Genomic DNA, 111356 nt, shown 5'->3' on the forward strand with positions numbered 1-111356 from the left:
CTCGTCAGCGGGAGGCGAATTCTACAGCGTTACTCGCTGCTGTCAACACCTCTTTTTCAACTTCCTTCGCGCTTCGATGACCTGAAGCAACCTGCCGCCGAAAACTTCATAACTCATTGTTTATCAAGGAGTTTTCCGTTTCGACTGCGCCGGAAGTGGGGCGAATTATAGGCTTCCAGAATCTGCCGTCAAGCACTGATTTGGTTTTTCTATCAGATTGGCAAAATCACTGCTTATATATAGACGCGCCTGGAACGATTGCGCAGTATATTGCCCAACACCAGGACCAACAGCCAAGCTCTCTACTTCGGACGATGCCACTCAAATGAATGATCAGCCTCGCAGCCTTGCCTCGACCTTGTTTTCGGTCGGCCTGCTATTAATAGCCATGGCATCGATCCAGTCCGGAGCCTCCTTGGCCAAAAGCATGTTCCCAGTCATTGGCGCACAGGGAACCACCACCCTGCGCCTGACCTTTGCCAGCGTGATCATGCTGCTGTTGCTTCGCCCTTGGCGGGCGAAGCTCACGGCAAAGTCCCTGCGCACTGTTATCGTCTACGGGATGGCACTGGGCGGCATGAACTTCCTCTTCTATATGTCGTTACGCACAGTCCCCCTGGGGATCGCCGTTGCGCTGGAGTTCACCGGGCCATTGGCCGTGGCCATCTACGCTTCACGCCGCGCGATCGACTTCTTATGGATTGCCCTGGCGGCTGTCGGCCTGCTGCTGTTGATACCCACGGGAGCAACGACGGCAAGCATTGATCTGATAGGTGCCGGTTATGCACTGGGTGCCGGCGTCTGCTGGGCGCTGTACATTCTTTTCGGTCAGAAGGCCGGCGCCGACAATGGCGTGCAGACAGCCGCGCTGGGCGTAATGATTGCCGCGCTGTTCGTGGCACCTATCGGCATCATTCATGCGGGCGCCGCACTGCTGACGCCATCACTGATCCCGATTGCCATTGGCGTTGCCATCCTCTCCACTGCACTTCCCTATACGCTTGAGATGCTCGCCCTCACCCGCATGCCTGCCAGAACATTCGGAACATTGATGAGCATTGAACCCGCCATTGGTGCGCTGTCAGGCTTGCTGTTCCTCAATGAGTACCTGTCCCTGTCACAGTGGATGGCCATTCTGTGCATCATTCTGGCCTCCGTCGGCGCCACCATGACGATGGGCAGTGCTGCCAAGCCTGCTGTTGTGGCGGATTGATACAGGATTTGACGTGACTCTGGCATTTACCGCTCAATTAGGCCATGTTTAGCCCCGCAACCCAGTGCCAGATATGGACTTTTCAGGATTGGGATATATGAACGCTTCATGCGAAAGCGAATACAGCCAAACCCGGGCACAAGACCCGGGATGCAACAAGGACAGCAATGAAACGAATTTTGATACTGATCGGCGTACTCGCAGTGGCGGGCTGTGCGGCGACATCCCAGACCCAGATCAAACACGGCAAGAAAGGACTGCACATCAACTGTTCAGGGTTATCGTCCTCCTGGGACAAGTGCTACACCAGCGCAGCGGACTCATGCGCACCCAAGGGCTACAAGGTCATCGCCAAGTCGGGTGATGTCGTGGAGGAACCAGGGGATTATCCGTTTGGCCTCAACCCTGCGGGGTACACCAGCCGCAGCATGATCGTGATCTGCAAATAGCCAAGTGCCGCCGTGTCAGCTTCTCGGACCTGCAATCTGGCGGCCGATCTCATCGTAACTGGACTTCAGCACCATGCGTTGCCTCTCCGGAGTCGCAAGCATCCGTGCCACCACCAATGCCCCGACGCATTGCGACAGAATGGCCCAGGCCAGGCTGTCACTCTCCAGTATCTGCGCCCAACTCTCCTGAAGCTGGCAAATCCAGTGTTCCGCCTGCTGCCGGACCATCACGTCGGACCGGGCAATCTCGGCCCCCAGCGCCGGTAACGCACAACCCGTTTCCGGATGGTCGACATGGGACATGCTCAAGTACTGCTTCAAGCAGCGCTCAAGCTTATCGCGATCCTTCTCTGCCCCCAGCCGCTCAAGGCTCTGGCGTAACTCTCGTTCGACAATCGAAGTGAACAGCTCGTCCTTCGACGAAAAATGGCTGTAGAACGCCCCCCCACTCAAACCGATCGCCTTCATCAAGCCGTCGACACCGACCGTGGAAAACCCGGACTTCTTGGCCGACACCGAACTGCTCTGCAGCAGCTTCTCTCTGGTTTCCAGCTTGTGATTGGCCGAGTAGCGCATTGCCTTCCCCTTGAATTGATCACCTTGACGCTGGTCGAATCGTAGCATAACGTTCGTTCAGTTAACGATCGTTTAGTAAAGGACTCCAGCCATGAATAACAAGAAGGTCGTACTGGTTGTCGGCGCAGGTGATGCCACGGGTGGCGCCATCGCCAAACGTTTTGCGAATGAAGGTTTCGTCGCCTGCGTCACCCGGCGCAGCGCGGACAAACTCCAGCCACTGGTCGACGCCATCAAGGGCAATGGGGGTGAGGCCCACGGTTTTGCCTGTGATGCTCGAAAGGAAGACGAGGTAATTGCCCTGGTCGAACAGATCGAAAACGAGATTGGCCCTATTGAAGCGTTCGTGTTCAACATTGGCGCCAATGTGCCCTGCAGCATCCTCGAAGAAACCGCTCGCAAGTATTTCAAGATCTGGGAAATGGCCTGTTTTTCAGGGTTTCTCAATGCCCGCGAGGTGGCCAGACGAATGGCCAGTCGGCAACGGGGCACGATCCTGTTCACCGGCGCCACCGCCGGCATGCGCGGTGCCGCGGGCTTCGCGGCATTCGCCGGTGCCAAACACGGGATTCGGGCACTGGCGCAGAGCATGGCCCGAGAACTTGGCCCGATGAACATCCATGTCGCGCACATCATTGTAGATGGCGCCATTGATACCGATTTCATCCGTGACAACTTCCCCGAGAAGTACGCGACCAAGGACCAGGACGGCATCCTCAACCCCGAGCACATTGCCGAGAACTATTGGTACCTGCACAGCCAGCCACGCGACGCCTGGACCTTCGAACTGGACCTTCGCCCCTGGAGCGAACGCTGGTAAGCCCTCCCGAATAACAATAAGCAGAGAGCATCAACCATGAGCAAAACCGTGGAGTTCTATTTTGACCTGGGCAGCCCGGCCACCTACCTGGCGTACACACAGTTGCCAAAGATCTGTGAGCGGACCGGCAGCCAGCTGACCTATATTCCGATCCTGCTCGGCGGCGTGTTCAAGGCAACCGGCAATGCCTCGCCAGCGACCGTCCCGTCCAAGGGGCGCTACATGTTTCAGGACCTCGACCGTTATGCCAGACGCTATGGCGTGCCACTGAAATTCAACCCGCATTTCCCGATCAACACCTTGATGCTCATGCGCGCCGTCACCGGCATGCAGTTGCGCCACCCCGAGCGCTTTGCCGCATTCATCGATTGCCTGTTCAAGGCGCTTTGGGTCGACGGTCGCAGCCTCGACGAACCGGCAACCGTTGCGGCGGTGCTGACCGAGAACGGCTTTGACCCCAACGAAGTGCTGGCCCTGACCGCCGATGAGCAAGTCAAGGCCGTGCTCAAGGACAACACTGAGAAAGCGGTGCAACGCGGTGCATTCGGCGCACCCAGCATGTTCGTCGATAATCAGCTGTTCTTCGGCCAGGATCGCCTGGATTTCGTTCTGGAAGCCCTGAGTTAAATGTCGATGACCAACCGCCCTTGCGCCGCTCCCGACTGGAGCAACTCATGGGCGGCCCCGGCAGTTTCCAGGTTGAACCGGCGCGGATCGAGAATCGGTACCACACTGCCTGCTTCGATCAGTCGCGCCGCCTCCTGAAGGATCTGCCCATGGTGCTCACGCCCCTTCCCTGTCAACAACGGTAACAAGGTGAACACGCCGGAATAGGTTGCTCCGCGAAAGGACAGCGGTGCCAGGCTGTGCTGCCCCCAACCGAGGCAACTCACCACATGACCGTAATAGACCCGCGCCGCCTTGAATGACGCATCCAGGGTTTCACCGCCGACCGTGTCGTAGACAATGTCAAAACCCTCCCCGCCCGTATGCTCAGCCACATAGGCCTCCACCGACGTTTTTCGGTAATCAATGAAGGTCGCGCCCAAGCCTTCAATAGTGGCTTGCTGTCCTGCCGACCCCGTGGCAAACACCTCGGCGCCAAACGCGCGGGCGATTTGCACCGCAACATGACCGACACCTCCCGCTCCACCGTGAATCAGCACTTTCTGGCCTGCATGGACCCGAGCGCGGTCGACCAACCCTTCCCATGCCGTAATCAGTACCAATGGCAATCCCGCCGCTTCGCGCATGCTCAAATTGCCCGGCTTGCGCGCCAGCAGACGCGCATCGACCACCGCGTACTCCGCCAGCGAACCCTGGGCACCGCCTATTCCTGTTGCCATGGCATACACTTCATCGCCGGGCAACCAATCACTGACGCCCTCGCCCAACGCTTCGATGGTTCCCGCCAGATCCATGCCCAGTACTGCGGGCAGTGGCTGGCGGGCATGGGCGGCCTGGCCCGAACGGATTTTCCCGTCCAACGGGTTGACCCCGCTGGCCGCGATCCGAACCAGTACCTGCCCTGCTCCAGGCACTGGCCGCTGAATCGAAACCAGACGCAGGGGTGCATCAGCTGAATCCACGATCAGCGCGCGCATGTGCAGTGAATCAATCATTTCGGCTACTCCTGTCAGAGGTGGTGTAGACCCATCTTCCCGCAACCCATCCATGCCGATAAGACGCCAAATGGCTATAGTGATCATGCCCATTTGGCATCAATGAGACATCCCGTGGACAAACTCAATGCAATGGCGATTTTCGTCCGGGTGGTCGAACGCGGCAGCTTTTCCGCCGTCGCCCGGGAGATGCAGACCAGCCAGCCGACCATTAGCAAAGTCCTGCGCGCACTGGAAACCGAGCTGGGTGGAAAGCTGATCGCACGCAGTACCCGCCAGTTATCCCTGACCGATGAAGGCCTGCGCTACTACAACGAATGCCGACAAATCCTCGCGGCCGTTGATGCGGCCGAGCACAGTTTCCAATCCGGCAGGGAGACGATCGCCGGTCATCTGCGCATCGGCTCCTCGGTCAGCTTCGGGCGCTTGCAGATTGCGCCGCGGCTACCGGCATTCCTTGCGCGATATCCAGACATTCAAATCGACTTGCAACTCAATGATCAGAACCAGGACCTGGTCAGAGAAGGCCTGGATGTGACGTTCAGGATCGGGCCATTGAATGACAGCGGCCTGATCGCTCGTCACATCGGCACCACCCACCGGGTTACCGTCGCAGCCCCGGCGTATCTGGCGCAACAGGGTCAGCCGCAAACCCCGCAGCAATTGAGCGAACACAACTGCCTGCTCTTCAACCTGCTGAACAGTCAGAACCTGTGGGCTTACGAGCGCGACGGACAACGTCATGAGGTGCGGATCAAGGGCAATGCCCAAAGCAACAACTCCGAGGCGATCCGCGAGATGGTGCTGGGAGGCTTGGGGATTGCGTTGTCGCCGGTATGGCTGTTCAGCGAGGATCTGAAAGCCGGGAGAGTGACCGCGATTCTGCAGAATTACACTGCGCAATCGCTGCCTATACATGCGGTATCCCCGGCGAATCGTCGCCAATCCGCCAGGGTCAAAGCCTTTGTCGACTACATGAGCCAGGCGCTGGAAGCAGCGCCCGAACTGCAGGCGGTCAAATAGCTGCGGTACGCGTGTTCAACCACTCCAAGGCCGCACCGTCGAGCAACGGGCTCAAGCGCTCACGGACTTCGGCGTGATAAGCATTGAACCACTGCTTTTCTTCTTCCGTCAGCAGCGACGGCTCCAGGCAACGGGTGTCGATCGGGCACAGGGTCAGGGTTTCGAATTTCAGGAACTCGCCGAATTCGCTGGTGCCTGCTTCGCGGTTCATCGCCAGGTTTTCGATCCGCACACCCCAGCGGCCCGGACGGTAAGTGCCCGGTTCGATTGAAGTGATCATGCCCGGTTGCATCGCGGTTTGCGGTGCTGGCGCGGCCTGATAGGCAATGACTTGCGGACCTTCGTGAACGTTGAGGAAGTAACCAACGCCGTGACCGGTACCATGACCGTAATCGACGCTTTCCGCCCAGATCGGCGCACGGGCAATTGAGTCCAGCAGCGGCGAGAGGATGCCTTTCGGAAATTGCGCACGGGACAAGGCAATCACGCCTTTGAGCACACGGGTGCAATCGCGCTTCTGCTCGGCCGTCGGCGTACCGACCGGCACCATCCGCGTGATGTCCGTGGTGCCTCCCAGGTACTGGCCGCCGGAATCGATCAGCAACAGACCGTCGCCTTCGATCACCGCGTGCTCTTCTTCGGTGGCGTGGTAATGCGGCATGGCGCCGTTGGCGTTGAACGCGGCGATGGTGTTGAAACTCAGCGACACATAACCCGGACGACGTTCACGGGCGGCGGTCAGTTTCTCGTCGATGGTCAGCTCGGTGATGCGCTCGCTGCCCGCGAGTGCCGAGTCCAGCCAGGTGAAGAATTCGCAGAGCGCCGCGCCATCCTGTTCCATGGCCTGACGGATGTGCTCGGCGTCAGCCAGGCTTTTTTGCGACTTGGCCAGGGTGGTCGGGTTCAAGCCTTCGATCAATTTGACGCCGCTGTCGAGGTTATCCAGCAGTCCCGCCGTGACCCGCGCCGGGTCGACCAGCAAGCTCGCTCCTTTCGGTACGGCGCGCAGCGCGTCGGCCACTTCGCTGTAATCGCGCAGGGTCACGCCATCCTGTTCAAGGACTGCACGCAGTTCGGCATCGACCTTGCTCAGTGCCACGAACAGGGTGGCCTGCTGCTGGCTGATCAAGGCGAAGGAAACAAACACCGGATTGAACGACACATCGCCGCCGCGCAGGTTGAACAGCCAGGCGATGTCATCGAGGGTGGCGATGAAGTGCCAGTCGGCGCCGCGCGCCTGCAGGGTTTCCCGCAATTTGGCGAGTTTTTCGCCACGGCTGACCGTCGCCTGGGGAGGCAAGTGCTGATAGATCGGTGCATTCGGCAGGCTCGGACGGTCGCTCCAGACTTCACTCAACAGATCGATATCAGTGCGCAGGCGAGCGTTGCGTTCTTCCAGCTTGCCGCTCAACGTGCGGGCCGAGGCCACGGCCATCACCGCACCATCGACCGCGACCACACCGCCTTCCGGGGTTTGTTCGGCCAGCCAGTCCAGCGGCCCCGGCTGACCCGGTTGCAGCTTGACCAGTTCGATGCCGCTGCCCTTGAGTTCCTTGGTCGCCTGCTCCCAGTAACGACTGTCGGCCCAGACGCCGGCAAAATCGGCGGTCACGATCAGGGTGCCGACCGAGCCATGGAAGCCGGACAACCACTGCCGCCCCTGCCAGTAGCCTGGCAGGTATTCGGACAGGTGCGGGTCGGCCGACGGCACCAGCAGGGCGTGAATGCCCTCGCGGCTCATCAGTTCGCGGGTTTGCGCCAGGCGCTGGGGCACCGATCCATTGATCGAAGACTGCGTACTCATCATGACTCCTGCTAACCACTCATCATTATTGTTTAGCGCCGATCGGTGTCGGCGCTTCGAGACACTACTGCCAGAAAGCCGGGGCGCTGGCGCAGGCCGTTTTAATCAGTTGTACCGCTTGATCGATATCCTGCTCGGTGGTGAAACGCCCCAGGCTCAAGCGAATGGTGCGACTCGCCGAGCGAGCGTCATGCCCCAGGGCCAGCAGCACATGGGACGGAGCATTACTCGCGGAACTGCAGGCCGAGGTCGCGGAAAACGCGATCGAGGCGAGCAACGCTGCCGAATTGAACTCGCCTTCACTGAAGGTCAGGCTCAGGGTATGGGGGATGCGCCGGGTCGGGCTGCCATTGAGGCGCACACCGGGAATGCTTAGCAATTGATCGAGCAAGCGTTCGCGCAGACCCACGATCAAGGCTTTTTCTTCATCGAACGCAGCCGCCGCCAGGGCGAATGCCGCGCCCATGGCGGCAATCTGGTGGGTGGCCAAGGTCCCGGAACGCAGGCCGCCCTCGTGACCGCCACCATGAATCTGCGCCTGCAAACGCTGGTGCGCACGGGGCCCGACATACAACGCACCAATGCCTTTGGGGCCGTAGAGTTTGTGTGCCGAGAACGACATCAGATCCACAGGCCATTGCGCCAGATCGATCTGCACTTTGCCTGCCCCCTGCGCCGCGTCGACATGAAACAACGCGTCGCGATCACGCACCACCTGGCCGATGGCCGGGATGTCGTTGACCGTGCCCAACTCGTTGTTGACCAGCATCAGCGACACCAGGAAGGTGTCCTCGCGCATGGCTTCGCTGACGGCTTGCGCAGTGATCAGGCCGTCGGCGTCCGGCACCAGATAGGTCACCGCCACGCCCGCATCCTGCAATTGTCTTGCGGTATCGAGGATGGCCTTGTGTTCGATCTGGCTGGTGATGATGTGGCCGCCGGCAACGCCGCGAGCCTGGGATACGCCCTTGAGGGCAAGGTTGTTGGATTCGGTCGCGCCGGAGGTCCAGACGATCTGTTCGGGCGTGGCGCCGACCAGTTCGGCCACCTGGCGCCGTGCCTGCTCGACGGTTTGCCGTGCCTGTTGACCGAATGCGTGAGAACTGGACGCCGGGTTGCCAAAATTGCCGCTGAAACCCAGGCACTCGACCATGACCTTGATGACCCGTTCATCCACCGGCGTGGTGGCGGCGTAGTCGAAATACAACGGACGTTTATTCATAAAAGACTCGCAGAGCGTGTTCCGGGATCAGGAAGCTCGTCACTGGAAACATCAAGACGCAGCCTTGTGAGCTACGCCCGGTTTTCAGAACGTTACCAATACCTGATCGGATGCCGTTAAAGAAGTACCACTTCATTAATAGTGCGTAGGAACGCTCCTGAACAGCGAGCTTAACAGGCATCGTGCGACCGGTTGAAGCAATGCGTCAGCGAAAGCTTTCGAGCAGCAGCGGATACAGCGAAGCCACCAGCAACGCGGCCATGCCCCAGTTGAACAGGCGCAACCAGCGACGGTCCTTCAGAACGTTGCGCAATAGAGTGCCGCAGGCGGCCCAGACACCAACGCTCGGTAGGTTGATCAGGGCGAAGACCGCTGCGATCACGATGACGTTGGTGAAGTAACCCTGCATCGGCGTGTAAGTGCTGATGGCACCAATGGCCATGATCCAGGCCTTGGGGTTGACCCACTGGAACGCGGCGGCCCCCAGGTAGCTGATGGGTTTCCCTTCAACCTGTTCGCTGTCCGAGACGGGTCCGGAGTGAGCGATTTTCCACGCCAGATACAGCAAATAAGCGGCGCCGACATAGCGCAGTACGGAGTAAAGCAAGGGATAAGTCTGGAACACCGCGCCCAGGCCAAAGCCCACCGCCACGACGAGCACGAAGAATCCGCAAGTGATGCCGAGCATGTGAGGGATGGTGCGGTTGAAGCCGAAGTTCACCCCGGATGCCAGCAACATCGTGTTGTTCGGGCCGGGGGTGATCGAAGTGACGAGGGCAAACAGGGCAAAGCCCAGCAGCAGATCGAGCGAGAGTGTCATGGGTGGCAGTCCATCAGGGTCGGTCAGGTAGTGACCCTATCGCACCCCCCATGGGAAACCCACAGACAGTTGGGTAAAACTTCCAGCAGTACAGTTTTCGCTTAGCTAGGACGACCGTGCAGCTGTACAGCACGTCCGACGTTCATCTCACCCTGTTTGTCGAAACCAAACGATTTTTGCGGCACACCGAGCAATTCGGCTTTTTTCGCCTGGTATTCGTCGAAGGACAGACCCCGGCGATTCAACGCTTCCAGCGCGAGTTCCCTGGTTTCTTCAGCCGTATAGGGCCTCAGTTCCGGGGAAGTCTGGCTGGCACATCCGGCGAGAACGGAGACGGTCAGCAGCAACAAACTGGCGATTAGCGGTTTCATGTTCAGGCGTCCTGGCATCTGGCTTCGGGGCAATGAACACAGGCTACGCCCGCCTTTGCACGGGTAAAAATCATCGCTCTCGATAGTCGCTATCGAGTTTTGTTGATGTTGCCAGCCTGTAGGTGCCTGTTGCTGGCGAAGGGGTCTCAAGCCCTGTGGTGTTCTGGCGGGCGTCATCGCTGGCAAGCCAGTTTCTCCAGGGGGGCTTTATATTTCTTAATGATCTATAAATATCAATCAACGATCTTTTACGGAATAACAAATAGCCTTTATAACAACTGCATCCGCTGACGCACTGTTGCTCACGCAACTGTTCGCCAGGCAACAGTCAATCAACAAACAGCCCTTAAAAATCAACAGCGCGGTCTGATCAACTCGCTGCAAGCCGCGTAAAACGTGGCTTCGAGGGATTGGTACAGCTCTTGCTCAATGGAGAAAAGCCCAGTGATCACTCACTGCTCCCACAGCAACTGTTTAAAAAGGAACTGATCATGTCGCGTCCATTGAAAGTCGTTGCCGTCTCCGGCGGCACCTGGCGTCCCTCCCGCACCCTGGTGCTGACCCAAGCGCTATTGGCGCAGCTGGCCGAGCAACTGCCGATCGAGAGCAAGTTGATCGAACTGGGGGACATCGCCCGGCCCCTGGGCGCGGCGCTGTCCCGTCAGGAACTGAGTGCGGACGTCGAAGCCGAACTGCAAGCGATTGAAAACGCCGATCTGCTGGTTGTCGCCGCGCCGGTTTATCGCGGTTCCTACCCTGGCCTGCTCAAGCATCTGTTCGACCTGATCGATCTGAATGCACTGATCAACACCCCGGTACTGCTGGCCGCCACCGGTGGCAGCGAACGTCATGCGCTGGTGCTCGATCATCAGCTGCGCCCCCTGTTCAGCTTCTTCCAGGCGTTGACCTTGCCGATTGGCGTGTATGCCACCGAAGCCGATTTCTCCAATTACCAGATCACCAGTGAACCGCTCAGGGCCCGCATTCAACTGGCTGCAGAGCGCGCGGCGCCATTGTTCGGCGTACACCCCAACAATCGGCTGAAAATCGCTTGAGGATTTCTTCATGGATGTTTTCTGGTTTCTGCCGACCCACGGCGACGGCCATTACCTGGGCACCACTCAGGGCGCACGCCCGGTCACCCTCAACTACCTGAAACAAGTGGCCCAGGCCGCAGACAGCCTTGGCTACCACGGCGTATTGATTCCCACCGGGCGTTCCTGCGAAGACTCCTGGGTGATCGCCTCGGCACTGGTGCCGCTGACCGAGCGCTTGCGTTATCTGGTGGCGATCCGTCCTGGCATCATCTCGCCCACGGTGTCGGCACGCATGGCGGCGACCCTGGATCGTCTGTCCGGTGGCCGCTTGTTGATCAACGTCGTGACCGGCGGCGATCCCGACGAAAACCGTGGCGACGGCAGCTTCCTCGATCACAGCGAACGCTACGAAGTCACCGACGAATTCCTGAAAATCTGGCGCCGTGTATTGCAAGGCGAATCGGTCGACTTCGAAGGCAAGCACCTGCGGGTACAGAATGCCAAAGCGCTGTATCCCCCCGTGCAGAAACCTTATCCGCCACTGTACTTCGGCGGTTCGTCCGATGCCGCCCACGACCTGGCCGCCGAGCAGGTCGATGTCTACCTGACCTGGGGCGAACCACTGGCCGCCGTGGCGCAGAAACTCGCCGATGTCCGTGAACGCGCCGCCCGTCACGGGCGCACGGTGAAGTTCGGGATTCGCTTGCATGTGATTGTTCGCGAAAGCGCAGAAGACGCGTGGAAAGCCGCTGACAAACTGATCGAGCACATCAGCGACGAGACCATTGCCGCCGCGCAGAAGTCATTCTCGCGTTTCGACTCCGAAGGACAGCGACGCATGGCTGCACTGCACGACGGGCGTCGCGACAACCTGGAGATCTCACCCAATCTGTGGGCCGGTGTCGGCCTGGTGCGTGGCGGCGCCGGGACGGCGCTGGTGGGTGACCCGCAGCAGGTCGCCGCGCGCATCAAGGAGTACGCGGACCTGGGGATCGAGAGTTTCATCTTCTCCGGCTACCCGCATCTTGAAGAGGCGTATCGCTTTGCCGAACTGGTTTTCCCGCTGCTGCCCGAGCCCTATGCCAGTCTCGCCGGGCGTGGCGTCACCAACCTGACCGGGCCGTTCGGCGAAATGATCGCCAACGATGTGCTGCCGACCAAAACCACGGCCTGACCCACGCACTACCTGTAGGAGCGAGCCTGCTCGCGATGGTCGCCAACGATGACGCTGTCATTCAGACATCCCGCGTAATCGTTGTTCTCCATCGCGAGCAGGCTCGCTCCTACAAGGGATTTGCGTCGAATTCAAAGAGGAACCCCCGCGTGACTGCCAAGCCGCACAGCGCCCTGATCTCCCCGTTGCAGACCGCCCGCCAATTGGCCGCCGAGTTTGCCCTGACCGCCGTCGAGCGCGACGAACGCGGCGGTACGCCCAAGGCCGAGCGTGATGCGCTGCGCCACAGCGGGCTGCTCGCGTTAAGCATTCCCACCCGGTTCGGCGGCCTCGGCGCCAGCTGGAGTGAAACCCTGAACATCGTGCGTGAGTTCGCCAAGGTCGACAGTTCGATTGCCCATGTGTTCGGCTTCCATCACCTGATGCTCGCCACCGTGCGCCTGTTCGCCCGCCCCGAACAATGGCAGCCGTGGTTTGAACAAACCGCGCGCAAGAACTGGTTCTGGGGCAATGCCCTCAACCCGTTGGACACCCGCACCGTGGTGAAAAAACTCGCTGGCTGGCGTGAGTTTTCCGGCAAGAAAAGTTTCTGCTCCGGCGCCAGCGATTCGGAGATGCTGATCGCCTCGGCGGTGGATGAGAGCGCCGGCGGCAAGCTGTTGATCGCCGCCATCCCCAGCGGTCGCAGCGGCATCACCTTGCACAATGACTGGAACAACATGGGCCAGCGCCAGACCGACAGCGGCAGTGCCACCTTCGAACGGGTGCGAGTCGAAGAATCGGAGCTGCTGCTCGATCCGGGGCCGTTGAGCACGCCGTTTGCCTGCTTGCGCCCACTGATCGCCCAACTGACGTTCACCCACATGTTCCTCGGCATCGCCGAAGGCGCCTTCGAAGAAGCGCGCCAGTACACGTTGACCGAAACCCGGCCGTGGCACAAATCCAGTGCCCGGGAGGTGAACCAGGACCCTTATGTACTCAGCCACTACGGCGAATTCTGGGTGGCCCTCGAAGGGGTGCGGCTGTTGGTGGAGCGCGCGGCTGACTTGCTCGACAAGGCCTGGGCCAAAGGCCCGAACCTCAGTGCCGAGGAACGCGGACACCTGGCCACCGCCATCGCCACGGCCAAGGTCGCCGCCACGCGCAATGGCCTGGAAGTGTGCAGTCGCCTGTTCGAAGTCACCGGCGCGCGCTCGACCCACGCCTCGCTGCGACTGGACCGCCACTGGCGCAACCTGCGCACGCAAACCCTGCACGACCCAGTGGATTACAAACTCCATGAACTGGGTGACTGGGCACTGAACCAGGCCCTGCCGATTCCCACTTTCTATTCATAGCTTGCCCAACAAGGAGCGTGCCCCATGCAACTGCTGACCTTACCGCCCTCGCCCGCTCTGGCCACGTCGATCCGCGCCACGGCCCAGGTGTTCGAAGACCCCAAGTCCCAGGCCTTGCTCGCCCACCTGCAACAAGTCGCCCCCAGTGAAGCCAGTGTGCTGATCATCGGCGAAACCGGCACCGGCAAGGAGCTGGTGGCGCGCCATATCCACAACCTCAGCGCCCGGCGTAACCGGCCATTTGTAGCCGTGAACTGCGGCGCGTTCTCCGAATCCCTGGTCGAGGCCGAGCTGTTTGGCCATGAAAAAGGCGCTTTCACCGGCGCCCTCAGTGCCAAGGCCGGCTGGTTCGAGGAGGCCGATGGCGGCACCCTGTTCCTCGATGAAATCGGCGACTTGCCGATGGCCATTCAGGTCAAGTTATTGCGGGTGTTGCAGGAACGCGAAGTGGTGCGCCTGGGTTCACGCAAGAGCATCCCCATCGATGTGCGGGTGCTGGCAGCGACCAACGTGCAACTGGAGAAAGCCATCAACGCCGGGCATTTCCGCGAGGACCTGTACTACCGTCTCGACGTGGTCAGCCTGGAGCTGAGCCCGCTGCGCGACCGTCCCGGCGACATCCTGCCCCTGACCCGTCACTTCATCGACGCCTACAGTCAGCGCCTTGGCTACGGCAGCATCACCATCAGCAAGGAAGCCGAACTGAAACTGCGCAGCTACAGTTGGCCGGGCAACATCCGTGAGCTGGAAAACGTCATTCACCACACCCTGCTGATTTGCCGTAACGGCATCATCGAACGCGATGACCTGCGCCTGTCCAACATGCGCATCGAACGCCAGGACGATCACCACGCTCAGGTCGACGATACTGCCGAAGCCCTGCTCGACCGGGCTTTTCAAAAGCTGTTCGAGGAACAGGCCGGCGCCCTGCACGAAAAAGTCGAGGACGCCTTGCTGCGGGCGGCCTATCGCTTCAGCCACTACAACCAGGTGCACACCGCCGCGCTGCTGGGCCTGAGCCGCAACGTGACCCGCACGCGCCTGATCAAGATCGGCGAACTGGCGGTGAACAAGCGGCGACCGACGGAAAACGTACAGGGCGAGCGCTTGATGCAATTGTCCATCTAGCCGGCGCTTGGGCCGAGTGCTGCGAATTACACTTGCTGATGTACTCGGGGCGCGGCTATTGGCATCCGCGACAGATCTGAAATTGCGGCGCGGCTATCGCGGGCAAGCCACGCTCCCACAGGGTTTGGGTCGTTTGCACATTTCGTGAACGATCCAGAACCTGTGGGGGCGGGGCTTGCCCGCGATGGCGTCCTCAAGATCAACCGAAGCTTAGAACCCCGGCGCAATCTGCCCCTTGTAGCGCGTCAAAATGAACTGCCGAACTTCATCGGAGTTCAACGCCTTGGCCAGCTTCTGCAGGCCCGGGTCGTTGATGTTGTCCGGCCGCGCCACCAGGAATTCAACGTACAGGCTCTTGCCCTTCTCAACGATCAACGCACTGTTGGTGTCGATCCCCGCTTCCAGCGCGTAGTTGGCGAATACGAACGCCAGGTCCACCTGACTCACCGAACGCGCCAGCAGTGCACCTTCCAGCTCACGGATTTTCAGGTGCTTGGGGTTTTCGGCGATGTCCCGTTGCGTCGCCAGGGTGTTGCTCGGGTCCTTGAGCTTGATCAGCCCTGCTTCATGCAGCAGCACCAGGGCGCGACCGGTGTTCACCGGATCGTTGGGGATCGCCACGGTAGCGCCGTCCTTGAGCTCGGAAATGTTTTTGATCTTGGTCGAATAAGCCCCGAACGGCTCAATGTGCACACCGACCACCGGCACCAGGTCGGTGTGGCGGGTCTTGTTGTAGTCATCGAGAAACGGCCGGTACTGGTAGTAGTTGGCGTCAAGGTTCTTCAGCGCAAGTTGCTGGTTGGGCTGGATAAAATCGGTGAAGACCTTGATATCCAGGTCCACGCCTTCCTTGGCCAGGGTGGGTTTGACGAATTCGAGGATCTCCGCGTGCGGCACCGGCGTGGCACCGACGGTGAGTTTTTCGTTGGCGTGTACGCTCAGCGAAATCAAGGCAGCCAGAACGGCCAGGGTCTTTTTCATGTTGTGCTCCTAGGCAGATTGAGTGGCCGTCGTGGGGCGGACGTGGGGCCGATTTTTTGGTTTTGAACTGAATGTCTTATCGATGGCTGTAGCGCGCCACCAGTCGGTCGCCGCTCATTTGCAGGGCCTGGACCAGGATCAACAACAGCACCACGGTGACCACCATCACGTCGGTCTGGAAACGCTGGTAGCCATAGCGGATCGCCAGGTCACCCAGGCCACCACCGCCGATCACCCCGGCCATCGCCGTGTAATCCACCAGCACGATGGCCGTCACCGTCACCGCCGCCAGCAGCCCTCCCCGCGCCTCGGGGAGCAAGGTGAAGCGGATGATTTGCCAGGTGTTGGCGCCCATGGCCTGGGTCGCCTCCACCACCCCGCGATCGACTTCACGCAACGCGGTTTCCACCAGCCGCGCAAAGAACGGCGTGCACCCGACCACCAGCGGCGGAATGGTCCCCGGTACACCCAACGAGGTGCCGACCAGCAAGGTGGTCAGGGGAATCAGCACGATCAGCAAAATGATGAACGGCAGCGAACGCAGCATGTTGACGATCACCGACAACACCCGGTAAACGCCAACGGCTTCATGCAACTGGCGTTTGCCAGTGAGGAACAGCAGCACCCCCAGCGGCAGCCCCAACAACACGGTGAAACCGAGGGCCGCGCCGAGCATGCTCAGGGTGTCGAGGCAGGCCTGGCCAATGTCGGCCCAATAGATGTTCTTGAACAATTCAGCCATGGTCAGGACCAGTCATGACGTGGTGGTTTCACGCCGTTGAGCAGCCAGTTGCCGACCACGTGGTATTTCCAGCGCACCGGATCGTGCAAGGTATGCACCCGCGCATTGCGCCAGTGACGGTCGAAGTTGTGTTTCTTCAGGGTTGAACGAGTGCCGCCCAGTTCAAACAGCTTATTGCTCGCTTCAATGGCGATTTCGGTGGTCAGCACCTTGGCCCTGGCCACGGCCAGGGATGCGTTGGCAACGCTGCCTTCATCCGGTGTCTGGCGCGCTGCATCCAGCGTCCGCCCAGCCCGTTCCAGCAAGGCTTCGGCCGCCTCCAGGCGAATGTCCAGGCCTCCGACCTGAATGATGGTCAATGGATCTTCGCTGGCCCTTTCCACACCCGCATCGATCCATGGCCGGGCGAATTGCCGGACAAAGGCTATGGTGTCGCGCAAGGCGGCGCGGGCAATGCCGGCGTCGATGGCAGCGGTCGTCAATTGGGCGAACGGACCGGCCAGGGTCGGGCTGTCATAGGAGCGCCAGGTCGGGAACAGATTGAACGCCGAAACGTGCAGATCTTCGGCCACCACCGTGCCGCTGGAAGTGGTGCGCTGGCCGATGCTGTCCCAGTCGTCGACGATCACCAGCCCTTTGGTGCCGCGCGGGACGAACGCCAACTGGCCTTTCTGCTCTTCATCCAGCGCCAGCACCGCCAGCCAGTGTGCATACAACGACCCCGTGCAATACCCCTTGCGCCCGTTGATCACATGGCCGTCGCCGTAACGGCGGATGGTCGCCTGAATGTCCTGCACATGCTTGCCGCCGGTTTCCGACAAGGCGTTGGCGAACCGATGCCCCTGCAGTGCCAGCTCGAAGAAATGCGCCTGCTGCTCCGGCGTGCCTTGCAGCCGGATGTCTTCCAGCAGGCAGTAGTGGTTTTGCGGGATCTGCCCCAGGGACGGATCGGCCGCCGAGATGATCGCGATGACCTGCGCCAGCACCGCGTAGGACACCTGTGCTCCGCCAAATTCCCTGGGCACCGTAATGCCCCAGAGGCCGCTGTTGGAAAACAGATCGACGATATCGGCGGGCACCTGGCGAGTACGGTCACGTTCGGCATCTTGCTCCAACAGAACCGCGGCGACGCGCTCGGCCACGCGCAGGGCCTCGGCTTCGCTGGCGATCCGGTGGGCCGCCGGCGGGTTGATCGGATAAACGGCAGATTCAGACATACAAGACTCTCGATACCAGTGTTTACCGAAGGTCATTGCAGCTTCTGTGCCTGACTGCGAGAGCCCGTATTTACGGGTGCTTCAACGGGTTTTGGCGGGTTCGACAATGCCGTAGCCAAGGCAATCTGTTGCTTCACTGTTGATTGCCGGACAGTGGCGCTGATGCCGAACGAGGTGATTTTTTTTGTGAACTTGGCGAGTGCTGAAGATCAAAAACCAGACAGCGGCTGTTTCGGCAGGACCTACACTGGGAAGTCCTGCTGAAAAGCGGCGAGCTAGATGTTCCATCTACAACAAATTCAGGGAGAACGATCATGAGCGTCAAACCCATTCCAGAGGGCTACCACAGCATCACCCCGTACCTGGGGATCAAAAAAGCAGCCGAAGCCATCGAGTTTTACAAGAAGGCCTTCGGCGCGATCGAAGTCATGCGCCTGTCCATGCCCGACGGCGGTATCGGTCACGCCGAACTGCGCATCGGCGACTGCCCGATCATGCTCGGTACACCGTGCGATCAAGGCCCGTTGAGTAACCCGGACCAGTCGCAGTCCGTGGGGCTGCATCTGTACGTCACCGATGTGGACAAGTCCTATGACCAGGCCATCGCAGCCGGCGGTACGGTGGTGTCGCAGGTCAAGGATCAGTTTTATGGCGACCGTTCAGGAACGTTGAAAGACCCCTACGGCCATCTGTGGTTCCTGGCCACGCGCAAGGAAAATCTGACTCAGGAACAGATCGAGCAGCGGGCGAAGGAGATGTTTCAGCAGGGTTAGTCATTTCATGTGTGGCGAGGGGGCAAGCCCGCTCCCACAGGGGCTCGCTGTGTTTGTCAGACCGGTTGCAACGGCATCGTCAGCTCAACCCGCAGCCCGTCCGCTCGACTGTCGAAACGCAGGGTGCAGCCGCAACGCTGGACGATGGCCTGGACAATCGCCAGGCCAAGACCGCAGCCGGTGCTGTGGCCGTTGCGCCAGAAGCGCTGGGTCAAGTGCTGCAGATCGTCTTCAGCGATGCCCGGCCCGTGATCACGCACCACGAACTGCACGCGATTGCCGGTGGTTTGCAGACTCAACTCCACCGGACCTCCATCGGGGGTATGGCGCAGGGCGTTATCCAGAAGGTTGCGCAACGCCGCGATCGACAACACGGCAGGCATTTGCACCGGGGCATGGGAAAACCTGGCCGGCACTTCGAAGCGAATTCGCTCGCGATCTCCGCCGGCCGCGTCCTGAATCGCCAGTTTCGCCACTTGCTCGGCGCTGCATTGCACGCCGTCATCGAACGACAGACTGCCTTCGACTCGCGCCAGCAACAGCAATTGCTCCAGGGTCCGGTGCAGGCGATCGGCGCCCTCTTCGGCCCGGGCCAGGGACTGATCCCGCGCGGCGCCGTCGGTCATGCGCGCCACCTGCAGGTGGGTCTTGATCGCGGTCAAGGGGCTGCGCAACTCGTGGGCCGCATCGCCGGTCAGGCGGCGCTCGCGCTCGATGGTCTTGCCGATCCGCTGGAACAACTGATTCTGTGTATCCAGCAAGGGTTGCAGTTCGCTCGGCAACGGCTGGACCTGCAAGGGTTCCAGCGAATCGGCGCTGCGCCGCATCAGCGCATCGCGCATGCGATTGAGCGGCGCGAGCCCCTGGCCGATGCCCAGCCACAACAGGCACAGGCATCCGAGCAGCGCCACGCCCACCGGCACGGAAGCGGCCAGCAGGATCGACATGTTCAACGCCTCGCGCTCGATCTGCCGGTCGGCGGTGGTGATCCGCAGATCGCCACGGGCCAGGGTGAAACTGCGCCACGGCGCGCCATCGATTATCTGATCGTGGAAGCCCATTTTCTCCGCTTCCAGGGGCTGCCCCGGATCACTGTGGCTACGGGCAAGAATTTCCCCGCGCAAGGAACTGACCTGACAGGCCATGCCGCCGGGGATATTCAGCTGTTCGGCACTGAAATGGGTGCCCTCGCCCTTGCTCGGCACGGGCGGCAATTGCTCCATCAAGCCGGCCACCATGCGCGCCGAGGCCACCAGCCGCTGGTCGAGGGAAAACATCATTTGATTGCGCAGATCGCTGAGCATCCAGGCCGCAGCCAGCGCCCAGATCAGCGCAAATGCGGCGCCGAGCGTCAGGCTCAGGCGCAAACGCAAACTCATCACTTCTGTCGTTCTCCGCCATCAGCCGGCCCCAGGCGATAGCCCAGGCCACGCACGGTCTCGACGATGCCATTGCCGAGCTTGCGCCGCAGGTGATGGATATGGACGTTGAGGGCGTTGCTTTCCAGTTCGTCATTGAACCCGTAGACGCTGTCCTTGAGCTGCTCGGTCGACAATACGCGGCCGCGGTTGTGCAAAAGAGCCTGCAACAGCGACTGTTCGCGACGCGACAGGTCCACCGGCTGACCGGCGAGCAGGGTTTCGCGGGTGCTCGGGTCGTAGGTCAGCGCACCGTGTTCGATCAGGTTGACGCTGCGCCCCGCCACCCGGCGCAACAGGGTGTGCAGGCGTGCGGCCAGTTCGCGCAGGTCGAAAGGTTTGAGCAGGTAGTCGTCGGCACCGGCCTGCAGGCCGTCGACGCGGTCGGTGACCGAGTCCCGGGCCGTGAGGATTAACACCGGCAATTCCAGACCGTTGTGACGCAGTTGCTGCAACAACTTCAGGCCGTCCTCGTCGGGCAAGCCGAGATCAAGCACCATCACGTCGAATTCGGCGACCTTGAGCATAGCCCGGGCGGCGGACGCCGTGGCCACATGCTCCACGGTCAAACCCTGGGCGGTCAGGCCGGCGACGATGCCGCTGGCGATCAACTCATCGTCTTCGCAAACCAGTACGTGCATGGAAAGCCTCGCAGAAATAAAGCGGATTAGGCCGCAGACCGATTAAGCGGACATTATGCCGCAAGCACCGCCGCCACAAGGCTGCCGGGGTTAATCATCGGTTAATCGCCACCGCCCATTGTGCAATGCACTTGCACAGAACCAAGGCTTATTCATGCGTCGACTGTTTTTATTTTTTGTTCTCTTGATCTCGGGTCTGGCCCAGGCGGGAACCAATCCGTTTGAGACCAAACCCGACTTTCTTCCGGTCGGCAAAGCTTTCACGTTCACCTCCGAACGCCTGGAGTCCGGTGAAACCCAGCTGTTCTGGCAAATTGCCGATGGCTACTACCTGTACCAAAAGCGCCTGAAATTTGATGGCTTGCCGACTGAACAGCATCCAGCACTGCCTGAAGGCGAAGCTCACAGCGACGAGTTTTTCGGTGAACAGCAGGTCTATCGCCAGGGCCTGGAACTGAAAATCCCTGCCGGTGCCAGCGGCCAGATCAAGGTGGGTTTCCAGGGCTGTGCCGATGCCGGTCTGTGTTATCCGCCGCAAACGCAAGTTGTCGACCTGGGTGGCAAAGCTGCCAGCGTCGTGACAGACGAAGCCGCGGATCAAGCCTTGGCCAACGGCCTGCAGCAGCGGGCACTCGGCTTAAGTCTTCTGGTGTTTTTCGGTCTGGGCCTGCTGCTGGCCTTTACCCCTTGTTCACTGCCGATGCTGCCGATCCTGGCCGGGCTGATCGTCGGCAGCGGCGCTTCGCCCAAGCGCGGTTTTGCCCTGGCCAGCAGTTATGTCGTGAGTATGGCGCTGGTCTATGCCGCAATGGGCGTGCTGGCAGCGCTGCTCGGTGCGAACCTGCAGGCGTTGTTACAGAACCCGTGGCTGCTCGGCAGCTTCGCCGCGATTTTCGTCCTGCTGGCGTTGCCGATGTTCGGTTTCTTTGAACTGCAACTGCCGGTGGCCGTGCGCGACCGCCTGGAGAACGTCTCGCGCAATCAGCGTGGCGGCAGTCTGGTTGGCGCCGGTGTGCTGGGCGCCTTGTCCGGGCTGCTGGTCGGTCCGTGCATGACCGCGCCGCTGGCCGGCGCCCTGCTCTACATCGCACAAAGCGGTAACGCGTTGCACGGCGGCTTGATCCTGTTTGCCATGGGTATCGGCATCGGTGTGCCACTGTTGTTGCTGGTGACCGTCGGTAATCGCTTCCTGCCCAAACCTGGCGCCTGGATGAACCTGCTCAAGGGCATCTTCGGCTTCCTGTTCCTCGCCACCGCGTTGCTGATGCTGCGCCCGGTGCTGGATGAATCGCTGTGGGTCGGCTTGTGCGGGGCGTTGTTGTTGATCGCCGCGTACAGTGCCTGGAAGCAGTCGGAAGGTTTTGGCCGTGTCGCTCATCTGTTCGGCGCCAGTTCGCTGCTGCTCGGGTTGTGGGGCAGTCTGCTGATGATCGGTGCGGCGGGTGGCGCGGATGACCTGTTCAAGCCATTGCAGGTCTACAACACTGCCAATGCCCGCGGGGCCAGCAGTCCGGTCGGCCACGACGTCTTCACCACCATCAAGGACCCCGCCACGCTGCAACGGGAACTCGACGCGGCGCAGGCTCAGGGCCAGTGGGTGCTGCTGGATTACTATGCGGACTGGTGCGTGTCGTGCAAGGTCATGGAGAAACAGGTGTTCGGCAAAGCGGATGTGCTCGAAGCCCTCAGCGACGTGCGCTTGCTCCGCCTGGACGTCACCGCCGACAATGCCGCCAGCCGCGAATTGCTCGGCCGCTATAAAGTGCCTGGGCCGCCGAGCCTGCTCTGGATCGGTGCCGATGGCAACGAACGTCGCAGCCAGCGCATCACTGGCGAGGTCGATGCCACCACTTTCCTGCAACGCTGGACCACCACCCGAGACGCCCGTTAATGCTGACATTCACCCTCGGCACCTTTGCCATCGCGCTCAACCACCTGCTGCTGATCAGTGCATTGGCGCTGGCGACATTCATCGGCTGGCGGGTGGCCAAGCGCGGAGGCGAGAACCCCGAGTCGGCGCTGTTCAGTCTGTTCCTGGTCGGCATGCTCGCGTCGCGAATCGGTTTCGTCGCCGTTTACTGGATGCATTATCGCAATGACCCCTGGCAGATCATCGACCTGCGCGACGGCGGTTTCCTCGCTTGGCCGGGAGTGATCGCGCTGGTGCTTGCCACGCTGTACCGCGCCTGGCGTCGGCCCGGCCTGCGCCGTCCGTTAGGCTTCGGCGTGGCAAGTGGCCTGGCCTTCTGGTTGCTGGCGACCTTCTCCTTGAGTCTCTACGAACAAGGCACGCGCCTGCCGGAGATCACCCTGCGCAACGCCGCCGGGGAAACCGTGCAACTGGCCGACTACAAGGGCGGCCCGCTGGTCATCAATCTCTGGGCCACCTGGTGCCCGCCGTGTCGCCGGGAAATGCCGGTGCTCGAAAGCGCCCAGCAACAGCGCCCGGACCTGACCTTCCTGTTCGTCAATCAGGCCGAAAGCATGCAAAGCGTCAGCACCTTTCTGGAAACCCAGGGCCTGAGCCTGTCCAACGTACTGTTCGACGGCAGCGGCCGCCTGGGCCAGGCCGTTGGCTCCATGGCGTTGCCGACTACGCTGTTCTATAGCCCGGATGGTCGCCTGCTGGGCAGCCATCTGGGCGAGTTGTCGCAAGCCAGCCTGGCTCGCGCACTGGAAAACTTCGATAACGCTCCTGCCACTTCTTCAAGGAAACTGCCATGCCCCGCCTCCGCCACCTGCTGACCCTGAGCCTGGGTGCCGCCCTGCTGCACCTGCCATCGGTGCAGGCCGAAGAGCTGCCCGAGGCGATCAAGAAGATCGAAGCCAAGGGCGCCAAAATCGTCGGCCAGTTCGACGCCCCCGACGGCCTGCGCGGTTATGCGGCGCAATACCAGAACCGCGGTATGGCGCTGTACCTGACGCCGGATGGCAAGCATGTGTTGCTGGGCAATCTGTACGACGCCGAGGGCAATGACCTGAGCAGCGCGCCGTTGCAGAAACTGGTCTACGGGCCAATGTCCAAGGAAGTCTGGGCCAAGTTCGAGGCCAGCAGCTGGATCGGCGACGGCGACAAGAATGCCCCGCGCATCGTCTACCTGTTCAGCGATCCGAACTGCCCTTACTGCAACATGTTCTGGGAACAGGCGCGGCCATGGGTCAAGGCTGGCAAGGTGCAACTGCGCCACATCATGGTCGGTATCATTCGTGAAGACAGTCCGGGCAAGTCCGCTGCCCTGCTCGCCGCCAAGGATCCGCAAAAAGCCCTGGCGGACCACGAAGCCGCCGGCAAGGGCAGTTCGCTCAAGGCGTTGAAGGATGTGCCGCCGGCGATTCAGGCCAAACTGGCGGCGAACATGCAGTTGATGGAAGACCTGGAGCTGCAAGCCACCCCGGCGATCTTCTATATGGATGACAAGGGTGAACTGCAACAGCAGCAAGGGGCGCCGTCGCCGGACACACTGGCGAAGATTCTCGGGCCCAAGTGACCTCACCGCCCCATCGCGAGCAGGTAACCGTATTTTCCTGCTCGCGATGGGGCCATTGCAGCCTACTGGTGTCTCTCGGCCAAAAACCCGAGCAACGTCTCGGTGACAAACGCCGGATTTTCCAGATTTGAAATATGCCCCGCCTCCGGCACCAACACATGGGGGCAACCGATCATCTCGGCCATTTCCCGCGCTTCGCTGGGTGGGCGTGGCTTGTCCTGATCGCCACAGATCACCAGCGTCGTCGCTGCGTCCAATTCGCCCAGGCGCGGCAACAGATCCTCGCGGCCAAAGGTAATCCGCCCCATCGGTACGATGCTTTCGCGCAGGCGTTCAGGCGGCAGCGCGGCGAGACTGGCGCCAAAGTCCTGGTACATCGCCGATTGCGGATCGATGCCCGGACGGAAAAAGATCGGCACCACGATGTCGAGCAGTTGCGGCGAAATCACGCCGGTTTCTTCAATCATTTTCAGCAGTGAAAAATAGTACTGGCGGGTGGGTTCCGGCTCGACGCCCAAAAAAGTGTCCATCAGCACCAGACCGTTCAAGCGTTTCGGCACCGACAACGCCAGCCGCGCGCCCCACATGCCCCCCACCGAAAGGCCCACCAGGGTGACGCGTTCTATTTCCAGATGATCGAGCAACGCCAGTGCCTGACGGGCGATATCGTCCAGCGAGCCGGTGCCATCCGGAATCCGCCCGGATTCACCATGGCCCCACAGATCCAGCGCAATCACCCGATACTGTTGCGACAACGCGGCAATCTGCGGCGCCCACATGCTCTTGTCCCACAGGTAACTGCCGGCCAACAGCACCGCCGGGCCAGTGCCTTGATCGATAAAGTGAAGGGGTTGTCCGTCGATGGTTACGAAGGGCATTGACTGTCTCCGCTGGAAATTGGAGCCGGAAGGCTGAGCTGCCGAGGACTGGCAGTCAATCGCGAGAATGCACTCGTTTGTACAGTGCATGATCTGCCGCTATTGCTGGCAAGCCAGTTCACAGGGTGATCTCCTGTGAACCCAATGTTTGTGAACACTAAGGATCGATGTGGGAGATACGCCGTATCGGGGCGGGAAATCCAAGTGAGGTCAGTCAATTCGCCAGCTGTGGTGTCGGGACCGGCAAGACCGCAATTTTGTACGGATCGAAAATCTTCAGCATCTGGCCGTTATCCCGCAGCCCTTGTAGCAACCTGCCGAATGCTTCGCCGCTGATGGGCGCGGTCGGTCGCAGGATCGCGTAATGGTGATAGACCTGATCGATGCGCTCGGACACCAGAAACTGATCGGCCACCTTGTCGTTGCGCAAAAAATAGTCGCTGAGATAAGAACGCGTGACCAGGGCAATGTCGGCACGCCCGCGCAGCACCATCAGCAAGTTGCTGTCATGGGAATAGGTCAGGGTGGCGTTGTAGTTCTGCGCGAGGTATTTGGGATCGGCATTGAAGCCGGCAAATTCGTAGTGATAGCCGCTGAACAGCGCCAGACGCTTGCCCGTCAGATCGGCGAAGTAGTTTTGCTGGCGCGCTGGCTGACCTTCGCGCTGGCGTTGGGCGACAAAAATCTCGGCGTCTTCCAGGCCCATGTCGACGCTGGTGTGGGGAATGTCCCTCCAGCCCCAGTCGGGGTTTTCGAAGATCGCCATATCGACCCGGCCCTGCTTGAAATCACCAAAACGCCGGGGGATGGAGGTGGGCACCAGGACGAACTGATAGTCGTTTTGCAGGGCGTTGAGTGCCTCGACCAATTGCGGCAGCAAACCGGTATCGGCTCCGGACTCGGGGCGCACGGTGTAGGGCGGAAAGTGCGCGGCACCAATGCGCACCAGTTGTGCAGCCTGGGTCGGCAGCACCCATGACGCCAGAAGTGCCGTGAGCAAAAGCCGCGAAGCCGTCCGAATTGGCGAAGACATCAAAACAACCCACTCCCCAAAAATACCGAACCAATGCATTCAAGCTAGGCGGTTTCGCTCAGTTAGCCAGTTTCCTGCCGACCAGCACAATCTAATTATTTTTCCTCCAGCACCAGAGTCAGCGCCTCGTCGGCCAATTGATCAAGGCTCATGCTGCCATCGGCGCGAAACCAGGTGGTGGTCCAGGACAGCGCCCCGGTGAGAAAGCGTCGCGTGACAAACACATCACCGCGAATGAGACCGGCACTCTTGGCTTCGCCCAGTACCTGCAACCAGATATCTTCGTAAATATCGCGCAACGCCAGGACCCTCGCCTGGCCGTCCTCGGACAGCGAGCGCCATTCGTAGACCAGCACCGCCATGGCCTCGCCGCTGCCACCCATGATCGACTGCAATTCACAACGGATCAGCGCCAGCACCCGCTCGCGCACGTTGCCGGCATCGGCAATGGCCGCACGCATCAACGCGGTGTTGTAGACAATGGTCTCCTCCATCACGGCCCGCAGGATCTCGTCCTTGCTTTTGAAATGATGAAAAATGCTCCCCGACTGAATGCCCACGGCACCGGCCAGATCGCGCACGGTGGTGCGTTCGTAGCCTTTGTTGCGAAACAGGTGAGCCGCCACTTGCAGGAGCTTGCCGCGGGCACTGTCCGGATCGGTCAATTGGCCGTTTTCGACCAGTTCGCGCATGACCCTCAGGGCTTTTTGCTCGTCCACCCGTTTTCTCCTACAGTCGAGATCACCGCTAAAACAGCGGGTTTGCGCGGGCAATTTAAGCTGCTGCCCACGACCAAGCAAGCGCTCGGGCAGAAGTTATTTTAGCCGTTTACAAACCAAGCGCTTGCTTGGTAGTCTCGAAACACTTCTGTCGGAGGTGGTTATGGAGTTGACTGCGCCAAAAACGATCCGCATCGGTTGTGCCAGCGCCTTCTGGGGCGACACCTCGACCGCCGCCGCGCAACTGGTGGAAGGCGGGCGCCTGGACTATCTGGTGTTCGACTACCTGGCGGAAATCACCCTGTCGATCATGGCTGGCGCACGGATGAAAGATCCCCAGGCTGGCTATGCCAGCGACTTCATCGAAGTGCTCAGTCCGTTACTCAGCCAACTGTGCGATCAAAAGATCCGTGTCATCAGCAATGCCGGCGGGGTCAACCCGCAGGCCTGCGCCGCCGCGCTGCAAGCGGCGTGCGACAAGGCTGGCGTCGCACTGAAGATCGCTGTCCTGCTGGGCGATGACCTGCAACCGCAATTCAAACAGCTGAGCACTCGTGGCCTCCACGAGATGTTCAGCGGCGCGCCCCTGCCGCCCCTGTGCGTCTCGACCAACGCCTACCTTGGCGCACCGGGCATTGTCGAAGCCCTGCGCCTGGGGGCGGACATCGTGATCACCGGGCGCGTGGTCGACAGCGCGGTGGTCAGCGCCGCCCTGGTGCATGAGTTCGGCTGGTCGTGGCATGACTACGACAAACTGGCCCAGGCGGCCCTCGCCGGCCACATCATCGAATGCGGCGCCCAGTGCACCGGCGGCAACTTTACCGATTGGCGCGACGTGCCCGATTACGAACACATCGGATTTCCCATCGTCGAAGTCAGCGCCGACAGCCAGTTCATCGTCAGCAAACCCGAGGGCTCCGGCGGGCTGGTCACCCCGCTGACGGTGGGCGAGCAAATGCTGTATGAAATCGGCGACCCACGGGCCTATCTGCTGCCCGACGTGGTCTGCGATTTCACCCGGGTCAAACTGCTGCAGCAAGGCAAAAACGCGGTGCAGGTGCACGGCGCGAAGGGATTGCCGCCAACCGATCAGTACAAGGTCAGCGCCACTTACCCGGATGGTTTTCGCTGCACCGCCAGCTGCCTGATCGCCGGCATCGATGCAGTCGACAAGGCTCGGCGGGTCAGCGAAGCGATCATCAACAAGACCTCGGAAATCTTCAGCCAGCGCGGCTGGGCGCCCTATAGCGAGGTCAACGTCGAACTGCTCGGCAGCGAAGCCACTTACGGCCCCCACGGCCAGCGCCGCGACAGCCGCGAAGTGGTGATCAAACTCGCCGTGCGCCACCCGAATAAACAGGCATTGATCGTGTTTTCCCGGGAAATAGCCCAGGCCGCCACCGGCATGGCACCGGGGCTGACCGGGATTGTCGGCGGCCGGCCCACCGTGTATCCGCTGATCCGCCTGTTCTCGTTCCTGATCGACAAAACCGCCTGCACGCTGGAAATTGATCTGATGGGCCAGCGCCATCCATGCCCGCTGCCCGCCGTCGATGTGCTCGACAGCGCCGATTTGCCGGAGCCGTTCGAGCCCCCCAAACCCGCAGGCATGGCCGACGCCAGCGTGGCCCTGGTCAAACTGGCGGTGGCCCGCTCCGGCGACAAGGGCAACCACAGCAACATCGGCGTGATGGCCCGCGATCCCGAGTACTTGCCCTGGATCGCCGAAGCCTTGACGCCGGCGGTGCTCGTCGACTGGATGAGCCATGTGCTGGACCCGATCCACGGCCGTGTCGAGCGCTGGTATCTGCCCGCTACCCACAGCCTGAACTTCCTCCTGGAAAACGCCCTCGGGGGCGGCGGTGTCGCCAGCCTGCGGATCGACCCGCAAGGCAAGGCGTTCGCCCAGCAACTGCTGGAAATCCAGATTCCGGTGCCGCAGCGCATCGCCGACCAGGTCAACTAGAGGGCTGCCACCATGGCCTACGATTCGATTTTCAAAGCCGATTTGTTTGCGGGCAAAACCATCATCGTCACCGGTGGTGGCAGTGGCATTGGCCGTTGCACCGCCCACGAACTGGCAGCCCTTGGCGCGCACGTGCTGCTGGTCGGACGCAAGGCCGACAAGTTGAAAGCCGTTGCTGCCGAGATTGCCGAAGACGGTGGCAAGGCCGACTGGAGCACCTGCGATATTCGCGAGGAAGACGCGGTGACGCACCTGGTTGGCGAACTGATCCGCAAGCACGGCCCGATCCATGGCCTGGTCAACAATGCCGGTGGGCAATACCCGTCGCCATTGGCGTCGATCAATCAGAAGGGTTTCGAAACGGTGATGCGCACCAATCTGGTCGGCGGTTTCCTGATGGCCCGGGAAGTGTTCAACCAGTCCATGAGCAAGCACGGCGGCGCCATCGTCAACATGCTCGCCGACATGTGGGGCGGCATGCCGGGCATGGGCCACTCGGGCGCGGCACGCTCGGGCATGGATAACCTGACCAAGACCGCTGCGTTCGAATGGGGTTATGCCGGGGTGCGGGTCAACGCCGTGGCGCCGGGCTGGATCGCGTCCAGTGGCATGGACACCTACGAAGGTGCGTTCAAGGCGGTGATCCCGACCTTGCGCGAACACGTGCCGCTCAAGCGGATCGGTACCGAGTCGGAAGTCAGCGCGGCCATCGTTTTCCTGCTCAGCCCGGCGGCGGCGTTCATCAGTGGCAGCACCTTGCGCATCGATGGCGCCGCCAGCCTCGGCGGCCGCGCGTGGCCGATTCACAAGGCGACCAACAGCGAGTCGTACAACGGCTTCCACCGTGCATACCTTCCTGACGTGCTCAAGGATAAGGAATAACCCATGCCGGTGATTCAGTCGCAACTCGATCCCCACGGCGAACAGTTCGCCCGTAATCGCGCGGCCATGCTGGCGGGTATCGAACAGGTCCGCGAACTCGAACAGAACCTGTTGAACAAGGCGGCCGAGGCCAAGCCCAAATTCGACAAGCGCGGACAATTGCTGCCCCGCGAACGCCTCAATCTGCTGCTGGACCCCGGCGCGCCGTTCCTCGAACTGGCGAGTCTGGCCGGTTACAGACTACACGATGACAAGGACGGCAGCTCGGCCGGTGGCGGCCTGATCGCCGGCATCGGCTACGTGTCGGGCGTGCGCACCCTGGTGGTGGCGAACAACAGCGCGATCAAGGGCGGGACCATTTCCCCCAGCGGTTTGAAAAAATCCCTGCGCCTGCAACAAATCGCCATGGAAAACAAACTGCCGGTGATCACCCTCGCCGAAAGCGGGGGCGCCAACCTCAACTACGCAGCAGAGATTTTCGTCGAAGGCGCGCGCAGCTTTGCCAATCAGGCGCGGATGTCGGCCTTGGGCCTGCCGCAGATCACCGTGGTGCATGGCTCGGCCACGGCGGGTGGTGCTTATCAACCGGGATTGTCGGATTACGTGGTGGTGGTGCGCGGCAAGGCCAAGCTGTTTCTTGCCGGCCCGCCGCTGCTCAAGGCGGCGACCGGTGAAGTGGCGACCGACGAAGCGCTAGGCGGTGCCGAGATGCACGCGCAAGTGGCCGGCACCGCTGAATACCTGGCGGAAAACGATGCCGACGCGGTGCGTCAGGTGCGCGAAATCGTCAGCCTCTTGCCGTGGAACGACCGGTTGCCTGTGCTACCGGAACGTCACTGGGAAGCGCCGCTCTACCCCATCGATGAACTGCTCGGCCTGATCCCGGATGACCCGAAAAAACCCTACGACGTCCGCGAGATCATCGCGCGTATAGCCGACGGTTCGAACTTCCTCGAGTTCAAGGGCGAGTTCGACCAGCAGACCGTTTGCGGCCAACTGAAAATCCAGGGCCGCGCCTGTGGTTTCATCGGCAACAACGGCCCGATCACGCCCCAGGGTGCGAGCAAGGCGGCGCAGTTCATCCAGCTGTGCGACCAGAGCCAGACGCCACTGCTGTTTTTCCATAACACCACGGGGTTCATGGTCGGCACCGAATCGGAGCAGCAAGGCGTGATCAAGCATGGCGCCAAGATGATTCAAGCGGTGGCCAATGCCCGGGTGCCGAAACTGACGATCGTCGTCGGCGGTTCCTATGGTGCCGGCAACTACGCGATGTGCGGCCGTGGCCTCGACCCACGCTTTATCTTCGCCTGGCCCAATAGCCGCACGGCAGTGATGGGCGGCGCCCAGGCCGGCAAAGTGCTGCGTATCGTTACCGAGGCCAAACAGGCCAAGGACGGCCTGGTGCCCGATCCGAAAATGCTCGACATGCTGGAACAGGTCACTGCGCAGAAACTCGACAGTCAGTCCACGGCGCTCTATGGCAGCGCCAACCTGTGGGATGACGGCCTGATCGATCCACGCGATACCCGGACCTTGCTCGGTTATTTGCTGGATATCTGTCACGAGGCCGAGGTACGGCCGCTGCAGTCCAACAGTTTTGGTGTAGCCCGCTTCTAGGGCGATCAGGAGAACAACAAGAATGATCTTCACCCAGGAACACGAAGCCCTGCGCCGTACCGTCCGCCAATTCGTCGACAACGAAATCAATCCCCACGTCGAAGCTTGGGAAAAGGCCGGACGCTTTCCGATCCACGAAATCTTCCGCAAGGCTGGCGACCTTGGCCTGCTAGGGATTTCCAAACCGGAAAAATTCGGCGGCATGGGCCTGGACTACAGCTACTCGATCGTCGCCGCCGAAGAGTTCGGCACCATTCATTGCGGCGGCATTCCGATGTCCATCGGCGTGCAGACCGACATGTGCACTCCGGCCCTGGCGCGTTTCGGCTCCGATGAATTGCGCGACGAATTCCTCCGCCCGGCGATCAGCGGCGAGCAGGTCGGCTGCATCGGTGTCTCGGAAGTCGGCGCCGGTTCCGACGTGGCCGGGTTGAAGACCACTGCGCGCAAAGACGGCGACGATTACGTGATTAACGGCAGCAAGATGTGGATCACCAATTCGCCGTGCGCCGATTTCATCTGTTTGCTGGCCAACACGTCGGACGACAAACCGCACATCAACAAATCACTGATCATGGTGCCGATGAACACGCCGGGGATCAGTCTCAGCTCGCACCTGGACAAGCTCGGCATGCGCAGCTCGGAAACCGCCCAGGTGTTTTTCGACAACGTGCGCGTGCCGCAACGCAACCGCATCGGCCACGAAGGCGCCGGGTTCATGATGCAGATGCTGCAGTTCCAGGAGGAACGCCTGTTCGGCGCGGCGAACATGATCAAGGGGCTGGAGTACTGCGTCGACAGCACGATCGAGTACTGCAAGGAGCGCAAGACCTTCGGCAGTGCATTGATCGACAACCAGGTCATTCACTTTCGCCTGGCCGAACTGCAAACCGAAATCGAATGCCTGCGAGCGCTGGTCTATCAGGCCACCGAGCAATACATCAAGGGGCATGACGTCACTCGCCTGGCGTCCATGGCCAAGCTCAAGGCCGGCCGGCTGGGCCGCGAAGTCAGCGACAGTTGCCTGCAATACTGGGGTGGCATGGGCTTCATGTGGGACAACCCGGTGGCCCGTGCCTATCGCGATGTGCGGCTGGTGTCGATCGGCGGCGGGGCCGACGAAATCATGCTGGGGATCATCTGCAAACTCATGGGCATCCTGCCGGGGAAAAAGAAATGAACACCTTGCCGGTTTGCCAGACCTTGCTGCTGGAGCCTCATAACGGCGTCCTGCACATCACCCTCAATCGCCCGGACAGCCGCAACGCCATGAGTTTGCAGATGGTCACTGAACTGCGCGCGGTGCTGGCGGCGGTGCACGATGACCGGACGACCCGCGCCCTGGTCATTGCCGGCGCCGGCGGGCATTTCTGCGCAGGCGGCGACATCAAGGACATGGCCAATGCCCGCGCCCAGGGTCCCGACGCTCACCGCGACTTGAACCGGTTGTTCGGTGCCCTTCTGCAAGAGGTGCAACAGGCGCCGCAAGTGGTGATCACGGTGCTGCAAGGCGCCGTGCTGGGCGGTGGTTTCGGTCTGGCCTGTGTCAGTGACATCGCCCTGGCCGATCATCAGGCGCAATTCGGCCTGCCGGAAACCAGCCTCGGTCTGCTGCCGGCGCAGATCGCGCCGTTCGTGGTCCAGCGCATCGGTTTGACTCAGGCCCGGCGACTGGCCCTGACGGCGGCTCGATTCGATGGAACTCAGGCACGGCGGATGGGGCTGGTGCATTTTGTCGAGCACGATCCGCAGGCGCTGGCCGAACGCCTCGAAGAGGTGTTGGCCCATGTGCTGTGTTGTGCGCCGGGAGCGAATGCGGCGACCAAAAAGCTGTTGCTGGCAAGTGCTGCACAGCCCTCGGATGAGCTGCTGAACGAAGCCGCGCAGTGGTTCAGCGAGGCGGTGACAGGGGCCGAAGGTATCGAGGGAACGATGGCCTTCGTGCAGAAGCGTAAACCGGGGTGGGCTTCTTGAAAGCATCGCTGGCAAGCCAGCTCCCACAGGTACTGCGAGGGTCATGAATTTGTGATCGACGCTAAACCTGGAGCAAGGCTTGCCCGCGATGAGGCCATCACATTCATCGCAAAAACAGGAAAACACCCCATGCCCGGACTCAAGAAAATCCTCATCGCCAATCGCGGTGAGATCGCCTGCCGCATCCAGCGTACTGCCCAGGCTCTGGGCTACCGCACCGTCGCCGTGTTCAGCGATGCCGACGCCGATGCGCTGCACGTGCGGATGGCCGACGAAGCGGTGAACATCGGCCCGGCTGCGGTGCAACAGTCTTATTTGAACATTCCGGCAATCATTGAGGCCGCCCGGCGCACCGGCGCGGATGCGATCCATCCCGGCTACGGTTTTCTCTCGGAAAACGCCGGCTTCGCCCTCGCCTGCCAGCACGCCGGCATCACCTTCATCGGCCCCAGCCCTGACGCCATTGAGTTGATGGGCAGCAAACGCCTGTCGAAGCTCGCCATGCTCGAGGCCGGTGTGCCGTGCATCAAAGGTTATCAAGGTGCCGAACAGGACGACGCAAGCCTGAGCCGCGAAGCCGAACGCATCGGCTATCCGCTGATGATCAAGGCCAGTGCGGGCGGTGGCGGACGCGGCATGCGCCTGGTACATAGCGCCAGCGACCTGCTGGAATCGATTCGCACCGCACGCTCCGAAGCGCTGCACGGTTTTGGCAGCGACGAACTGATCCTCGAACAGGCCCTGATCGAACCACGGCATGTCGAGGTTCAACTGTTCGGCGACCAGCACGGCAACCTGATCTACCTGGGCGAACGGGATTGTTCGATCCAGCGCCGCCATCAGAAGGTCATCGAGGAAGCCCCCTGCCCGGTCATGACCGCCGAGCTGCGCCAGGCCATGGGTGAAGTGGCGCTCAAGGCGGGGCGCGCGGTGAACTACGTCGGTGCCGGCACCGTGGAGTTTCTGCTGGATGCGCGTGGGCAGTTTTACTTTCTGGAAATGAACACGCGGCTGCAGGTGGAGCATCCGGTGACGGAGCTGATTACCGGGCTCGATCTGGTGGCCTGGCAACTGACTGTCGCCGAGGGGCGGCCATTGCCACTGCGTCAGGAGCAGGTGCAACTCAACGGCCATGCGATGGAAGTACGACTGTATGCCGAAGATCCGGCCCAGGGATTTCTGCCGCAAACCGGACGCGTCGAGGCTTGGGAACCTGCAGTTCAACATGCCGTGCGGATCGACCACGGCCTGCTCGAAGGCCAACAGATCAGCCCTTTCTATGACCCGATGCTGGGCAAAATCATCGCCCATGGCAGCACCCGCGAAGAAGCCCGGCGCAAATTGCTGCGGGCTGTGCAGGATACTGTGCTACTGGGGGTGCAGAGCAATCAGCGCTTGCTCGCCAGCCTGCTGGACCATCGGCAATTCATCAGCGGCGAATTCAGCACCGGCTTCATCGCTCAGTATTTCGCTGACCACGCGAGCCTGCGCCCTCATGAGCCCAGCGCCGAAGAACTGGCAATTGCCGCGGCGCTGTTCTATCAGGCTTCGGCACAGTCTCATCGCGCCCCGCTGGCCGGTTGGCGCAACAACGCCAGTGTGCCGCTGCACTATCGTCTCGGGCTGGATGATCAGGCGTGGTCGGTGGAGCTCAACGCGTTGCCGGGCGAGGCCTATCGAATCCAGATCGAGACCCGACATCTCGAACTGAAGATCATCGAGTGCGATGGGCGCTGGGCCACGCTGGAAATCGACGGTATTCGCAAACGCCATGCCTACCGTCTGGAGGCCCGGCAACTGTGCCTGTTCACCCGTCCAGGCAGTCTGAGCCTGACAGACCGGACCCAGGCGTTGGTCAGCAGCCAGGCCAGCGTCAGTTCCGGCACCCTCAAGGCACCGATGGATGGCGCGATTGTCGATGTCCTGGTCAGTGAAGGCAGCCTGGTGAGCAAAGGCCAATTGCTGGTGGTGCTGGAGGCCATGAAGATGGAGCATCCGCTCAAGTCGGGCATCGACGGCGTGCTCAAGCGCTTGCAGGTGCAAGTCGGCGATCAGGTGAAAAACCGGCAGATTCTGTTGGAGGTCGAATAAGCCGCTAGGCGGATCCGCCGGGTTTGGCTACGCTCAAGCCCTATCAGGACGCGGATACCAGGAACCCTTCGATGCCTCACTGGCTGGTCATTGATCTGGAAGCCACCACCGACGAGGGTGGCTGGCCCATCACGGAAATGGAAATCATCGAAATCGGTGCCACCCTGGTGGACCGCAAGGGCCGGGAAGTGGATCACTTCCAGCGCTTCGTCAAGCCGACACGACGTCCATTACTGACGCCGTTTTGCCGGGAGCTGACCCACATAACTCAGGCCAACATCGATGCCGCGCAACCTCTGGGCGAGGTCTGGGCATTCTTCGAGCGTTGGCTGGGTCAGCATCACACACACCTTGAAGGCTGGGTCAGTTGGGGCGATTACGATCGCAAACAGCTGCTTCAGGAATGGCAGCGCCTGCAACTCGACAGCGTGTTGGCCAAGGTGCAACACATGAACCTCAAGCAGCGCTTTGCCAAGGCCCGGCGCCTGGAACGCCCGCTGGGGCTCAATGGCGCCCTGCAACTGGCGGGCTTGCAGTTCACCGGCCAGCAACACCGGGCGCTGGAAGATGCGCGCAATACCGCACGGCTCCTGCCACTGGTTCTTCCGCTTTAGAGAGGTGACTAGGCCTTGGGCCTTGTGCATACTGGCCGGCCCTTTTTAGCCCTTTTCGAGGAATCGCCCATGTTTAAAGTCAACGAGTACTTCGACGGCAGCGTCAAGTCGATCGCCTTTGAAGCCGCTGAAGGTCAGGCGACCATCGGTGTGATGGCTCCGGGCAACTATGACTTCGGCACCAGCCAGCGCGAAATCATGCACGTGATCTCCGGCGCATTGACCATTCAGCTGCCGGACAGCACCGAATGGGAAACCTTCAACGCCGGCGACCAGTTCAACGTTCCGGCCAACAGCAAGTTCAAGGTGAAAGTGGCCGTCGAGACCGCTTACCTGTGCGAATACCGCGGCTAACCCCACGGTTGCACAGCGACAAAAAATGCCCGTGTGTAAAAACACGGGCATTTTTCGTTGGAGTTTTACTCGAGGATGGTCACGGGCATGCCGACTTCCAAACGGCCATTGCCGTCATTGACCAGATTCTGGCCGAACATCGCGCCATCGGCTTCGGACCGGTACTTCTGCAGGGTGGCCAAGGGTTCGCGATCGGCGCTGCGCTCCCCGGTTTGCGGATCGATGGTGGTCAAAATGCAGCGTGAGCACGACTTGACCACCCGGAACTCGACATCGCCGATGCGAATGCGCTTCCAGCCATCCTCGGCATACGCCTCGCTCCCTTCGATCACCAGATTCGGCCGAAAACGCAACATTTCAAGGGTACGCCCGACCTTTTGCGACAGGTCTTCCAGCGATGCCTGGCCGATCAGCAGCAGCGGATACCCATCGGCGAACGCCACCTGATCGTCGTCCTTGCCGTAGCCGGCCTCGGTCATGCGCGCGCGCTCCAGTGGCACTTGCACCAGGCGGGTCGGGTTGCCAATGAATTGGCTGACCCACGCACCCGCCTCGTCGCCGGCATCGGGCACACGCAGGGTGTCGCGCCAGATGGTGACGCCACGCAGTTCGGCGTCGCTTGCGGGCAAGGCGATATCGATCGGTGTGTGGCCGGGGGCGCTGAGGGTCAGGCCGCCATCAGCATTCCACAACGCAGACAATTGGCTCATCTGCGCCACCGCACGTTGGGTCAGGAAGCGCCCGCTGGCCTCATCCACCAGCATCCAGCGTCGATCTCCATCCAGTCCCAGCTTGTCCAGGCTGACCTGCTGCAGCTTTTCACCCTTGGCGGATTTCAACGGATAACGATAAAGCGCGCTCAGACGCAGCATGACCAGCTCCCTGGGAGGCAAAAACGCCACCCTATACGAGCTTGATTGCTGAATCAAAGGCTGATGAAAGGAGTGCGCGCCCCTTGAGCACGCAACGACTCAACCTGCAGGAACCGGCTGGCCGGCGCCTGCAGGGTGTTTTCCGGGCATGGTCAGGCCGGCACGGCGTCGAGCATCAGGCGCTCACGCACCACGTCGACGAGTTTGTCCGGCTGGAACTTGGAAAGGAAGTTGTCGCAGCCGACCTTCTTGACCATCGAGTCGTTGAAACTGCCGGACAGGGAGGTGTGCAGCACCACATACAGTCCACGCAGGCGAGGATCGCTGCGGATTTCGGTGGTCAGGCGATAACCGTCCATTTCCGGCATTTCTGCGTCGGTGAAGACCATCAGCAGCTTGTCGGTCATGTTGACGCCGGTATCGGCCCAGGCCTTGAGCATGTTCAAGGCCTTCAAGCCATCGCTGGCAATGTGCATTTTCACGCCCAACTGACCCAGGGTGTCGCGCAATTGCGCCAGGGCGACGTTCGAATCATCGACCAACAGCACTTCTCGGCCCCGGGCACGTTCCAGCACTGGATCGTTGAGTTTTTCCCGAGACACCTTGGCGCTGTAAGGGACGATTTCCGCCAGGACTTTTTCAACGTCGATGATTTCTACCAACTGGTCGTCGACCTTGCTGATGGCGGTCAGGTAATGCTGACGCCCGGCGCTGGTCGGTGGCGGCAGAATGGCTTCCCAGTTCATGTTGACGATCCGGTCCACTCCTCCTACCAGGAACGCCTGTACCGAACGGTTGTATTCGGTGACGATGATCGTACTGTTCGGGCCGGGCACCAGCGGGCGCATGCCGATCGCCTGGGACAGGTCAATCACCGGCAGGGTCTGGCCACGCAGGTTGACCACGCCGCAAACGAACGGGTGACGCTGAGGCATCAGGGTCAGCTTCGGCAGTTGCAGGACTTCCTGCACTTTAAAGACGTTGATGGCAAACAATTGCCGTCCGGCCAGCCGGAACATGAGAATTTCCAGCCGATTCTCACCCACCAGTTGCGTACGTTGGTCTACCGTATCGAGAATGCCGGCCATTCAAAGACTCCTGGTCTTGTTCTGATGAATTCACTAGTAGAGGGTTATCGGCTGTTTCTGCCGGAGCTTGACCCTTGCAAAATGCCACCCTCGGGCATTGATGTCACATTAACATCATGCTTTACTGGCGTTGTCATTTCATTTGCTACACTCTGCGACGCGACAACAGCTTGCGCGTTCGGTTCCGTTGCCTAAGGGATTCCCCGAGCAACGATCAGGTACAACCTGATATTCGCGATATCCAATAGCCATTAATGTGACGCCATTCTCATTGCATGAATGGAGTCAGGCTTTTGTGTGCGATCGCAGGTAAGTGGCCAGCCACCCTTTCGACTTCTACTGCCCGCACCCAAGCCGGCCGTAGCGCGATCCCACGACCAAACGGTTACGTCGGGACGCTGACCGTCTTCGTCGACACACGCGACATCCCCTCATTAGTCATGACGTTGTGGAGATAAGCATGCCGAACAATCGCAATGAATGGGCAAAGCGGATTCCTGAGTTTCTCGCCGAAGCTGAAACACTTCTGGCCAAAACCGAGGAATGCCTGAGTCATTTGCAACTGATCAGCAATGACAAGGACGCGATCGACTGCATGCTCAGTACCCTTCTCAAGCTGGCCAACAAGGCCGATGCCCTGGCACTGGCCGCTGTTTCGGAATTTTCGCTGCACATTCACGGCTTGCTGAACCATGCGCAGAATCATATGGATCTGCATGACGAGGCCCTGAATGCGCTGAAAGACTGCCTGACGCTGATTGCCTGGCAACTTGAACTCATCGACCAGAAAACCGGCCAGCTCAGCCTTGATGAAAGTGAACAGACCACCCTGATTGAAGCGTTCGCCTTTCAGGTCGGACAAAGTCAGTTCCGGCCACCGGTTAATACCAAACCATTTACCGTCATTAACTATGCGGAACGACAGGCTTAAACGACAGAACATCCCGTATTTCGTGTTTTATTGCCCATGACTGTTCATTAACTTGAGCAAAGACACGTCGCAATTGGCTGATTCATATCTATTAGCGACAACCCCAAAATAAATAACCCATCCTCTCGACAGCCGATAGCCTGTCCTGCCTAGGGTTTTGCCTGACATTAAATGACAAAAACCTACAGACAAACGGCCTCCTTGCGCCACCAAAAAAGCATACTTTTTGCTGTATGCAGCGATCGCCCGGATCCTTGTTTCCTGACTCCCTGGGCATATATCGCGGACGCGACCAACGGTATCTTAAGTGGTATTATGCCGCCCAATAGTTGGCGTCAAATAATGGCAACGTGATTGCAAACGGCGGTAGCCCGATCAAGTTCCAGACTGGATTTTCTGTTCAGAACACGCCCTGTTGAAGTCGATGCCTGAAACTACAAAACATAGGCCTGTCAGCCAGCCTGACCGGTCTGCCCGCAGCGAACATCCATTGGCTCCATCCGCTATGTACGCCAGCCTCAAGTCAATCGCCAAGTGGCCACCCTCAAGAGAAAATGCGAGTCGGTTCACTCTTGCTTTGTGTGCCTGCTCGACATTCGGCAGTCTGCTGGTCTACAGCCTGTCCTCTCATCTGCCACTGGGTTTGCTGGTGCTCAACATCGCCGCCCTGAGCTGCGTCTGGGCGCAATATTGCCTGTCGCGCAAATCGATCAAATTTCAACCTCAGGAGTTGGCCGACCGTTTGTTGCAAGTTCAGGAAAACGAGCGTCATCGACTGAGCCGGGAACTGCATGACGACATCGGTCAGCTGCTGACGGCGGCAAAACTCCAGGCTGACTGGCTCAAACGCCGTATGCCGGAGGAGCTGCAGGAACAGTGTTCCCTGCTCTGCGACACGCTGGACGAAACCCTCGCCAAGGTTCGCGACGTATCAGCCATCCTCAATCCCCGGCAGTTGACCAGCCTGGGACTGGAAGCCAGCCTGCGTGCGCATTTACTCAAGACGCTGTGCAATACTTCCGTGCACTGGAGCCTCGAATGCCATCAACGCCTGACTGGCATCCCCGAAGAAATGGCGGTGGCGGCCTTTCGGATTACCCAGGAAGCCGTCACCAATATATTGCGCCATGCCGAAGCCAAGAATCTGCTGGTCTGCCTCCAACGCTTGCCGCAAGGCCTGAAACTGCTGATCAGTGACGATGGCCTTGGTTTCGCGCCGGCGACCGATCCTGGTCGCGAAGGACAGCGCGGAATGGCCGGGATGTCAGAACGGATCGCTCAACTGGGCGGCACACTGACGGTGACCAGTCAGCCAGGCAAAGGCACTCAAATCGAAGCACTCTTCCCCTGGGCACCTCGCGCGCTCGAGCGGGCCAGTACGAATAAGGTTATGCATTGACTTGTAACTTACTTCTGGTGGATGACCACTCGCTGATCAGGGCTGGCGTGCGCGCCCTGGTGCTGGACCTTCCTGGCTATGCGGTCATTGGCGAGGCCAATGACGGTGCGCAACTGCTCGCGATGGTTGAGCATTTGTCCCCCGATATCGTGCTGCTGGATATTTCCATGAAGCAGACCGGCGGACTGGAAGCCTTGCAGCAGCTCAAGCGGGTGCGCCCGCAAAGCAAGGTGCTGATCCTGTCGATGCACACCGACCCTGAACTGATCATGCAGGCGCTGGAGTCCGGTGCCCATGGCTATCTGCTCAAGGACACCACGGCCACTGAGCTGGAACATGCGCTGGAAGCGTTGCGCAACAACGAACGCTACTTGAGCCCGGCCATTGCCCATACCGTCATCAACCAGGCGCTGACCCGAACCCAGAAAGGCCAGACGGAAGCCGATTCGCACAACCTGACAGCGCGACAGCTGGAAATCCTCCGCCTGATCGTTCGTGGAAAATCCACTCGGGAAATCGCCAATGGCCTGGGTCTGAGCGTCAAGACAGTCGAAACCCATCGCTCGCAGATCATGAAGCGCCTGCAGATCTACGATGTGGCGGGCCTGGTGTTGTTTGCCGTGCGTGAACAAATCATCAGCCTGGACGATTGACGGTCGCGCCCAGCAGCGGCGATTGTTCAGGCAGATGCACCCGTAACGCTGCGGGCCGCGCTGAAAAGCGCAGGCTGTCACCTTCCAGCGGCTCACCATCGAGGTTGATGCATAGACCTTCCGAAGCCTTGATCTCGACCCATGGCAGCCGAGCCCTGATGAACATGTTGTCGATGCCGAAGCCATCGGCCAGCAGGTTTTTCAAGGTACCGACCAATTCCTGCGGTGCCGGCAAAATGCTGATATCAAGCAAACCGTCATCGGCCAGCGCCTGCGGACATAACACATGGCCTCCGCCGGCCTGCCTGCCGTTACCGATACCCAAGGCCAACAACTCACCACGCCAATGAAAACCCGGCCCGTGCAACTCACCATAAGCCGCATGCAACTCGCTGAAGCGTGACAGACCGGTAAATAGATAGGCCGCGCCGCCGAGAACTTTTTTCAGGTCCTCGGAAGTGTTGGCGGTGACCTGACTGCCAAAACCGCCCGTGGCCATGTTCAAGAAAATCTGCCCGCCGACCTCACCCAGATCGATGGCGCAGGGTACCGTCTCCAGAAGATCCAGCGCCTGTCCCGGCTCAAGTGGAATACCGGCAGCCCGTGCAAAATCATTGGCGGTTCCCAGAGGCATCAGCACCAGACTGGCCCGGGTCGAATGCGCAGCCATGGCCTCGGCAATATCACGCAAGGTGCCGTCACCACCGCCAGCAATAATCTGCCGAAAACCGGCCTCCAGCGCCTCATCCACCAGCCGTTGCGCATCACCGGCCTCCCAGGTGACCCGAACAGCCAGCTCCCACCCTTGTTCCCGCTTGCTTTCAACGGCCGCCCGAACCTCCTCGTTGAGTGCCTGCTTGCCATGCAAAATCAGCAGTGCCTTGCGTTCGCTCATTGATTTCACTCCCTGGATTGAATGGCCTGTGAGAGATGTTGACCGCGACACAACCGATAAAAGTCTCGGGAAACAGAATTATTTCCAGTCCTGTGCTGGTGAGCCCTAAAAGGCGGGATTTTTCTTACAAAACGTGAGGAATCGGCTCAATTGACCAAAAAGTGTGATTAGTACACTTTGATGTCCAGTTTTTTCAGTGATCAGCAGGACAAACACAAGGACGTGCCATGCAATGCCATCACCTCAAACCGGTACTTCCGGTTGCACCCCTCGCGGAGAAACGGGCCAACCACCAGGCGGACCTCAAAGACAACAAAAAATCCAATGGAGAAGTTGATATGGAACCTCGCGTCATTGAGCTGGAAACCCGCCTCAAGTACCTGCGAAGGGACATGGAAGAAATGCGTACCGACGTCAAATCCATCAAGCAACGACTTGCCTATTCGGCTGGCGGGACCGCCATCGTTCTTGGACTGCTTGGCTGGATCGCCAATAGCCGTTTCGACCAGCTCGTGACACTGTTTCTGGCTCATTAAACAGTCATCAACGCAAAACCCGGTTTATCAACCGGGCTTGCGTGACGAGACGCCTCGCCGGGTCAGCTCAGGACTTCGCTAAACGGTATGAAATACACACTGTCACCGGCGACCAGCGTACGGTCCTCCAGCACCTCAACCAGTCCGTCGGCCCAAGCGGCACTGCGCAGTACACCTGAACTCTGATTTTTGTAGATGATGGCCCGGCCAAGCTCCAGACGACCACGCAAATACTCACGTCGATTGCCGGCTTTCGGCCAGTCAAATCCTGCCTGTACCTGCACCTTGAGGGGTTCAACCTCTTTGACGCCCTGACGACGCAGGAGATAGGGTCTGGTCAGCAGGGCGAAGGTCACCAGGGTCGATGCCGGATTGCCGGGCAAGCCGATTACCGGCACGCCGCGAAAATGTCCGAACGTCAGCGGCTTGCCTGGTTTGATGGCCAGCTTCCACAGGGTCAGCTCGCCTTCTTCACGCAGGGCGATGCCTAAAAAGTCCGCCTCCCCCACCGAGACACCACCGGTTGAAAGAATCAGATCGACATCCTTCAGCTCGCCAAGGCGTGCGCGCGTGGTGGCCAGGTCATCCGGCAAAATACCGGCATCGATCACTTCGCAGCCTAACCGCTGCAACCAACTGCAGAGCAGAACGCGGTTACTGTTGTAGATCTGCCCTGGCCCCAACGCTTGCCCTGGTTCGATCAATTCGTCTCCGGTGGACAGCACGGCAACGCGAACCTTGCGAATCACCTCAAGCTCGGCGCACCCCAGTGAGGCAGCCAAGCCCTGTTCGACCGGCCCCATTCGCGTGCCCGCTGGCAAAATCAGTTCACCTACGGTGGTTTCCTGGCCTTGCGGACGGATGTTCTGTCCAAGGGACATGCTTTCGGTGAAGCGTACACGCTGATCCGCCTGGACCTCGGCGTTCTCCTGCATCTCGACGCAATCAGCTCCCGCAGGAACAGGCGCACCGGTGAAGATCCGTGCACAGGTGCCCGGTTGCAGCGGCTCGGGAGCCTGCCCGGCAAAAATCTTCTGGCTGACCATCAAGGGCTCGCCGGTCCAGTCGGCCATGCGCAAGGCATAGCCGTCCATGGCGCTGTTGGGCCACGGAGGCAGATCAAGCGTCGACACCAAATCGTCGGCCAGCACACGACCTTGAACCTGCGCCAACGGCAAGCGCTCACGCGCCTTAATCCTGGAGGCGTCAGCCATTTCCAGCAGGCGTGCCAGCGCCACTTCGACCGGCATCAGACTGCCGGTCTTGCCCGGCTTACCCGCGGGATTCACAGGGTGCCGCCTGTTTCAGATGAGTCACGAAATTACAGGGGCGGTGGCGAGAATCCAGTTGCTCAGAAAGAATGCCGTCCCAACCGGTGCGCACCGCATTGGTCGAACCCGGCAAGCAGCAGACCAGGGTGCCGTTGGCCAGCCCCGCCAGTGCACGGGACTGAACCGTGGAGGTGCCGATATCCGCTACCGAAATTTGCCGGAACAGCTCACCGAAACCATCGACTTGTTTGTCGAGCAGGCAGCTCACCGCTTCGGGGGTGCTGTCGCGGCCGGTAAAACCGGTGCCGCCAGTGATCAGCACCACCTGCACCACATCGTCGGCAATCCAGTTGGCGACTTGCGCACGGATTTTGTAGAGATCATCTTTAAGCAGCACCCGGGACGCCAGGTTATGGCCGGCAGCCGTCAAGCGGTCAACGAAGACCTGGCCGGAGGTATCGGTTTCCAGGGTACGGGTATCACTGACTGTCAGCACCGCGATATTCAGCGGCGCGAAAGGTACATCAGCCTTGGCTTTCATAGGCTCGTCCGGTTGTGGAAGAAACAGCCCGGTGTTATATCACAGCGCCTCATTTTTTCGCCGCCCCGCTCTGTCAGCTGGAGACCCGCCATGACTTCGAATCAGTCGCCACCCTGCTCCATTCTGCTCCTGGCAGGGGGTCGCGGCCAACGCATGGGCGGGCAGGATAAAGGTTTGCTGGACTGGCACGGTGAGCCGCTGATTGCACATCTGCACCGTAAGGTACGGCCACTGAGCGATGACCTGATCATCTCCTGCAACCGGAACCTGGAAAAGTACGCGCCCTATGCGGACCAACTGGTCCATGACGACGAAGGCGACTTCCCCGGGCCGTTGGCCGGCATTCTTGCGGGACTGAAAGCCGCACGCCATACGCATCTACTGGTCCTGCCCTGTGATGTACCACGCATCGACGCAGCGCTGCTCAACAGCATGCGTGAAACCGCCAATCAATTTCCCGACAGCCCCTTGATGTTGCGCCATGACGAACACTGGGAGCCTTTGCTGTGCGTGATTCCCGTGGCGCTTCTTGCTGAATTCGAGAACGCCTGGAAGGATGGCGAGCGCAGCCCGGGTCGCCTCATGCGCAAGCTGGGCGCTACCGCACTGCAGTGTCCCGATAATGATCCGCGACTGGCCAATCTCAACACACCAGAACTGTTAAGCACGCACAACACTGTGCCAGACTGAACCGACCAAGGAACTTGCACGTTCTGCATACGTCTCAAGCTCAGTAACCAAAAGAATTCATTCTCGGAGACACACTCATGACTCAACGGATCCTGGCCTCTTTCATGCTTGCACTGGGCCTTGCCACTCTCGCCGGTTGCGCATCGCCTTCAGTGATCACCTTGAATGACGGTCGCGAAATCCAGGCCGTCGACACGCCACACTTTGACAAGGATTCGGGCTTCTACGAATTCGAACAACTGGATGGCAAACGGACTCGCATCAACAAGGACCAGGTTCGTACCGTTAAAGAGCTGTAATCTGCAGAACGACTACCGGATACACAAAAATGCCCCGATTGATCGGGGCATTTTCGTATCCGAATCAGAATGCCAGGGGTGCGTGATTAGAGTCGTTGAAAGCCACGATCGCGAGGCCTTATCGACTGAATGTAGAGCGACGCTTCAATTCGATACTTTTTCCAAGCATCACCATTGCAGGGTGATGGCGCTCTCGAATTCTCGTTCCTGCCCCGTAACCGGATCGACAAATTTCAGCCCTTGGGCCAACAGTTTCAACGGATTGGCGTAGTCATCCTCGACGTCCTTGAGCACCCGGGGATAAAACGGGTCGTTACAAATGCTCGCACCCAACGCCATCATATGCACCCGCAGCTGATGCTTCTTGCCCGTCACCGGGTAAAGTCCGTAACGCCAGAGTTCACCATTCTTTTCCCTGACCTCGACAGCCGTCTCGGTGTTACTGACACCCGGCCCTTCCTGCATGCGAAAAAATGGCTCGCCATCAACGAGTCTGCTCTTGTGAACCAAGGGAAATGAGCGTTCAGGCAATGCCCGGGCAATGGCCTCATAGCGCTTTTCGATCTGCCGTGTCGGGAACAACGACTGATACGCCGAGCGACTCTGAGGATTGGCTGAAAACAGCACCAGCCCCGCCGTATGCCGGTCAATTCGGTGTAACGGCACCAGATGCGGATTATCCAGACGACGGATCAGCCGTCTCAGCAAGGTCTGCTCCACATATTCCCCCGCCGGTGTCACGGGTAGAAAATGCGGCTTGTCGACCACCACCAGATGCTCATCCGCGTACAGAATCGACTCAACCACCGGGATGGCTTTTTCGTCCGGCACTTCACGAAAATAGTGAATTCGCAGACCTTCCCTGTAAGGCAGATCAACGGTGATGGGGGACCCTTGCCCGTCGAGCACGCGACCGCGGGCAATTCGGTCCAGCCATTGATCGCGGCCTATGGCGCTGAAGTGTTCGCACAGGCAATCGAGCACGGTCTGCCATCGGCCCGGCGGCAAATACAGCGTGCTGGCCTGGCTATGTGCAGCCGAAAAAAATGAAGTGGACATACAAAAGTTCTAACCCTCAATGCAGAACGGCATTATCCGACAGAGGCGGGAACGAGCCTAGAAGAGATTCCTCACGCGGTGACTTGCAAACGCGCTGCGGCCTCGGTGTACTCCTTGAGCCAGCGCAATACATCGACGGCTTCCCAGCGCGCCGGGTCGTAGAGCGCGTACAACAGACCCTGATAGCCCACAACGTCCAGTTGCCGGTGAAAGCCTGCGCGCTGAAACAAGGCTTCGATTTCTGCGAAGCAGGTGTTGAAATGCAGTTTGTTGAAGGGTGTTTTGCCTTCCGTCACCAGACCATCCAGACGCAGTTCGAGGACAGCCTCGCGTACCACGTCCACCGACATCCGGTTCACGCTGCTTTTCAATTGTTCGACATTGACCATGATGCATCCCTCTCACGCCCGGACTCGTTGCTCAAACCCTGACTCCAGGGGAAACAGGTCGGCAATCCGGGTAACTGTATGCACATACAGTATCCGAATCGCATCGGTTAAGCCAAGGGGATCCATCGCAAAGTTCGACAGGCGGGACACGGCCACTCTGAAAAATCGTCTAACGCAAGAACGCCACGACTTCGTCGGCACTGAAGGGCCAACCCAGTTCCGCGCCGGTATCGACCCGTCGCAATACCGGTATACGCAGGCTGTAGGCTTCATACCAGGTTTCGTCGTCAGCGATGTCCACCAGTTCAACCAGCAGACCGTTCTCGACAAAAGGCATCAGCATGGCTTCGGCCACTTCACAGAGGTGGCACCCAAGGGTGCCGAACAGCTGACATTCAGGAAGCATGGGCGATCAACCGAAAAAATTAAGTGGTTATTCTAGGCCTGCCCCCAAAAGCCGTCGAGCCGCTGAATCCTCTGTGCCGGAACGAGAATCACGAAAGCCTCAATCCTGGCTGACGGCGCCGATCTTGTGCACCGACAAATCCGCACCGTAGTACTCCTCTTCCTGGCTCAAACGCAAACCATGAAGTGCCTTGATCAGGCCATAGACCCCGAAGCCGCCCGCCAGAGCCACGACGACACCCAACGCGGTGCCGATCAACTGGCTGACCAGGCTCACCCCACCGAGCCCACCCAATGCACTCTGGCCGAAGATCCCGCAGGCGATTCCACCCCAGACGCCACACAGACCATGTAGGGGCCAGACCCCCAGGACATCATCGATATGCCATTTGCCTTGCGCCGCGGTAAAAGCCCAGACAAACAGTGCCCCGGCGATGGCACCGGTCACCAGCGCGCCCACGGGATGCATCAAATCGGAGCCAGCACAGATCGCCACCAGGCCGGCCAACGGACCATTGTGCAGAAAGCCCGGGTCATTGCGCCCGACGATCAATGCCGCCATGGTCCCGCCGACCATGGCCATCAGCGAGTTCACCGCTACCAGCCCGCTGACGCCCTGCAGGGTTTGCGCACTCATCACGTTGAAGCCGAACCAGCCGACAATCAGGATCCATGAGCCCAACGCCAGGAAGGGGATGCTGGACGGCGCGAAGGCCACCAGGCGCCCTTCGCGGTAACGGCCATTGCGCGGCCCCAACAACAGCACCGCCGCCAGCGCCAGCCAACCACCCATGGCATGCACGACCACCGAACCGGCAAAGTCATGGAAACCTGCGCCAAAGCGCTCCAGCAACCAGGCTTGAACGCCAAAGTTGCCGTTCCAGATCATGCCCTCGAAAAAGGGATAAACGAATGCCACGATCAGTGCGGTTGCGCACAACTGCGGAACGAACCGGGCGCGTTCGGCAATCCCCCCGGAAATGATCGCCGGGATCGCCGCGGCAAAGGTCAACAGAAAGAAAAACTTCACCAGGCCGTAGCCGTGATCGACATTGATCACCGCTGCCGGTTGCATGAAAGTGACGCCGTATGAAATCCAATAGCCTATAAAGAAGTAAGCCAGCGTAGAAACAGCGAAGTCGCTAAGGATCTTCGACAACGCGTTGACCTGGTTTTTTTGCCGAACCGTTCCGACTTCCAGAAAGGCGAAACCGGCGTGCATGGCCAGAACCATGACTGCGCCGATCAGAATGAACAACGTGTTGGAGCTATGGACCAGGCTGTCCACAGCGCTTTGCAGATTTTCCATGGATTTGGCAGACCTTAAGGCTGAAAAAAAGCACCAAAGCAGTTCGCGCGGGCAATCCATGCACCAAGTTGTGACCTGTCGAACCCCAACAAGTCGCTCCCGATGAACCACTTTGGCGCATGGGAGTTCGTCAAGGTCAATCTCGACCGGGACAATTGCGCGGGTTTTGATTGTTTGAGTTAAGGTTTTACTGGAATCATGCCCGGCAACAGCGCAATGGCGCTGGCCGGCGCACCACGACACAGCAAAAGTTGTACCAGTCATTTGTACTGAACCTTCCCGCAAGGCTCATACTCGAACGTTTCAGAAGCCACTTATGGAGATCACCAATGGCCAGCATCAAGGCAAAGACTGCTCAAGAAATCCTGATGAGCGATTTTCAGACACTGGTCAGCGACACCGAACGGTTGCTCGAGCACACCGCTTCCCTGGCCGGTGATCAGGCTGACGAGTTGCGCGACCAGATCCACGACAGTCTGCTGCGCGCACGCGAGACCCTGAGGCTGACCGAAGACTCCCTGCGCGATCGCGGCAAGGCAGCCGTCACCGCCACCGAGGACTATGTCCAGGCCAACCCATGGCAATCGGTCGGGATCGCGGCCGGCGTGGGCTTTCTGATTGGTCTGCTGGCGACTCGGCGCTGATATGGCAATCGGTGAATCCGGCTCGTCCGAAACAGGACAAAGCTCCTCGCCGCGGCGCCTGGGCGCTGCATTTCTTGGCTTGCTGCACAGCCATGTCGAACTGTTTGGCATCGAACTGCAGGAACAAAAGGCCCGCACCGTAAGCCTGCTGCTGTTTGCAGGCCTGGCGCTGGTATTCGCCCTGCTGTTACTGGTGGGACTGTCGACGTTGGTGCTCATTCTGTTTTGGGACACCTATCGTCTCGCGGCCATCATTGGGCTCTGCGTCTTTTACGCGCTGGCAGCCGTCTTCTGTGGCTTGCGCCTGAAAGCGGCGATCTTCGATGAATCCTCCCCCTTCCACGGCACTCTGGAAGAACTGGCCAATGATCGGGAGCGCCTGCTGCCATGAGCCTGCCTGAACTGCCTCCAAACAGCTCGCGCACAGAAATGCGCAAGGCACTGATTCGTCTGCGCATGGAAATGCATCGCCAGGAAATCCGCCACGAATCCGCGCAACTGCTGCAACCCCTGCAGCGTGTTCGTGGCATGACACAAAACCTGCAGGACGGCTTCGGCATCAAACACGCACCGCTTTGGGGCGTAGCGGCCGTGACCTTGATCGGTTTCCTGACCGGCAAGGGCGCCAAAAGCGGTGGCGGACTGGACAGCCTGACCCGGTTGGTTCGGCTAGGCACTACTTTGGGTCCCCTGATCAAGTTGGTCCTGCAGGGCTCCTCGCGTAAACACTGAGCAGTCGCTATCTGGCTGCATTCTTGCAACACCCGTGGGATGAACCTCTTTATCGAGGGGTTCAACCCTGCATGCCTATCCGGTAGCCAGGTTTAATCCAAAAACAAGATCTACTAAGGAGGCTTTGTGATCGACGGGCAACCGCTCGCCTGCTTTCAGCCGTTCATCGATACCGCTACCGGCCGTATCGCGGGTGTAGAGGCACTGGGTCGACTGCGCCAGGCCGACGGTCAATTGGCTTCGGTTGGCCCCCTGTTCGCCGATCCGCGAACAAATGCCATCGCCCTGCGCCGCCTGGATCGCCAATTACGTGATAACGCCTTGGGCCGTCTGCACGAGGCGCCCTCCGAATGGTTTCTGAGCCTGAACATTTCCCCGCGTTGGATCAGCCGCCTGCGCACGGACCAGCCGCTGCCAAGCCTGAAACAACTGAACAGGCACGGGATCGATCCGCAACGAATCGTTTTCGAGATCACCGAGCTCGGCGGCGATATCCAGCGCCTGGCGCAAGTGGTGGCGCGTTACCGGCAGGCTGGCGCGCGTATCGCGATCGACGACTTCGGTGCGGGCTACTCTCAACTTGATCGCGTCCTCGCCCTGCGACCGGACATTCTCAAGCTCGACATGCGTCTGTTTCAGGCGGCAGCACTGGGCGGGCCAAGCACCGACGTGGTCAAGGCGCTGGCACTGATGGCCGAGAAAACCGGTTGCTGGATTATCGCCGAAGGAGTGGAAACCGAAGCCCAGCTGAATTTTGCCCTGGAATGCGGTTCCCGCTACGTGCAGGGTTTTCTGTTTGCCAGGGCGCAGGAGGATTTTTTTGCCACCGAGGCCTTTGTCGGACGCTTCGCACAACTGCGTCAACGCTATGTTCAGCAGAAGCTCGCCGAACGCGGTCGGCTGATGATCATGCGCCAGCAACTCAACGAACTGATGTCAATCCTGCAAGCCTGGGCGCAAGCCCGCGCCCCCCTGAGCGCCTTGCCGCAATTGGATGCCTTCCCCTGGCTTTTACGCTTCTATCAATGTGACCGGCATGGCACACAACTGACACCCAACCTTGAATGGCGCAATAACGGCTGGTTTGCCGACAATCGCTATCTGGGCCACAACTGGTCATGGCGCCCCTACTTTTATCATCTGTTGGCCGAAGGCTGGGAGGAGCGGCGGCTTACCCTTTCCAATACTTACCGTGACGCCACGAGCAACCAGTACTGCCTTACCGCCGGGCAATTCTTCGACAATGGGGAACGCTTGCTGCTCATCGATATCGATGCCGTCGGGCTCTAGTGATCTCCTTTGTTATCTCCGGCACGCCACGCAAACTCATTGAAAACGCCCTCCGGTTCCACTTGCAGGTCCCGATGCGAACCGGGAAGCTTAATCAAACAGTGACCTGACGGAGAGCCCCGCCTTGGATTGGCACACCCTGCTTACCCGCGAACGCCTTGGAAAACCGCTGCACAGTCCGGAAGAACTCGGCCGCAGCCCTTTTCACAAGGACCATGACCGCATTATTTTTTCGGGAGCGTTTCGCCGCCTCGGGCGCAAGACCCAGGTTCACCCGGTCTCCAGCAACGACCATATCCACACACGGCTGACCCACTCCCTGGAAGTCAGTTGTGTCGGCCGTTCGCTGGGCATGCGTGTCGGCGAAACCATCCGCGGCGCCCTGCCCGACTGGTGTGAACCGAGTGACCTGGGAATGGTGGTGCAATCGGCCTGCCTGGCCCACGACATCGGCAATCCACCGTTCGGGCACTCCGGCGAAGATGCAATTCGCCACTGGTTCCAGCAAGCCGCCGACCGTGGCTGGCTGGACGCAATGAGCCAAGCGCAACGTAACGACTTCCTCAATTTCGAGGGCAACGCCCAGGGCTTTCGGGTACTGACGCAGCTTGAGTACCACCAGTTCGACGGCGGCACGCGGCTGACCTACGCCACCCTGGGCACTTATCTGAAGTACCCGTGGACGGCCAGGCACGCCGACTCGCAGGGATACAAAAAACACAAATTCGGTTGCTATCAAAGCGAACTGCCGCTGCTGGAGCAAATCGCTCATAAACTCGGCTTGCCGCAACTTGAGGAGCAACGCTGGGCGCGACATCCGCTGGTGTATCTGATGGAGGCGGCCGATGACATTTGCTATGCGCTGATTGATCTCGAAGACGGTCTCGAAATGGAGTTGCTGGAATACGCCGAAGTCGAGTCTCTGTTGCTGGATCTGGTGGGCGATGACCTGCCGGAAACCTATCGTCAACTCGGCCCGCAGGATTCGCGTCGGCGCAAACTGGCGATCCTGCGAGGCAAAGCCATCGAACATTTGACCAATGCCGCGGCCCGGGCCTTTGTCGAACAACAGGACGCGCTGCTGGCCGGCACCCTGCACGGCGACCTGGTAGAGCACATGCATGGCCCGGCGAAACGCTGCGTGCTGAACGCCAAGGACATGGCACGCAAGAAAATCTTCCAGGACAAACGCAAGACCCTGCACGAAATCGGCGCCTACACCACGCTGGAAATTCTGCTCAACGCTTTCTGCGGCGCGGCCCTGGAGCAGCACAATGGGCGAACACCGTCCTTCAAGAGCCGTCGGGTTCTGGATCTGCTGGGCAATAGTGCACCCGATCCGCAGGGTTCCTTACACACATCGTTCCTGCGCATGATCGACTTCATCGCCGGAATGACCGATAGCTACGCCAGCGACATGGCCCTGGAAATGACCGGCCGCTCCAGTCACTGACAAGACCCGCTTGATCAGCCATTACGCCATCCGTAATGGCCGATTCACCCCGACAATCTCAACAGCGTTCAATGCCCGCTGAATTCCCCTACAGCTAATGTCGAGTGAGCTGATCGTTTTATCCGGCTTTCCCACGAAACAATCACATCCACTTTGTTCGATAAAAATAAGCGTGAATATTATGATCAAAGATAATCTGCGCATCTTGCTGGTGGAGGATCATCCCTTTCAGCTAAGAGCAACTCAATGCCTGCTTGAAAGTTATGGCTTCACCCAACTAACCACCACGGACTGCGCAGAAGGCGCACTGCAACAAATGCATACAGCAGTACAACCCTTCGATATTCTTTTGTGTGACCAATGTCTACCTGATTTGTGCGGTCTCGACCTGGTCAGATTTGCCAGTCATCGAGGCTTGATCAAACAGGCAATACTTCTAAGCAGCCTGACACCCGCAGAGCTTGACAGACTTGAACAAACGGCGACCACCCACGGACTGCCTTTGTTGGGCTATTTGATAAAGCCTTTGAAACAATCGGAGTTCATAAAACTATTGACCCTGATTTAATCATCATAACAAGTCAGAAAAACGACCTTTCCCCATTACAACTAACCACCAACAAACTTTACTCTTCCTCATAAAAAACCTAGTTAGCACGTAAGGCTATTCCTTTTAGCTTGTAGGAACATTCCTATATTGCAGCTATGGGTACCTCAGTTCATACGTCACCCCAACTATCTGAGCTAAGGTGCGCGCTTTATTTGAGCTCGCATGGGATTTGATTATGAACTCCGTTTTTATTGTCGACGATCACCCTGTCATCCGACTTGCCGTTCGTATGTTGCTGGAGCACGAAGGCTATCAGGTCGTCGGTGAAACAGATAATGGGGTCGACGCCATGCAGATGGTGCGTGAATGCATGCCCGACCTGGTCATTCTCGACATCAGCATTCCGAAGCTGGATGGCCTGGAAGTACTTGCCCGCTTCAACGCAATGACCACCCCACTGAAAACATTGGTATTAACTGCACAATGCCCGACACTTTTTGGCATACGCTGCATGCAATCCGGCGCTTCGGGATATGTCTGCAAACAGGAAGATCTCAGTGAACTGGTCAGCGCCATTAAAGCAGTACTTTCAGGTTACAACTATTTTCCCAGCGAAGCGCTAAGCCCTGTTCGCGGTGATGAAGCACGTTGCGCCGAACTGGAATTATTCAAGTCAGTCAACGATCGGGAATTGATGGTATTGCAACTTTTCGCTCAAGGCCGCACCAACAAGGAAATTGCCAAAGGCATGTTTCTGAGCAACAAAACTGTCAGCACTTATAAAAAACGTCTCATGCAGAAACTCAAAGCCAAATCCCTGGTTGAACTTATCGAAATGGCAAAACGCAACGCGCTGGTGTGAGAAACAGAATGCTCAGTCGTTTAAAGGATTATCTGATACTCATGGCCGCAGGCATGTGCTTGAGCAGCTCGTTGCCCGCCGCGCAGAGCAGTGAACATTACACATTGCTCAGTCGCGCGCCGGCCGCGCATCTGGAAGTCCGACTGGATCAAGCACAACAACAATGGATCAAGAAAAAAAGTGAATTGATCCTGGGGACCTCAGCGCCGGATTATCCGCCCTTCGACCTGGCCATCAGCGGCCGCGACTATGAAGGTTTCACTGCCGATTACGCGGGCATTCTCGGCAAAGCCACCGGTTTGCCCATCAAGGTTCAGCGCTTTGCGTCACGGGGTGCTGCAATCGAGGCGCTCGAAAAAGGCGAGGTCGACTTGCTGGGCACCGCCAATGGATTCGAGGCGCGCAACGCCGAGATCGTGCTGTCCGCACCATACGCGGTGGATCAACCGGTTCTGGTGACACGCGAGGGGGAAACCAGATCCCTGAACGAGGGTCTGGCCGGGTTGCGGCTGAGCACGGTGTATCACTATTTGCCTCTGGAAGAGGTCAAGGCCTTGTATCCGAAGGCCATCATCACGCCTTACCCGTCCTACCAGAATGCGATCAACGCCGTTGCCTTCGATCAGGCGGACGTATTTCTCGGCGACACCATTTCCACTCACTACATGATCAACAAGGGCTACCTGAACAACATCCGCATGGCCAACTTCGGCAAGCACGAAGCCCATGGCTTCAGCTTTGCGGTACGCAAGGACAATCCGGAGCTGCTTGGAATCATCAATACGATGCTGATGGCGATCCCCGCCAGCGAACGGGAAAATATCGCCAAACGCTGGAGTGCCGGCAGTGACATTCTGCTTACCGATCACAAACTGGCGCTCAGTTATGGCGAAGAACGCTGGCTGGCACAACATCCGGTAGTCCGTGTCGTCGTCAATGAAGCATTCGCGCCGCTGACGTTTTTTGACAGTGACGGCAACTTCCGTGGGGTCGCCGCGGATTTGCTTGAACTGATCAGATTGCGCACGGGTTTACGCTTCGAGATCCAGCGCAGTCGCAGCGACAGCGACATGATCGAGCGGATCAAAGACAACCGGGCCGATCTGATCGCCGCGCTGCTCCCCAGCGCAAAACGGGACAGGCTGCTTAATTTCACCCGCCCCTATCTGCAAAATTCCTACGTCCTGCTGACGCGCAAGGCCGCCGATAGTCCCGGCAACCTGACGCAGCTCAAGGGCAAGCGCCTGGCAATCGCCCAAGGCAATCCGTTGATGGATTATTTGCGTACCGAGTTCCCGCGAATAAAACTCATCGAGACGCCTGACACATTCAGCGCAGTAGAGATGCTCGCCGAGGGCCAGGCAGAGGGAGCCGTGAATTCGCTGGTAATCGCCAACTACTTCATCTCATCACAGCTCTTCGAGCACACACTACAAATCAGTACCACCATCGGCACCGAGCAAGCGGCGTTCTCCCTGGCCACCGGGCGCGAGGCCAAGGAACTCAACGACATCCTCAACAAAGCCCTGTTGAGCATCGCGCCGGAAGAACTGGGCATTATCAACAGCCGCTGGCGTGGCTATACGGCGTCCTCGCAAAGTACCTGGCGCACCTACCATCGGCTGTTCTACCAGATCGTCATGGGGGCTGGCGTGCTGTTATTGATTTCCATGGCCTGGAACGCGTACATGCGGCGCCAGATCAATCAACGCAAAGCGGCCGAGCGTGCGTTGAACGATCAGTACGAATTCATGCGTTCACTGGTCAACGGTACGCCTCACCCGATTTATGTTCGTGATCGCCAGGGCGTGCTGCAAAGCTGCAATGACAGTTATCTGCAAGCCTTTTGCGCGAAACGCGAAGACGTCATCGGCAAAACCGTCATCCAAGGCACCATGAGCAACGCCTTCGAAGCCCGGGAATATCAGGCCGATTACCAGCGTGTCGTGGCCGAGGGCACGCCACTGATTCTCGATCGTGCGCTGCATATCGGCGGTCGCCGGTTGACGATCTATCACTGGATCATTCCTTACCGCGACTCAAGCGGCGAAGTACAGGGCATCATCGGCGGCTGGATTGACATCAGTGAACGACGGCAACTATTCGATGACCTGCGATGTGCCAAAGAGCGCGCCGACGAGGCCAACCGGGCCAAAAGTACCTTCCTGGCGACCATGAGCCATGAGATTCGCACACCGATGAATGCGGTGATTGGCTTGCTCGAGTTGACCCTCAAGCGTATTGAACATGACCACCCCGATCGCTCCGCCATCGATGTGGCCTACCACTCGGCAAAGGATCTGCTGGAGCTGATCGGCGACATACTCGACATCGCGCGCATTGAATCAGGGCGCTTGACCCTGAGCCCTGAGCGCGTCAATCCGCGGGAAACCGTCGCGTCAGTGGCACGTATCTTCGATGGCTTGGCCCGGCAAAAAGGGCTCGAATTACGGCTGGAGTTCAACCCGGTCAATCCGCCGATCGATGTCTTGCTCGACCCGCTGCGCTTCAAGCAGGTGTTGTCCAATCTGGTCAGCAACGCCATCAAGTTTACCGAGCAGGGACACGTCAGGATTGTCGTCGACCTGCACCCGAGCATCGAGCCTGGTCAGGTGCAAATGCTGCTGAACGTCGAAGACAGCGGTATCGGGATCAGTGAACGGGATCAGCAGCGCCTGTTCGAACCCTTCGCTCAGGCCGCCAATACCGGGCAATCCGTCCGTGGCGGCACCGGACTTGGATTGGTGATCAGCCGCAGTTTGTGCGAACAAATGGGCGGTAGCCTGCAATTACTGAGTCAGCCGGGTGTCGGCACTCAAGTTCGGATTTCATTGCAACTGCCCACCTTGCCACTTGAGCCTTCGCGAGGCATGACTGAATCACAGATATCCACAGGGGCAGCTCCCTTGAATGTGCTGGTGGTCGATGATCACGCGGCAAATCGCCTGCTCATGTGCCAGCAACTGGAATTCCTGGGCCATCGATTCAGCGTCGCAGAGGATGGTCAGGCTGCATTCGAAGCATGGAAAAACGACAGGTTCGACCTGGTCATCGCCGATTGCAACATGCCGATCATGAATGGTTACGAGCTGGCCCGCGCCATTCGCCGAGAAGAACAAAAAATGCAACAACGCCCATGTACCGTGCTGGGCTTTACTGCCAATGCACAACCGGAAGAGATTCAACGCTGCAAACAGGCCGGGATGGACGACTGCCTGTTCAAACCGCTGACCCTGACCGCCTTGAGCCATTGGGTTAAACGCATGGAGCCCACAGACCTCGCCCCTGCCTTCAACCTGGAAGGTTTTGAACTGATGACGGGAGGCAATCCGGTATTGAACCGGCGCCTCTTGAACGAGCTGTTGAATAGCAATCGTCTGGATCGACAAGGTTTGCTGGGACTGTCGAACTCCTCGGACCCGCAGGCATTTCTCGACATTGCGCACAAAATCAAAGGCGCCGCCCGAATCGTTCAGGCCTCCCGATTGATCGACACCTGTGAGGTGCTCGAAACCGCTTGCCGAGACAATTTCCGTCCAGAAAAAATAGCCGAATGCTGCAAAGCCATCGAACGCGCACTACTCGAATTGGACCGGGCATTGCTGCAACAACTTGGACAAAACGACGAAAGCAGAATGACAGAGCCTTAACTATGCTTGGGCGCTGAGCAGTGTGTTAACCATCATGGAGTGAACTGCATGTCCAGCCCACTGCGCCCGGATCAACGGCGGTTTCCCCTGCATGTCCATATCAGTGTGATGTTCACGCTGCTATTGCTGCTGACCGGGGTGGTGCTGGGTATTTTCAACTATCGGCAAACCACGCAGATCATTCTTTCCAGCAGTGAAAAGCTGTTCAACCGTATCGAGCAGGATGTCCGCCAGGATCTACGGGCTACTTACGAGCCGATTCGTCACCTGTTGAGCCTGCTGGTGGACAACCCGGCGGCACAGGGCGTGAACCTGGAGCAGCGCCTGATCCTGCTCAAACCCTTCAGTCAGTCGCTCACGGACAACCCCGATCTGGCATCGCTTTACCTGGGTTATGACACCGGTGACTTTTTCATGGTGCGCCCGCTGCGCACCCCTCAGTTGAAAGCGCTGCTCAAAGCCCCGGAAACAGCGGCCTATCAGGTGTGGAGCATCGAACATGACCGCCAGGGCCTGACCCATTCCCAATCGCTGTTTTTCGATCAGACCCTGACCCTCATCAGTCGTCATGACTATCCGGCCGACACCTACGATCCACGAAGCCGTGCCTGGTTTTCCAGCGCCAGCCGCGACAGCGACCAGATCACCACCGAGCCCTACGTCTTTTTCTCTACCCACAACGTCGGCACCACCCTGGCCCGTCGCAGCGGCGAGCATGCCGTGATGGGTGCCGACCTGACCCTGGAAGAACTCAGCGCCACGCTGGCCAAACACGTGGTGACGCCAGCCACCGAAATCGTGCTATTCGATGCCGCGGGCAATGCTGTCGCGTATCCCGACAGCGGCCGACTGATCGTCGATGATCAAACCGCCCGCCTGATCAAGGCCGCCGACCTGAGCCCCAGTCTTGGTGAACTGCTCAATCGCCCACCGGAAGGCAATCGCCTGAGTGCCAGCGGTCGCCAATGGATCGTGGCCCGCAGCAGCATGCAGGAGGGCGGCCCGCAAGGGCTGCAACTGGCACTACTGGTCCCCGAAGATGAACTGCTCGCCGATGCCTATCGCATGCGCTGGCAAGGGGCGCTGATTACCCTCGCGACGCTGCTGTTGTGCATTCCACTCGGCTGGCTGACGTCGAGGGTCCTGGTCAAACCCTTGCGTGCGCTGGTAAAGGAGGCGGACGCAATTCGCAGTTTCAATTTCAACTTTCCCGTTACCCGCCGTTCTCCGGTGCTGGAAGTCGACCAACTGAGCGTATCGATGGCGCGCATGAAAGAGACCCTGGCGAGTTTCTTCCAGATCACCGACAGCCTGAGCGCCGAAACCCGTTTCGCCCCCCTGCTGGAACGGGTGCTGTTTGAAACTCTGAAGATCGGCCAGGCCCAGGCCGGCCTGATTTACCTGCGCGAAGGCGATGGTGATCGCATGGAGCCCATGGGGCTGGTCATCAAAGACACCTCTGAAACGCCATCATCCTTCGATATCCGCGGGCATGAACTTCAAGATCCACAAAGCCCAGCCTGGCTAAAGCAGCTGTCGAATGCCGACAACGTTGTCACCCATCTTGGCTTCGAGGAGGCTGGGGATTTGCAGAAGGTGTTGCTCGCTCTGAACTGCCCTCGCGTTCATTTGATCGGCATCCGCTTGCACAATCGGCATAACGAAACCGTGGGCTTGCTGGTGTTTCTGTTGGCCGATAGTGGCAACCAGAGCGACCTGGAAAAACTCCGCCCCGACCGCATTGCGTTTCTACAGGCTGTATCCGGTGCCGCTGCGGTGAGTATCGAAAGCCAGCGCCTGCAAGCCCGACAAAAACAGTTGCTGGACGCCTTCATCAAACTGCTGGCCGGCGCGATCGACGCCAAGAGTCCCTATACGGGAGGGCATTGCCAACGCGTTCCGGCCCTGACATTGATGCTCGCCCAAGCGGCTGCGGCCAGTCAGGACCCGGCTTTCAGCGGTTATCGACCCACCGAGGATGAATGGGAGGCGTTGCACATCGCCGCCTGGCTGCACGACTGCGGCAAGGTCACCACCCCTGAGTATGTCGTCGATAAAGCCACGAAGCTGGAAACCCTGAACGACCGCATCCACGAAATCCGCACCCGTTTCGAAGTGCTCAAGCGCGATGCCTGGATCAGCTATTGGCAAGCCCTTGCCGAAGGTGGTGACGAGCAACATCTGGCGCAACTTCGCCATGCCACGCTGGCGGAGCTGGATGATGATTTCGCGTTCATTGCCCGCTGCAATCTCGGCGGCGAGGCCATGGCTGACGCCGACCTGCAACGCCTGCGCAGCATCGGCCAACGCACCTGGACACGAACCCTGGATGACCGATTGGGGGTTTCCTGGGAAGAGAACCGGCGCCAGTCACGCACGCCGGCACCGACGCTGCCGGTCAGCGAATCGCTGCTGGCAGACAAACCCGAACATCTGTTCGAGCGAATCGAGTCCGAACTGATTTCACCGGACAACCCATGGGGTTTCAAACTCGATGTGCCACGCTACAAATACAACCGTGGCGAGCTGTACAACCTGAGCATTGCCCGAGGCACCCTGACGAACGAAGAGCGCTTCATCATCAATCATCACATGGTGCAGACGATCCTGATGCTCAATCACCTGCCCTTCCCCAGTCACCTGCGCACCGTCCCGGAAATTGCCGGTGGCCATCACGAAAAAATGGATGGCACCGGTTATCCAAAACGCTTGAAGCGCGAAGAGATGAGCCTGCCAGCCAGAATGATGGCGATAGCCGATATTTTCGAGGCGCTGACCGCTGCTGACCGCCCCTACAAGAAAGCCAAGACCCTGAGCGAGGCGCTGGGCATCATGGCCAACATGTGCCGGGACGCCCACATCGATCCCGAGTTGTTCGGGTTGTTCATCAACGCCCACATTTACTTGCAGTACGCCGAGCGCTTCCTCGATCCCCGGCAGATCGATGCGGTGGACCCGTCAGGCCTGCTTATCAAGGCTGGCCTGCGGGCTTGATCAGCAATCGGTCAGGCGCAGGAAAATCGCTGCCAGTTGCTCGATGCCGGCCTGATCCTGTGCGGTGAAACGCGCCAGTTTCGGGCTGTCGAGGTCCAACACGCCGATCAAGCGTCCGTCCTTGACCAACGGCACCACCAGTTCGCTGTTCGACGCACTGTCGCAGGCGATATGTCCCGGGAATGCATGCACGTCTTCGACCAATTGCGTTTGCAAGGTCGCCGCCGCCGTCCCGCAAACGCCGCGTCCGAACGGAATCCGCACGCAAGCGATCTGCCCCTGAAACGGGCCGAGCACCAGCTCTTCATTGCGATTGAGGTAGAAACCGGCCCAGTTCAGATCGTCGAGCTGATTGAACAGGAATGCCGAAAACTGCGCGGCGTTGGCGATGAAATCCCGTTCGTCCGCCAACAAGGATTCAAGCTGCGCATGCAGCATGCCGTAACCTTCGAGGCCCTGGCCGCTCTGCTGTAAATCGATCATGCCTTGTGCTCCAACAGTTTCAGCCCGACCCAATAGCGGGCAAATTGATACGCGCAACGTCCGTTGCGATTGCCGCGCCCGGTGGCCCAACGCACTGCGAGGATGTCCAACTGCTCATCGCGCTGCCACTTGAGGCCGGCCTTGTCGGCCAACTGGCCGATCCAATGCTCGACCACATTGAGGAAGTGCTCCTGGGTGAACGGGTAGAACGACAGCCAAAGCCCGAAGCGATCCGACAGGGCAATCTTGTCCTCCACCGCCTCGCTCGGATGCAGCTCGCCGTCGACCCGCTTCCAGTTTTCGTTATCGCTTTCCTTTTCCGGCACAAGGTGGCGACGGTTGGAGGTGGCGTAAAGCAAAACGTTATCCGGCGCCTGCTCGAGCGAACCGTCGAGTACGCTCTTGAGCACGCGATAATCGCCTTCGCCCGACTCGAACGACAGGTCATCGCAGAACAACACGAAACGTTGCGGCAGCTTGGCAATCTGTTCGACCACCCGAGGCAGATCCGCCAGATGATCGCGTTCGATTTCGATCAGGCGCAAACCGGTCTTGGCGTGTTCGGCCAGCAGAGCGCGGACCAGCGACGATTTACCGGTGCCGCGCGAACCCCAGAGCAGCGCGTGGTTGGCCGGCATGCCATCGAGGAACTGCCGGGTATTGCGCCCCAGTTGCTCCACCTGCCGATCGACGCCGATCAGGTCGGACAGACGCATGTCGAGACTGACTTCCAGGGGCAACAGAAAGCCGCTGCGCCCCTCACGCTGCCAGCGAGACGCCAGGCTCTGATTCCAGTCGATGGCTTGCCGAGGGGCAGGCAACAGCGGCTCGATGCGGGCCAGAACGGCGTCGGCGCGTTCAAGAAAAGCATTCAATCGGGAATCCACGTCTTCTCCTCGAGCACATTCACAGTAATGATGGCGATACAGCGACAATGCAAGGCGGTAGGTGAGCATCAGCCCCTTGTGCAAAGGGCTCGCGAGCACATCGGTATCCATGCATGATCGGCTATGCTTGAGCAGCGAAGGGAAATGGAAGTGGTTCAACACCCCATGGATATCAAGTTCACCAACCGCCTGTCTTACAAGCAGGCGCGCGTTACCGTGCTGGTCGGTTTAATCCTGGGCATGCTGCTCAGCCTGCTACAGATTGGCATCGATTATGCCAGTGAAGACGCTTCCATCAACCGGGAAATACAGTCTTTACTGCAAATCAGCCACAACCCTGCCTCACGTATCGCCTACAACATCGACGCCGAACTTGCCCAGGAACTGACCCTGGGCCTGCTGCGCTCGCCTGCGATCATCGGCGCGAAACTGGTCGACAACAATGGCAATGTGCTGGCGGACGTCAAACGCCCGGGCCTGCAAAGTGGCTATCGCCTGCTGAGCGACTTCCTGTTCGGTGCCGACCGCCAGTTCGAAGATCGCTTGTACCTGGATCACTTGCCGAACGAATCCCTCGGCACTCTGCGACTGGATGTCGATACCTACTCCTTCGGCTACCGCTTCCTGCGTCGAGCCGAAGTGACCCTGCTCAACGGTTTCGCCCGCAGCCTGATCCTGACGGGTATTTTGCTGGCGCTGTTCTACGTGATGCTGACCAAACCCTTGGTGCGCCTCATTCGCGAACTCAGCGGCCGCGACTCTCGCAGCATGGAGTCGAGTTCACTGGAATGCCCGGCGGGGCACGCCGCCGATGAAATCGGCGTGCTGGTGAACGTGGTCAATCAGCAATTCGAGAACGTCGAGACTGAAATCCAGCAGCGGCGCAACGCCGAAAATCGCCTGACCGACTATCTCGGTCAACTGGAAAACATCGTTTCGGCCCGCACAGCGGAACTCAAGGCGATCAACGCACGGCTCAGCCAATCCAACCAGGAACTGGAAACTGCTCGCAGCACAGCCCTGGACATGGCTGAAGCACGCTCGGTGTTCCTGGCCAACATGAGTCATGAAATTCGCACTCCCCTTAACGGCCTGCTGGGGATGATCGCGCTGTCCCTCGATGGCCCGTTGAATCCCGAGCAGCAGCAACAACTGTCCATCGCCCATGACTCCGGCAAAGTGCTGGTGGAATTGCTCAACGATATTCTGGATCTGTCGAAGTTCGATGCCGGCCAACTCGAGCTCGAACACATCCCGTTCGACCTCGGCTCGCTGATCGAAGACACCGCCAATCTGCTGTCGCAGAACGCTGCGCCGAGCGTCGAACTGACGTGCCTGATCGATCCGGACTTTCCGGCGCTGGTTCTCGGCGATCCGACCCGGGTCCGGCAAATCGTCAGCAACCTGCTGTCCAACGCCCTCAAATTCACCCGGTTCGGGCGGGTCGATGTGCGCCTGTCGACCTTCAGCGACGGTGTCCGAATCGAAGTCTGTGACACGGGCATCGGGATCCCGCAGGACGCTCAGGTAAAGATATTCCAGCCCTTCACCCAGGCCGGTGCCGGCATTACCCGGCAGTTTGGCGGTACCGGGTTGGGGCTGGCCCTGACCTACAACCTCTGCGAAGCCATGCAGGGGCGCCTCACCATCAGCTCCGAAGCGGGTTTCGGCAGCCAGTTCTGCGCCGAACTGCCGCTACCCCGACACACCCGGGCACTGGCTGCGCCATCGCTGCAAGGCAAAGTTGTTGCGATCACGGCGGCCAGCAGCGGTTTGGCGGAATTGCTCGGCAATTTGTTGCCTGGCTGGGGGCTTGAGTATTTGCAGCGCTCCATCGATGACCCATTGATCGGTCTGGCCCCCGATGTGTTGATTACCGATTGCCCCGAATGCCTGTTCAGCCTGCGCCCCACCTTCACCGCGCCCATTCTGCTGGTGACCGCCTACGGCAGCTTCCTGCCCAGTGAACAGGTCAGCGCCCTCGCCCCCCTGCAGCAACAGGCGCGTCCCTTGGCACGCAATGCGCTGTACCAGACCTTGCAGCGAATTCTGCAACCGGATGGCGGCCCGCTCAGCGACACCCGGATCGACATTCATTCACCGCAGCGACGCGGCCGGGTGCTGCTGGTGGAGGACAACCCGGTCAACCAACTGGTGGCCAAAGGCATGCTCGGGAAACTCGGCTGCGACGTCACCGTCGCTGCCCACGGTGCCGAGGCGCTGGATCAGCTGGAATTCAAGGAGTTCGATCTGGTGCTGATGGACTGCAACATGCCGGTGATGGATGGCTATGAGGCCAGCCGGCAAATCCGCCGCAGCGGGCGCTGGCCACAGTTGCCCATCGTCGCCCTGACCGCCAACGCCATGTCCGAGGAACGCGAACGATGCCGTGCAGCGGGCATGAACGACTACCTGGCCAAACCCTTCCGCCGGGAAGAGCTGGCCGCTCTGCTGGACGTGTGGATTCCCGTTACGACAGCGCCTTGATTTGCCCCAACAGATGATCGAGGCCATCGCGTAGCTCATTCAGACGATCCAGATCCACACCGCTGTCGCAGAGCAGGCGAGCCTTCAATGGCCCGACCAGATCGCGCAACGCCAGGCCGGAAGGCGACAGGCTCAGGTGCACCTCACGCTCATCGCGCGCCGAACGCTGCCGTTGGACCAGGTGCAACTGCTCCAGACGCTTGAGCAGCGGCGTGAGCGTGCCGGAATCCAGGGCCAGGCGCTCACCCAGCGCCTTGACCGTTGGTTGCTCGGGAGCTGTCTCCTGCCACTCCCATAACACCAGCATCGCCAGATATTGCGGATAGGTCAGACCCAACTGATCGAGCATCGGCTTGTAGGCGCGAATGACCGCGCGGGAAGCGGCGTACAGCTTGAAGCAGAGCTGGCTGTCGAGATTCAGCGAATCGACTGACAAGCTGTTCATTTGAGCAGGGCTTCGATCTCGCGGCTCAGGTCCTGCGGCTTGGTCGCCGGGGCGAAACGCTTGACCAACTGGCCGTCCTTGCCGATCAGGAATTTGGTGAAATTCCACTTGATGCCCTGGGAGCCGAGCACTCCCGGAGCGCGCTTTTTCAACTGCACAAACAGGGGGTGGGCGCTGGCGCCATTAACGTCGATTTTCTTGAACAGCGGGAAACTGACGCCGTAGTTCAACTCGCAAAACTCGGAAATCGCCCCTTCGTTGCCCGGTTCCTGCTTGCCAAATTGATTGCAGGGAAAGCCCAGCACGACCAGACCTTGATCCTTGTAGGTCTGCCATAGCTCTTCAAGGCCTTTGTATTGCGGGGTAAAACCGCATTTGCTGGCGGTATTGACGACCAACACGGCTTTACCGGCGAAATCCGCCAGGGTCTTTTGTTCACCCTTGATGGTGGTGCAAGGGATGCTCAGCAGGTTGTCGCTCATGTTTTGAGGTTCCGGATCAAAAGAAGAGACCACAAAATAGCGAGCAATTGAATTGCGTGCAATTTAATTAATCAATCGTCGCGACAGAGGACCCAAATTTGCGGGAGCTGGCTTGCCAGCGAAAAGGCCCTTGATATTGGCATTGCATTTACGGGCATTTTCGCCGGCAAGCCCGCTCACGACATTACCCAGCATCGCGTCAGACGCGGGGGACCAGATCCAGGCATACGGAGTTAATGCAATAACGCAGACCGGTTGGTGGCGGACCGTCTGGAAAAACGTGTCCCAGATGCGCATCGCATTTGGCGCAAACCACCTCCGTGCGGATCATGCCGTGGCTGATATCACGAATCTCGATCATTGCGCTATCGGCGATCGGTGCATAGAAGCTTGGCCAGCCGCAGCCGGAATCGAATTTGGTCCCGGAGTCGAACAGCGGCTCGTTGCAGCAGATGCAGTGGTAGACACCATCGGTTTTGGTGTCGTTGTACTTGCCGGAGAACGGGCGCTCGGTGCCCTTGAGCCGGCACACGTTGTACTGCTCCGGATCGAGCATGGCTTTCCATTCTTCCAGGGTTTTTTCCAACTTTTCCATCGTCACACCTCAGCGGCTGAAAAAGCCCGATCTGTACCTTTTCCACGGATCGGGCGGCACGTATGATTGCGCCTCGTCAAACGCCAGTCTGGCAGCCAGACCACGCGCATTCAAACGGATTTATGGGTGCTGCCTCTCAAGGCGTCAGACCTGTGTGATTACGCAGGATTCCCAGTACGGTTGTTCATTCGCCGCCTGGATCGTTCATTTTCGGGAACACATCGCCATGCAGGTCAGCAAATCGAACAAGCTCGCCAACGTCTGCTACGACATTCGCGGCCCAGTGCTCAAGCACGCCAAACGCCTGGAAGAGGAAGGCCATCGCATCCTCAAGCTGAACATCGGCAACCCGGCGCCCTTTGGTTTCGAAGCACCGGACGAAATCCTCCAGGACGTGATCCGCAACCTGCCGACCGCCCAGGGCTACAGTGACTCCAAAGGCCTGTTCAGCGCGCGCAAGGCCGTCATGCAGTACTACCAACAGAAACAGGTGGAAGGTGTCGGCATTGAAGACATCTACCTGGGCAACGGCGTTTCCGAGCTGATCGTGATGTCGATGCAGGCCCTGCTCAACAATGGCGACGAAGTGCTGGTCCCGGCGCCGGATTACCCGCTGTGGACCGCCGCAGTCAGTCTGTCGGGCGGCAACCCGGTGCACTATCTGTGCGACGAGCAGGCCAACTGGTGGCCGGACCTGGCAGACATCAAGGCCAAGATCACCCCGAACACCAAGGCGCTGGTGATCATCAACCCGAACAACCCCACCGGTGCGGTGTACTCGAAAGAAGTGTTGCTGGGCATGCTGGAACTGGCTCGCCAGCATAATCTGGTGGTGTTCTCCGACGAGATCTACGACAAGATCCTGTACGACGATGCCGTGCACATTTGCACGGCATCCCTGGCGCCAGACTTGCTGTGCCTGACCTTCAACGGTCTGTCCAAGTCCTATCGGGTCGCTGGATTCCGTTCCGGCTGGATCGCCATTTCCGGCCCCAAACACCATGCCCAGAGCTACATCGAAGGCATCGACATGCTGGCCAACATGCGCCTTTGCGCCAACGTGCCGAGCCAGCATGCGATCCAGACCGCACTGGGCGGATATCAGAGCATCAACGATCTGGTGTTGCCGCCAGGACGGCTGCTGGAGCAGCGCAACCGTACCTGGGAATTGCTCAACGACATCCCAGGGGTCAGCTGTGTCAAGCCGATGGGCGCGCTGTATGCGTTCCCGCGCATCGATCCGAAAGTCTGCCCGATCCACAACGACGAGAAGTTCGTCCTCGACTTGCTGCTCTCCGAGAAGCTGCTGGTGGTGCAAGGCACGGCCTTCAACTGGCCATGGCCGGACCATTTCCGGGTCGTGACCCTGCCGCGTGTCGATGACCTGGACATGGCCATTGGGCGCATTGGCAACTTCCTCAAGTCCTATCGCCAATAAGCGGATTTTCACCGTGCGACACCTTCAGCGGTCGCACGGTGATTCATTCAGCAACACATGTATGTGCCCAGCCGCCCATCGAAGCCTCAATTCATCATCTATACCCACTTACCGGTCCGTGACTAACAACGACGGGGCCTGCGACATCCAATGCCTTACAAACCCTTCCTGCTGGACCATCGGAAATGCCCTGCAAGCAGCTAAGCTTTTGCCGTAGGACACAGTTTGAAATAGTCACCTGGTTGAATACCCCGGTGCAGCACCTTATATACCCCGCAGTACGCTACATCTTTAGCAAAAGGAGATTTCTACAACCATGATGCGCATCCTGCTGTTTTTGGCCACTAACCTGGCGGTCGTGCTGATTGCCAGCATCACCCTGAGCCTTTTCGGCTTCAACGGGTTCATGGCGGCCAACGGGGTTGACCTCAACCTCAATCAGCTGCTGATTTTCTGTGCGGTCTTTGGTTTCGCCGGTTCCCTGTTCTCGCTGTTCATCTCCAAGTGGATGGCGAAGATGAGCACCAGCACCCAGATCATTACCCAGCCACGCACCCGTCACGAGCAATGGCTGCTGCAAACCGTCGAGCAATTGTCCCGCGAAGCCGGGATCAAGATGCCTGAAGTCGGGATTTTCCCAGCCTACGAAGCGAACGCATTCGCCACCGGCTGGAACAAGAACGACGCGCTGGTCGCAGTGAGCCAGGGTCTGCTCGAGCGTTTCTCACCCGATGAAGTGAAAGCCGTACTGGCCCACGAAATCGGCCACGTGGCCAATGGCGACATGGTCACGCTGGCATTGATCCAGGGCGTGGTGAACACCTTCGTGATGTTCTTCGCACGGATCATCGGTAACTTTGTCGACAAGGTGATTTTCAAGAACGAAGAAGGCCAGGGCATTGCCTACTACGTGGCGACCATTTTCGCTGAACTGGTCCTGGGTATCCTGGCCAGCGCCATCGTCATGTGGTTCTCGCGCAAACGCGAATTCCGCGCTGACGAAGCCGGTGCACAACTGGCCGGCACGGCTGCGATGATCGGCGCCCTGCAACGCCTGCGTGCGGAACAGGGACTGCCGGTGCACATGCCTGACACTCTGAACGCGTTCGGCATCAACGGTGGCATCAAACAGGGCTTTGCCCGCATGTTCATGAGCCACCCGCCGCTGGAAGAGCGTATCGATGCGCTGGCTCGTCGCCGGGGCTGAGAGATTCCCTGATAAACAAGAAGGCCCGCAGTGATGCGGGCCTTTTTTGCCAGCTTGAACAAGGACTGCTCGCAAAGTAGCTACAGCAGTCGCTAAAAATTACCGGGTGGACACCCGATACACCCGCTCTTCAAGTCGCGTAACGCCTGCCTCCAGAAACTTCCCGCTCTCGCTCAGCACGTCCTGATCTTCCAGGATTTTTAGCGACCATGCCTGGCCAAACAATCGCTTCACTTCGTCATCCAGCACGGCAAACGGTGGGCCGTCCATTTGAGCCTGGTCATAATCGAGCGTGATCAAAAGCCCATGGCAATCCTTGGGCAGGATCCGCTTCAAATGCGTGGCATATTGCTCGCGCATCGAAGGCGGCAGCGCAATCAATGCGGCCCGGTCATATAACGCAGCGCAATCAGCCACATCGCCGGCTGTCAGCTCGAAGAAGTCACCGCACCAAAGCTCAATAGAGCCTGCGCGATAAACCTTGAACGGCCCCTGCTCGCTGACGACAGGATCAAAGTGATGCTCGCTGAAAAAGTCCTCGATGGCCTTTTCCGACAGTTCGACGCCCAGAACCTCGTGCCCCTGATGAGCGAGCCACAACACATCCAGACTCTTCCCACACAAGGGCACCAGAACGCGACTGCCCTCTTCCAGGCCCAACGCCGGCCAGAACCGCTGCAGATAAGGATTCACTTCCAGCAGATGAAAGCCGATCTGATTCGACGCCCATCGCTTGTGCCAAAACTCCGGCTGCATAAATAACCCCGAAAATTCGATCAAAACACCCTAAAACTTATATTAGATTTAGATCAATGATCTGATTGAAGATGGTGCCATCTTAACTCTCAGGAGCTCGTCTATGTTCCCCAGTCTGTACATATCCCATGGTTCTCCCATGCTAGCCCTGGAACCCGGCGCCAGCGGGCCCGCCCTGGCTCGCCTGGCGGCAGAGATGCCGAAACCCAAAGCCATCGTGATTGTATCTGCGCACTGGGAGAGCAATGAACTGTTGGTCAGCGGTAATCCACGACCTGACACCTGGCATGACTTCGGCGGCTTCCCCAAAGCCTTGTTCGAAGTTCAGTACCCAGCACCCGGCAATCCACAACTGGCTGCCGAAGTCGTCGAACTGTTGAAGGCCAGCAACCTCCCCGCCCGCATCGACCCTGACCGACCTTTCGATCACGGTGTCTGGGTACCCCTGTCACTGATGTATCCACTGGCGGATATTCCGATCGTTCAGGTTTCCCTGCCCACCCGTGGCGGCCCAACCCTGCAGACCCGCGTCGGCCATGCCCTGAGCAGCCTGCGTGCGCAAGGCGTTTTACTGATCGGTTCAGGCAGCATCACCCATAACCTGCGGGAACTGGACTGGCATGCCGGTCCCGAGAGCGTCGAACCGTGGGCGCAGGCATTCCGCGACTGGATGATCGAGAAGCTTGCGGCCAATGATGAATCAGCCCTGCACGATTATCGACAACAAGCACCGAATGCCGTGCGCAACCATCCCAGCGACGAACACTTGCTGCCGCTGTACTTTGCCCGCAGTGCCGGCGGTCAGTTCAGCGTCGTCCACCAAGGATTCACCATGGGCGCACTGGGCATGGACATCTATCGTTTCGGTTGATCCGCCAGGCCGATTCGTACCGGTCAAGCCAAGCACAAATCAGCAGGCAAAAAAAATCCCCGAACCAGTCGGGGATTTTTTATGTGCGATCAATCAGCCCGAAAGCGGATCAATCTTCGCGGTAGCGACGCAGCTTCAACTGCTTACCGGCAACGCGAGTGTCCTTCAGCTTGGTCAGCAGACGCTCCAGACCATCTTCCGGCAGCTCAACGAGGCTGAAGCTGTCACGAACCTGGATGCGACCGATGGCTTCACGAGCCAGACCACCTTCATTGAGGATGGCGCCCAGCAGGTTCTTGGCAGCGATGCCATCACGCGCGCCCAGCGCGGTACGGCAACGAGCACGGCCTTCGGCCAGAGGGATTGGTGCGCGACGCTCGCGGTCACCACGCTCAGGACGATCACCGGAACGCTCTGGACGATCGCCACGTGGTGCGTTGTTCGGCACCAGTGGACGCTCTTTCTCGATAGCGGCCAGGTTCAGCGCTTGACCGTTGGTCGCCTTGCGCAGCAGGGCTGCGGCCAAGGCACGCGGGCTGCAACCGATATCGGCAGTCAGGCGATCCAGCAGATCACCATGGGTCGATTCAGCTTCAGCCACCAGCGGCGAAAGGCTGTTGGTCAGTTTCTTGATGCGCGCGTCCAGAACGGCTTGAGCGTCCGGCAGACGAACTTCGGCAACTTTCTGACCGGTTACACGCTCGATGACCTGCAGCATGCGGCGCTCACGTGGAGTCACCAGCAACAGCGCGCGACCTTCGCGACCGGCACGGCCAGTACGGCCGATACGGTGAACGTAGGACTCCGGGTCGTACGGCATGTCAACGTTGAACACGTGAGTGATGCGCGGAACGTCCAGGCCACGAGCAGCAACGTCGGTCGCCACAACGATGTCCAGACGGCCATCCTTGAGGGAGTCGATCACACGCTCACGCTGGTTCTGGGCAATGTCACCGTTCAGCGCAGCGGCTTTGTAGCCTTTGGCTTCCAGGGCACTGGCCAGGTCCAGGGTCGCTTGCTTGGTACGCACGAACATGATCAGCGCGTCGAAATCTTCCACTTCCAGCAAGCTGAGAACGGCAGAAGTCTTCTGGTCAGCGTGAACCAACAGGTGAGCCTGTTCGATCGCGGTAACGGTCTGGGTCTTGCTTTGGATCTTCACATGCTTCGGATCGCGCAGGTGGCGCTCAGCGATGGCACGGATCGATTGTGGCAAGGTGGCCGAGAACAATACGGTCTGACGGGTTTCCGGCATGGCCTTGAAGATAACTTCCAGGTCGTCCATGAAGCCCAGCTTGAGCATTTCGTCGGCTTCGTCGAGAACCAGGTGGTTAACGGTGGCCAGTACTTTTTCGTCGCGACGCAGGTGGTCGCACAGACGGCCCGGAGTGGCGACAACGATCTGTGCGCCATTACGGATTGCTTTCAGTTGTGGGCCCATCGGCGCACCGCCGTAGACAGCCACAACAGTTACGCCCGGCATTTGCTTGGCGTAGGTTTCGAAAGCGGTTGCAACTTGTAGCGCCAACTCACGAGTTGGGGCCAGGATCAGAGCTTGCGGCTCGCGCTTGGACGGATCAATGCGGTGCAGGATAGGCAGGGCAAAGGCAGCGGTTTTACCGGTACCGGTTTGCGCCTGACCAATCATATCGTGACCGGCGAGAATGATCGGGATCGACTGCTGCTGAATGGCCGAAGGCTCTTCATAGCCGGTAGCGACTACTGCAGCGACAATATTGGGATGAAGTTCAAGAGCGGCGAAGCCGCCGATTTCCTGGGTCATGGGTCTGCCTCTAAGTGCATCCGCAAAGACCCATGCTCCAAAGCTGCGCATGCCGTGTTGAGACTCAAGAGTCGCCCTGGCAGCTTTGTCGGCGGGGATTTGCGAAAACGAATGAATGAAAAGAATCGTCAAGGAAGAGTCCGCGATGCGGACGTGCAGCCGAAGCTGACTTCGGGGAATTGCTCTACCTAAACGCGGCCCGGCTAAAGGCCGGCGCGCACTATACCGGAATTTGCTGAAAAAGGGAGCTTTTTTTATCGCAAAACTCCCGCGCACGGCGTTCTGTCACAGGCTTTGCGGATAATCTGACAAGCGTCTATTTTTCAAAGGCCCGGCCCAGCGGGCGATGGCGCTAAAACGGTTCATCTTGAACAGTCAGACCGTCGGTCCGACTGCCCTTCCCGCCCGAGGAAATGCACCATGAAAGAGCTCAACACCAGCCGCGTGAGCCGTGAAAAGCGTGGTCATGTCCTGATGATCGGCCTGGATCGGGTCGCCAAACGCAACGCCTTCGATCTCGACCTGCTCAACGAATTGAGCCTGGCTTACGGCGAGTTCGAGGCTGACAGCGAAGCGCGGGTGGCGGTGGTCTTCGGCCATGGCGAGCATTTCACCGCCGGGCTGGACCTGGTCAATGCCAGCGCCGCGCTGACCGAAGGCTGGCAGACACCGCCCGGTGGCTGCGATCCGTGGGGGGTGTTCGCCGGACCGAGAGTCAACAAACCGGTGATTGTCGCCGCGCAAGGCTACTGCCTGACGATCGGCATCGAGTTGATGCTGGCCGCCGATATCAACCTGTGCGCCAGCAACACCCGTTTTGCGCAAATGGAAGTGCAACGCGGCATATTTCCCTTCGGAGGTGCCACCCTGCGCCTGCATCAAGTCGCAGGCTGGGGTAACGCGATGCGCTGGATGCTGACCGGGGACGAATTTGATGCCCATGATGCCTTGCATCTTGGGTTGGTACAGGAAGTCATGGCCAGCGAGGATTTGCTGCCACGGGCGATCGAGTTGGCCGAACGAATTGCCCGACAGGCGCCGCTTGGGGTTCAGGCGACGTTGATGTCTGCCCGACAGGCGCGATATGAAGGGGAAACGGCGGCCGCGCAAGGGTTGCCGGCGCTGGTGAAGAAGCTGATGAGCAGCGAGGATGCCCGGGAGGGTGTTTTGTCACTGGTGGAGCGACGGCCCGGAGTCTTCAAAGGCGTGTGAAATGTGTGTTGGCTTCCATGGCTTCATCGCGGGCAATCCCGCGATGAAGTCCGGTCGAGCAATAAATCAGGTCGCCGGCCGAATCGCCTTGATCAACGACTGCAACGAGTATCCCAACCGCGGCGCCAGCCCTTCGGCCCGGGCGATCAGGCCGTCCATGTCCAGTTGCTGATCCAGGTCCGAAGGCACGATCAGAATCACGTTGCCCTCCTTTACCGGCAACTCCCAGTAATGCCGATGATAAAGCCCGCGCAACAACGCAGCACCCAATGGCTTGCCATCATCGGTGGCCCACTGATTGATCACCAGCCATCCGCCCGGATTCAGGCGTTTCTGGCAGTTTTCCAGGAAAGACCAGGCCAGGTGCCCGACGCCGGGACCGACATCGGTATACAGGTCGACAAAAATCAGGTCCGCCGGCTCGGCAGTGTCGAGCAGCTCAAGCGCGTCACCCACACGGATGTACAGGCGCGGATCGTCATCCAGCCCGAGGTATTCGATGGCCAGACGCGGCACGTCAGGGCGCAACTCGATGGCTTCGACATCCTCCAGCGGCAGGAACTTGAGGCACGCCTGGGTCAGCGTCCCGGCACCGAGGCCGAGAAACAGTGCGCTTTCCGGCTGCTCGTGGCACAGCGCACCGATCAGCATCGCCCGGGTGTAGTCATACTCGAGCCAGCTCGGATCGGCCGTGAAGACGCAGCTTTGTTCGATGGCATCACCGAATTCGAGAAAGCGGTAATCGGCCACTTCCAGCACGCGAATCACGCCAAATTCGTCCTGCACCTCGGCGAGCAGATGCTCGACGCGCTCCTCAGTCATTTCGTCTCCTGATCGTCACCGGGCCCGGCAACGCAATAACACCGCGAACAGGGCGCGGCAAAGGCGCGATTGTCCGCGAAGCGACGGGAACAGGTCACGCACTAATTGCTGATAACATGGATGTCCGAGCGTAAAACATTAGAGACCGCGATGAGCCAACCCTGGAGCCCTGACAGCTGGCGCGCCCTGCCGATCCAGCAACAACCCCAATACCCCGACGCGGCGCATTTGCTGCAAGTCGAGCAAACCCTGGCCAGCTACCCACCACTGGTGTTTGCCGGTGAAGCCCGGGAGTTGCGCCGTCAGTTTGCCGAGGTGACCCAGGGCCGAGCTTTTCTATTGCAGGGCGGCGACTGCGCCGAAAGCTTTGCCGAGTTCTCCGCGGCGAAAATCCGCGACACCTTCAAGGTGCTCCTGCAAATGGCGATTGTCATGACCTTTGCCGCCGGCTGCCCGGTGGTCAAGGTCGGGCGCATGGCCGGACAGTTCGCCAAGCCACGCTCGGCCAACGACGAAACCATCGACGGCGTGACCCTGCCGGCCTATCGGGGTGACATCGTCAACGGTATCGGTTTCGACGAAAAGAGCCGCGTGCCGGATCCGGAGCGCCTGCTGCAGTCCTACCACCAGTCCACCGCCACCCTGAACCTGCTGCGCGCCTTTGCCCAGGGTGGGTTTGCCGATCTGCATCAGGTACACAAGTGGAACCTGGACTTCATCGCCAACTCGGCCCTGGCGGAAAAATACAGCCACCTGGCCGACCGCATCGATGAAACCCTGGCCTTCATGCGCGCCTGCGGCATGGACAGTTCGCCGCAACTGCGCGAGACCAGTTTCTTCACCGCTCACGAGGCGCTGTTGCTGAACTACGAAGAAGCCTTCGTTCGTCGCGACAGCCTGACCAACGACTACTACGACTGCTCGGCGCACATGCTGTGGATCGGCGACCGCACCCGTCAGCTCGATGGCGCCCACGTCGAATTCCTGCGCGGGGTGAACAACCCGATCGGGGTCAAGGTCGGCCCGAGCATGAACCCTGAAGACCTGATTCGCCTGATCGACGTGCTCAATCCGGACAACGATCCGGGCCGTCTAAACCTGATTGCGCGCATGGGCGCGAACAAGGTCGGCGATCACTTGCCGCAGCTCATCCGCGCCGTACAGCGTGAAGGCAAGCAAGTGCTGTGGAGTTGCGACCCGATGCACGGCAACACCATCAAGGCCAGCAGCGGCTACAAGACCCGTGACTTCGCGCAGATTCTTGGCGAAGTGAAGCAGTTCTTCCAGGTTCACGAAGCCGAAGGCAGTTACGCCGGCGGCATTCACATCGAGATGACCGGGCAGAACGTTACCGAATGCATCGGGGGTGCGCGGCCGATTACCGAAGACGGTTTGTCTGATCGTTACCACACCCATTGCGATCCACGGATGAATGCCGATCAATCGCTGGAATTGGCGTTTTTGATTGCCGAGACCCTGAAGCAGGTTCGGCGCTAATTCGCGTCGCCCCCATCGCTGGCAAGCCAGCTCCCACAGGATTTACGTCGTTGGGCAATAATGTGTACGACGCAACATCTGTGGGAGCTGGCTTGCCAGCGATGCCCTCAGATCAATCACCGCAAATGCTGGCCAATGCCACCCGCAACCTGTCCGCACTCACCCGCGGGCAATTCAACTGAACCTGTGCCAACCCCAGCCAATCGGCCATCTGCCGCAGATTGACCGCCAACGCCAGCATCCCTTCGTCATCCAGCCCTGGCTCTTCTTCATGCACGGCGTGTACTGCCAATCGACCAGCCGCCCGCTCGGCGCGCAGATCGACCCGCGCGGCAATCCGTTCGTTGTGCAGGAAGGGCAAGACGTAATAGCCGTAGACCCGCTTGTCCTGCGGCGTATAAATCTCCAGCCGATAGCGAAAGTCGAACAGGCGTTCGGTGCGGCTGCGTTCCCAGATCAGTGAATCGAAAGGTGAAAGCAAGGCGCTGGCCTCGACCTTGCGCGGCACCTTGGGCTCCGGCAGGCAATAGGCTGGCTGGCGCCAGCCCTGGACTTCGCAGGTGAGCAATTCACCGGCCTCGACCAACTCCGCCAGACGTGGGCGGCTGTCAGCGGGATTCAGGCGAAAGTAGTCGCGCAGGTCCTTTTCCGTGCCGACGCCCAACGCTGTCGTGGCATGCAACAGCAGTCCGCGCTGGGCTTGCGCCTCATCAACCCGTGGCTGCGCAAGAATCGCCGAGGGGATCACCCGCTCCGGCAAATCATAAAGCCGTTCGAACCCGCGTCGGCCGGCCACGGTCACTTCACCGGCGGCGAACAACCATTCCAGCGCATGCTTTTCCGCACTCCAGTCCCACCACGGCCCGGCCCGCTCCTGGCGGGTCGACAGACTGCCGGCCCCCAGCGCGCCCTGCGCCTCGACGGAGGCCAGCACCCGGCGAATGACGTCCTGCTGCTCACGACCAAAACGCGCCAGTTGTTGATAAATGTCTTCGCCACGACTCGCACGCTGCATGCGCCAGCGCATCAACGAATACATCGACAAGGGCAGTAAAGAGGCCTCGTGCCCCCAGTATTCGAACAGCGTTCGGCGTCGGCCCTGACTCCAGGCAGCCTGGTCGAGCACGTCGCAAGGGTAGTTTCCAAGGCGGGAAAACAGCGGAAGGTAGTGCGAACGCACCAAGGCATTGACCGAGTCGATTTGCAGAATGCCCAGCCGTTCGATCAGACGGTTGACCTGAAGCGGCTTGATCGTCGCTGGCGACTGCCGCCCGTTGAACCCTTGGGCGGCCAGCGCCAGACGCCGAGCCTGTTTGAGGGTAAAGGACAACGTTGCGGGCATGGGCATCTCCTTGTCTGCTCGCAACCTACCTCACCGGTAAGTGGTTTGTGTAGCGTGGCACTCATCATTTATGCATCGGGTCGTTCCAGAATGGCTTGACCGACTCGAACTCGACATCCGCACGACTCATGCCGATGTCTTTCAGCGCTTCATCACTCAGGCTCGCCAGCAGTTCGCGTTCCTTGTGCAGTTCGTACCAGCGACTGAACTTGTGCAGCAGATCGGATACCAGGTGGATCGAGTGTTTTTCTACCGCTGGATATTCATGTTGACCTTTCATCTTGTTGCCCTCCGTTTTGGATGGCTCCAGTCTCGCGCCGGGACTAAGATCAATCCAACGAATGTTTCTGATGTCACATATCTCGGAGATTGATGAATGTCCGCCTACCCGAGTATCGACACCGAAGTACTGCGTACCTTCGTCGCGATCGCCGATCAGGGCGGCTTTACCCGTGCGGGAGAATTGGTCAATCGCACCCAGTCGGCCGTGAGCATGCAGATGAAGCGGCTGGAAGAAGATGTGTTGCAGCGCCAGTTGTTCCAGCGCGACGGTCGGCAGGTTCGGCTGACAGCGGAAGGCCAGGTTTTGCTCGGGTATGCCCGGCGCATCCTCAAGCTGCACAGCGAAGTCTTCAACACCTTGCGCGAGCCGCACATGGTCGGCACGGTACGGATCGGTACTCCGGACGATTACGTGATGCGTTTTCTGCCGGGGATTCTGCGCCGGTTTGCCCAGTCCTATCCGCTGATCCAGATCGAAGTGCACTGCGAGTCGTCCAAGCAATTGCTGATGCGCCAGGACCTCGACCTGTCCATCGTGACCCGCGAACCGGGCAGTGAAATCGGCCAGCTACTGCGCAAGGAACGCTTCGTCTGGGCCGAAGCCCAGTGTTTCAGTGCCCACGAACAAACCCCGTTGCCGCTGGCGATGTTCAACAGTGACTGCTTCTGCCGCTTGTGGGCCTGCAATGCCCTTGATGCCATGGGCCGCGATTATCGCGTGGCGTACAACAGCGACAGCTTGTCGGCGATCATGGCGGTGGTCAGCGCCGGCCTGGCGGTGACCGCGCAACTGGAAAGCCTGATCACGGCGGACATGCGCATCCTCGGTGAGGCCGAAGACCTGCCGGTCCTGCCCGAGGCCAGCATCATGCTGGTGCGCAACCTGCACACCCCGTCACCGATCACCGAATGCCTGGCCGACCACATCGTCGAAGGCTTCAAACTTTAAAGGCGAGCATCACCGCGCAGCACACCAGGAAGCCGCAGAACAATCCACGCAGCAACCGCTCGGGCATGGCGTGGGCGATTCTCACCCCCCAACTGATGCTCATCAGGCCACCGATCGCCAGCGGCACTCCAATCATCCAGTGCACTTGATGGTGTACGGCATAGGTGACCAGCGTGACACCCGTGCTGGGCAGTGCCAGCGCCAGCGACAAGCCCTGCGCCACCACTTGAGTCGTGCCAAACAGACTGGTCAATACCGGCGTCGCCACGACCGCACCACCTACGCCAAACAACCCGCCCATGGTCCCGGACGCCGCGCCGAGCACACCCAGCCAGGGCCATGAATAATTCATCTGCGCCGAGGCCGGCGCGCTGGCGGTGAACATGCGCACCAGGTTGTAGGCCGACAGGGCAACAAGAAACGCGACGAAGCCAATCCGCATGATTTGCGCATCAACGCCCACGGCCCAAATCGAACCGATCCAGGCGAAACAGAACCCCATCGAAGCCAGCGGCAACGCGTGGCGTAACTCGATGCGGTTGCGTTGGTGGTAACGCCACAATGCCAGCATCACATTCGGCACGACCATCACCAACGCCGTCCCTTGGGCAATCTGCTGATCCAGACCGCAAAACACACCCAGCAACGGAATGGCAATCAAGCCTCCGCCGATACCGAAAATTCCGCCAAGGGTTCCCAGGGCTGCGCCGAAGACCAGATACATCAGAAACTCAATCACAGCAGTTTTTCCCTTTAGGTGAGGCGACTCATCCTACGCAGTTGGTTCTGGCTCGGAAACGCACAGCAACGCACAATGGCTACGCCAATTTCGCACAGGCATTGAACCCACATGAATCCGAATCAATTGACTGATCAACTGGGCCTGTTTCTCGACGTGCTGGAAACCGGCAGCTTTTCTGCGGCATCCCGCCGGCATCCGCTGACGCCTTCGGCGGTGGCCCGGCGCATCGATAGCCTGGAAAACGCCGTCGGCAGCCAGTTGTTCATCAGGAGTACCCACGCGGTGCGCGCCACGCCGGCCGGCATGGCCTTTGCCGAGCGCGCGCGACGAATCGTCGCCGAGTTGCGCCTGGCCAGGGCGGAAGCCGTCTCCCTCAGCAGTGCGCCGGAAGGTTTGATCCGGGTCGATGCGCCGGCCGCGTTCGGTCGCCGGCATCTGGCGCCGGTGATCGCCGATTTCTTGATGCTTTACCCCGGCCTCGATGTGCAATTGCACTTGATTGACAGTTTTGTCGACATGCAGGGCTTGAACCTTGGCAAGGTCGATCTGGTCCTGCGCGCCGGGCTGATGGCCGACACCCGGCTGGTGGCCACGCCGCTGGCGAGCATGATGCGCATCGCCTGCGCCAGTCCCGACTATTTGCAGCGCCGGGGCGTTCCCACCGATCCGACTCAGTTGATTGACCATGACGGCCTCGATTGGGATGGCTTGGCTCCCCCCTTCGCGTGGCGTTTCGAGCGAGACGGTCAAATGCAATTGCATCGCCCTTCGCGAGTGCGCATGAGCGCCAACAATGCCGAGGCGCTGGTCTGCGGCGCACTGGCCGGATTGGGTATTGCGCATTTGCCGACCTGGCTGGCCAGTGAATACCTGCTGCGCGGTGAACTGTTGCCATTGTTCTGCGAGAACGGCCTGCCGAAACCCGAGAGCTCCGGGATCTATGCCTTGCGCCTGGAACAACAACCCAATTCCCGCAGCCGCTTGCTGCTGGAGTACCTGAAAAGCCGTTTCAGCCCGATCCCGCCTTGGGATCAGGTGCTGCAAACCCACTTGGGGCGCCACTAGTCGAGAATTGTCTGGCGCATTAAAGATTCGCCCGCTAGATTCTGAAGATCACTGATCAAGGCTTTGACATGACCACCGAGCGCGACACCCCGGATAACTGCGACAACCTGCTGCTGGACAATCAGGCCTGCTTCGCCCTGCACTCCACTTCGTTGATGATGACCAAGGTCTACAAGCCTTTGCTCCAGGCGTTGGGCCTGACCTATCCGCAGTACCTGGCGATGATGGTGCTGTGGGAACGGGACGGTTTGACCGTAGGCGAAATCAGCGCACGCTTGCTGACCGATCCTGGCTCGCTCACGCCACTGCTCAAACGCCTGGAGACTGAAGGTCTGCTCAGTCGCACCCGCAGTCGTGAAGATGAGCGCGTGGTGATCGTCGAACTCACCGCCAAGGGCCGCGCCTTGCGCGACAAAGCCCGTAACATCCCCCAATGCATCCTCGGCGCGAGCGGCATGACGCTGGAGCGCTTGCAAAAACTGCAGGCGGAGCTGCAAGCGCTGCGTCATCACCTGCAAGAAAGCCTGATTTAAAAGCACCTTCACCTGCCTGTGGAAACCTGAATCCTGTGGAAGCCGGGCTTGCCCGCGATGGCGGTATGTCAGCGCCATTGATGTCGACTGACAGGACGCTATCGCGGGCAAGCCACTCCTCCCACAAGAATCGCCTGGGTATCTGAAATCTCGGCCACAAAAATTTTTTGCGACTCGCCTTTCCCCTCCTGCGCCTCTAAATCAAGCCTTCCAGCCAATTCGGCCGCCTCGACGCGATCTCTGAATAGATCTTTCTTAAAAATTTATATTGCGCACTAAATATTTGCGCGATACATTCACCACGCACTTACTTAGCGCGCAAACATTTAGCGCAATCAATCAAACCCGAACGAGGCTTTCACCATGCAAACTCTCTACACCGCAATCGCAACTTCCACCGGTGGCCGTGACGGCCGTGCGGTTTCCAGCGACAACATCCTCGACGTCAAACTCGCCACCCCGAAAGAACTCGGCGGTGCCGGCGGCGCAGCAACCAACCCTGAGCAACTGTTTGCAGCCGGCTACTCCGCCTGCTTCATCGGCGCACTGAAATTCGTCGCCAGCCAGACCAAACGCAAAATCCCGGATGACGCATCGATCACCGCCCATGTCGGTATCGGCCAGATCCCTGGCGGCTTCGGTCTGGACATCGACCTGCACATCAGCCTGCCGGGCCTTGAACAAGCCGACGCGCAATCCCTGGTCGACGCGGCCCATCAGGTCTGCCCGTACTCCAACGCCACCCGCGGCAACGTCGATGTGCGCCTGCACGTCACCGTCTAACCGCTGATTGCCCAGGCCCGAACAGGAAATGAACATGAACACTTTCAGCAAAGTCTTGAGCGGCACCCTTCTCGCCTTTTCCATCCAGAGCGCATTTGCCGGCGACGTTGAACACAACACCCAGGCATTCCTCGATGTGCTCAATGCCGGCACCGGCAAACCGATGGAGCAAATGACACCTGCCGAAGCACGCGCCGTACTGGTGGGTGCGCAGGCCGGGGTGAAGCTGTCGCTGCCAAAAGCCGATGTCAGCCAGAAGACCATTCAAGTCGACGGCCAGCCGCTGAGCCTGACCATCGTCCGGCCGGCCGGGGTCAAGGGCGAATTGCCGGTGTTCATGTTCTTCCACGGCGGTGGCTGGGTACTGGGAGACTTCCCGACCCACGAACGACTGGTGCGTGACCTGGTTGTCGGTTCGGGTGCGGCGGCGGTGTTCGTCAACTACACCCCGTCACCGGAAGCGCATTATCCGGTGGCGATCAACCAGGCTTACGCCGCAACCCAGTGGGTGGCCGAGCACGGCAAAGAGATCAACGTCGACGGCAAACGCCTGGCTGTGGCCGGCAACAGCGTCGGCGGCAACATGGCGGCCGTGGTCGCGCTGATGGCCAAAGACAAGGGAACGCCGGCGATCAGGTTCCAGGTGCTGCTGTGGCCGGTGACCGACGCCAACTTCGAGACGGGTTCGTACAACCAGTTCGCCGAAGGGCACTTCCTCAGCAAAAACATGATGAAGTGGTTCTGGGACAACTACACCACCGACGCGAATCAACGTAACGAGATCTACGCCTCGCCGCTGCGGGCCACCCCTGCGCAACTCAAGGACCTGCCACCCGCCCTGGTGCAGACGGCCAGTGCCGATGTCCTGCGCGATGAAGGTGAAGCCTATGCGCGCAAACTCGACGAGGCTGGCGTGCCGGTGACCTCGGTTCGCTACAACGGCATGATCCACGACTACGGTTTGCTGAACGTGGTGAGTCAGGTGCCGGCGGTGCGTTCGGCGATGCTGCAGGCTTCGCAAGAACTCAAAGCGCACCTGAAATAAAAAACCAGTGGGGAGCCTGCTCGCTCCCACAAGGGTGCAGACACAAAAAAGCCCGACTCAATGGTCGGGCTTTTTCATTCCTGAAGCTGTGCTTATTTGGCACGGCCTTTGTAGGAACCGCCTTCGCGGGTATCGATCTCGATCATGTCGCCGATTTCGATGAAGTCAGCAACCGACAGCTCGGTACCGTTCTTCAGTTTGGCAGGCTTCATCACCTTGCCGGAAGTGTCACCGCGAGCGGAACCTTCGGTGTAGTCAACCTGACGCACGATGGTGGTCGGCAGCTCTACGGAAACCAGACGGCCTTCGAAGAACACGGCTTCGCAAACGTCGGTCATGCCTTCTTCGATGAACGGCAGTACGCTTTCGATGTCTTCAGCGTTCAGCTCGTACATGGTGTAGTCGGTGGTGTCCATGAACGTGTAGGAGTCGCCGCTGATGAAGGACAGGGTCGCTTCTTTGCGGTCGAGGATCACGTCGTCCAGTTTGTCGTCGGCGCTGTAAACGGTCTCGGTCTTGTAACCGGTCAACAGGTTTTTCAGCTTGGTCTTCATGATCGCGCTGTTACGACCGGACTTGGTGAATTCAGCTTTCTGAACCAGCCAAGGATCGTTGTCGATACGGATCACGGTACCGGGTTTGAGTTCTTTACCAGTTTTCATTGCGAATATCCGAATTTGGATGGGATTTACAAAAATCTAGGCCGCGTATCATATCCAATTTAGGTAAAACTGTACCAGCGCCGTGGCAAGATCAGCCTGCAAGGCTTGTTCCAGACACCACGCCTGGGCGTTTTTTTCCAGCTCTGGCCAGTGTTTGCGGGTCGATCGCCAGTGATCGGTCATTTTCTCACCGGCATTCCAGGCCCGCCAGAGACCGCTGATCGCCTCGCCAGCCGGTCCGGAAAGGCCCTTCACATAGAGCGCAAGGAAGGCTTCCAGCTTGTCCAGATGGATATCCTCGTCCTGCTGATAGATGTGCCAGAGCATCGGTCGCCCCGCCCATTGGGCACGGACGAAAGAATCCTCGCCGCGCACCGCATTGAAATCGCAGCTCCACAGCAACAGGTCATATTGGTCCTGCCGGACGAACGGCAGCACTTGCACGGTCAAGGCATCGCGCACATGCACGGCGCCCGCCGCCAGCCCCTCCACCCCGAGCCAACACTCGACATCGCCAAGAATCCGCCCTTCCGGTACCAACAGGTGAGTGGGTGTCGCGTCACCCGCTATGGCATCCAGCCAACTGGCCAGCCCGGTATTTTCGTAGGCAAACAACGAAATCAACTGAGCGCCTGGCGCACGATCGACTCCCAGGCCTTGAAGGAACAGTCGTTGCGCTTCGGGATCTTGTTGAAATTGCTGACGCCGCTCCAGCAGACCGCTTTCACGCAGCAAGCCACCGGTGCCCTGGTTGAACCCCGGGAAGAAAAAGAACTTCTGCACCTGCTTGTATTTCACCGACGGCAAGCCATGGCAGCTGACGACCCAATCCTCGGCGCTCAGATAATCGAGGTTCATCCACAGCGGTGGTTTTTCCCGTTCGGCCATGGCCTCCATGTAGGCAGCCGGCAATTGACAGGCGAACGCGGCGATCACCACATCGGCGGCCTCAGTGGGCTGCCAGTCGCTCATCCACTGCCGCACCTCGACACCTTGCTGCCATTGCTGCGACGCATGAATGTCGATTTGCGGGCAAAGGCGCTCGAAGGCGCGCAGATCATCGACCCACAAACGCACCGCCAGCGAATGCTCGGTGACCAGTTGTCGGGCCAGGCGCCAGGTCACACCGATGTCGCCGAAGTTGTCGACCACGGTGCAAAAAATATCCCAGCGGGTTTTCGTTTCAGGCATTCCAGGCTCCCGTTGGCAAAAGCGCCGATTGTCCGCATAAATTACCCCGCGCAGAAGGGCCGACGGCGATTAATCTTCATGCGACAATCGCCACTCGCCCGCGCCCATCGCCAGGAGGCAGCCATGCCCTACCGTCCCAACCCGCGCCGCCCGTTGCTCATTCAGCTCAACACCTTGCAACTGAGCGGCAGCATCGCCCTCGGTTTGTGGCTGGGGTTCATCGCCATCGCGCTGACCTGCTGGCTCGCATCACACTTTTTGTTCAAAGAGCAATTGGCCCCCGTGGCCCAGGCGGTGCAGCAACTGGCCTACCCGCCCGTTGCACAACCGGTGCCGGACATTCCCCCACAGAGCCCGCTGTTCGAACAATACGAAGAGAACCTGCGCAAGAACGAGCAGGCACAACGGCTCGATCAGGCTCGCAGCAGCACTCGCAATCTGTCGAACCCCAAGTGCCAGTTCTGGCTGCAACAGGACCACACCGCACCGAGCGAGAAAAGCCGCGCCAACGTTTTGCAATTCTGCGATTGACCATGAACAAACAAACCGTCCACCAGCTGATTCTCGACAAGTTGCGCGTTGATCTCGACATCGCCGAACGCGCCGCACAGACCGCTTACGAAACCGCGACCCACGAAGAAAACATCGCCGAAAACAAGTACGACACCTTGGGGCTGGAGGCGTCCTATCTGGCCGCTGGCCAAGCCAGGCGTGTCGAAGAAATCAGGCAATCGCTGGCGCTGTGCCAAAACCTGATACTGCGCCCTTATGACCAGCGGCGCGGTATTGAAGTCGGAGCGCTACTGGGCCTGGAGGACGAAAAGGGTCGCGAGCAATGGCTGTTTCTGGCACCTGATGCGGCGGGCCTGAAGGTCGATCTGGTGGGGCAACTGATTACCGTCATCACCCCGCGCTCACCGCTGGGCAAAAGCCTGCTGGGCAAATTCGAGGGCGATGAGGTGGAGATTCAGGTGGCGGGCGCTCGGCAACAGTTTGCTGTCACCGAGGTCGTATAAACAGGCTTAGTGGACCGGCAATTCGACGCCGTCGAACAGCTCTTCCAGCTCTTGCTTGTTGTGGCATTGGATGGCCTTGGCCATGACTTCGCGAGTCAGGTGCGGGGCGAATTTCTCGATGAAGTCGCACATGAAACCACGCAGGAAAGTGCCGCGACGGAAACCGATCTTGGTGATGCTGGATTCGAACAGCTCACTGGCATCGAGCACCACCAGGTCGCTGTCGAGTTTGGTGTCGACCGCCATTTTCGCCACGATGCCCACGCCCAGTCCAAGGCGGACATAGGTCTTGATCACGTCAGCGTCGGCCGCGGTGAACACCACTTTCGGCGTCAGGCCGCGATGACTGAACGCTTCGTCGAGCTTCGAACGGCCAGTGAAACCGAACACATAGGTCACGATCGGGTATTCGGCCAGCGCTTCGAGGGTCAGCTTCGACAGCTTGGTCAGCGGGTGACCCTGGGGCACGACCACACAGCGGTTCCAGCGATAGCACGGCATCATGACCAGATCGCCAAACAGCTCCAGCGCTTCAGTGGCGATGGCGAAATCCACGGTGCCGTCGGCGGCCATTTCGGCGATCTGCATCGGCGAACCCTGATGCATGTGCAGGGCCACGTCAGGGTATTGCTTGATGAAATTGCTGATCACCGGCGGCAATGCATAACGCGCCTGGGTGTGGGTGGTGGCGATCGACAGGGTGCCTTTCTTCTCGTTGGAGAATTCCTGGGCTATCTGCTTGATGCTTTCCACCTTGCGCAGAATCTCGCCAGCGGTGGTGATAATGCGCTCGCCGGCCGGGGTGACGCGGGTCAAATGCTTGCCGCTGCGGGCGAAGACCTCGACGCCCAGTTCGTCTTCCAGCAGTCGAATCTGTTTACTGATGCCCGGTTGCGAGGTGTAAAGGCTTTGGGCGGTAGCGGAAACGTTGAGGTCGTGGTGCGCCACTTCCCAGATGTAGCGCAGTTGTTGAAGCTTCATATGAATCCCTCAAAGCAAATAGACGCCACGGGCATCAGCGACGGTATATAACTATATTAATGGCTTGAAGAATAAATCTAGAACTTTTTTATCAAACTGCCACTATTCGTGTTCTAGCGATCCCCTTGGCGACGACGCTGCACCAGCGGCACCAGATAGACCGGCACCTGCGCCAGTTGCAACACGCGCGCGGCGGTGCGCCCCAAAGGCGTTTCCGCCCCAGCAACGTGACTGTGACTACCTAGGATCAGCAAATCGACCGAGAGTTTCTGCGCCTGGTCCAGAATCACCTGTGACGGGTCGCCCTGCAGCACCCGCACCGCCCGAATCCGCTCCAGATCCTGAGCGCCCTCATCCCCCAACTCTTCACGAAAGCTGTCGAGCACCTGCCGTTCGATGTTGGCAATGACCGTGTTCAGGCCCTGACTGTGAAACTCGTTCAACGCCTGCTCGTCGAGATAACTCTGCAGCACCGATTCGGCAAACAGCCCCATGGGCTCAACCGCGTGCACCACGTAGAGGTCGGCATTGAATGTCCGTGCCAATGCCAAGGCATGCTGCATCACCAGTGGTGCGTAGAGGCCGAGGTCAGTGGCATACAGCATCGAATGAATCATATGACCTCCTCGAGTGCCAATATGGCGGAGATTGATTCAGCTTAGCAGTGCCCAGCCGGGTACGACGCCCGGCGTAACATGTTGAACGGCGGGGTTTAAACCTTTTGCTCGTTGCTGATGCCGTGGGGCACATGCCCGGTGGCAACGACTTCGCGGGCCAGTTCGCAATGACCGGCCTGATCGTCGAAGAACACGTCAGCGGCAAAGGCTTCGAGAAAGGCTGACTTGGTCAGGCCTCCGAGGAACAGTGATTCATCCAGACGAATGTCCCACTCTCGCAATGTGCGGATCACCCGTTCATGGGCCGGTGCCGAGCGCGCAGTCACCAGGGCCGTGCGAATCGGACAGGCGTCGTCCGGGAACTCACGCTGCAATAAATTGAGCGCCGCGAGGAACCCCTTGAACGGCCCTCCGCGCAATGGCTCACGGGCGGCTTCGCGCTCGCTGGCCTGGAACGCTTCCAGACCACCGGCCTGATAGACGCGCTCCGATTCGTCGGAAAACAGCACCGCATCACCGTCAAAGGCGATGCGCAATTCATCGCTGGCCGCGCGACTGGCGCCTCCCGACAGAATGGTCGCCGCGGCGAAGCCTGCGTCCAGCGCGTTGCGCACGTCTTCGGCATGGGTCGACAGAAACAAATCGCAACCAAACGCCTTGAGGTATGGATAGGGGCTACGCCCCCCGACAAAGGCTGCGCGGGAAATCGCCAGGCCATAGTGATGGATCGAGTTGAACACCCGCAGGCCGGTGTCGGCACTGTTGCGCGACACCAGGATCACCTCGACCCGGGCGCGGCCGAGGCTGGTATTGAGATTGAGGAGTTTTTGCACCAACGGAAAGGCATCGCCCGGCTCGAGGATTTCGTCCTCATGTTCGATCTGGTATTGCCGGTAGGCCTCGACGCCACTCGACAGGTAGACCTTGTGGCTTTCACTCAAGTCGAACAACGCGCGCGAAGAAATCGCCAGTACCAGCTTGTCGTCAATTGCCTTTGGCATGCCCTTCCCCCTTGGTTGATCGACTCAGGTGTTACGTCGATCGATAAAACTCAAACTGCGATACAAGGCCTCGATGCGTGGCATTTCACATCCCGCCGCTTTGGCGGCGGCCAGTGGACGGGCATAAATGGCGGCCAGTTCCAGCGGGCGCTTGTGCAGGAAGTCGTGATACATGCTTGGCCAGTAATCGGGCATTTTTTCGGTGACCATGAACAGATGCTCGGCATAGCCCGCCGGCACATCATGCCCGCAAGCGATGGCCCCTTGAACCACTTCGGCCATCAGCGCCTTGATCAGCTCGCGGCTGTCGGGATCGGCCATCAACGGTGTAGTGCTCGCCCCGAGTAAAACCGACAGACCGTTATACGGAATATTCCAGACCAGTTTTTGCCAGCGCGCCTGGTGCAGGTTCGCCATCGCCTGGGAATCGATACCGGCGGCACGGAACAGTCCGACACCTTCCTCGACAATTGCCGCACGCGCCGCCTCATTGGCTGCGGGGCCGCTGTGGTAGCCGACATGCACCGCGCCGAGCGCCTGATGGGTAATGACACCCGGACCTTCGCGATGCACACAGATGTAACAAAGCCCGCCGAGCACATGCAGCGAATCGGGGAGTAACTCACGCAGGCTGTCTTCGACGTCCAGGCCGTTTTGCAGCAGCAATACCTTGGCGTTCGGCGCGGCGGCCTGAAGTATGGCTGGCGCCAGGTCCGCATTGCTGGTGGTTTTCGCGCCGATCAGCAGCCAGTCACACGGCGGCATGTCTTCAGCCGTCGAATAGGCCTGGACCGGGTTCAAAGTCATGGCCCCGTAGGGCGCGCTGTCGACGTGAAGCCCGCGTTCGGCCACCGCGGAAAATTCGCTACGCAACAGGAAATGCACATCAAAACCGGCACGCGCCAGCATCACACCGTAAAAACCGCCGATTGCACCGGTTCCGATAACACCGATTGTCGGTTTGGCAACTGCCCCCATCATGGCAACTCCTCTGCTGTTCGACTCAGCGCCTTGCGTACCGCCCGATTGAGTTCGGTGGCGGTCAGGCGCGAGTTCAATGCCCCGAAAAACTCACCGTCGCGTACGACAAACAGCGCCGGCAAATGAAAGACCTGATAACGCGCGACCACTCCACCGTTATTGCCGGCATCGATCCAGCACAGCCGATCGACGGCCAGATCCAGCGACGGCAATTGTTCACGGGCAAAACGGCAACTGGAGCAGCCTACGCTGGTGAATATCACCAGTGAAACGCCGCTCATCGTCAGCAGCCTTTGGTCGGCGTCGAAATCAGTCAGTTCCAATTCGACCACTATACTGGGGGAAACAATGTCAGATGGCCGACACATGGAGTCCGTGTTCATGGGACGTTTTATTCCTCATCCTGACGAAGTGCCCGTTGAATTGACGTTGCTGACACCTGAGTGTATTTCACGGCAACAGCTGAACACTACCAGCCTCGGGGGCATGGCTTGCAACTATCACCGCGCCTGGCGACATGGCACGGCCCTGGAAGTGCGCATGCCGACCGTGAACCCCGACCTGCGATTTCTGGGCTACGTCGCGTGGTGCTTGCGACGCAAACACGGCTATCTGGTGGGCATTGCCTTCGTCGACGAGCAGACGCTGTTCAGCGCGCGGATGGGCGAGCAGGTGTGCCAGATCGAGCGCTTCTGCCGCCAGCATGACGCGCACAATGACCTGCAGGAAGTTCAGGCGCTGGCCCTCGAATGGGTTCAGGAACACGCCGACGAGTTTTCCCACGACACCGTGCGCCAGGCATTTGCACAGTCAATGCTGGATTAAAGCCATTGCTGCCCATTGTCGAGCCACGGTGTAACGCGCTAAGGTTCCGCTCCCCGACGCGCTTAATTTGCTGTGCTCCGCCGCGCGGGTTCGCTGGCGGCCGGCACCCGTGACCTGACGAGTAAACGATGGCTGATTTACCGATCAACGACTTAAACGTCGCCTCCAACGAGACGCTGATCACTCCCGACCAGCTCAAGCGTGACATTCCACTGAGCGACGCTGCCCTGCGCACCGTCACCAAGGGCCGCGAAGTCATTCGCAATATTCTTGATGGCACGGACCACCGCCTGTTCGTGGTCATCGGGCCGTGCTCGATCCACGACATCAAGGCCGCCCACGAATACGCCGAGCGCCTGAAGGTGCTGGCTGCCGAAGTGTCCGATACCCTGTATCTGGTCATGCGTGTGTATTTCGAGAAGCCACGCACCACCGTCGGCTGGAAAGGCTTGATCAACGACCCGTACCTGGACGACTCGTTCAAGATCCAGGACGGTCTGCACATCGGTCGTCAATTGCTGCTGGACCTGGCCGAAATGGGCCTGCCAACCGCCACCGAAGCACTCGATCCGATTTCCCCGCAATACCTGCAGGACCTGATCAGTTGGTCGGCGATCGGCGCGCGCACCACAGAATCCCAGACTCACCGCGAAATGGCTTCCGGCCTGTCCTCGGCCGTCGGCTTCAAGAACGGCACCGATGGCGGCCTGACCGTGGCCATCAACGCCCTGCAATCAGTTTCCAGCCCGCACCGCTTCCTGGGCATCAACCAGGAAGGTGGCGTGTCGATCGTGACCACCAAGGGCAATGCCTACGGTCACGTGGTGCTGCGCGGTGGCAACGGCAAGCCGAACTACGACTCGGTCAGCGTCGCCCTCTGCGAGCAGGCGCTGAACAAGGCGAAGATCAAGCCGAACATCATGGTCGATTGCAGCCACGCCAACTCCAACAAGGACCCGGCCCTGCAACCGCTGGTGATGGAGAACGTCGCCAACCAGATCCTCGAAGGCAACAAGTCGATTATCGGCCTGATGGTTGAAAGTCACTTGAACTGGGGCTGCCAGGCGATCCCGAAAGACCTCGCCGACCTGCAATACGGCGTGTCGATCACCGACGCCTGCATCGACTGGTCTGCCACCGAAAACACCTTGCGCAGCATGCACGCCAAACTCAAGGACGTGCTGCCTAAACGCGATCGCACCTGATCGCGCCATTGGCGGCAGACAAAAAAACGCCGGGCTGAGCCCGGCGTTTTTTTATGCGTTCGTTTTATCAAGCTTACTGGCTCAGCTTGGCGGCATGCCGCTGGTGACGCTCCATGTAGCGCTCGACATAGGAGCACGATGGAATGACCGTGTAGCCCATTTCCTCGGCGTACTGCAGCGCCTGCTCGGTCAGCGCCGCCGCAATGCCGCGACCTCGCAACGCATTGGGCACAAAAGTGCGATAGATATCCAGGGTCTGTTTCCCCAGATCCATATAGGTCAGGTAGGCACGATGACCGTCCACATTGGTCTCGAACTGATGACCAGCCTGGTCATGGTGGATGGACAACGCCTCGCTCATCACTACTCCTCGCGGGTCTTGGATTCCGACCCCTACCTTACCGATGTTTTTCCGGCGAAGAAACATCTACGCCACCCCGTGCCTGAATGGACACCGAGAAGAGCTACACCGATCTCGCCCAACCGAGCACGTACAAATAGTAGGCACCATTGGCAAAAATGCTCAAGGTACGCTCGTCATCACGCAGGTTGGCGGGTGCCGCTCCGGGTTACGCAGGGCTGGCTCGACCGAAGATCTCCCCCCGGGTCGATAGCCTGAACATTGCCGGATGTTGAGACTTGAGACGAACGCCCTTTGTTAAAGTCACCTGAACATGGAGAAAGATATGAGAGGCGCCGCACAAGATCCGAACGAAAGTGTAGACGAATCCATCTAGACACACTTTAGCCAAGACCGGGGAGAAGTGCCTTCCAGAGCGGGGAACTTTTCCTTGTTGGCTCGCTCAGGCTCGGGCCTTGTAGCTGGATATTTTTTAAACAATGCAGTTAAAAGTTGCTCGAAAAAGAATCAACGCCTACAATTTTTTAGGCTTCTTGCTTTACGTCAGTTTACTTACGACAAGTAATGAGTACTATGTATGCCGGCTAATTCCTCACTCTGAGGAGATAGCTAATTAATGGAAAGTCCTTGAAGGGGAACACGATGAACAACGTTCTGAAATTCTCTGCTCTGGCTCTGGCCGCAGTTCTGGCTACCGGTTGCAGCAGCGCATCGAAAGAAACCGAAGCACGTCTGACTGCTACTGAAGACGCAGCAGCTCGCTCCCAGGCTCGTGCAGACGAAGCTTACCGTAAAGCTGATGAAGCTCTGGCTGCTGCTCAAAAAGCACAACAGACTGCTGACGAAGCTAACGAGCGTGCTCTGCGCATGCTGGACAAAGCTAGCCGCAAGTAATAATCCTTCGGGATTGTTATCAAGCCGACCCATTTTTTGGGTCGGCTTTTTTATTGCCCGGCGTTTCTCGCAGGCAATAAAAAACCCGCCGACGCGGCCTGCGTCGGCGGGTTCTATCCAAGGCTTATTGCATCGGGTCGAGTGGTGCACTCGTGACCATCGGCGCGGAATTGCTCGGCACGGCGATTTCCACCGGCAGGCCCTCTTCTGCAGCGACGACGTCGCGCACCACGTCCCAGTTCATGCGCAGGTTGTTGGTGATGTCTTCACGCTTGAGCATCGCGTTGATTACCGCAGTATGCTTGTCGACCACCGAAGGGTTGCCGCTGTCATCGAGCGGGGTGTGAGCTTCGAGATACACCTTGCCGCCACTCACACCGAACTTGTACGGATCGTTGATGATACGAACCGAGGTACCCACCGGCACCATGCCGGCCATCTCCAGCACGTTGTTGTTGAACATGCGGAAGCAACCGTGGCTGGTGCGCATGCCGATGCCGAATTTCTTGTTCGAGCCGTGAATCAGGTAGCCAGGCGTGCCCAGGCTGAACTTGAACGGCCCCAGCGGGTTATCCGGTCCAGCCGGCACCACGTTCGGCAACGGGTCACCGTCGGCGGCGTGCTCAGCCTTGATCGACGCTGGAGGGGTCCAGGTCGGATTAGGCGTTTTCGCAGTGATGGTGGTGTGGGCGATTGGCGAGCCCCAGCCCTCACGCCCGATCCCCAGCGGGAAGGTGTACACCACGTTCTTGCCTTTCGGGTAGTAGTAGAGGCGGTACTCGGCGAGGTTGATCACGATGCCTTCACGCGGACCCGGCGGCAGGATGAAGCGAGTCGGCAGGATGATTTCAGTGCCGGCGCCCGGCAGCCAGGCATCGACACCCGGGTTGGCCGCGACCATTTCCGTGTAGCCCAGATCATAGGCCGTGCCGAGGTCGGCAAAAGTGTCTTCGTATTTGGCCTTGATCACCTGTACCTGACCGATGATGTCCTCACCGGGTGGTGGCAGGGGGAACTCCAACGCTGCGGCTGGGCCGGCCACAAACAGGGCGGCAAGGGTAAGGCAGCGGGTGACGGCAGGAAAGCGCGGCAACATCCGGAAAATCCTTCGCATGATCAACAGAGGGTATAAGGACGCGATTGTACACCGCCGTCCGTTATTTCGGGGAGCTGGCCGATAGCTTGCTATCGTTGACGATTTACAGCTCGAACCGCAGCTCTGGCCAGATCGGCGAGGTGCCGCGTTTTTGCGACTCGAGAATCGCCCGACACAACGAACACAGGCGCTGGTCCTGGAACACCCGGCGATCGACACTCGACCAGCGCGGCTGCGCCGGCAGCAAGCTGCCACACAAGGTACGGTCCGCCGAGCCGCCCAGCTCCAGCTGACGGGTCACCAGATGCACCCGCACTTCCTGGCAGGCGAACAGATCCAGCTGCTCGTCAGGCTCGATCAGTTGATAGGCAAAAAGTGACCAGGCGGGACGCGGCATCGGGGGCTCCAAATCGGGGGCGCCACCTTAGCCGAAAGCCCGCGCCTAGAAAAGAGTCATAACAGCGGTTTTAAGGTAGGCCAGACATTCTCCAGCAACTTGTCCTGGGCCCCGGCTGCCGGGTGTATGCCGTCGGCCTGCATCAAGTCCGGATGACCGCCCACGCCGTCGAGGAAAAACGGCACCAGCGGGATGTTTTTCTCGTTGGCCAGATTGCTGTAGACCTCGGCGAAGGCGTCGGTGTAACGCTTGCCATAATTGGGCGGCAGCTGCATGCCGAGCAACAGTACCTTGGCACCGCTGGCACGGGAACTGTCGATCATCGAGGCAAGATTTTGTTGCAATTGAGTTGGCGGCATTCCGCGCAGGCCGTCGTTACCCCCAAGTTCGAGGATCACCAACTCCGGCTTATGCTCTGCAAGCAGCGCCGGCAGGCGCGCCTGGCCTCCGGCACTGGTGTCGCCGCTGATGGACGCATTGAACACCTTCTCGTCGAAACCTTCGCGCTTGAGCCGTTGTTCAAGCAGCGACACCCACCCCACCCGGGTATCCAGGCCGAAACCGGCGCTGATACTATCGCCAACGATCAGGACAGTACCCGCCGCTGCGTTCTGGGCCATGCACAGCAAGGCCAGGCCAGCACTCAAAAACCACACACGCATCGGATTCTCCATGGGCGCAAGCATTCTCACCGCGAAGAACCTCAGCAAAGTGGTCCCCAGCGCGGAAGGTGAACTGACTATCCTGCACGAACTCAGCCTGCAATTGAACAAGGGCGACAGCCTGGCCATCGTCGGCGCCTCCGGTTCGGGCAAATCCACCCTCCTCGGCCTGCTCGCCGGCCTCGACCTGCCCAGCAGCGGCGAAGTCACCCTCGCCGGACAAAGCCTGAGCAACCTCGACGAAGACCAGCGCGCCCGCATTCGCGCCGAGCATGTGGGGTTTGTCTTCCAGTCATTTCAGTTGCTCGACAGCCTCAATGCCCTGGAAAACGTCATGTTGCCGCTGGAACTCGACGGCCGTAAAGATGCTCGTGAACGGGCTACCGAATTGCTCAAGCGCGTGGGCCTCGGCCAGCGCCTCACCCATTCGCCACGCCAGCTCTCCGGCGGTGAACAGCAGCGCGTGGCGATAGCCAGGGCGTTTGCCGCCGAGCCCGACGTGCTGTTTGCCGATGAGCCCACCGGCAACCTCGACAGCCATACCGGCGAGCGCATCAGTGACTTGCTGTTCGAACTCAACAAGGAACGCGGCACGACCCTGGTGCTGGTGACCCACGACGAACGCCTGGCACACCGTTGCCGGCGCCTGATCCACCTCGAAGCCGGCCTGCTGGTCGCCCCTCTGGAGCCTTGATGGCACGCCTGCCGTTTGTGCGCCTGTTCAGCCTCGCCATCCGCCAACTCATGCGCGACGCCCGCGCCGGCGAACTGCGCGTGTTGTTTTTCGCCTTGGTGGTGGCCGTGGCGGCGAGTACGGCCATCGGTTATTTCGGCGCCCGCCTGAACGGCGCCATGATGCTGCGCGCCACCGAGTTTCTCGGCGCCGACCTGTTGCTCGAGGGCAGCTCACCGGCGCGCCCGGAGCAGATAAGAAGCGGCACCGATCTGGGCCTCGAACATGCGCAAGTGGTGGAGTTTTCCAGCGTCATCGCCACCGACAATGGCATTCAACTGTCGAGTATCAAGGCCGCCGATAATGCCTACCCATTGCGCGGCGAACTGAAAAGCGCGCCTGCCCCATTCGCCCCGGAAACGCATGGTGGCGGGCCGAAACCCGGCGAAGCCTGGGTCGAAGCCCGATTGCTGACCGCGCTGAACCTGAAGATCGGCGACAGCATCGATGTCGGCATGAAAACCCTGACCCTGGCGCGGGTGCTGACCTACGAACCCGACCGTGCCGGCAATTTCTACAGCCTGACACCGCGGGTTCTGATCAATCTCGACGACCTCGCAGCAACAGGCGTGGTGCAACCCGGCAGTCGAGTCAGTTATCGCGAGCTCTGGCGTGGCAATGCCCGGGCGCTGGAAACCTATCGCCATCTGATCAAGCCTGGTCTGGCGGCCAACCAGCGCATCCAGGACGCCCGCGATGGCAACCGGCAGATTGGCGGTGCGCTCGGCAAGGCCGAACGTTACCTGAACATGGCCAGTCTGGTGGCGGTCTTGCTCGCCGGGGTGGCGGTGGCATTGTCGGCGACGCGCTTCGCCACCCGCCGCTTCGATGCCAGCGCGCTGTTGCGCTGCCTGGGCCTGTCCCGGCGCGAAACCCTGGTGCTGTTCAGTCTGCAACTGACCGTGCTCGGACTGCTCGCCAGCATCAGCGGCGCGGCCATTGGCTGGCTGGCGCAACTCGGTCTGTTTGCCTTGCTGCACGACTTGTTGCCGAGCGACGTGCCACCGGGCGGCCTGTTCCCGGCCTTCGCCGGCATCGGTACCGGGCTGGTGGCATTGGCCGGGTTTGCCTTGCCGCCATTGGCGGCATTGGGCCGGGTGCCGCCCTTGCGGGTGTTGCGCCGCGACATGCTGCCCATTCCGTCCAGTACCTGGATGGTTTATGGCGCCGCGTTGGCTGCACTGGGCCTGATCATGTGGCGCCTGAGCCTGGATCTGCTGCTGACGTTCGCCCTGTTGGGCGGCGGCATGATTGCGGCGCTGGTATTGGGTGGGTTGCTGCTACTGCTGTTGAAAAGCCTGCGGCGCATGCTCGCCCGTGCGTCCCTGCCATGGCGCCTCGGTCTTGGCCAATTGCTGCGTCATCCACTGGCTGCCGCAGGTCAGTCCCTGGCGTTCGGCTTGATCCTGCTGTCGATGGCGTTGATCGCTCTGCTTCGCGGCGAGTTGCTGGACACCTGGCAAAACCAGTTACCCAAAAACGCGCCGAATTATTTCGCACTGAACATCCTGCCCGCGGATAAACAAGCCTTTACTGATCGCCTGATCTCACTGTCGGCACAATCGGCCCCCCTCTACCCGGTGGTGCCAGGGCGGCTGATCAGCATCAACGGTGAACCGGTGCAGCAAATCGTCAGCAAGGATTCGGCTGGTGATCGGGCGATCCAGCGCGACCTGAGCCTGACCTGGGCGGCGGACCTGCCGGCGGGCAACAAACTCACGGCGGGCCACTGGTGGCAGGAACAAATTCCGGACGATGTGCCTGGCGTATCGGTAGAAGGCAAGGTCGCTGAAAGCCTGAAACTCAAGCTCGGTGACCACATGGTATTCAGTGTCGGCGGGGTCAACCGCGAGGCGAAGGTCACCAGCCTGCGGGAAATCAACTGGGACAACTTCCAGCCGAATTTCTTCATGATCTTCCAGCCCGGCACCCTGAAGGATCTGCCGGCGACTTATCTGACCAGCTTCTACCTGTCAGCGGGCCATGATCAGCAGATCGTCGACCTGTCCCGCAGTTTTCCGGCAGTGACGATCCTCCAAGTCGAAGCCTTGCTTGAGCAACTGCGCAGCATCCTCGCCCAGGTCACCCTGGCGGTGGAATACGTGCTGCTGTTCGTGTTGGCGGCCGGGATGGCGGTATTGTTTTCCGGCCTGCAGGCGACCCTGGATGAACGCATTCGTCAGGGCGCACTGCTGCGAGCACTGGGGGCAGAACGCCAGTTGCTGGTCAAGGCGCGGCGGATCGAATTTGGTTTGCTGGGCGCCGTCAGCGGATTACTGGCAGCGCTGGGGTCGGAGGTCGTGAGCCTGGTGCTTTACCGTTTCGCCTTTGACCTGCCCTGGCATCCACATCCGTGGCTGTTGCTGCTGCCGCTGATCGGGGCCGTACTGATCGGCGGTGCCGGGGTGTTCGGCACGCGCCGCGCCCTGAACGCCAGCCCCCTGACAGTCCTGCGCGAGGGTTGATACATTCAACCCTGCACCGGTCCCTGAAGATTGCAGTTATTCGAGGGGCTCATCCTGTTTGCGGTATGAAATCTCATTGATCCACCACAACACTTCTCCGGTGGGGGTCTGCACAACGGCCTCGTCCCCTACCTCTTTCTTCAGAAGCGCACGCGCCATCGGCGAATCTATCGAGATGTAATCGTTGCGACCGTAGATCTCGTCATACCCCACGACCCTGAATTTCTTGATGTCCCCTGCCTCGTTTTCGATTTCGACCCAGGCCCCGAAAAACACCCTTCCTTCCTGTTCGGGTGAATACTCGACAACCCGTACATCCTCAAGCCGCTTGCGAAGGTATCGGACGCGCCGATCGATTTCCCGAAGCAGCTTTTTGTTGTACTGATAATCCGCGTTTTCACTACGATCCCCCAGCGATGCCGCCCAGGTGACCTTGCGCGTGGTGTCGGGGCGTTTTTCTCGCCAAAGGAAATCAAGCTCCTGCTTCAAAGCCTCATGACCTTCCTTCGTGATGATGTTGGTGCTCAAGACGGGCCTCTCACTAACAATTATCCGGGCACGAATGTGCAGCGCCCTGTCCACGGGTTCACAGCGAAGACGCCGGTATCCCGGCGCGTTCGTATCATAACTTCAGCCAGCTGCGTTCAGGTAAACCGCATCAAGTATGGGAGTGGACACGATCAGCATTGAGAGAGAGTGGCTGGCGTCTCCATGAACCCTCGACGCTCTTGCCGATGCAGGTTGTGTGTCGCTTATCCGGCTCACCCAGGGAGCCAGTGTCACGGAGAAGCGTGGCGACCATTGTCAGTCGGTTTTTTTCCGCCTATCTTATACAAAACCTATACAACAACTTAGCTTATGTACAACAAACACCGAACCACTCCACACAGTACGTTGACGGTGAATGCCCGCTCGGCGCTCGGGAAATCGGGTTCCTGAACCGCTGCGCCAGTCATCCCTTCATGACAGATTCGCCGATGAACGCTGGGTGACGGGCGTGGGGGCATCAAACCTTGAGTGACCAGCACTCCCCTGCCGCCAGGGGAGTCCCTTTCCTGAAGGCCGTATGGCTGAGAAAAACAACGTGAACCCATCATTAGCCGAGCATTACCGTGAAATTCTCGTCGGCGTCGGCGAGAACCCAGAGCGCGAAGGACTGCTGGACACGCCCAAGCGCGCGGCCAAAGCGATGCAATACCTGTGCAACGGCTACACGATGAGCCTGGAGGACGTGATCAACGGCGCCCTGTTCGAATCGCTGAACGATGAGATGGTCATCGTGCGCGACATCGAGCTGTATTCATTGTGCGAGCATCACATGTTGCCCTTTATCGGCAAGGCTCATGTGGCCTACCTCCCTACAGGGCGAGTGCTGGGCCTGTCGAAAGTGGCGCGAGTGGTCGACATGTTCGCCCGTCGCTTGCAGATACAGGAAAACCTGACCCGACAAATTGCCGAAGCCATCCAGCACATCACCGATGCCGCCGGAGTGGCCGTGGTTATCGAAGCGAAGCACATGTGCATGATGATGCGCGGCGTAGAGAAGCAAAACTCGGTGATGACCTCGTCGGTCATGCTCGGCGCCTTTCGTGAGTCGTCCACAACGCGCCAGGAGTTCCTGCAACTGATCGGGCGCCGCCCCTAACTTCCGGACGGGAAAACGGTTATCCCCGATTGACTGCCTGGCGCCTGCCGATAGCGGCAATCTCTCTGCTTATGACAGCGAACGCCTACTCTGGTAGGCAAGGAGTGCACCTTGAATCTGCAAGCGTTGACCGAGCGGGCCTCGAAGGGCGAAATCCGCGAACTTGAGCTGCTGTCACTGGAGGGCGGTTTTTATCTGGCACGTGTCAGGCTGGATCACGGTCAGTTCACGCTGCTGGACGATGCCGCGAAACCGATGCACCTGCGCTCCGTCAGTCACCTGCGTGAATTGCTGCAACTTGTCCCGCCCTTTCCCTGCGTGCTGGTGCAGCAGTGTGTTCATGATGAGATGTGCGGCGTGCGCGAAGGCCCCATCGAGTCGATGCGCATGCCTTTTTCGCTGGCTGCGCCTTGGTGAGCCTGTGAACTCGGCCACTGCCCGATGAAAAAGACCCGTCGGTTGTGCCTGGTCCTGGGCGACCAGTTATCGTTTGATCTGGCCTCATTGAAGGGGCTGGATAGCGAGCTCGATGTGGTGTTGCTGGTAGAGGTGATGGAGGAAGCCAGCCACGTCCCCCATCACCCGCAAAAAATCACGCTTATCTTCAGCGCCATGCGCCATTTTGCCGAGGCGTTGCGGCAACGTGGCAGCCGTGTGCAATACATCGCCCTGGATGATCCGCACAACACCGGCTCGGTGCCTGGGGAGTTACATCGCTGGCAGTCACTGTTGCAGCCGGAGGAATTACACCTGACTGAGTGCGGTGACTGGCGCCTGGAGCAATCGATCAAGGATGTCGGCTTACCGGTCCAGTGGCATGCCGATACGCGTTTTCTCTGTTCCCGTGACGAATTCTCGGCTTGGGCGAAAGGCAAAAAGCAGCTGCGAATGGAGTTTTTCTACCGCGAGATGCGGCGCAAGAGTGGCCTGCTGATCAATGGCGACGGCACTCCAGTGGGCGGCGCCTGGAACTTTGATGCAGAAAACCGCAAGGCCTTGCCCAAAGGCGTAAAACCTCCGTACCCGGCACGCTTTTGCGCGGACTCGATAACCCGAGAAGTAATAGCGCTGGTGAGCAAACACTTCAGCCACCACTACGGCTCCCTGGACACCTTCGACTATCCCGTGACCCACGCCGAGGCACAGGCACTGTGGGACTACTTCCTGGACTATGGCCTGGCCGCCTTTGGCGATTATCAGGATGCCATGGCCAGCGACGAACCCTTTCTGTTCCATGCCCGTATCAGCGCGGCGCTCAATATCGGTCTGCTGGACCTGCGTCAGCTGTGCAGTGATGTGGAAGCCGCCTATTGGTCCGGCAGTATTGCGCTGAATGCGGCCGAAGGATTTATTCGGCAACTGATCGGCTGGCGTGAATACGTGCGTGGCGTCTACTGGCTGAAAATGCCGGACTACGCCAGCGGCAATCTCTTCGGTAACAGCAGGCCGTTGCCGGAGTTCTATTGGACCGGCGACACGCAAATGAACTGCATGCATCAGGCGATTGGCCAGAGCCTGGTACATGCCTACGCTCATCACATCCAGAGACTGATGGTGACCGGCAACTTTGCACTGCTCGTCGGCGTGGCCCCGAGCCAGATTTGCGACTGGTACCTGGCGATCTACATGGACGCCTTCGACTGGGTAGAACTCCCCAATACACTGGGCATGGTCATGCACGCCGATGGCGGTTATCTGGGCTCGAAACCGTACTGCGCCAGCGGGCAATACATCAAACGCATGTCTGACTATTGCCGTGACTGCGCGTACAAGGTGAGTGAAAGCACAAGCGAGGACGCCTGCCCCTTCAACTCACTCTATTGGCATTTTCTGATGCGCCATCGCGACCTGCTGCGGGGTAATCAACGCATGGCCATGGTTTACAGAAACCTCGACCGCATGTCAGACGCCAAGCAGCAGGCACTCTGGCAACGTGGCCAGGATCTGCTTGCCAAACTGGATGCCGGAGAAGCGTTTTAGCACGCTGAATTTCAGCGACGGGTGATAAGCCCTTGGCGGGCCACACGGGTCAGTTGCCTGATCACTTCGACCGCCTCTGCGGCGCTGGGCGATTGAATGACCGCCAGATCGAAACTGTCGCTGGCAAACCGGGCCAGGGACTCTCCGTCCTCGACAAACTGGATCAGGAACGCTGCCGGTCCACCGGAACGACGTGGCCAGCCATCGAGATAACGCAAGAGCGTCGGCTGATGTTTACCGCCAAGCAGGATTTTTGGATTGCGCTGGGTGAGATGTGCCGTAATCGGCGCGGGACGTACAACGGGGCTGAGTGCATTCATCGTGTCGTGTCTCTGCCTCAAAAGTCTGCATGGCAGGTGAGAGGCAACACCGAACCAGCGCTTTAGCGGTATTTCGAAGCCTCTTTTCAAAGCTTCTGACGGCCACTCGATGAGTCACCTGGCGCCCCGCAAGTAGCTGTTTAAATCGGCGCATGACGAGCATCCTATTGAAGCTGACCGGACAGTGTCAAGAATGACGCGCAACAAAAAGGCCCGCGCGATGCGGGCCTGATGGGTTGAGTCAGAGCGGTCAGCCGGCGATGGCGCGGTCGGCCGACAGCTTGCCCGCACCTTCGATCAATACGGCGATGCTGCCACCCAGCAGCGCCAGGGCGAACTCATAACCGTTGTTGGCCATGAACAAGCCGTTGTGGATGTGCACCGAGAAGATTGCCACCAGCGACAGGAAGGTCAGGCCCAGTGCCGCCGGGCGCACCAGCAACCCGATGATCAAGGCCAGGCCAGCAAAAAACTCAGTGCCGCCCGCCAGTGTCGCCATCAGATAGCCCGGCGCCAGGCCGATGCTTTCCATGTACTGCGCGGTGCCGGCCAGGCCATAACCGCCAAACGCGCCAAAGAGTTTTTGCGAGCCGTGGGCAGCGAAGATGATGCCGACAAAAATTCGCAGAACGGTCAGGCCATAGCCGGCGCGGGTAAACAGAACCTTGTTAATCAGTGTGCTCATGCTGCGTCATCCTTAGAGAGTATGGGTTGGTTGGCCGCTATATTAATCAGTAAATATCATGTTAAAAGCGCAAAAAACCCGCCATAACAATCAGTTTATTCGATCATTTTCGTAGGGCAACCTTCTGCCCCTGGGGCTCCAACGACTCCCGCTCCCGATCGAACGCCAGGTAATACTTGTTCACACTATTAACATAGCTGACAGGTCCCATCCCCACCTGCTCCATGGCGATGCGTTCCACCTGGAAAAACCACTGATTCGGATTCAACCCTCGACGCCGTGCTTCGGCGCGCATCCCCTGCACCCGCTCCGGACCGATGTTGTACGCCGCCAGCACAAACGCCATGCGCTCACGCTCGTTGAGTTTCGGGCTGGAGAAGAACTTGCGGCGAATCATCGCCAGGTACTTGGCCCCGGCCTGCACATTGGCATCCAGATTCTGAATGTTGTTGACGCCTACGCGCTGAGCCGCGGACGAGGTGATCTGCATCAGGCCGGTCGGACCGTCGCCACCGCCGGCCGCGGGTTGCAGGGCGGACTCCTTGAACGCCAGCGCGGCCAGGTTCAGCCAGTCCATCCCTTGGGCATCCGCATGTTTCTGCAGCACCGGGCGCAGCTTTTCCAGGCGCTGGCGGTCTTCCTTGGCCAAGGGATAGTGCACTTGATACAGACGCCGATAAATCCGCAGGAAATCGGCATCCTGATCCGACGGTTTCTTATAAGTGGTCAGGAAGCGATCGATGCTGGCCCGCAGCATCGACGCGTCGCGGCGAACGAACCAGAACTCCTCGCCCGGATCCCTGATTTGCACCTGCCGATCGAAACGCAATTTGGGCAGGATCTTGCCCCAACGCTCTGCGATCGGTTGTTCGACGATGGTCAGGTGAAAAATCCCGCCCTGGACCATCTCCAGTACGTCCTCGACCGCCAGTGTCGGATCGACCCACTCGATCTTCACGGGCGGCAGTTTGTGCAGGGCGAGTTTCTGATTGATCTGGCTGACGGCGTCCCCGGCAGCGCTGCCGGTGGGCAAGGCCAGGGTTTTACCCGAGAGTTGTTCGAGGCGGGTGTACCGGCGCTCGCCTTTTATGCCGACCAACACCAGGGGGATGTTGCTGGCGATCGGTTCACTGGTGCTGACGGCGTAACCCGCCTGCAGGTCAAGCAACTCGCCCGGCGCGACCAGGTCACCCTCCCCGCGCTGCAGCGCGCCGAGCAATTGATCCTTGGCTTTGGGAATGATCTTGAGGGTGATTTCCTGACCATCACGGGCGTAGCCATTGAGGTATTGCTCGAAGGCCCGCAAGCGGTGGTATTCGACGCCAATGGGCTGTCCCTGGACTTCGCCGGAGCTGTTGCGGCTTTGATTGACCAGCACGCGCAACACGCGACTGCTGCGGATTTCCGTCAAGTCACGCACCTTGGTCGCCGGCACGGCTTGTAGCGGCCCGGGCAGACGCGCAACCGCCGGCATCGGCAGCAGCAGCGAACAACACAGCAGTAGCAAAACCGAGGGACGAATCATCCACTCTCCGGAAAGAATTCAGGTTGATCACATGAGTGATTTCATGAAATCAAACGAAAAAACAGAGCGCCTGGAGCGCTGGCAAAGTGCGAAAGACTGGCACAGTGATGGCACATCAACCACCCTGTCCTGGCTCGTGGCATCAAAAGACAGCTTTAACTCGTTGTAGTTCTTGGTTTTTCTTATAAATCTACAGCTCTGATATGCTTTCCGGCCTTTGGTCCGAGGTAGCACCATGCAACTCATCGATATCGGCGTCAACCTGACCAACCCCAGTTTTGCCGACAAACACCAGGCTGTACTCGACCGCGCCTACGCGGCCGGGGTTTGCCAATTGGTGCTCACCGGCACCAGCGTCGAGGGCAGCGAACAGGCGCTGGAGTTGTGCCAGCAACTGGACGAAAGCGCTCAACGGCTGTTCGCCACGGCCGGCATTCACCCCCATTCGGCCAGCGAATGGAACGCCGACAGTGCCCGGCGTTTGCGCAGTTTGCTCAAGGAACAGAACGTGGTCGCCGTGGGTGAATGCGGCCTGGATTTCAACCGCGATTTCTCGCCGCGCCCGCAGCAGGAAAAAGTCCTTGAGGAGCATCTGGCGCTGGCGGTCGAATTGCAGTTGCCCGTTTTTCTTCACGAGCGGGACGCCAGCCAGCGTCTGCTCGACATCCTGCGTGACTTCCGCGATCACCTGCCCGCCGCCGTGGTGCATTGCTTCACCGGCGAACGGAAGGCGCTCTTCAGTTACCTCGATCTGGACTTGCACATCGGTATTACCGGCTGGATCTGTGACGAACGCCGGGGCACCCATTTGCATCCGTTGGTCAAGGAGATCAAGCGCGGGCGCCTGATGCTCGAAAGCGATGCACCGTACCTGTTGCCACGCAGCCTTCGGCCCAAGCCGAAGAATGGCCGCAATGAACCGGCCTACCTGACCGAAGTGCTGCGCGAAGTGGCGTTGCATCGCGGGGAGAGCCAGGAAGATCTGGCCGCTCACACCACAGCCTGCGCGCGGGTGTTTTTTGGCCTGCCTTCGATTCCCGAGTAATCATCAAACCCTGTTGGAGCGGGCTAGCCCGCGATGACGGAGTGTCAGTCAACATTATCGGCGCCTGATTCACCGCCATCGCAAGCTAGCTCGCCCCACAGGGTGAAGCGGTGGCTCATTGACGCATGTCAACATTCGGCAACCTGCATAGCGGCACAATACTGGCACCTTGCCAATGCTGTTTCCGCTATCAGAGAAAACCTCCATGGGTGCCTGGCTTAGCAATATCTCGCTGAAGTACAAATTCTGGGCGGTGAATGCCGTCGCCTTCGTCACCACCCTGCTGCTGGTGCTATACGCCGTGCAGCTGGAACAGCAAGCCCGCAGTCATGCCGCCCAGGCATCGGTCCAGGCCCAGGCGCGATTACTCGGCGCCTGGCCTGCGGGACAGCCGTTGCCAAAAGCTGACAATGTACTGACCTCCGATCGCGGACATGCCCCGCTCCTCAATGGGCAACCTGTGCTGGAACTGACCGATGCCAAGGGCTGGGTCGAGATCGACTCCATGCCGTTGTTCGGTGACAACCTGCTCATTGGCGCCGAGGCATTCACCCGCGCCGATGGTCAGCAGGTCGCAGTGATCGCCCATGGTCCGAGCCTCAGCCAAGTGTTCAGCGAGCGTTTTGCCAACTACGCCGTGGCCGTGTTCATCCTGATGCTGGCGATGCTTGGGGCTTCGCAACTGCTGATCCGCTTCCTGCTCAGCCAGCTCAACACCTTGAAGGACGTGATGCTCCACGTCGAAAAAACCGGCGACCTCTCGGCCCGCGTCCCCCTGGCGTGCAGCGACGAAGTCGGGCAGATGGCCAACGCCTTCAACGCCATGCAGGCGGGTTATCAACGGGTGGTCAACACGGTAGCCAGCACCGCCCGGCAACTGGACGACGGTGCCGCGCGACTGGCGCTGAGCATGAACGAGGTGCGCCACGGCATGCTCGGCCAGCAAAGCGAGACAGATCAGGCTGCCACGGCCATCAACGAAATGACCGCCACCGTTTATCACATTGCCCAGCACGCCGGTGCCACCCGCGATCTCTCGCAATCGGCCGATACCCTGGCCGGCAGTGGGCAGGAAGTGGTCATGCGCGTGCAGAGATCGATCGCCGGTTTGTCCACCGGGGTGCAGCAGACTGCCGAAATGATTCAGCGTCTGGCCGAAGACAGTCAAAAGATCAACGGCGTGGTCAATGTGATCCACAGCATCGCCGAGCAGACCAACCTGTTGGCGTTGAACGCGGCGATTGAAGCGGCCCGGGCTGGTGAAATGGGGCGCGGGTTTGCCGTGGTCGCCGATGAAGTGCGCAACCTGGCCAAACGCGTGCAGGCCTCTACCGACGAAATCACCGTGATGGTGTCCGCGCTGCAGGCCGGAACCCGGGATGCCGTGGACTTCATGCAAGAGAGCTCGTTCAAGGCCGACGACTGCGTGCAACAGGCCCAGGAAGCGGGGGCGGCGCTGGCGCAAATCACTGGCGCGGTCGCACAAATGCGCGAAAGCAATACACAGATCGCCGTGGCGGCCGAGCAGCAGAGCCAGGTGGCGGAGGAGATGAATCGGGCGGTGGTGAGCATTCGCGATGTCACCGAGAACACGGTGCGCCAGACCGTCAACTCGGCAACGACCAGCAATGACCTGGCGGCGTTGGCCGGGGAGTTGAGCAAGGCCATCGGGCAACTCAAGCTGTGAGGGAGTCATCGCGAGCAGGCTCGCTCAAAGGGATAGTCCTTGGCCACATATTGTGGTCTGACAAAATTCCATTGCAGGAGCGAGCTTGCTCGCGATGAGACCGGCCCGGTCAGGATCAATATTGACCATGACCTCTATCACCTCAATAGCCAAGCTTGATTCGCCGCTCTCGGCGGCCAGACCTATCCTTTAATCATGTGTTCAACATGGATCGAGGATTAGCATCATGGGTAAACGTCACCCCAACCTTCCCGCGTGGCAATGGCGCGCCTACCCGAACAATCATCAGCATCCGACCAATCTGGTATTGCACCTGATTGCCGTGCCGCTGTTCATCCTGGGGTTCCTGTTGATTGTTACCGGAGTGTTCGGCTTGAGTTTCGTGAACATCGCCATCGGCGTGATCGGCCTGTTGGCCGCGCTGGCCTTGCAACGTCACGGGCACAGCCTGGAGGCGCAAGCGTCCGAGCCGTTCAGTGATCGCAAGGATGCCGTCTCGCGCCTGCTGGTCGAGCAGTTCCTGACCTTCCCGCGTTTTTTCTTCAGTGGCGGCTGGTGGCGCGCCTGGCGTGAACGCCACCGCCGTCATTGATCAGGCGAACACCGTCACGGTCTGGCGGCTCATGGCAATCAACCGGCCTTGTGCATCCCACAGCTTCGCGGCGGCATGGCCGTAGCCGTCGGCGGCATGTTCGGTTTCGACGAGGTATTTGCACCAGTCCAGGGTGCTCAGCTCAAGCAACGGCTGCACGAATTCGATGGTCCAGGTCAGGGTGCTGCCCATCGCCGGCTTCTTTAGAAACGGCATCAGCGCCGGTGGCCAGGCGTCGACCAGTGCCAGGATGTGCGACTCCGTGACCGGCTCTTCCTTCACATCGCCCCGCAAACGCACCCAGCCGCCCATCTGACGCGATGTGTTGCCGGTGAACGGCAGCCCGCCGACACTCCAGCGCATCGCCAGGTGCCGCATGAATTCCGGGGTTACACCCTTGATGTAGGGCAGTTCCTGGCAGTCGTCCCAGTGTTTCATTTCCGGGGCCGGTTGCGCCGTCACCGCCACTTCCGAAGGGCGCGAGGCGCCGAAACTGCCCTGGATCAACGTCACCACCTGCCCCTTCTGCATGGCCCGGCCCAGCACCTGGCTGACGGCTTTGCCTTCGCGCAACACATCGACTTCGAAACTGACCGGCACTTCCGGCTCGACCGGACCCACAAAGGTGATCGCCAGCGAACGCACCGGCCGATCCGCCGGTACCCTGGCGCGCATGGCTTCGTATTGCAAGGCAGCCACCAGGCCACCGAAACTGGCTCGGCCCTGAGCCCATCCGGCCGGAATGGACAGCTCCAGCGGCTGGCGACGGACAGCATCGAGCAGATCGGAAAAACGCATGCAAACCTCAAGGCAGGAAAAGGATGAAGGAATGTTAACCAGCCGGCGCGGCGGGCACAGTGATGATTACGGCCAAATTAAATGACAGATAAGCCGAACGGGATTGATGTGGGGCAAGGAAGCCTGTGAGGGGCAACCTCGCCCCCCATCAAGTCCTGAGTGTATTCAGGGTCTGAAGCAGGCCTTGCTGAGCTTATCCAGGACACGATCAGCACGCTGCTCAGCATTGACCATCGTGGTTTTCCAGACTGCGACACAGGGCTGCAAATCCGCCTCCTGCTCTGCCCTGGCCAGCCATTGCCAGCAGTCATGCCAATCACCCAGGGCACTTTGCGCGGACTTCAAGCGAGGTAAAGCCTTGGCTGGCAGTCGATCCAGTTCGGGATAGGCTTCGATGCCATAACGCACGCGCTTGATCAGCAGACGTAAACGATGACGGTCATGGGCAGGGTCGTGCAGGGCCTCGTCGAGTTTCTTCCATTGCCTGGCCAGGCGCTTTTCGATGCGCCTGCGCAGGCCCTTGAGCAAGCCCTGACGCTGGGCGGCCCGCAGGAACCGCGGAAAGGCATCGACGATCATCAGCAAATGCGCCAGTTCAGGACTGACCGCCACCGCAGGATAGGCTTCGGCCATCTGCGCCATGCGCCGCTGCGCCGCCTCGGGTTGACCGTGCTGGAGCAGATACGCCGCCAGCACCTCGCGATCGCGCAAGGGCGTGGTCAATTGGCCAACCGCAGAGGCTGCCGCTTCCAGTTGTTCGACACCGGGCAAGCCACGCAATGGCCGCAACAGGCTGCGCAATCGACGCACGGTGGTGCGCAGTTCGTGCAGCGCTTCCGGGTCAGTGTGGGCACTCAAGCGCGCCTGGCAGGCCAGCAGATGGACATCCAGCCCTAAAACGTGAGCGACTAACCGGTCAATCAAGGTAGACATCGCTTGCTCCTTGAACGGGATTACCCCAATGGCAGCCTCACATCATGCCTCAACGCCCCGCCCGTGACTCACGAATATAGAAACGTGCCTTCTCGGCCTTGTGGGAGCAGCCTTCAAAACCCTCGAATTGCTGTTGGGTCTTGGCCGCGGTCAACAGTGACAATGCCTTGGAGTAACTGACTGTCCCGGCGAAACCTTCCGCTTTGGCCAGGTCCAGTTCATGCCACGCGGCGTCAAGGTTGCTGCCGCAACTGTCACGGTAAGCGGTTTTACCGGCACAACCGGCAAGCGCCAGGGCAATCAATGGCACACAAATCCAGGCTTTCATCACTCACTCCTCAAAGATAGGTAAACAATCATCCACGTAGGACGGTCTGGCGCGGGAAAAGTGCCGTCCATCGCCAGAGCAACTATAGCGCTCGCGAGAATAACCACCCGCCGCCATGGAATGTCGAAAAAACGACGCATCCACCCCACCGAACGACCATAACGATTGAAGCACGCCCCACGATAGGTGCATTGTTGAACCATTAAAACGAGGGCGGTTCATGAAGAAGCGTGTCGCACTGGTATTGGGTTCAGGTGGAGCCCGCGGCTATGCCCATATTGGCGTTATCGAAGAAATTGAGCGGCGTGGCTACGACATCGCCTGCATTGCCGGTTGCTCCATGGGCGCGGTGGTCGGCGGGATCTATGCCGCCGGCAAACTCAATGAGTATCGTAACTGGATAGAGAGCCTGGATTACCTCGACGTTTTGCGCCTTGTCGACGTCAGTTTTCGCCTGGGAGCGATACGCGGGGAAAAAGTCTTCGGACAGATCCGCAAGATCGTTGGCGAAATCAATATCGAAGACCTGCGCATCCCCTATACGGCGGTGGCCACCGACCTGACCAACCAACAGGAAATCTGGTTCCAGGAAGGTTGTCTGCACCAGGCCATGCGGGCTTCGGCGGCGATTCCGAGCCTGTTTACGCCAGTGATGCAAGGCAATCGCATGCTGGTGGATGGCGGCATTCTCAACCCGCTGCCGATCGTGCCGGTGGTATCGAGTCACTGCGACTTGATCATCGCCGTCAACCTCAACTCCACCAACCAGCGACACTATCAACTGCCGGTGATCCAACGCCCGGCCGCGTTCAAGACCCGCTTCGACAGACTGATCAATTCCCTCGGTTCGAAGATGCCGTTCCGGCGCAAGCCGGCCGAGCAATTGTTGCTGCTGGAAAAAGAAGCGTTGCTGGCAGCAGCAGCCGAGATCAACCCCTGGATCGAATCCGCCGAACCCGAGGCCCAGCAACCGGCTGCCGCGCCTGAACGCGACGGCGCGCCGAAATCCGCCACCGGTTCATTCATCATCGACAACGTCGGGCCGGCGTCCTTGCTGGACCTGATCAACCAGAGTTTCGAGGTGATGCAGACGTCGTTGGCGCAGTACAAGATTGCCGGGTACCCGCCGGACATCCTGATCAACGTGCCGAAGCGGGTGTGCCGGTTTTTCGAGTTCTACAAGGCGCCGGAGTTGATCGCGCTGGGACGCGAGATTGCGCGGGACACGCTGGATCGTTATGAGAGCGAGCGCGAGTCCTGAGATTTCTCGAGTCGATGCAATGGCCTCATCGCTGGCAAGCCAGCTCCCACAAGTTCAGTGGCCTTCACAAATGTTGTGTTCCGCTCAAGCCTGTGGGAGCCGGGCTTGCCCGCGATGGGGCCCGATCAGCCAGCACCAGCCTGAAGACCACCCTCACTCAACAACCGGTACCCCACGCCCGCCTCGGTCACGATAAACCGCGGCTGGGTCGGATCGTCCGCCAGTTTCTGCCGCAGATGCCCGACCACGATCCGCAGATAGTGACTGTCCTCGGTGTGAGTCGGCCCCCAAATGTCCTTGAGCAACTGCTGCTGGGTGATGACCCGCCCCGGATGCCGCGCCAGTTGCGCCAGCACCGCGTATTCCTTGCGGGTCAACGCGACTTCGGCGCCATCGAGCAACACCCGGCGATAGGCCAGGTCCACGGTGAGCGGACCGAAGGTCAGTGCCGCTTGCTGAGCCTCGCCCACCGGCGCCTGGCGCAACAGCGCGCGTATTCGCGCCAGAAACTCCTGAATGCCGAACGGCTTGGTCACGTAGTCGTTGGCGCCGCCATCCAGCGCTTCGACTTTCTGCCCTTCGCCAGCGCGCACCGAAAGCACCAGCACCGGCACCTTGGACCACTCGCGAAATTCGCGCAGCACTTGTTGGCCGTCCATGTCCGGCAGCCCAAGGTCGAGCACCAGCAGGTCCGGTTTGTTCAACGCAGCCTGGGCCAGGCCTTCGGTGCCGGTGCCGGCTTCCAGCACTTTGTAGCCTTGGGAAGCGAGGCTGATGCGCAGGAATTTGCGGATCTGCGGTTCGTCGTCGATGACCAAAATGGTCGCGGTCTGGCTCATGGTTTCCGGTCGCGGCATGGAGAGTTCCAAAGGGTATCAGGCTTCACTTTCAACGTTCACTTTCAAAGGCGGGCTGTTCCTGCAATGGCAAGTGCAAAGTGATGCAGGTGCCGCGTCCTTCGATGCCGTCGGCGACACTGATACGACCGCCATGGGCGCCCACCATGCCCTGACAGATCGCCAGCCCCAGCCCCGTGCCCTGCCCGCCGCGATCACCCCGTGCCGCGGTGTAGAACATGTCGAAAATCTTCGCTCGCTCAGCCTCGGGAATGCCCGGCCCCTCATCACTTACCGAGAAAAACAGCTCTTGGTCAGCGACACCAGCGCGCAATTGCAGGCGGCCATGCATCGGCGAGAAACGCGCGGCGTTTTCCAGCACATTGATCAATGCCTGTTCGATCAGTGCGGCGTGGACATACAGCAGCG

General features: G+C 59.6%; 115 protein-coding genes and 1 pseudogene (1 of these 116 running past the window's edge). 62 read left to right on the top strand and 54 right to left on the bottom strand.

What is annotated here, in order from left to right:
- Positions 1-325: 325 nt before the first annotated feature.
- The gene (gene rhtA / locus ACVWYU_RS14140; protein ID WP_390959703.1) at positions 326-1213 is read left to right on the top strand and encodes a threonine/homoserine exporter RhtA; all 888 of its coding nucleotides are present in this window, start codon (positions 326-328) and stop codon (positions 1211-1213) included.
- Between the two features lie 167 nt (positions 1214-1380).
- Positions 1381-1662 carry a hypothetical protein gene (locus tag ACVWYU_RS14145; RefSeq protein WP_390959701.1) on the top strand — a complete coding sequence of 94 codons (282 nt, stop codon included), beginning with the start codon at positions 1381-1383 and terminating at the stop codon, positions 1660-1662.
- A 15-nt stretch (positions 1663-1677) separates the two neighbouring features.
- On the opposite strand, the gene ACVWYU_RS14150 is transcribed toward ACVWYU_RS14145, so the two are convergent.
- Positions 1678-2238, bottom strand: coding sequence for a TetR/AcrR family transcriptional regulator (locus ACVWYU_RS14150; protein WP_390959699.1), 561 nt, complete (start codon positions 2236-2238; stop codon positions 1678-1680).
- Between the two features lie 91 nt (positions 2239-2329).
- Between ACVWYU_RS14150 and ACVWYU_RS14155 the strand changes: the two genes are divergently transcribed.
- Entirely contained in the window at positions 2330-3058 is a 729-nt protein-coding gene (locus ACVWYU_RS14155; protein ID WP_390959697.1) for an SDR family oxidoreductase, read from the top strand.
- 36 nt (positions 3059-3094) lie between these two features.
- Positions 3095-3685, top strand: a complete 591-nt coding sequence (locus ACVWYU_RS14160; protein ID WP_457372930.1) for a 2-hydroxychromene-2-carboxylate isomerase — start codon at positions 3095-3097, stop codon at positions 3683-3685.
- Here the strand turns inward: ACVWYU_RS14160 and ACVWYU_RS14165 are convergent.
- Positions 3682-4680: a zinc-dependent alcohol dehydrogenase family protein gene (locus ACVWYU_RS14165; RefSeq protein WP_248916269.1), complete on the bottom strand. Its 999-nt coding sequence runs from the start codon at positions 4678-4680 to the stop codon at positions 3682-3684. The two genes, ACVWYU_RS14160 and ACVWYU_RS14165, sit on opposite strands and share 4 nt — an antisense overlap.
- Before the next feature lie 102 nt (positions 4681-4782).
- Here ACVWYU_RS14165 and ACVWYU_RS14170 point away from each other — a divergent pair, with 102 nt between their 5' ends.
- Entirely contained in the window at positions 4783-5703 is a 921-nt protein-coding gene (locus ACVWYU_RS14170) for a LysR family transcriptional regulator (protein ID WP_457372931.1), read from the top strand.
- Here ACVWYU_RS14170 and ACVWYU_RS14175 read toward each other — a convergent pair.
- The 4 genes from ACVWYU_RS14175 to ACVWYU_RS14190 form a co-directional block, all read right to left on the bottom strand.
- Positions 5696-7507, bottom strand: a complete 1812-nt coding sequence (locus ACVWYU_RS14175) for an aminopeptidase P family protein (protein WP_457372932.1) — start codon at positions 7505-7507, stop codon at positions 5696-5698. The two genes, ACVWYU_RS14170 and ACVWYU_RS14175, sit on opposite strands and share 8 nt — an antisense overlap.
- A gap of 64 nt (positions 7508-7571) precedes the next feature.
- The gene (locus ACVWYU_RS14180; RefSeq protein ID WP_457372933.1) at positions 7572-8729 is read right to left on the bottom strand and encodes a cysteine desulfurase family protein; all 1158 of its coding nucleotides are present in this window, start codon (positions 8727-8729) and stop codon (positions 7572-7574) included.
- A 205-nt stretch (positions 8730-8934) separates the two neighbouring features.
- A complete protein-coding gene (locus ACVWYU_RS14185) occupies positions 8935-9549 on the bottom strand; it encodes a LysE family translocator (protein ID WP_090318272.1) in 615 nt (204 codons plus the stop codon).
- A gap of 101 nt (positions 9550-9650) precedes the next feature.
- Positions 9651-9920, bottom strand: coding sequence for a hypothetical protein (locus ACVWYU_RS14190; RefSeq protein ID WP_090318269.1), 270 nt, complete (start codon positions 9918-9920; stop codon positions 9651-9653).
- A gap of 491 nt (positions 9921-10411) precedes the next feature.
- Here ACVWYU_RS14190 and msuE point away from each other — a divergent pair, with 491 nt between their 5' ends.
- The 4 genes from msuE (at position 10412) to ACVWYU_RS14210 (ending at position 14596) form a co-directional block, all read left to right on the top strand.
- A complete protein-coding gene (gene msuE / locus ACVWYU_RS14195; protein ID WP_090318266.1) occupies positions 10412-10975 on the top strand; it encodes an FMN reductase in 564 nt (187 codons plus the stop codon).
- Positions 10976-10985: 10 nt separating this feature from the next.
- On the top strand, positions 10986-12131 hold the full coding sequence (ssuD, locus tag ACVWYU_RS14200) for an FMNH2-dependent alkanesulfonate monooxygenase (protein ID WP_457372934.1): 1146 nt from the start codon (positions 10986-10988) through the stop codon (positions 12129-12131).
- Positions 12132-12280: 149 nt separating this feature from the next.
- On the top strand, positions 12281-13468 hold the full coding sequence (locus ACVWYU_RS14205) for an acyl-CoA dehydrogenase family protein (protein WP_457372935.1): 1188 nt from the start codon (positions 12281-12283) through the stop codon (positions 13466-13468).
- A gap of 24 nt (positions 13469-13492) precedes the next feature.
- Positions 13493-14596, top strand: coding sequence for a sigma-54 interaction domain-containing protein (locus tag ACVWYU_RS14210; protein ID WP_457372936.1), 1104 nt, complete (start codon positions 13493-13495; stop codon positions 14594-14596).
- Between the two features lie 210 nt (positions 14597-14806).
- On the opposite strand, the gene ACVWYU_RS14215 is transcribed toward ACVWYU_RS14210, so the two are convergent.
- The 3 genes from ACVWYU_RS14215 to ACVWYU_RS14225 form a co-directional block, all read right to left on the bottom strand.
- Positions 14807-15577 carry a MetQ/NlpA family ABC transporter substrate-binding protein gene (locus ACVWYU_RS14215; RefSeq protein WP_390959678.1) on the bottom strand — a complete coding sequence of 257 codons (771 nt, stop codon included), beginning with the start codon at positions 15575-15577 and terminating at the stop codon, positions 14807-14809.
- A 76-nt stretch (positions 15578-15653) separates the two neighbouring features.
- Positions 15654-16319 (bottom strand): methionine ABC transporter permease, encoded by a 666-nt coding sequence (locus ACVWYU_RS14220; protein WP_047527298.1) that lies wholly within the window; start codon positions 16317-16319, stop codon positions 15654-15656.
- 2 nt (positions 16320-16321) lie between these two features.
- The gene (locus ACVWYU_RS14225) at positions 16322-17536 is read right to left on the bottom strand and encodes an SfnB family sulfur acquisition oxidoreductase (protein WP_457372937.1); all 1215 of its coding nucleotides are present in this window, start codon (positions 17534-17536) and stop codon (positions 16322-16324) included.
- Between the two features lie 314 nt (positions 17537-17850).
- On the opposite strand from ACVWYU_RS14225, the gene ACVWYU_RS14230 reads away from it, so the two are divergent.
- Complete coding sequence (locus ACVWYU_RS14230; RefSeq protein ID WP_457372938.1) at positions 17851-18309, top strand: VOC family protein; 459 nt, start codon at positions 17851-17853, stop codon at positions 18307-18309.
- Positions 18310-18365: 56 nt separating this feature from the next.
- Here ACVWYU_RS14230 and ACVWYU_RS14235 read toward each other — a convergent pair whose 3' ends face one another.
- Together ACVWYU_RS14235 and ACVWYU_RS14240 are read right to left on the bottom strand one after the other, a co-directional pair.
- Positions 18366-19691 carry an ATP-binding protein gene (locus ACVWYU_RS14235; protein ID WP_090318243.1) on the bottom strand — a complete coding sequence of 442 codons (1326 nt, stop codon included), beginning with the start codon at positions 19689-19691 and terminating at the stop codon, positions 18366-18368.
- A complete protein-coding gene (locus ACVWYU_RS14240) occupies positions 19688-20368 on the bottom strand; it encodes a response regulator (RefSeq protein ID WP_090318240.1) in 681 nt (226 codons plus the stop codon). The genes ACVWYU_RS14235 and ACVWYU_RS14240 overlap by 4 nt, the downstream gene beginning before the upstream one ends.
- A 154-nt stretch (positions 20369-20522) precedes the next feature.
- On the opposite strand from ACVWYU_RS14240, the gene dsbD reads away from it, so the two are divergent.
- The 3 genes from dsbD to dsbG are packed head-to-tail and all read left to right on the top strand — an operon-like array spanning position 20523 to position 23856.
- Positions 20523-22259, top strand: coding sequence for a protein-disulfide reductase DsbD (dsbD, locus tag ACVWYU_RS14245; RefSeq protein WP_457372939.1), 1737 nt, complete (start codon positions 20523-20525; stop codon positions 22257-22259).
- Complete coding sequence (locus ACVWYU_RS14250) at positions 22259-23113, top strand: prolipoprotein diacylglyceryl transferase family protein (protein ID WP_457372940.1); 855 nt, start codon at positions 22259-22261, stop codon at positions 23111-23113. Before dsbD ends, ACVWYU_RS14250 begins: the two co-directional genes overlap by 1 nt.
- Complete coding sequence (dsbG, locus tag ACVWYU_RS14255; RefSeq protein ID WP_457372941.1) at positions 23089-23856, top strand: thiol:disulfide interchange protein DsbG; 768 nt, start codon at positions 23089-23091, stop codon at positions 23854-23856. The genes ACVWYU_RS14250 and dsbG overlap by 25 nt, the downstream gene beginning before the upstream one ends.
- A 62-nt stretch (positions 23857-23918) precedes the next feature.
- Here the strand turns inward: dsbG and ACVWYU_RS14260 are convergent, their stop codons facing one another.
- The 3 genes from ACVWYU_RS14260 to ACVWYU_RS14270 all read right to left on the bottom strand — a co-directional run bounded on the left by ACVWYU_RS14260 (position 23919) and on the right by ACVWYU_RS14270 (position 26486).
- The gene (locus ACVWYU_RS14260; protein ID WP_457372942.1) at positions 23919-24734 is read right to left on the bottom strand and encodes an alpha/beta fold hydrolase; all 816 of its coding nucleotides are present in this window, start codon (positions 24732-24734) and stop codon (positions 23919-23921) included.
- Between the two features lie 214 nt (positions 24735-24948).
- Positions 24949-25767: a substrate-binding periplasmic protein gene (locus ACVWYU_RS14265; RefSeq protein WP_457372943.1), complete on the bottom strand. Its 819-nt coding sequence runs from the start codon at positions 25765-25767 to the stop codon at positions 24949-24951.
- A 95-nt stretch (positions 25768-25862) separates the two neighbouring features.
- Positions 25863-26486: a TetR/AcrR family transcriptional regulator gene (locus tag ACVWYU_RS14270; RefSeq protein WP_090318225.1), complete on the bottom strand. Its 624-nt coding sequence runs from the start codon at positions 26484-26486 to the stop codon at positions 25863-25865.
- A 163-nt stretch (positions 26487-26649) separates the two neighbouring features.
- Here ACVWYU_RS14270 and ACVWYU_RS14275 point away from each other — a divergent pair, with 163 nt between their 5' ends.
- From ACVWYU_RS14275 to ppnP, 8 genes are all read left to right on the top strand, one after another.
- Positions 26650-28452 carry an acyclic terpene utilization AtuA family protein gene (locus ACVWYU_RS14275; RefSeq protein WP_457372944.1) on the top strand — a complete coding sequence of 601 codons (1803 nt, stop codon included), beginning with the start codon at positions 26650-26652 and terminating at the stop codon, positions 28450-28452.
- 12 nt (positions 28453-28464) lie between these two features.
- Entirely contained in the window at positions 28465-29334 is an 870-nt protein-coding gene (locus ACVWYU_RS14280) for an SDR family oxidoreductase (RefSeq protein WP_248916255.1), read from the top strand.
- Between the two features lie 3 nt (positions 29335-29337).
- Positions 29338-30954, top strand: coding sequence for a geranyl-CoA carboxylase subunit beta (gene atuC, locus ACVWYU_RS14285; protein ID WP_457372945.1), 1617 nt, complete (start codon positions 29338-29340; stop codon positions 30952-30954).
- 22 nt (positions 30955-30976) lie between these two features.
- The gene (atuD, locus tag ACVWYU_RS14290) at positions 30977-32134 is read left to right on the top strand and encodes a citronellyl-CoA dehydrogenase (RefSeq protein WP_090318212.1); all 1158 of its coding nucleotides are present in this window, start codon (positions 30977-30979) and stop codon (positions 32132-32134) included.
- Complete coding sequence (locus tag ACVWYU_RS14295) at positions 32131-32928, top strand: enoyl-CoA hydratase/isomerase family protein (protein WP_457372946.1); 798 nt, start codon at positions 32131-32133, stop codon at positions 32926-32928. Before atuD ends, ACVWYU_RS14295 begins: the two co-directional genes overlap by 4 nt.
- A gap of 129 nt (positions 32929-33057) precedes the next feature.
- Positions 33058-35019, top strand: coding sequence for an acetyl/propionyl/methylcrotonyl-CoA carboxylase subunit alpha (locus ACVWYU_RS14300; RefSeq protein ID WP_457372947.1), 1962 nt, complete (start codon positions 33058-33060; stop codon positions 35017-35019).
- A gap of 71 nt (positions 35020-35090) precedes the next feature.
- On the top strand, positions 35091-35633 hold the full coding sequence (locus ACVWYU_RS14305) for an exonuclease domain-containing protein (RefSeq protein ID WP_090318204.1): 543 nt from the start codon (positions 35091-35093) through the stop codon (positions 35631-35633).
- A 69-nt stretch (positions 35634-35702) separates the two neighbouring features.
- On the top strand, positions 35703-35987 hold the full coding sequence (ppnP, locus tag ACVWYU_RS14310; RefSeq protein ID WP_090318201.1) for a pyrimidine/purine nucleoside phosphorylase: 285 nt from the start codon (positions 35703-35705) through the stop codon (positions 35985-35987).
- Between the two features lie 65 nt (positions 35988-36052).
- Here ppnP and ACVWYU_RS14315 read toward each other — a convergent pair whose 3' ends face one another.
- On the bottom strand, positions 36053-36859 hold the full coding sequence (locus tag ACVWYU_RS14315; RefSeq protein ID WP_457372948.1) for an MOSC domain-containing protein: 807 nt from the start codon (positions 36857-36859) through the stop codon (positions 36053-36055).
- Positions 36860-37011: 152 nt separating this feature from the next.
- Entirely contained in the window at positions 37012-37947 is a 936-nt protein-coding gene (locus tag ACVWYU_RS14320; protein WP_090318193.1) for a chemotaxis protein CheV, read from the bottom strand.
- 460 nt (positions 37948-38407) lie between these two features.
- Here ACVWYU_RS14320 and ACVWYU_RS14325 point away from each other — a divergent pair, with 460 nt between their 5' ends.
- From ACVWYU_RS14325 to ACVWYU_RS14335, 3 genes are all read left to right on the top strand, one after another.
- The gene (locus ACVWYU_RS14325) at positions 38408-38878 is read left to right on the top strand and encodes a hypothetical protein (protein WP_247255472.1); all 471 of its coding nucleotides are present in this window, start codon (positions 38408-38410) and stop codon (positions 38876-38878) included.
- A gap of 505 nt (positions 38879-39383) precedes the next feature.
- On the top strand, positions 39384-40277 hold the full coding sequence (locus ACVWYU_RS14330; protein ID WP_457373041.1) for a sensor histidine kinase: 894 nt from the start codon (positions 39384-39386) through the stop codon (positions 40275-40277).
- On the top strand, positions 40274-40930 hold the full coding sequence (locus ACVWYU_RS14335) for a response regulator (protein WP_090318183.1): 657 nt from the start codon (positions 40274-40276) through the stop codon (positions 40928-40930). Before ACVWYU_RS14330 ends, ACVWYU_RS14335 begins: the two co-directional genes overlap by 4 nt.
- Here the strand turns inward: ACVWYU_RS14335 and yegS are convergent.
- Positions 40914-41825, bottom strand: a complete 912-nt coding sequence (yegS, locus tag ACVWYU_RS14340; protein WP_457372949.1) for a lipid kinase YegS — start codon at positions 41823-41825, stop codon at positions 40914-40916. The two genes, ACVWYU_RS14335 and yegS, sit on opposite strands and share 17 nt — an antisense overlap.
- A 227-nt stretch (positions 41826-42052) precedes the next feature.
- Between yegS and ACVWYU_RS14345 the strand changes: the two genes are divergently transcribed.
- A complete protein-coding gene (locus ACVWYU_RS14345) occupies positions 42053-42361 on the top strand; it encodes a hypothetical protein (RefSeq protein WP_090318178.1) in 309 nt (102 codons plus the stop codon).
- A 62-nt stretch (positions 42362-42423) separates the two neighbouring features.
- On the opposite strand, the gene ACVWYU_RS14350 is transcribed toward ACVWYU_RS14345, so the two are convergent.
- Together ACVWYU_RS14350 and moaB are read right to left on the bottom strand one after the other, a co-directional pair.
- Positions 42424-43650: a molybdopterin molybdotransferase MoeA gene (locus tag ACVWYU_RS14350; protein WP_457372950.1), complete on the bottom strand. Its 1227-nt coding sequence runs from the start codon at positions 43648-43650 to the stop codon at positions 42424-42426.
- The gene (moaB, locus tag ACVWYU_RS14355; RefSeq protein ID WP_090318170.1) at positions 43634-44173 is read right to left on the bottom strand and encodes a molybdenum cofactor biosynthesis protein B; all 540 of its coding nucleotides are present in this window, start codon (positions 44171-44173) and stop codon (positions 43634-43636) included. The genes ACVWYU_RS14350 and moaB overlap by 17 nt, the downstream gene beginning before the upstream one ends.
- 90 nt (positions 44174-44263) lie before the next feature.
- Here moaB and mobA point away from each other — a divergent pair, with 90 nt between their 5' ends.
- Together mobA and ACVWYU_RS14365 are read left to right on the top strand one after the other, a co-directional pair.
- On the top strand, positions 44264-44863 hold the full coding sequence (gene mobA / locus ACVWYU_RS14360; protein ID WP_457372951.1) for a molybdenum cofactor guanylyltransferase MobA: 600 nt from the start codon (positions 44264-44266) through the stop codon (positions 44861-44863).
- Between the two features lie 77 nt (positions 44864-44940).
- Positions 44941-45162, top strand: a complete 222-nt coding sequence (locus ACVWYU_RS14365) for a YgdI/YgdR family lipoprotein (RefSeq protein WP_090318164.1) — start codon at positions 44941-44943, stop codon at positions 45160-45162.
- Between the two features lie 168 nt (positions 45163-45330).
- Here ACVWYU_RS14365 and ACVWYU_RS14370 read toward each other — a convergent pair whose 3' ends face one another.
- From ACVWYU_RS14370 to ACVWYU_RS14385, 4 genes are all read right to left on the bottom strand, one after another.
- Entirely contained in the window at positions 45331-46221 is an 891-nt protein-coding gene (locus ACVWYU_RS14370; protein ID WP_457372952.1) for a pseudouridine synthase, read from the bottom strand.
- A gap of 71 nt (positions 46222-46292) precedes the next feature.
- Entirely contained in the window at positions 46293-46610 is a 318-nt protein-coding gene (locus tag ACVWYU_RS14375) for a transcriptional regulator (RefSeq protein ID WP_090318158.1), read from the bottom strand.
- Positions 46611-46779: 169 nt separating this feature from the next.
- On the bottom strand, positions 46780-47016 hold the full coding sequence (locus tag ACVWYU_RS14380) for a glutaredoxin family protein (protein ID WP_247255467.1): 237 nt from the start codon (positions 47014-47016) through the stop codon (positions 46780-46782).
- A 99-nt stretch (positions 47017-47115) separates the two neighbouring features.
- Positions 47116-48324 carry an ammonium transporter gene (locus ACVWYU_RS14385; RefSeq protein WP_090318149.1) on the bottom strand — a complete coding sequence of 403 codons (1209 nt, stop codon included), beginning with the start codon at positions 48322-48324 and terminating at the stop codon, positions 47116-47118.
- A 329-nt stretch (positions 48325-48653) separates the two neighbouring features.
- Here ACVWYU_RS14385 and ACVWYU_RS14390 point away from each other — a divergent pair, with 329 nt between their 5' ends.
- The 9 genes from ACVWYU_RS14390 to ACVWYU_RS14430 all read left to right on the top strand — a co-directional run bounded on the left by ACVWYU_RS14390 (position 48654) and on the right by ACVWYU_RS14430 (position 60499).
- Complete coding sequence (locus ACVWYU_RS14390; RefSeq protein ID WP_090318146.1) at positions 48654-48968, top strand: DUF883 family protein; 315 nt, start codon at positions 48654-48656, stop codon at positions 48966-48968.
- A 1-nt stretch (position 48969) separates the two neighbouring features.
- Positions 48970-49359: a phage holin family protein gene (locus ACVWYU_RS14395; RefSeq protein WP_247255464.1), complete on the top strand. Its 390-nt coding sequence runs from the start codon at positions 48970-48972 to the stop codon at positions 49357-49359.
- Positions 49356-49700, top strand: coding sequence for a hypothetical protein (locus ACVWYU_RS14400; protein ID WP_247255463.1), 345 nt, complete (start codon positions 49356-49358; stop codon positions 49698-49700). The genes ACVWYU_RS14395 and ACVWYU_RS14400 overlap by 4 nt, the downstream gene beginning before the upstream one ends.
- 126 nt (positions 49701-49826) lie before the next feature.
- A complete protein-coding gene (locus ACVWYU_RS14405; RefSeq protein WP_457372953.1) occupies positions 49827-50990 on the top strand; it encodes an EAL domain-containing protein in 1164 nt (387 codons plus the stop codon).
- A gap of 124 nt (positions 50991-51114) precedes the next feature.
- Positions 51115-52443: a deoxyguanosinetriphosphate triphosphohydrolase gene (locus tag ACVWYU_RS14410; protein ID WP_457372954.1), complete on the top strand. Its 1329-nt coding sequence runs from the start codon at positions 51115-51117 to the stop codon at positions 52441-52443.
- Positions 52444-52624: 181 nt separating this feature from the next.
- Positions 52625-53011 carry a response regulator gene (locus tag ACVWYU_RS14415; RefSeq protein ID WP_390959875.1) on the top strand — a complete coding sequence of 129 codons (387 nt, stop codon included), beginning with the start codon at positions 52625-52627 and terminating at the stop codon, positions 53009-53011.
- Positions 53012-53228: 217 nt separating this feature from the next.
- On the top strand, positions 53229-53855 hold the full coding sequence (locus tag ACVWYU_RS14420; protein ID WP_247255460.1) for a response regulator transcription factor: 627 nt from the start codon (positions 53229-53231) through the stop codon (positions 53853-53855).
- Between the two features lie 8 nt (positions 53856-53863).
- Positions 53864-57505, top strand: coding sequence for a transporter substrate-binding domain-containing protein (locus tag ACVWYU_RS14425; RefSeq protein WP_457372955.1), 3642 nt, complete (start codon positions 53864-53866; stop codon positions 57503-57505).
- Between the two features lie 48 nt (positions 57506-57553).
- Positions 57554-60499, top strand: a complete 2946-nt coding sequence (locus tag ACVWYU_RS14430) for an HD domain-containing phosphohydrolase (protein WP_457372956.1) — start codon at positions 57554-57556, stop codon at positions 60497-60499.
- Here the strand turns inward: ACVWYU_RS14430 and ACVWYU_RS14435 are convergent, their stop codons facing one another.
- Both ACVWYU_RS14435 and ACVWYU_RS14440 read right to left on the bottom strand, forming a co-directional pair.
- Complete coding sequence (locus ACVWYU_RS14435; RefSeq protein ID WP_247255457.1) at positions 60500-60982, bottom strand: GAF domain-containing protein; 483 nt, start codon at positions 60980-60982, stop codon at positions 60500-60502.
- The gene (locus ACVWYU_RS14440) at positions 60979-61869 is read right to left on the bottom strand and encodes an ATP-binding protein (protein ID WP_457372957.1); all 891 of its coding nucleotides are present in this window, start codon (positions 61867-61869) and stop codon (positions 60979-60981) included. Before ACVWYU_RS14440 ends, ACVWYU_RS14435 begins: the two co-directional genes overlap by 4 nt.
- 165 nt (positions 61870-62034) lie before the next feature.
- Between ACVWYU_RS14440 and ACVWYU_RS14445 the strand changes: the two genes are divergently transcribed.
- Positions 62035-64356: a response regulator gene (locus tag ACVWYU_RS14445; protein WP_457372958.1), complete on the top strand. Its 2322-nt coding sequence runs from the start codon at positions 62035-62037 to the stop codon at positions 64354-64356.
- Here the strand turns inward: ACVWYU_RS14445 and ACVWYU_RS14450 are convergent.
- The 3 genes from ACVWYU_RS14450 to msrB form a co-directional block, all read right to left on the bottom strand.
- On the bottom strand, positions 64340-64801 hold the full coding sequence (locus tag ACVWYU_RS14450) for a MarR family winged helix-turn-helix transcriptional regulator (protein WP_457372959.1): 462 nt from the start codon (positions 64799-64801) through the stop codon (positions 64340-64342). The genes ACVWYU_RS14445 and ACVWYU_RS14450 overlap by 17 nt on opposite strands.
- Complete coding sequence (locus ACVWYU_RS14455) at positions 64798-65283, bottom strand: glutathione peroxidase (protein WP_247255453.1); 486 nt, start codon at positions 65281-65283, stop codon at positions 64798-64800. Before ACVWYU_RS14455 ends, ACVWYU_RS14450 begins: the two co-directional genes overlap by 4 nt.
- Positions 65284-65482: 199 nt before the next feature.
- On the bottom strand, positions 65483-65878 hold the full coding sequence (gene msrB, locus ACVWYU_RS14460; RefSeq protein ID WP_457372960.1) for a peptide-methionine (R)-S-oxide reductase MsrB: 396 nt from the start codon (positions 65876-65878) through the stop codon (positions 65483-65485).
- Between the two features lie 226 nt (positions 65879-66104).
- Between msrB and ACVWYU_RS14465 the strand changes: the two genes are divergently transcribed.
- Both ACVWYU_RS14465 and htpX read left to right on the top strand, forming a co-directional pair.
- On the top strand, positions 66105-67316 hold the full coding sequence (locus ACVWYU_RS14465; protein WP_007983502.1) for a pyridoxal phosphate-dependent aminotransferase: 1212 nt from the start codon (positions 66105-66107) through the stop codon (positions 67314-67316).
- 316 nt (positions 67317-67632) lie between these two features.
- A complete protein-coding gene (gene htpX, locus ACVWYU_RS14470) occupies positions 67633-68523 on the top strand; it encodes a protease HtpX (RefSeq protein ID WP_047527200.1) in 891 nt (296 codons plus the stop codon).
- A gap of 99 nt (positions 68524-68622) precedes the next feature.
- Here htpX and ACVWYU_RS14475 read toward each other — a convergent pair whose 3' ends face one another.
- Complete coding sequence (locus tag ACVWYU_RS14475; RefSeq protein WP_457372961.1) at positions 68623-69279, bottom strand: thiopurine S-methyltransferase; 657 nt, start codon at positions 69277-69279, stop codon at positions 68623-68625.
- Positions 69280-69382: 103 nt separating this feature from the next.
- Between ACVWYU_RS14475 and ACVWYU_RS14480 the strand changes: the two genes are divergently transcribed.
- Positions 69383-70150, top strand: coding sequence for a DODA-type extradiol aromatic ring-opening family dioxygenase (locus tag ACVWYU_RS14480; protein ID WP_457372962.1), 768 nt, complete (start codon positions 69383-69385; stop codon positions 70148-70150).
- 109 nt (positions 70151-70259) lie between these two features.
- Here the strand turns inward: ACVWYU_RS14480 and ACVWYU_RS14485 are convergent.
- Positions 70260-71967 (bottom strand): annotated as a pseudogene (locus tag ACVWYU_RS14485) (DEAD/DEAH box helicase).
- Between the two features lie 386 nt (positions 71968-72353).
- On the opposite strand from ACVWYU_RS14485, the gene ACVWYU_RS14490 reads away from it, so the two are divergent.
- A complete protein-coding gene (locus ACVWYU_RS14490) occupies positions 72354-73145 on the top strand; it encodes a crotonase/enoyl-CoA hydratase family protein (RefSeq protein ID WP_090318096.1) in 792 nt (263 codons plus the stop codon).
- A gap of 66 nt (positions 73146-73211) precedes the next feature.
- Here the strand turns inward: ACVWYU_RS14490 and ACVWYU_RS14495 are convergent, their stop codons facing one another.
- Positions 73212-73967, bottom strand: a complete 756-nt coding sequence (locus ACVWYU_RS14495) for a spermidine synthase (protein WP_390959624.1) — start codon at positions 73965-73967, stop codon at positions 73212-73214.
- 150 nt (positions 73968-74117) lie between these two features.
- On the opposite strand from ACVWYU_RS14495, the gene ACVWYU_RS14500 reads away from it, so the two are divergent.
- Complete coding sequence (locus tag ACVWYU_RS14500) at positions 74118-75464, top strand: class II 3-deoxy-7-phosphoheptulonate synthase (protein ID WP_090318089.1); 1347 nt, start codon at positions 74118-74120, stop codon at positions 75462-75464.
- Between the two features lie 112 nt (positions 75465-75576).
- Here ACVWYU_RS14500 and ACVWYU_RS14505 read toward each other — a convergent pair whose 3' ends face one another.
- Entirely contained in the window at positions 75577-76806 is a 1230-nt protein-coding gene (locus ACVWYU_RS14505) for a winged helix-turn-helix domain-containing protein (protein ID WP_457372963.1), read from the bottom strand.
- 64 nt (positions 76807-76870) lie between these two features.
- The gene (locus ACVWYU_RS14510) at positions 76871-77086 is read right to left on the bottom strand and encodes a DUF1127 domain-containing protein (protein WP_090318083.1); all 216 of its coding nucleotides are present in this window, start codon (positions 77084-77086) and stop codon (positions 76871-76873) included.
- Between the two features lie 96 nt (positions 77087-77182).
- Here ACVWYU_RS14510 and ACVWYU_RS14515 point away from each other — a divergent pair, with 96 nt between their 5' ends.
- Positions 77183-78037 carry a LysR substrate-binding domain-containing protein gene (locus ACVWYU_RS14515; RefSeq protein ID WP_390959617.1) on the top strand — a complete coding sequence of 285 codons (855 nt, stop codon included), beginning with the start codon at positions 77183-77185 and terminating at the stop codon, positions 78035-78037.
- Here ACVWYU_RS14515 and ACVWYU_RS14520 read toward each other — a convergent pair.
- Positions 78027-78776: a sulfite exporter TauE/SafE family protein gene (locus tag ACVWYU_RS14520; protein ID WP_090318081.1), complete on the bottom strand. Its 750-nt coding sequence runs from the start codon at positions 78774-78776 to the stop codon at positions 78027-78029. The genes ACVWYU_RS14515 and ACVWYU_RS14520 overlap by 11 nt on opposite strands.
- Positions 78777-78887: 111 nt before the next feature.
- Between ACVWYU_RS14520 and ACVWYU_RS14525 the strand changes: the two genes are divergently transcribed.
- The 4 genes from ACVWYU_RS14525 to ACVWYU_RS14540 all read left to right on the top strand — a co-directional run bounded on the left by ACVWYU_RS14525 (position 78888) and on the right by ACVWYU_RS14540 (position 82205).
- The gene (locus ACVWYU_RS14525) at positions 78888-79844 is read left to right on the top strand and encodes a LysR family transcriptional regulator (protein ID WP_457372964.1); all 957 of its coding nucleotides are present in this window, start codon (positions 78888-78890) and stop codon (positions 79842-79844) included.
- 68 nt (positions 79845-79912) lie between these two features.
- Positions 79913-80377 carry a MarR family winged helix-turn-helix transcriptional regulator gene (locus ACVWYU_RS14530; RefSeq protein ID WP_457372965.1) on the top strand — a complete coding sequence of 155 codons (465 nt, stop codon included), beginning with the start codon at positions 79913-79915 and terminating at the stop codon, positions 80375-80377.
- A 363-nt stretch (positions 80378-80740) separates the two neighbouring features.
- Positions 80741-81160 carry an organic hydroperoxide resistance protein gene (locus ACVWYU_RS14535; RefSeq protein ID WP_111449024.1) on the top strand — a complete coding sequence of 140 codons (420 nt, stop codon included), beginning with the start codon at positions 80741-80743 and terminating at the stop codon, positions 81158-81160.
- Positions 81161-81194: 34 nt separating this feature from the next.
- Positions 81195-82205, top strand: a complete 1011-nt coding sequence (locus ACVWYU_RS14540; RefSeq protein ID WP_457372966.1) for an alpha/beta hydrolase — start codon at positions 81195-81197, stop codon at positions 82203-82205.
- Positions 82206-82297: 92 nt separating this feature from the next.
- Here the strand turns inward: ACVWYU_RS14540 and efp are convergent, their stop codons facing one another.
- Together efp and earP are read right to left on the bottom strand one after the other, a co-directional pair.
- On the bottom strand, positions 82298-82867 hold the full coding sequence (gene efp / locus ACVWYU_RS14545) for an elongation factor P (protein WP_008057003.1): 570 nt from the start codon (positions 82865-82867) through the stop codon (positions 82298-82300).
- 48 nt (positions 82868-82915) lie between these two features.
- A complete protein-coding gene (gene earP / locus ACVWYU_RS14550; RefSeq protein WP_457372967.1) occupies positions 82916-84058 on the bottom strand; it encodes an elongation factor P maturation arginine rhamnosyltransferase EarP in 1143 nt (380 codons plus the stop codon).
- A 123-nt stretch (positions 84059-84181) separates the two neighbouring features.
- Here earP and ACVWYU_RS14555 point away from each other — a divergent pair, with 123 nt between their 5' ends.
- Both ACVWYU_RS14555 and ACVWYU_RS14560 read left to right on the top strand, forming a co-directional pair.
- Positions 84182-84589, top strand: coding sequence for a hypothetical protein (locus ACVWYU_RS14555; RefSeq protein ID WP_457372968.1), 408 nt, complete (start codon positions 84182-84184; stop codon positions 84587-84589).
- 2 nt (positions 84590-84591) lie between these two features.
- Positions 84592-85074 (top strand): GreA/GreB family elongation factor, encoded by a 483-nt coding sequence (locus ACVWYU_RS14560; RefSeq protein ID WP_090318069.1) that lies wholly within the window; start codon positions 84592-84594, stop codon positions 85072-85074.
- Between the two features lie 6 nt (positions 85075-85080).
- Here ACVWYU_RS14560 and cysB read toward each other — a convergent pair whose 3' ends face one another.
- The 5 genes from cysB to ACVWYU_RS14585 all read right to left on the bottom strand — a co-directional run bounded on the left by cysB (position 85081) and on the right by ACVWYU_RS14585 (position 89037).
- Positions 85081-86055 carry an HTH-type transcriptional regulator CysB gene (gene cysB / locus ACVWYU_RS14565; RefSeq protein ID WP_007899921.1) on the bottom strand — a complete coding sequence of 325 codons (975 nt, stop codon included), beginning with the start codon at positions 86053-86055 and terminating at the stop codon, positions 85081-85083.
- Between the two features lie 113 nt (positions 86056-86168).
- On the bottom strand, positions 86169-86672 hold the full coding sequence (locus tag ACVWYU_RS14570; protein ID WP_090318066.1) for a universal stress protein: 504 nt from the start codon (positions 86670-86672) through the stop codon (positions 86169-86171).
- A gap of 95 nt (positions 86673-86767) precedes the next feature.
- A complete protein-coding gene (locus ACVWYU_RS14575) occupies positions 86768-87673 on the bottom strand; it encodes a 5'-nucleotidase (RefSeq protein WP_090318062.1) in 906 nt (301 codons plus the stop codon).
- A gap of 24 nt (positions 87674-87697) precedes the next feature.
- The gene (locus ACVWYU_RS14580; RefSeq protein WP_247255440.1) at positions 87698-88654 is read right to left on the bottom strand and encodes a putative 2-dehydropantoate 2-reductase; all 957 of its coding nucleotides are present in this window, start codon (positions 88652-88654) and stop codon (positions 87698-87700) included.
- A complete protein-coding gene (locus tag ACVWYU_RS14585) occupies positions 88651-89037 on the bottom strand; it encodes a thioredoxin family protein (protein ID WP_248916228.1) in 387 nt (128 codons plus the stop codon). Before ACVWYU_RS14585 ends, ACVWYU_RS14580 begins: the two co-directional genes overlap by 4 nt.
- On the opposite strand from ACVWYU_RS14585, the gene ACVWYU_RS14590 reads away from it, so the two are divergent.
- Positions 89036-89479, top strand: a complete 444-nt coding sequence (locus tag ACVWYU_RS14590; RefSeq protein ID WP_247255438.1) for a PilZ domain-containing protein — start codon at positions 89036-89038, stop codon at positions 89477-89479. The genes ACVWYU_RS14585 and ACVWYU_RS14590 overlap by 2 nt on opposite strands.
- A 128-nt stretch (positions 89480-89607) precedes the next feature.
- Positions 89608-90684, top strand: coding sequence for a 3-deoxy-7-phosphoheptulonate synthase (locus tag ACVWYU_RS14595; protein ID WP_090318048.1), 1077 nt, complete (start codon positions 89608-89610; stop codon positions 90682-90684).
- A 73-nt stretch (positions 90685-90757) separates the two neighbouring features.
- Here ACVWYU_RS14595 and ACVWYU_RS14600 read toward each other — a convergent pair whose 3' ends face one another.
- Complete coding sequence (locus tag ACVWYU_RS14600; protein ID WP_020800382.1) at positions 90758-91045, bottom strand: GNAT family N-acetyltransferase; 288 nt, start codon at positions 91043-91045, stop codon at positions 90758-90760.
- 642 nt (positions 91046-91687) lie between these two features.
- Between ACVWYU_RS14600 and oprI the strand changes: the two genes are divergently transcribed.
- On the top strand, positions 91688-91939 hold the full coding sequence (oprI, locus tag ACVWYU_RS14605) for an outer membrane lipoprotei OprI (RefSeq protein ID WP_003199355.1): 252 nt from the start codon (positions 91688-91690) through the stop codon (positions 91937-91939).
- 124 nt (positions 91940-92063) lie between these two features.
- Here oprI and ACVWYU_RS14610 read toward each other — a convergent pair whose 3' ends face one another.
- The 3 genes from ACVWYU_RS14610 to ACVWYU_RS14620 form a co-directional block, all read right to left on the bottom strand.
- Positions 92064-93035 carry a L,D-transpeptidase family protein gene (locus ACVWYU_RS14610; protein ID WP_390959602.1) on the bottom strand — a complete coding sequence of 324 codons (972 nt, stop codon included), beginning with the start codon at positions 93033-93035 and terminating at the stop codon, positions 92064-92066.
- Between the two features lie 103 nt (positions 93036-93138).
- Positions 93139-93432 carry a hypothetical protein gene (locus tag ACVWYU_RS14615; protein ID WP_003226812.1) on the bottom strand — a complete coding sequence of 98 codons (294 nt, stop codon included), beginning with the start codon at positions 93430-93432 and terminating at the stop codon, positions 93139-93141.
- A 56-nt stretch (positions 93433-93488) separates the two neighbouring features.
- Positions 93489-94094: an arylesterase gene (locus tag ACVWYU_RS14620; protein ID WP_090318041.1), complete on the bottom strand. Its 606-nt coding sequence runs from the start codon at positions 94092-94094 to the stop codon at positions 93489-93491.
- 10 nt (positions 94095-94104) lie between these two features.
- Between ACVWYU_RS14620 and ACVWYU_RS14625 the strand changes: the two genes are divergently transcribed.
- Both ACVWYU_RS14625 and ACVWYU_RS14630 read left to right on the top strand, forming a co-directional pair.
- Positions 94105-94788 (top strand): ABC transporter ATP-binding protein, encoded by a 684-nt coding sequence (locus ACVWYU_RS14625; protein ID WP_457372969.1) that lies wholly within the window; start codon positions 94105-94107, stop codon positions 94786-94788.
- The gene (locus ACVWYU_RS14630) at positions 94788-97292 is read left to right on the top strand and encodes an ABC transporter permease (protein WP_390959598.1); all 2505 of its coding nucleotides are present in this window, start codon (positions 94788-94790) and stop codon (positions 97290-97292) included. Before ACVWYU_RS14625 ends, ACVWYU_RS14630 begins: the two co-directional genes overlap by 1 nt.
- Positions 97293-97328: 36 nt before the next feature.
- Here the strand turns inward: ACVWYU_RS14630 and greB are convergent, their stop codons facing one another.
- Positions 97329-97820, bottom strand: coding sequence for a transcription elongation factor GreB (greB, locus tag ACVWYU_RS14635; protein WP_390959596.1), 492 nt, complete (start codon positions 97818-97820; stop codon positions 97329-97331).
- A gap of 556 nt (positions 97821-98376) precedes the next feature.
- On the opposite strand from greB, the gene folE reads away from it, so the two are divergent.
- From folE to ACVWYU_RS14650, 3 genes are all read left to right on the top strand, one after another.
- On the top strand, positions 98377-98937 hold the full coding sequence (gene folE / locus ACVWYU_RS14640) for a GTP cyclohydrolase I FolE (RefSeq protein ID WP_457372970.1): 561 nt from the start codon (positions 98377-98379) through the stop codon (positions 98935-98937).
- Between the two features lie 111 nt (positions 98938-99048).
- The gene (locus ACVWYU_RS14645) at positions 99049-99354 is read left to right on the top strand and encodes a DUF6482 family protein (protein WP_090318024.1); all 306 of its coding nucleotides are present in this window, start codon (positions 99049-99051) and stop codon (positions 99352-99354) included.
- Positions 99355-99378: 24 nt separating this feature from the next.
- Positions 99379-100917 carry a cryptochrome/photolyase family protein gene (locus ACVWYU_RS14650; RefSeq protein WP_457372971.1) on the top strand — a complete coding sequence of 513 codons (1539 nt, stop codon included), beginning with the start codon at positions 99379-99381 and terminating at the stop codon, positions 100915-100917.
- An 11-nt stretch (positions 100918-100928) separates the two neighbouring features.
- On the opposite strand, the gene ACVWYU_RS14655 is transcribed toward ACVWYU_RS14650, so the two are convergent.
- The 3 genes from ACVWYU_RS14655 to ACVWYU_RS14665 all read right to left on the bottom strand — a co-directional run bounded on the left by ACVWYU_RS14655 (position 100929) and on the right by ACVWYU_RS14665 (position 103447).
- A complete protein-coding gene (locus tag ACVWYU_RS14655) occupies positions 100929-101237 on the bottom strand; it encodes a hypothetical protein (protein WP_090318019.1) in 309 nt (102 codons plus the stop codon).
- Positions 101238-101487: 250 nt separating this feature from the next.
- Entirely contained in the window at positions 101488-101922 is a 435-nt protein-coding gene (locus tag ACVWYU_RS14660) for a DoxX family protein (protein WP_090318016.1), read from the bottom strand.
- 103 nt (positions 101923-102025) lie between these two features.
- Positions 102026-103447: an MltF family protein gene (locus ACVWYU_RS14665; RefSeq protein WP_247255423.1), complete on the bottom strand. Its 1422-nt coding sequence runs from the start codon at positions 103445-103447 to the stop codon at positions 102026-102028.
- A gap of 31 nt (positions 103448-103478) precedes the next feature.
- Here ACVWYU_RS14665 and ACVWYU_RS14670 point away from each other — a divergent pair, with 31 nt between their 5' ends.
- The 4 genes from ACVWYU_RS14670 (at position 103479) to ACVWYU_RS14685 (ending at position 106771) form a co-directional block, all read left to right on the top strand.
- The gene (locus tag ACVWYU_RS14670; RefSeq protein WP_159437782.1) at positions 103479-103616 is read left to right on the top strand and encodes a hypothetical protein; all 138 of its coding nucleotides are present in this window, start codon (positions 103479-103481) and stop codon (positions 103614-103616) included.
- Between the two features lie 66 nt (positions 103617-103682).
- Positions 103683-104492: a TatD family hydrolase gene (locus ACVWYU_RS14675; RefSeq protein ID WP_457372972.1), complete on the top strand. Its 810-nt coding sequence runs from the start codon at positions 103683-103685 to the stop codon at positions 104490-104492.
- 205 nt (positions 104493-104697) lie between these two features.
- The gene (locus ACVWYU_RS14680) at positions 104698-106179 is read left to right on the top strand and encodes a methyl-accepting chemotaxis protein (RefSeq protein ID WP_457372973.1); all 1482 of its coding nucleotides are present in this window, start codon (positions 104698-104700) and stop codon (positions 106177-106179) included.
- Between the two features lie 226 nt (positions 106180-106405).
- Positions 106406-106771 (top strand): terminase, encoded by a 366-nt coding sequence (locus ACVWYU_RS14685; protein WP_047527128.1) that lies wholly within the window; start codon positions 106406-106408, stop codon positions 106769-106771.
- On the opposite strand, the gene ACVWYU_RS14690 is transcribed toward ACVWYU_RS14685, so the two are convergent.
- From ACVWYU_RS14690 to ACVWYU_RS14700, 3 genes are all read right to left on the bottom strand, one after another.
- Complete coding sequence (locus ACVWYU_RS14690; RefSeq protein ID WP_457372974.1) at positions 106772-107569, bottom strand: acyl-CoA thioesterase; 798 nt, start codon at positions 107567-107569, stop codon at positions 106772-106774.
- Between the two features lie 165 nt (positions 107570-107734).
- Positions 107735-108502 carry a CHAD domain-containing protein gene (locus ACVWYU_RS14695; protein WP_457372975.1) on the bottom strand — a complete coding sequence of 256 codons (768 nt, stop codon included), beginning with the start codon at positions 108500-108502 and terminating at the stop codon, positions 107735-107737.
- Between the two features lie 49 nt (positions 108503-108551).
- On the bottom strand, positions 108552-108830 hold the full coding sequence (locus tag ACVWYU_RS14700; protein WP_007991739.1) for a hypothetical protein: 279 nt from the start codon (positions 108828-108830) through the stop codon (positions 108552-108554).
- 220 nt (positions 108831-109050) lie between these two features.
- Between ACVWYU_RS14700 and ACVWYU_RS14705 the strand changes: the two genes are divergently transcribed.
- Positions 109051-110091: a patatin-like phospholipase family protein gene (locus ACVWYU_RS14705; protein ID WP_390959576.1), complete on the top strand. Its 1041-nt coding sequence runs from the start codon at positions 109051-109053 to the stop codon at positions 110089-110091.
- Between the two features lie 125 nt (positions 110092-110216).
- On the opposite strand, the gene ACVWYU_RS14710 is transcribed toward ACVWYU_RS14705, so the two are convergent.
- The gene (locus ACVWYU_RS14710) at positions 110217-110930 is read right to left on the bottom strand and encodes a response regulator (RefSeq protein ID WP_390959871.1); all 714 of its coding nucleotides are present in this window, start codon (positions 110928-110930) and stop codon (positions 110217-110219) included.
- Positions 110931-110979: 49 nt separating this feature from the next.
- Positions 110980-111356, bottom strand: the end of a protein-coding gene (locus ACVWYU_RS14715) for a DUF4118 domain-containing protein (protein WP_457372976.1). It continues 2275 nt past the right edge of the window; only the last 377 of its 2652 coding nucleotides appear in the window; its start codon lies off the right edge, out of view — the gene reads right to left on this strand; it ends in the stop codon at positions 110980-110982.

The sequence above is a fragment of the Pseudomonas sp. TE12234 genome (genome assembly GCF_054061835.1).

Excerpts from the sequence above, each read along its gene's own strand:
- rhtA (WP_390959703.1), top strand. The coding sequence starts at position 326 with ATGAATGATCAGCCTCGCAGCCTTGCCTCGACCTTGTTTTCGGTCGGC.
- ACVWYU_RS14145 (WP_390959701.1), top strand. The coding sequence starts at position 1,381 with ATGAAACGAATTTTGATACTGATCGGCGTACTCGCAGTGGCGGGCTGT.
- ACVWYU_RS14150 (WP_390959699.1), bottom strand. The coding sequence starts at position 2,238 with ATGCGCTACTCGGCCAATCACAAGCTGGAAACCAGAGAGAAGCTGCTG.
- ACVWYU_RS14155 (WP_390959697.1), top strand. The coding sequence starts at position 2,330 with ATGAATAACAAGAAGGTCGTACTGGTTGTCGGCGCAGGTGATGCCACG.
- ACVWYU_RS14160 (WP_457372930.1), top strand. The coding sequence starts at position 3,095 with ATGAGCAAAACCGTGGAGTTCTATTTTGACCTGGGCAGCCCGGCCACC.
- ACVWYU_RS14165 (WP_248916269.1), bottom strand. The coding sequence starts at position 4,680 with ATGATTGATTCACTGCACATGCGCGCGCTGATCGTGGATTCAGCTGAT.
- ACVWYU_RS14170 (WP_457372931.1), top strand. The coding sequence starts at position 4,783 with ATGAGACATCCCGTGGACAAACTCAATGCAATGGCGATTTTCGTCCGG.
- ACVWYU_RS14175 (WP_457372932.1), bottom strand. The coding sequence starts at position 7,507 with ATGAGTACGCAGTCTTCGATCAATGGATCGGTGCCCCAGCGCCTGGCG.
- ACVWYU_RS14180 (WP_457372933.1), bottom strand. The coding sequence starts at position 8,729 with ATGAATAAACGTCCGTTGTATTTCGACTACGCCGCCACCACGCCGGTG.
- ACVWYU_RS14185 (WP_090318272.1), bottom strand. The coding sequence starts at position 9,549 with ATGACACTCTCGCTCGATCTGCTGCTGGGCTTTGCCCTGTTTGCCCTC.
- ACVWYU_RS14190 (WP_090318269.1), bottom strand. The coding sequence starts at position 9,920 with ATGAAACCGCTAATCGCCAGTTTGTTGCTGCTGACCGTCTCCGTTCTC.
- msuE (WP_090318266.1), top strand. The coding sequence starts at position 10,412 with ATGTCGCGTCCATTGAAAGTCGTTGCCGTCTCCGGCGGCACCTGGCGT.
- ssuD (WP_457372934.1), top strand. The coding sequence starts at position 10,986 with ATGGATGTTTTCTGGTTTCTGCCGACCCACGGCGACGGCCATTACCTG.
- ACVWYU_RS14210 (WP_457372936.1), top strand. The coding sequence starts at position 13,493 with ATGCAACTGCTGACCTTACCGCCCTCGCCCGCTCTGGCCACGTCGATC.
- ACVWYU_RS14215 (WP_390959678.1), bottom strand. The coding sequence starts at position 15,577 with ATGAAAAAGACCCTGGCCGTTCTGGCTGCCTTGATTTCGCTGAGCGTA.
- ACVWYU_RS14220 (WP_047527298.1), bottom strand. The coding sequence starts at position 16,319 with ATGGCTGAATTGTTCAAGAACATCTATTGGGCCGACATTGGCCAGGCC.
- ACVWYU_RS14225 (WP_457372937.1), bottom strand. The coding sequence starts at position 17,536 with ATGTCTGAATCTGCCGTTTATCCGATCAACCCGCCGGCGGCCCACCGG.
- ACVWYU_RS14230 (WP_457372938.1), top strand. The coding sequence starts at position 17,851 with ATGAGCGTCAAACCCATTCCAGAGGGCTACCACAGCATCACCCCGTAC.
- ACVWYU_RS14240 (WP_090318240.1), bottom strand. The coding sequence starts at position 20,368 with ATGCACGTACTGGTTTGCGAAGACGATGAGTTGATCGCCAGCGGCATC.
- dsbD (WP_457372939.1), top strand. The coding sequence starts at position 20,523 with ATGCGTCGACTGTTTTTATTTTTTGTTCTCTTGATCTCGGGTCTGGCC.
- ACVWYU_RS14250 (WP_457372940.1), top strand. The coding sequence starts at position 22,259 with ATGCTGACATTCACCCTCGGCACCTTTGCCATCGCGCTCAACCACCTG.
- dsbG (WP_457372941.1), top strand. The coding sequence starts at position 23,089 with ATGCCCCGCCTCCGCCACCTGCTGACCCTGAGCCTGGGTGCCGCCCTG.
- ACVWYU_RS14260 (WP_457372942.1), bottom strand. The coding sequence starts at position 24,734 with ATGCCCTTCGTAACCATCGACGGACAACCCCTTCACTTTATCGATCAA.
- ACVWYU_RS14265 (WP_457372943.1), bottom strand. The coding sequence starts at position 25,767 with ATGTCTTCGCCAATTCGGACGGCTTCGCGGCTTTTGCTCACGGCACTT.
- ACVWYU_RS14275 (WP_457372944.1), top strand. The coding sequence starts at position 26,650 with ATGGAGTTGACTGCGCCAAAAACGATCCGCATCGGTTGTGCCAGCGCC.
- ACVWYU_RS14280 (WP_248916255.1), top strand. The coding sequence starts at position 28,465 with ATGGCCTACGATTCGATTTTCAAAGCCGATTTGTTTGCGGGCAAAACC.
- atuC (WP_457372945.1), top strand. The coding sequence starts at position 29,338 with ATGCCGGTGATTCAGTCGCAACTCGATCCCCACGGCGAACAGTTCGCC.
- atuD (WP_090318212.1), top strand. The coding sequence starts at position 30,977 with ATGATCTTCACCCAGGAACACGAAGCCCTGCGCCGTACCGTCCGCCAA.
- ACVWYU_RS14295 (WP_457372946.1), top strand. The coding sequence starts at position 32,131 with ATGAACACCTTGCCGGTTTGCCAGACCTTGCTGCTGGAGCCTCATAAC.
- ACVWYU_RS14300 (WP_457372947.1), top strand. The coding sequence starts at position 33,058 with ATGCCCGGACTCAAGAAAATCCTCATCGCCAATCGCGGTGAGATCGCC.
- ACVWYU_RS14305 (WP_090318204.1), top strand. The coding sequence starts at position 35,091 with ATGCCTCACTGGCTGGTCATTGATCTGGAAGCCACCACCGACGAGGGT.
- ppnP (WP_090318201.1), top strand. The coding sequence starts at position 35,703 with ATGTTTAAAGTCAACGAGTACTTCGACGGCAGCGTCAAGTCGATCGCC.
- ACVWYU_RS14315 (WP_457372948.1), bottom strand. The coding sequence starts at position 36,859 with ATGCTGCGTCTGAGCGCGCTTTATCGTTATCCGTTGAAATCCGCCAAG.
- ACVWYU_RS14320 (WP_090318193.1), bottom strand. The coding sequence starts at position 37,947 with ATGGCCGGCATTCTCGATACGGTAGACCAACGTACGCAACTGGTGGGT.
- ACVWYU_RS14325 (WP_247255472.1), top strand. The coding sequence starts at position 38,408 with ATGCCGAACAATCGCAATGAATGGGCAAAGCGGATTCCTGAGTTTCTC.
- ACVWYU_RS14330 (WP_457373041.1), top strand. The coding sequence starts at position 39,384 with ATGTACGCCAGCCTCAAGTCAATCGCCAAGTGGCCACCCTCAAGAGAA.
- yegS (WP_457372949.1), bottom strand. The coding sequence starts at position 41,825 with ATGAGCGAACGCAAGGCACTGCTGATTTTGCATGGCAAGCAGGCACTC.
- ACVWYU_RS14345 (WP_090318178.1), top strand. The coding sequence starts at position 42,053 with ATGCAATGCCATCACCTCAAACCGGTACTTCCGGTTGCACCCCTCGCG.
- moaB (WP_090318170.1), bottom strand. The coding sequence starts at position 44,173 with ATGAAAGCCAAGGCTGATGTACCTTTCGCGCCGCTGAATATCGCGGTG.
- mobA (WP_457372951.1), top strand. The coding sequence starts at position 44,264 with ATGACTTCGAATCAGTCGCCACCCTGCTCCATTCTGCTCCTGGCAGGG.
- ACVWYU_RS14365 (WP_090318164.1), top strand. The coding sequence starts at position 44,941 with ATGACTCAACGGATCCTGGCCTCTTTCATGCTTGCACTGGGCCTTGCC.
- ACVWYU_RS14370 (WP_457372952.1), bottom strand. The coding sequence starts at position 46,221 with ATGTCCACTTCATTTTTTTCGGCTGCACATAGCCAGGCCAGCACGCTG.
- ACVWYU_RS14375 (WP_090318158.1), bottom strand. The coding sequence starts at position 46,610 with ATGGTCAATGTCGAACAATTGAAAAGCAGCGTGAACCGGATGTCGGTG.
- ACVWYU_RS14380 (WP_247255467.1), bottom strand. The coding sequence starts at position 47,016 with ATGCTTCCTGAATGTCAGCTGTTCGGCACCCTTGGGTGCCACCTCTGT.
- ACVWYU_RS14385 (WP_090318149.1), bottom strand. The coding sequence starts at position 48,324 with ATGGAAAATCTGCAAAGCGCTGTGGACAGCCTGGTCCATAGCTCCAAC.
- ACVWYU_RS14390 (WP_090318146.1), top strand. The coding sequence starts at position 48,654 with ATGGCCAGCATCAAGGCAAAGACTGCTCAAGAAATCCTGATGAGCGAT.
- ACVWYU_RS14395 (WP_247255464.1), top strand. The coding sequence starts at position 48,970 with ATGGCAATCGGTGAATCCGGCTCGTCCGAAACAGGACAAAGCTCCTCG.
- ACVWYU_RS14400 (WP_247255463.1), top strand. The coding sequence starts at position 49,356 with ATGAGCCTGCCTGAACTGCCTCCAAACAGCTCGCGCACAGAAATGCGC.
- ACVWYU_RS14415 (WP_390959875.1), top strand. The coding sequence starts at position 52,625 with ATGATCAAAGATAATCTGCGCATCTTGCTGGTGGAGGATCATCCCTTT.
- ACVWYU_RS14420 (WP_247255460.1), top strand. The coding sequence starts at position 53,229 with ATGAACTCCGTTTTTATTGTCGACGATCACCCTGTCATCCGACTTGCC.
- ACVWYU_RS14425 (WP_457372955.1), top strand. The coding sequence starts at position 53,864 with ATGCTCAGTCGTTTAAAGGATTATCTGATACTCATGGCCGCAGGCATG.
- ACVWYU_RS14430 (WP_457372956.1), top strand. The coding sequence starts at position 57,554 with ATGTCCAGCCCACTGCGCCCGGATCAACGGCGGTTTCCCCTGCATGTC.
- ACVWYU_RS14435 (WP_247255457.1), bottom strand. The coding sequence starts at position 60,982 with ATGATCGATTTACAGCAGAGCGGCCAGGGCCTCGAAGGTTACGGCATG.
- ACVWYU_RS14445 (WP_457372958.1), top strand. The coding sequence starts at position 62,035 with ATGGATATCAAGTTCACCAACCGCCTGTCTTACAAGCAGGCGCGCGTT.
- ACVWYU_RS14450 (WP_457372959.1), bottom strand. The coding sequence starts at position 64,801 with ATGAACAGCTTGTCAGTCGATTCGCTGAATCTCGACAGCCAGCTCTGC.
- ACVWYU_RS14455 (WP_247255453.1), bottom strand. The coding sequence starts at position 65,283 with ATGAGCGACAACCTGCTGAGCATCCCTTGCACCACCATCAAGGGTGAA.
- msrB (WP_457372960.1), bottom strand. The coding sequence starts at position 65,878 with ATGGAAAAGTTGGAAAAAACCCTGGAAGAATGGAAAGCCATGCTCGAT.
- ACVWYU_RS14465 (WP_007983502.1), top strand. The coding sequence starts at position 66,105 with ATGCAGGTCAGCAAATCGAACAAGCTCGCCAACGTCTGCTACGACATT.
- htpX (WP_047527200.1), top strand. The coding sequence starts at position 67,633 with ATGATGCGCATCCTGCTGTTTTTGGCCACTAACCTGGCGGTCGTGCTG.
- ACVWYU_RS14475 (WP_457372961.1), bottom strand. The coding sequence starts at position 69,279 with ATGCAGCCGGAGTTTTGGCACAAGCGATGGGCGTCGAATCAGATCGGC.
- ACVWYU_RS14480 (WP_457372962.1), top strand. The coding sequence starts at position 69,383 with ATGTTCCCCAGTCTGTACATATCCCATGGTTCTCCCATGCTAGCCCTG.
- ACVWYU_RS14490 (WP_090318096.1), top strand. The coding sequence starts at position 72,354 with ATGAAAGAGCTCAACACCAGCCGCGTGAGCCGTGAAAAGCGTGGTCAT.
- ACVWYU_RS14495 (WP_390959624.1), bottom strand. The coding sequence starts at position 73,967 with ATGACTGAGGAGCGCGTCGAGCATCTGCTCGCCGAGGTGCAGGACGAA.
- ACVWYU_RS14500 (WP_090318089.1), top strand. The coding sequence starts at position 74,118 with ATGAGCCAACCCTGGAGCCCTGACAGCTGGCGCGCCCTGCCGATCCAG.
- ACVWYU_RS14505 (WP_457372963.1), bottom strand. The coding sequence starts at position 76,806 with ATGCCCGCAACGTTGTCCTTTACCCTCAAACAGGCTCGGCGTCTGGCG.
- ACVWYU_RS14510 (WP_090318083.1), bottom strand. The coding sequence starts at position 77,086 with ATGAAAGGTCAACATGAATATCCAGCGGTAGAAAAACACTCGATCCAC.
- ACVWYU_RS14515 (WP_390959617.1), top strand. The coding sequence starts at position 77,183 with ATGTCCGCCTACCCGAGTATCGACACCGAAGTACTGCGTACCTTCGTC.
- ACVWYU_RS14525 (WP_457372964.1), top strand. The coding sequence starts at position 78,888 with ATGAATCCGAATCAATTGACTGATCAACTGGGCCTGTTTCTCGACGTG.
- ACVWYU_RS14530 (WP_457372965.1), top strand. The coding sequence starts at position 79,913 with ATGACCACCGAGCGCGACACCCCGGATAACTGCGACAACCTGCTGCTG.
- ACVWYU_RS14535 (WP_111449024.1), top strand. The coding sequence starts at position 80,741 with ATGCAAACTCTCTACACCGCAATCGCAACTTCCACCGGTGGCCGTGAC.
- ACVWYU_RS14540 (WP_457372966.1), top strand. The coding sequence starts at position 81,195 with ATGAACACTTTCAGCAAAGTCTTGAGCGGCACCCTTCTCGCCTTTTCC.
- efp (WP_008057003.1), bottom strand. The coding sequence starts at position 82,867 with ATGAAAACTGGTAAAGAACTCAAACCCGGTACCGTGATCCGTATCGAC.
- earP (WP_457372967.1), bottom strand. The coding sequence starts at position 84,058 with ATGCCTGAAACGAAAACCCGCTGGGATATTTTTTGCACCGTGGTCGAC.
- ACVWYU_RS14555 (WP_457372968.1), top strand. The coding sequence starts at position 84,182 with ATGCCCTACCGTCCCAACCCGCGCCGCCCGTTGCTCATTCAGCTCAAC.
- ACVWYU_RS14560 (WP_090318069.1), top strand. The coding sequence starts at position 84,592 with ATGAACAAACAAACCGTCCACCAGCTGATTCTCGACAAGTTGCGCGTT.
- cysB (WP_007899921.1), bottom strand. The coding sequence starts at position 86,055 with ATGAAGCTTCAACAACTGCGCTACATCTGGGAAGTGGCGCACCACGAC.
- ACVWYU_RS14570 (WP_090318066.1), bottom strand. The coding sequence starts at position 86,672 with ATGATTCATTCGATGCTGTATGCCACTGACCTCGGCCTCTACGCACCA.
- ACVWYU_RS14575 (WP_090318062.1), bottom strand. The coding sequence starts at position 87,673 with ATGCCAAAGGCAATTGACGACAAGCTGGTACTGGCGATTTCTTCGCGC.
- ACVWYU_RS14580 (WP_247255440.1), bottom strand. The coding sequence starts at position 88,654 with ATGATGGGGGCAGTTGCCAAACCGACAATCGGTGTTATCGGAACCGGT.
- ACVWYU_RS14590 (WP_247255438.1), top strand. The coding sequence starts at position 89,036 with ATGGGACGTTTTATTCCTCATCCTGACGAAGTGCCCGTTGAATTGACG.
- ACVWYU_RS14585 (WP_248916228.1), bottom strand. The coding sequence starts at position 89,037 with ATGAACACGGACTCCATGTGTCGGCCATCTGACATTGTTTCCCCCAGT.
- ACVWYU_RS14595 (WP_090318048.1), top strand. The coding sequence starts at position 89,608 with ATGGCTGATTTACCGATCAACGACTTAAACGTCGCCTCCAACGAGACG.
- ACVWYU_RS14600 (WP_020800382.1), bottom strand. The coding sequence starts at position 91,045 with ATGAGCGAGGCGTTGTCCATCCACCATGACCAGGCTGGTCATCAGTTC.
- oprI (WP_003199355.1), top strand. The coding sequence starts at position 91,688 with ATGAACAACGTTCTGAAATTCTCTGCTCTGGCTCTGGCCGCAGTTCTG.
- ACVWYU_RS14610 (WP_390959602.1), bottom strand. The coding sequence starts at position 93,035 with ATGTTGCCGCGCTTTCCTGCCGTCACCCGCTGCCTTACCCTTGCCGCC.
- ACVWYU_RS14615 (WP_003226812.1), bottom strand. The coding sequence starts at position 93,432 with ATGCCGCGTCCCGCCTGGTCACTTTTTGCCTATCAACTGATCGAGCCT.
- ACVWYU_RS14620 (WP_090318041.1), bottom strand. The coding sequence starts at position 94,094 with ATGCGTGTGTGGTTTTTGAGTGCTGGCCTGGCCTTGCTGTGCATGGCC.
- ACVWYU_RS14625 (WP_457372969.1), top strand. The coding sequence starts at position 94,105 with ATGGGCGCAAGCATTCTCACCGCGAAGAACCTCAGCAAAGTGGTCCCC.
- ACVWYU_RS14630 (WP_390959598.1), top strand. The coding sequence starts at position 94,788 with ATGGCACGCCTGCCGTTTGTGCGCCTGTTCAGCCTCGCCATCCGCCAA.
- ACVWYU_RS14650 (WP_457372971.1), top strand. The coding sequence starts at position 99,379 with ATGAAAAAGACCCGTCGGTTGTGCCTGGTCCTGGGCGACCAGTTATCG.
- ACVWYU_RS14655 (WP_090318019.1), bottom strand. The coding sequence starts at position 101,237 with ATGAATGCACTCAGCCCCGTTGTACGTCCCGCGCCGATTACGGCACAT.
- ACVWYU_RS14660 (WP_090318016.1), bottom strand. The coding sequence starts at position 101,922 with ATGAGCACACTGATTAACAAGGTTCTGTTTACCCGCGCCGGCTATGGC.
- ACVWYU_RS14665 (WP_247255423.1), bottom strand. The coding sequence starts at position 103,447 with ATGATTCGTCCCTCGGTTTTGCTACTGCTGTGTTGTTCGCTGCTGCTG.
- ACVWYU_RS14670 (WP_159437782.1), top strand. The coding sequence starts at position 103,479 with ATGAGTGATTTCATGAAATCAAACGAAAAAACAGAGCGCCTGGAGCGC.
- ACVWYU_RS14675 (WP_457372972.1), top strand. The coding sequence starts at position 103,683 with ATGCAACTCATCGATATCGGCGTCAACCTGACCAACCCCAGTTTTGCC.
- ACVWYU_RS14680 (WP_457372973.1), top strand. The coding sequence starts at position 104,698 with ATGGGTGCCTGGCTTAGCAATATCTCGCTGAAGTACAAATTCTGGGCG.
- ACVWYU_RS14685 (WP_047527128.1), top strand. The coding sequence starts at position 106,406 with ATGGGTAAACGTCACCCCAACCTTCCCGCGTGGCAATGGCGCGCCTAC.
- ACVWYU_RS14690 (WP_457372974.1), bottom strand. The coding sequence starts at position 107,569 with ATGCGTTTTTCCGATCTGCTCGATGCTGTCCGTCGCCAGCCGCTGGAG.
- ACVWYU_RS14695 (WP_457372975.1), bottom strand. The coding sequence starts at position 108,502 with ATGTCTACCTTGATTGACCGGTTAGTCGCTCACGTTTTAGGGCTGGAT.
- ACVWYU_RS14700 (WP_007991739.1), bottom strand. The coding sequence starts at position 108,830 with ATGAAAGCCTGGATTTGTGTGCCATTGATTGCCCTGGCGCTTGCCGGT.
- ACVWYU_RS14705 (WP_390959576.1), top strand. The coding sequence starts at position 109,051 with ATGAAGAAGCGTGTCGCACTGGTATTGGGTTCAGGTGGAGCCCGCGGC.
- ACVWYU_RS14710 (WP_390959871.1), bottom strand. The coding sequence starts at position 110,930 with ATGAGCCAGACCGCGACCATTTTGGTCATCGACGACGAACCGCAGATC.